Raw genomic sequence first — 104,685 nt, 5'->3', positions numbered from 1 at the left:
TCGCCGCCCCGCCCCCCCACCGCCGCCCCCCCCCCCCGCCCCCCGGCCCCCCCCCGGCCGGCCGGCCCCCCCAGCCGGACCGGCGGGCCCCGCCCGCCCGGGCCGCCGGGCGGCGCCGCCGCCCGGCGGATCTTCAGCGGCGTCTCCGCGTCGGCGTCCGCGGCGGCCCGGCGCAGGCGTGCCAGCGCGGCGCGCCCCGGTCCGACCCCGTCCACGACGGCCGCCGCCAGCAGCACGTCGTCGGCCGTCCGCAACCCGAGCAGCCCCGGCAGCCCCGGTCCCGGCTCGGCCGCCTCGAACCACACCTCGCGGTGGCGCAGCCTCCGGACGACACCCAACTCCATGATCTCCGCGGCCACCAGGGGCTCGATGCCACGCACCGCCCTGGCCACGGCGAAAGCACGCACGTGTCCTTCTCCAACGTCGCGACCCGGGACGGCCCCTTGGCCGCCCCGCATCGCCGGCGGTGGGTCGTCCGCGACCCGCCGGCGGGTCGCTAACGCAGGAAGAAGAAGAACTGCACGCGGCCATGCTAGCGATCACCGGCCGCGCGGCCGAACGAATTTCCCGGGCTCCAGGACGAGCACGTACGCTGTACGTCACGACCATTGACGTAAGTGGCCACTTGCCCAAATGATGGCCCTATGAGTGCCCTCGACTTCGATCTCTCGGACCAGGCCTTCTGGTCCAGGCCCATGGCCGAGCGGGAGCGGGCGTTCGACCTGATCCGCTCGCTGGAGCGGCCGCCCTACTTCGAGGAGATGGAGATCTCCTTCGCCCCGAAGGGTCCGGGTTACTACGCCCTGGCCAGGCACGCCGACATCGTCGAGGTCAGCCGGCACCCGGAGATCTTCTGCTCGGGCGACGGCGGGGCGACGAACATCCCGGACATGCCCGCCGAGTTCGCCGAGTACTTCGGCTCGATGATCAACATGGACGACCCGCGCCACGCCCGCCTGCGCCGGATCGTCTCGCGGTCGTTCACGCCAAAGATGATCAAGCAGTTCGAGACGGACGTGGAGGTCGCCGCCGCGCGCATCGTGGACGACCTGCTCGCCAAGGGCCCCGGGGCCGACTTCGTGACGGACGTGGCCGCCCGCCTGCCGTTGAAGATCATCTGCGACATGATGGGCATCCCCGAGCGCGACTACCAGTTCGTCTTCGAGCGCTCGAACATCATCCTCGGCGGCTTCGACCCCGAGTACTCCGGCGGCGACCTGGCCGGCGTGGCCGAGAGGCTGCTCACGGCCGGCATGGAGCTCCAGCAGCTCGTCCAGGACCTCGCCGCCTACCGCGCCGAGCACCCCACCGACGACCTGACCTCGTCGCTGGTCAACGCCAACATCGACGGCGAGCGGCTCACCATGCAGGAGCTGGGCTCGTTCTTCATCCTCCTGGTGGTGGCGGGCAACGAGACCACCCGCAACGCCATCTCGTACGGCCTGCGGCTGCTCACCAGGAACCCTGACCAGCGCGCCCTGTGGCTGGAGGACATCGACGGGCGAGCCCCCGGCGCCGTCGAGGAGATCGTCCGGCTCGCCTCACCCGTGAACTTCATGCGCCGCAAGCTGACCCGGGACTTCGAGCTGAACGGCCAGCTCTACCCGGCGGGCATGAAGGTGGTGCTGTTCTACTGGGCGGCCAACCGCGACCCGGAGGTGTTCGCCGACCCCTACCGGTTCGACATCACCCGCGACCCCAACCCGCACGTCGGCTTCGGGGGCCCGGGCCCCCACTTCTGTCTCGGGGCGCACCTGGCGCGGCGCGAGATCACGCTGATGTTCCGCGAGCTGCTGCGCCGCGTCCCCACGATCGAGGGCGGCCGGCCGGACCGGCTGCACAGCAGCTTCATCAACGGGATCAAGCACATGGAGTGCACGTTCTGACGGCGTCGCCGCCTACTGGCTGATCACCTTGAGCTGCCTGACCACCGTGTTCACGTCGGGCAGGAGCTGCTTGCCCGTGGCCGGGACCGACATGTACACGATCGCCGGCACGTCCTTGCCCGTGTTGACGGCGGCCGTGACGATCGTGGCGTTGCCCGAGGCCGAGGTGAGCGAGTACGCGATCAGCTGCCCCGTGGAGTTGCCGACCTTGAGCGGCTGCTGGGCGATCTTGCGGACCGTGTTGCCCTCCGGGAAGAACCGCTTGCGGGCGTTGACCACGACGCTCTTGATGGCCGGCTCCAGGTCCTTCTCCGAGGTGAAGGACGAGGCCATGGCCGCGGGCAGCGGGCCGGTGAGGATCTGGGCGTAGGTGTCGGTGCCCGTCTTGACGTACTGGCGGGTGACGAAACCGTACGTGCCGCGGACCGTGCCGCGCTGGTCGAGCTGCCAGGTGCCGCCCAGCCGCGGGACGCTGAGACCGGCCGTGGTGTCGGACACCGTGCCGACGACCGGCGCGGCCTTGCCCGGATACGTCTTCAGGCGGCCGAGCGAGGTGGACGACCTGGTGGTCCTGGGAGTGGACGAGGCCGACGGCTTGGCCGTGTCCGCGGCGGCGGGCGTCTCCTTGTCGCCCGCCAGCGGACCCGCGAGGAACGCCCACAGCAGGGCGCCCACGAGCGCGATCGAGACGGACCCGGCCAGGGCGTAGATCCAGATCGGCTTGCCCGGCTCGTCCAGCGAGTCGGGCTCGCCCATGCCCTCGTACTCGTCGCCGAAGACGTTGTTCCAGAGCTCCTGCTGGCGGTCGGGGGGAGGCGTCCGGGAGCCGCTGATCTGGCCGGCCGTCACGAACGGGCGGTCGGGGTCGGACGGGTCGCGGCTCAGGTTGGAGCCGGGACGCGGCTGGCCGGGCTGGTCCGGCTGCCCCTGCTGGTCGTGCTCGCCGGGGTGTCCGGGCTGCCCGTGCTGTCCGAGCTGCCCGTGCTGTCCGTGCCGGCCTTGCTGTCCGGGGTGACCCGGCTGGCCAGGGTGCCCGTGCTGTCCGGGGGGTCCCTGCTGTCCCGGGTGTCCGGGCTGTCCTTGCTGTCCGGGGTGTTCCTGCTCTCCGTGCCGTCCGGGCTGCCGGCCCTCGGCCGGGTACGCCTGGCCGGGGGCGTGCTGGGCGTGGCCGGCGGCGTCGCGTCCGGCCGGGCCCGCCGGCGGGTGCCCGGCGCCGGGGTGCGCGTTCGCGGGGTGGCCGGGGCCGGGGCGGTCGCCGCCCGGCCGCGTGCGCTCGCGCCCCTGGGACGCGGCCCGCTCGTCCAGCGGCATGCCGTCGCCGTACGAGCCCTGCGGCACGGGCTGGGGCCGTTCGTGGGAGCGGTCGTCGAGCCGGGCGGTGTGCGGGCCCTGCGGCATGGCGTGGTCGTTCAGCGGCGTGCCGGCGCCGTACGTCATCGTGCGTTCCATGGCGTCGGCGGACGACGGGCGCACGGGGGCGCTGTCGGCGGGCGGCCACGGAGCCGGGGAGCTGAGGTTGGACCAGGCGTTGGAGGGCGAGGACGGGGAGCTGGAGGGGTCCTGCCAGGCCGGCACGGGATCGCGGTGGACGGGCTCCCGGGAGCCGCCCCGCCCGCCGTCCCTCATGCCGTCCCTCATGCCGTCATGCCGGCCGGCCGGGCCGTCCTGACGCGGCGTCTCGGGCCAGGAGGCGTTCAAGGCGTTGGAGGCGTTGGAGGCGTTCGGGGCGCCGGAGGCGACGGTCACGTCGGGCCACGATGTGTGCGACGGCGAGGCGGCCTCCTGCCAGGAGTGCTGGGCGGGCCGCTCGGAGGACTGGGCGCGCCTGGCGGACGGGGACTGGCGGGAGTCCCCGCGCGAGGATCCCTCCCGGGGCGGCACCTCGGGCCAGGATGGTGGCAGGTGCTGTGCTCCGGAATGCTCCGTTGCCATTGCTCCCGTACCTCCTGGTGGTGTTCTGTCCGCTTTTGACGTGTCGGACATGATCTCATGGGATTTTCCAGGAGAGTCGGGGGGTTCCGCAGCGAAACGCGCGAAGCCGTGCGGATCCGTGGGGGGATCCTGCATGGGCAGGCCGGCCAGGGATCGGTGGGGCTCGACGGGGTGTACCACGGCGTCGAGCGTAATCTAAAGGGACATATGAGGTCACAACGGATGGATCACCATCAGATCTCATGGGCCGGGAATCGGCTGGTGACCCCCCCTTGCGCCCGACGGTCATCGTCGAGTATCGGCAAAGTCCTGATGAGGTGCGCTAGGCTTGACCTATGCGTTCCGCGACCCTGCTTCTTAGCGGGCCGCGACGGCCCTGAGCTCTCGCCGTCGCGGCTGCCCCTCGTCCTGCGCACGGGGGGTTTTCTTATGGGTCCGAGTCGAGGCAGAAGGACATTCGCCGTGAGTGAGTACGATCCGCAGGCGCTGCAGGCCAAGTGGCAGCAGCGGTGGGAGGAGCTGGACCCGTTCCGGGCGGGCGAGGACGCCGCCGACAGCCGGGAGCGGCGCTACATGCTCGACATGTTCCCCTACCCCTCCGGTGACCTGCACATGGGGCACGGCGAGGTGTTCGCCATCGGCGACGTCGTCGCGCGCTACTGGATGCAGCGCGGCTACAACGTCATGCACCCCATCGGCTGGGACTCCTTCGGCCTGCCCGCCGAGAACGCCGCGATCAAGCGCAACGCGCACCCGGCCGAGTGGACCTACGCCAACATCGAGACCCAGGCCACGTCCTTCCGCCGCTACGGGATCTCCTTCGACTGGTCGCGCCGCCTGCACACCAGCGACCCGGAGTACTACCGGTGGAACCAGTGGCTGTTCAACCGGTTCTTCGAGCGGGGCCTGGCCTACCGCAAGGGCGGCCTGGTCAACTGGTGCCCCAACGACCAGACCGTGCTGGCCAACGAGCAGGTCGTGGCCGGCAAGTGCGAGCGGTGCGGCGCCGACGTCATCCGCCGCGAGCTGACGCAGTGGTACTTCAAGATCACTGACTACGCGGAGCGGCTGCTGGACGACATGGCGCAGCTGGAGGGCGGCTGGCCCGACCGCGTGCTGACCATGCAGCGCAATTGGATCGGCCGCTCCGAGGGCGCCGACGTGCTCTTCGAGATCGAGGGCCGCGAGGAGCCCGTCCACGTCTACACCACCCGCCCCGACACGCTGTTCGGCGCGACGTTCTTCGTGGTGGCCGTCGACGCCGCGCTGGCCGACGAGATCGTCACCGACGACCGGCGCGAGGAGTTCGAGGCCTACCGCGCCGAGGTCGCCAAGCTGAGCGACATCGAGCGGCTGTCCACCGACAAGGAGAAGACCGGCGTCTTCCTGGGCCGCTACGCGATCAACCCGGTCAACGGCGAGCGCATCCCGGTCTGGGCGGCCGACTACGTGCTGTCCGACTACGGCCACGGCGCCATCATGGCCGTGCCCGCCCACGACCAGCGCGACCTGGACTTCGCGCTGAAGTTCGGCCTGCCGGTCAAGGTCGTCGTCCACACCGGCCTGGCCGACCCCGGCGAGACCGGCGAGGCGACGCCCGGCGAGGGCACCCTGGTCAACTCCGGCCCCCTGGACGGCCTGACCAAGACCGAGGCCATCACCAGGATCATCGAGATCCTGGCGGCCGAGGGCAGGGGCACCGCCTCGGTGAACTTCCGCCTGCGCGACTGGCTGCTGTCGCGCCAGCGGTTCTGGGGCACGCCGATCCCGATCATCCACTGCCTGGACTGCGGCGAGGTGCCCGTCCCCGACGACCAGCTGCCCGTCACGCTGCCCGACCTGCGCGGCGAGGCGCTGGCGCCCAAGGGCGTCTCCCCCCTGGCCAGCGCCACCGACTGGGTCAACGTCGACTGCCCCAAGTGCGGCGGCCGCGCCACGCGCGACACCGACACGATGGACACCTTCGTCGACTCGTCCTGGTACTACCTGCGCTACTGCTCGCCCGGCTACACCGACGGCCCGTTCGACGTCGAGCAGGTCCGCAAGTGGGGGCCGATCGACCAGTACGTCGGCGGAGTCGAGCACGCCGTGCTGCACCTGCTGTACTCCCGGTTCTTCACCAAGGTCCTGCACGACATGGGCATGGTCGACTTCACCGAGCCGTTCCTGCGCCTGCTGAACCAGGGCCAGGTGATCAACGGCGGCAAGGCCATGTCCAAGTCCCTGGGCAACGGCGTCGACCTGGGCCAGCAGATCGACGCCTACGGGGTCGACGCGGTCCGCCTGACCATGGTGTTCGCCGGGCCGCCCGAGGACGACATCGACTGGGCCGACGTCTCGCCGGCCGCCTCGCAGAAGTTCCTGGCCCGCGCCTTCCGGGTGATGGACGAGGTGAGCAGCGAGCCGGGCGTCTCCTTCGACGGCGGCGACCTGGAGCTGCGCAAGTTCACCCACCGCACCATCGACGAGGTCACCAAGCTGGTCGAGTCCCACCGCTTCAACGTCGCGGTGGCCCGGCTGATGGAGCTGACGTCGGCAGCCCGCAAGGCCATCGATTCCGGCCCCGGCGCGGCCGACCCGGCGGTGCGCGAGGCCGCCGAGGCGCTGGCCGTGATGCTGTCGCTGGTCGCCCCCTACACCGCCGAGGAGGGCTGGGAGCGGCTGGGCCACACCGGCTCGACGGTCGCGCTGGCCGGCTGGCCGGTCGCGGAGCCGGCGCTGCTGGTGCAGGACTCCGTGACCTGCGTCGTCCAGGTGGCCGGCAAGGTCCGCGACCGCCTGGAGGTCTCGCCCTCGATCGCCGAGGACGAGCTGCGCGCGCTGGCGCTGGGCTCGGACAAGGTCCGCGCCTACCTGGACGGCCAGCCCCGCAAGGTGATCGTCCGGGCGCCCAAGCTGGTCAACATCGTCCCCTGACCCATGACCGCGGATGAGCCCCCGCCGGCCGTACGAGCCGGTGGGGGCTCATGCATGGAGAGACGCACCCCCGGGCGCGGACGGTCACAGGGAGCGCAGGGCCGGCAGCAGCTCCTTCTCGGCCCAGCGGAAGAACGGCTCCTGCTGGTCGTGCCCGACCTGCACCAGGGCGACGTGCGTGTACCCCGCGTCCGTGTACTTCTTGACCGCCTCCACCACCGCCTCCACGTCGCTGCCGCAGGGCACGCTGGAGGCCACGTCGTCGGGCGTGACGAACTGGGAGTACGCCTCGAAGTTCACCGGCCCCGGCAGCTCGGCCATGACCTTCCACCCGGCGGCCGACCAGCGCCACAGCCGGTGGGCGCGCTCCTTGGCCGCCTGGGCATCGGTGTCGTAGGACAGGGCGAGCTGGCCGTACACCGGCTTGCCCGCACCTCCGGCCTGGGCGAACTGCCCGACCACCTCAGGCATCGGCTCGTTGATGATCAGCAGGTCGCCGTACTCCGCCGCGATGGCGGCCGAGCGCCCGCCCGAGGCCGCGATCCCGATCGGCACCGGCCGCTCCGGCAGGTCGTACAACTTGGCCGAGTCGACGTCGTAGAACTCGCCCTCGTAGGTGACGTACTGGCCGCCGAACAGCTCGCTGATGATGGTGACGGCCTCGCGGAACATGCGGTGCCGCCGGTCGGCGGACGGCCAGCCCTCGCCGATGACGTGCTCGTTGAGGTTCTCGCCCGAGCCGAGGCCGAGGGTGAAGCGCCCGTCGCTGAGCACTCCCATGGTGGCGGCCTTCTGCGCGACCACGGCCGGGTGGTAACGCATGATCGGGCAGGTCACGTACGTCATGAGGGGGAGCCGCTCGGTGGCGTGCGCCACCGCGCCCAGCACCGACCAGGCGTAGGCCGCGTGGCCCTGCTCCTCCACCCACGGGAAGTAGTGATCGGAGATGACGGCGTAGTCGAAGCCGACCTGCTCGGCCCTGGCGGCGTCGTCGACGAGCTGCCGGGGCGGTGTCTGCTCGCACATCAGGGTGTAGCCGATTTGTACCATGATGAGCGGGCTACCCCAGGAGGCACGCGGCTAGCTCACGAGACCGGAGATCCCTACCGGTCCAGCAGCTCCTCTGCCATCAGGCTGAGCCCGATGCCGAGCAGCCAGAAGTCCTTGGCCAGTGCGATCCCCTGCTGCGACGGCCGCAGGCTGCCCTCGCGGCGCATGCCCGGCGTTCTGAGGTAGAGGCCGACGAGGCCGCCCGCGAACGCGGTCAGCGCGGCCCCCGCCACGAACGAGGGCACCACGGGCACCAGCAGGGCGGCGCCCACCGCGACCTCCGCCTTCGACAGCAGGCTGACGAACCGCGCCGGGTCCTGCTTGCCCAGGAACGGGTACGTGCCGGCCGCCATGCCGTGGACGCCCGCGGCCGTGTCCGGGTCGGCGCCGGCCAAGTCGATGCCGGCGTTGAAGATGTACGCGCCGGCGGCCAGGCGGGCCGGGATCTGATGGGCCTTGGGGAAGAGTCTCATGGTTCCTCACAGTGGGAATGTGACAGTGGGAATGTGGAGTTTGGGATGTGCTGTCCCTTTCCCGCAGGGCCGGTGAGCATCCGTCCCGGCCCGCCATCTTGACCGTGACTTGCACCGCTCCCGGCGACGAGTCGTGCGCCAGGCCGGGTCGCGGGCGGAAAACCCTTCTCGGCATCCGGACCGACGGCACTAGGGTTCACGTGTGACAACTGGCGCATACCTGAGATATCCGCATCTGTGGGGTGACCTGCTCACGTTCGTCGCCGACGACGACGTGTGGCTGGCACCTGTGACGGGCGGCAGGGCGTGGCGGTTCACCGCCGACCGCGCATCCGTCTCCTTCCCGAGGTTCTCGCCCGACGGCGCGCGCATCGCGTGGACCAGCCACCGGGAGGGGGCGCCCGAGGTGTTCGCCGCGGAGGTCGACGGCCCGCAGGGCGACCGGCTGACCCACTGGGGCAACGCCACGACCGCGACCCGGGGATGGACCCCCGACGGCGACGTGCTCGCGGTCACCGCCGCGGGCGAGGGCGGCCGGGCGCGGACCTGGGCGTACGCGATCCCGCTGGACGGCGGACCGGCGACGCGCCTGCCGTACGGATGGGTGAGCGAGGCGGCCGTGATCGGGGCCGGGCCGGAGGAGGCCGGCGCGGACCGTGACGGCGGTCCGGGGGCCGGCCGCATCAGGGTGGCGACCGTGTCGTCCATGTTCCGCGAGCCGTCGCACTGGAAGCGCTACCGGGGCGGCACCGCGGGCAAGATCTGGGTGGACGCCGACGGGAACGGGGAGTTCGCCCGGCTGTTCGCCGACAGCGACGCGCAGTACTGGTCGGTCATGTGGGTGGGCGACCGCCTCGCGTTCCTCGCCGACACCGACGGCACGGGCAACGTCTACTCCTCCCTGCCCGACGGCTCCGACCTGCGCCGGCACACCTCTCACACCGAGTTCTACGCCCGGCACGCCTCCACCGACGGGCGGCGGGTCGTCTACGCCCACGCCGGGGACCTGTGGCTGCTCGACGGGCTCGACGCGGAGCCGTACAAGCTGGATGTCAGGCTGAGCGGGCCGCGCCCGGCGCGCGCCGCCCGACCGGCGCCCGCCCGCGTCGGCGGCTTCTCGCCCGACGCGACCGGGCGGGCGAGCGCCGTCGAGATCCGCGGGACCGCCCACTGGGTCACCCACCGCGACGGACCGGCCGGCGCGCTCCGGGCGCGGCCAGGCGTCCGGGTACGGCTGCCGCGCGTGCTCGGCGCCGACGGCAAGGCGGTCTGGGTCTCGGACACCACCGGCGAGGACGGCCTCGAAGTCGGCACCCCCGGCGGTGAGATCCGCACGCTGGCCGCGGGCGAGCTCGGCCGGGTGCTCGCCCTCTCCGCCGCCCCCGACGGCAAGCACGTGGCCGTGGCCACCCACGACGGGCGCCTCCTGGTGGTCGACGCCGAGACCGGGACGCTGAGGGAGCTCGACCGCACCGAGCACGGCGACATCAGCGGGCTGACGTTCTCGCCAGACTCGGCGTGGCTGGCCTGGGTCCACCCGCACCAGGAGCCGCTGTCGCGGATCAGGATGGGCCGCCTCGACGGCACGTCCGTCATCGACGTGACCCCGCTGCGCTTCGCCGACTACGACCCCGTCTTCACCAAGGACGGCAAGCACCTGGCGTTCCTGTCGGTGCGCACGTTCGACCCGGTGTACGACGCGCACGTGTTCGACCTGTCGTTCCCCGTGGGCTGCCGGCCGTACATCGTCCCCCTGCGGGCCACCACGCCGTCGCCGTTCGACCCCAGCCTGCAGGGACGCGGGTTCAACGGCGAGGACGACAAGCCCGCGCAGGACGACAAGAAGGACGACGCGCCCCCGCGGACCGAGGTGGACCCCGAGGGGCTCGCCTCCCGCGTCGTGCCCGTGCCGGTGCCCGCCGGCCGCTACGGCAACCTGCGTGCCGCCAAGGACGCCCTGCTCTGGCTGCGCCACCCGCTGTCGGGCCAGCTCGGCGACGGCACCGAGCCGGCCGGCGAGATCGTGCTCGAACGCTACGACCTCAAGAAGCGCTCCCGCTCCGAGCTCGGCGCCGAGGTGCGGGCCTTCGAGGTGAGCGGCGACGGCACCCGGCTCGTCACCAACGGCAAGAACGGCCTGCAGACCCGCTCCGCCGGCGAGGGCGACGAGGTCGTCACCGTCGACCTCGACCGGGTCATGGTCCAGCTCGACCCGGTCGCGGAGTGGCGGCAGAGCTACCTGGAGGCGGGCCGGCTCATGCGCGACCACTTCTGGCGCGCCGACATGAACGGCGTCGACTGGCCGGCCGTCCTCGACCGATACCTGCCGCTCGTGGAGCGCATCGGCTCCTACTCCGAGCTGATCGACCTGCTGTGGGAGGTGCAGGCCGAGCTGGGCACGTCCCACGCCTACGCCCGCGCCAACGCCGCGCCCGCCGACCCGCGCCGCCGGCAGGGGCTGCTCGGCGCCGACCTGGCCCGCGACGAGGACGGCACCTGGCGGGTCACGCGCATCCTGCCCGGCGAGTCGTCCGACCACGACGCCCGCTCGCCGCTGCTCGCGCCCGGCGTGGCCGTACGGCCCGGCGACGCGATCGTCGCCGTCGGCGGGCGCCCGGTCGACGCCGTGCGGGGCCCGCTCGCGCTGCTGTCCGGCACGGCCGGCCGTCCCGTCGAGCTGACCGTACGGCCCGCGTCGGGCGGTGATACGCGCCGTGTCGTCGTCACGCCGCTGGAGGACGAGACCCCGCTGCGCTACCACGAGTGGGTCGAGGGGCGCAGGGCGTTCGTCCACGAGGCGTCGGGCGGCCGGCTCGGATACCTGCACGTGCCGAACATGGTGGCGTCGGGCTGGGCGCAGTTCCACCGCGACCTGCGCACCGAGATGGCCCGCGAGGGCCTGGTCGTGGACGTCCGGGAGAACGGCGGCGGCCACACCTCGGAGCTGGTGCTGGAGAAGCTGTCCCGCCGGGTCACCGGCTGGTCGCACGCGCGCGGCTACGAGCCGATGCGCTACCCGGAGGACTCGCCGCGCGGCCCGATCGTGGCGGTCACGGACGAGTTCGCCGGATCGGACGGCGACATCGTCAGCGCCGGCGTCAAGAACCGCGGCCTCGGCCCGCTCGTCGGCACCCGTACCTGGGGCGGGGTCATCGGCATCGACTCGCGCTACTCGCTGGTGGACGGGACGGTCGTGACGCAGCCCCGGTACTCCTTCTGGCTGGAGGGCCCGGGATGGGGCGTCGAGAACCACGGCGTGGACCCGGACGTGGAGGTGGTGACGACCCCGCAGGACCGGGTGGCGGGACGCGACCCGCAACTGGAGAAGGCGGTGGAGCTGGCGCTGGCCGCCCTGGAGGAGCGCCCGGCCGCCACGCCGCCGTCCCTTCCCCCACTGGCGCCATGACCGGGTGACCCCTCCACCGGCGCCTCGACCGGGCGGCCTCACCACCGCCCGGTCACCCGCCCGGCTGACGCGTCGGCTCGCGGCGACCCGGGCGGGCCACGGCAGGGCTATCGCTGGAGGCGGTCCAGGACCTCGCTGAGGATCGGCTCCGTGGTGGCGAAGTTCAGCCGTACGTGGCCCTCGCCGCCCGGGCCGAACGCCGCGCCGTCGCTCAGCAGGACCTTGGCCTCCCGCTCCAGCACCTCCGCCATGCCGGGACGGCCGTAGTCGAGCCAGGCCAGGTACGTCGCCTGGGGCAGGCGGTAGCCCACCCCCTCGGGCAGGCGGGCGGCGATCGTCTTGCGGTTGCGGTCCAACAGGGCGACGGTCTCCTCCAGCCAGGCGTCGCTGTGCCGCCACGCGGCGATGGTGGCCTCCACACCGAACAGATGCGACGACCCGTACAGGAACGGCGGCTGCGCGGCGAGCGCCGCACGCACGGCGGGGGAGCCGATGTGGGCGACCGAGCAGCGGATGCCGCCCAGGTTGAACGCCTTGGTGGCGGACGTCAGCGTGACCGTCCGCTCGGGCAGGAGCGTCGCGAATGGGATGTGCTGGTTCGGGGCGTACGTCAGGTCCGCGTGGATCTCGTCGGAGATGACCAGGAGGTCGTGCCGTTCGACGTGCTCGGCCAGCTCCTCAAGCTCCTGCCGGGTGAAGACGCGGCCGGTCGGATTCTGCGGGTTGACCAGCAGCAGCGCCCGGCACCCGGACAGGTCGGGCACCTCGAACCGCCACGAGTCGCCCTCGTCGGGCACGAGTTGGAGCGGCGTGAGCGGCCGGTTCATGGTCTCCAGCGTGCCGAGGAACGGGTGGTAGGCCGGGGTGTGGAGCGCCACCCCGTCGCCCGGCCGGGTGCAGAGGTGGAGGAGCACCTGGAGGGCCTGGTTGATGTCGGTGAAGGTACGCACGAAACCCGGGTCGGGACTCCAGGAGTAGCGGGCGGCCATGCGCTCGGCGAACGCCTCCGCCAGGGGCCCGCAGCCAGGGTCGTCGAGCCAGACCGGGTAGCCGAGATCGCCATCGGCGCGCCGCCGCAGGGCTTCGGTCACCGCGGGGGCCGTGGGCAGGTCCATGTCGGCCACCCAGGCGGAAATGACGCCGGGACCAGCTTTGGCCCACTTCAACCCGTCGTGCAGGGCTTTGAGGTCATTGGGGCTCGTTGCATCGGTCACCGCATCATTCTAGATTTCCGATGCTTCGTCACCATATGCGAGGGTCGGCTGGGGACCGGAGGAATGCCGTCCCAGCGTTCATGGGCACCCGGCGGGGCGGCGAGCGACGCCGAGATGGAAGCGCGGCTGGGCTCAGGCGGTCTTCCGGACGTGCGACGCCTCAGCGGAGAGCGGCGCGCCGTCCTGGCCGAGCGGCTGGAGCTCGGGAAGCTGCCGCCCTTGGTCGTCGACGAGAACGGAGTGCGGCTCGTCCGGGGCGAAGGCGTGCCGCTCGCCCCATTGGCGGAGAGCGACGACGGCCGTGAAGAGGTCCTGCCCGGCTTCGGTGAGCCGGTAGGTGTGCCGTCTGCCGTCGGTGGCGGCGCTCTTGTCAAGGATGCCGTGCTCGACCAGCCTGCGGAGCCGGTCGGTGAGGATGTTGCGGGCGATCCCCAGCCGCTGATGGAACTCGGTGAAGGTCGTCGCCCCGTCCATCGCGTCGCGGATGATCAGCAGGCTCCACCGGTCGCCGATCAGGTCGACCGTCCGTGCGACCGGGCAGGCCGGGTCGGTCCACGAGCTTCCCGCAGCGAGTGCGACGTCCACTGGGCCCTCCGCGATGAGTTGCAATATGAAACCAGTATGCCCTAGCGTCAGGTGAGTTGCATTTCGCAACTTATCGGAGGGTGACATGTCGTCAGGATTGACCGGGAGGCAGCGGGCCGTGCTCGCGCTGGTGTGCGCGGTGGCGGTGTCGGCCATCTACGGCATCCAGCCGGTCCTCGAGGCCGCGGGCGAGGACCTCGGGCTGAGGGAAGGGGCACTGGGGTGGCTGGTCGCCGCCGGCCAGATCGGCTATCTGGCGGGGCTGGTGCTGCTGGTCCCGCTCGGTGACCTGTTCGACCGCCGCAGGCTGATCATGGTGCACCTGCTGCTCACGGCGGCAGGTGCGGTGGTGGCCGCCGCCGCACCCAGCGGTGGCATCGCGATCGCGGGCCTGGCCCTGGCCGGGCTGTTCGCCGTGGTCGTCCAGATCACGGTGGCCTACGTCGCCGCCGTCTCGCCGGCCGGCGAGCGCGGCCGCAACATCGGAGCGGTCACCTCGGGCGTGGTCATCGGGATCCTCGGAGTGCGGGTGGTCGCGGGCACGCTGGGCGAGCTGGCCGACTGGCGCATGGTCTACCTCGTCATCGCCGGGCTCTGCGCGGTGCTCGCGCTCGCCGCCCGATTCACCCTCAAGGCCGACCTCCGCCGGCCCCGCGCCCGGTACGGGCAGTTGCTGTCATCGGTCGGTCGTCTGGTCGTCGGCGACCGGCTCTTCCTCAGCCGGGGACTGGTCGCGTTCTTCCTGTTCGCCTCTTTCGGCACGCTGTGGAGCGGGCTCGCGCTCCCGCTCGGCGACGCGCCATGGCGCCTCGGCACCACCGACATCGGATTGTTCGGACTCGCCGGTCTCACCGGGGCGCTGGGCGCGGCCCGGGCCGGCCGATGGGCCGACCGAGGTCTGGCGCCCTCGGTCACCGGCTGGTCACTTGCCCTGCTCACAGCCTCGTGGCCGCTGATCGGCCAGGCGGGATCATCCCTGTGGCTGTTGATCGTCGGCGTCATCGTCCTGGACTTCGCCGTGCAAGCCGTTCACGTCAGCAGCCAGCACCTGCTCACCGCCGCCCGCCCCGACCAGAGCAGTGGCGTCATCGGCGCCTACATGGCCTTCTACTCCCTCGGCTCCGCGCTCGGCGCGATCACCACCACCTGGGCCTACAGCGCCGCGGGATGGCCGGCCGCCAGCCTGCTCGGCGCGGCCTACGCCGCACTCGGACTCCTCGTCGCCATCTCGACCCGACGTTTCGCCGCCCTGCCGGGGGCGCAACCACGTACGTCCGTGTCGGCTACGCCCCGCTGACACCCGGTGGCGCGAGCGCACAGCGCCTGCTGGAGCCGGTCGCGGCTCCCCAGGGTGTTCCCGGGGAGCCGTCGGCGGCGGGGTGGGTCAGAGGCGGCGGAGGACCGCCACGACCTTGCCCAGGACGCTGGCCTCGTCGCCGGGGATCGGGTCGTAGTTGGGGTTGTGAGGGACCAGCCAGACGTGGCCGTCCTTGCGCTTGAAGGTCTTGACCGTGGCCTCGCCGTCGATCATGGCGGCCACGATGTCGCCGCTCTCGGCGACGGGCTGCTGGCGCACGACCACCCAGTCACCGTCGGCGATGGCGGCTTCGATCATGGAGTCACCGGCGACCTGAAGGAGGAACAGGGTGCCCTCGCCGACGAGTTGCTTGGGCAGCGCGAAGACGTCTTCGACGCTCTCCTCGGCGAGGATCGGCCCACCGGCGGCGATCCGGCCGACCAGCGGCACATAGGCGGCCGTGGGCCGGCTCACCGTGGGCTCCTCGGAGGAGGCGTCGGGGTCGACCCACAGTGCCGGCTCACCCGGCAGGCGGACTTCGAGGGCGCGCGGCCGGTGCGGGTCGCGCCTCAGATAGCCCTTACGCTGCAACGCCGTCAACTGGTGCGACACGCTCGACGTGCTCGTCAGCTGGACGGCCTCGCCGATCTCACGCATGGACGGCGGATATCCGCGCTGTTGCACCGAATCGCGAATCACTTCGAGAATCTTGCGCTGCCTGGGCGTCAGGCCCAGGGAGTCGCGCCGGCGCACCGCGAGGTCTGTGACCCCGTTTGCGTCATCTCGCTCGCTCATGCTCTCCTCCTCGTCGCCGGGTGGCCTGCCGCTCCGGCCGGCCCTCCCGGTCCGTGGTCTCCATGTCGCACACAGCGACCGTATCGCTGTTGAAGATCATCTTCAAACAATTGTTCGAGTCGTCCTCGAAATTATCAGTGACGTGGTGTACAACATCGTACGGGAGTTCGATCGACACCGTGTTCGATTTGCTGATCTTTATTGGGTCTTTTTCTCGGACCCTGGACGGCGTGGGAGGTCAATCGTGCGCGCCACCGCGGTCACGGACATGACCAGCGACGACGTCGGGCGACCGCGGGTCGCCGGGGGCCGGACAAAGGCGATCAAGAACGACGGTGTCGGGAGCGGGCGGACCGTGGGGGAGGACAAAGCGTTCAGTATTCGCAGACGCCTCGGTTTACGCCACAATTCACCATCCGGGCAGGGCGGAGGTGGTGGTGAGGTGACCAGAGTGGCCGAGCGGAACATGCAGGCGGGACGGCCGGAGCCGGCGCGGCACGCCGTCCGGTCGTCACAAGGCGTCCGTCGTCACCCCTGGGCCGGGACCGCGCTTCCGGAGCAGACGGTGGCGGTGCAGAGAGCCGGCGGAGCGGCCGTAATCCCGGAGCAGACGGCTGCGGTGCATGGAGACGGGAGCGCCGGCCCGTCGTGACGGCGGGTCTGGCTGAGCGCTTCGCGCGTTCTGGGCGTACTGGATGGTAGGGCCGGACCCGGCGACCGGGTCCGGTTCGCGGCCGGGTGGACCGCAGGTGGCACTTCGAGGGGTGGGGTTCAGATGCGGGAGGACGTCTCGCGCAGTGGTGGTGTGTCGCCGGGCACCGACGCGACGCCGGCCCGCGGGGCCGGTCGCGCCTCCGCCGCGAGAGGAAGACCGCAACTGTGGCTCGTCCCGCCACCCAGAACGGACGCCGAGGGCCTTGACCTCCCCGGGGAGCCGTGTGAGGGCCGGCGCGGGGGAGAAGCCGGCGTACCGGAAGACCGACGAGTCGGGGGTGGCGGCTCCCCCGCGGCAGGCGCGAATGTCGCCGAAGGCGGACAGGCGCCGGGGTGCGGTTCGCCCCCGGGGCGCGGGCGGCTCTCGATCGTGCCCGGCGGCGCTGGGATGGATGGCCCTGGGACGGGTCGCGTCGGGACCAAGGGTGCTGGGGCGGGCGGTGCGGGGACCGGTCGCGTTGGGGCGGGCGGCGTTACAAGCGGAGACGCTGCCGCTTCGTACGTTGGGGGGAGAGGAGCTGAGGCTGGTGGCCGGGGCGGTGGGTCTGTGCCGGTGGCTCGGATCGGCTCCGTCGTTCAGGGGGGCCGCAGCGGGGAGCCCGTAGCGGGTCAGGGGCGAGGACTCGGCCAGGGACGAGAGGCTGCCCCGGGCGCGAGGTCTGCCCGGAGGCGAGGAGTCTCCCAAGGGGCGGCGGGCGCACAGGGGGGAAGGTCGGCTCAGAGCGCAAAGTTCGCTCAGGGGAGAGGCAGTGCTCAGGGGCGGGGGGCCGATCAGAGACGAGGGGCCGGTCAGAGGCGAACGGGCGATCAAGGGCGAGGGTTCGGTGAGAGTCGAGAGGCGGGGCTCGGCCCGGGGGTCGGATCAGAGGCTCGGCTCGCAAGAGGGGCTCGTGAGAGGCCGGAGAGGGCGCGTGAGCGAAGGGCCGTGCGGAAGACGTCTGATCGGATGGGGCCTGTTCGGACGGGCGCCGTTCGGAACCGACCCATGCGGACGGCTCCCGTCGCCGGGAAGCGTGGGCGGCAGGCGAGGCCGGTGCGGCTGACCCGGCGCGGACGGGCCGCGATCATGGTCGCGGTGGCGACGCTGTTGTCGGTGTGCTGCTTCTGGCTCGGCGCCAGAACGGCCGCCCATGCCGCCATGGCACCGAATGCCGCTACGGCCCATGTTTCGACGGCTGACGGCGCTGCTGCGGCCATTCACGGCTCGACGGCTGATTCGGCGAACGAGTTCGGGCGCCGGCCTTGAATGTGTTCCGGTAGCAGTCGGAGATCTTCGAACGATCGTCGGCGAGCGAGTTCTGGTACCACTCCGCGCTCGTGATGAGGCAGCCGGCTGACTCGCTGCCCAATGAAGTGGGCACTATGCCCATTCGAAGGTGGTTCGATCCGCAAGGGGCGGTCTCGGTGGCCTGGCGTGCAGCGTGGGTTTTGAACGGTGTGAAAGGTGTTCTTCTCCGCGTACGGGACGGTCGCCTGGGGCGTACCCGTCGAGAAGGGGCCGACACGCCGGGGCCGGCGGGAACATGCCGTGCTGATCAGCGGCTTCCCTGAGACAGGTGTGGCTCAACTTGCGTTCATGGTCGCGCGCTTCTACGGTTGGACCACAACATCTAGTACTTACACCGATGTAGTTCACCACACCTTGTGTTTTCGTGACCGCCCTATGGCATGCCATGGGGCGGGCGTGAGCGTTCCCTGGTCAACCCGGGCAGGGGCGTTCGACGCGGCGGCGAGGCCGGGTGGGGTGGCCGCGGGGCAGGAGGCGAAACGCGTGCATTGTCCGTTCTGTCGCCATCCTGACACGAGGGTCATCGACAGTCGCTCGACGGACGACGGCGGGGCGATCCGGCGTCGCCGCACCTGTCCCGAGTGCGGCCGCCGGTTCACCACCCAGGAGACCGTACTCCTCATGGTGAGCAAGCGCAGCGGCGTGACGGAGCCGTTCTCGCGGGACAAGGTGGTCGCGGGCGTGCGGCGGGCCTGCCAGGGCAGGCCGGTCAGCGAGGACTCGCTGGCCCAGCTCGGGCAACGGGTCGAGGAGGCCATCCGGGCGAGGGGCGCGGCGGAGATCCCCTCGAACGAGGTGGGCCTGGCGATCCTGGGCCCGCTGCGGGAGCTGGACGAGGTGGCCTACCTGCGGTTCGCATCGGTATATCGCGGCTTCGAGACCTTGGCGGACTTCGAGGCCGAGATCGAACAGTTGAAGGCGGAGAAGGGGGAGTCATGACGGAGACGGCAAGCGGTTCAGTCGCGCGCGGAGGAAAGCGTCCCCGCAAGGGCCTGAAGATGAAGCGGATCTTCACCAAGCCGGGCGTGCATCCGTATGACGAGATCGCGTGGGAGCGTCGCGACGTCGTCATGACCAACTGGCGGGACGGCTCGATCAACTTCGAGCAGCGGGGCGTCGAGTTCCCCGAGTTCTGGTCGGTCAACGCGGCCAACATCGTGACCACCAAGTACTTCCGCGGCGCCGTCGGCACGCCGCAGCGCGAGTGGAGCCTCAAGCAGCTCGTGGACCGCGTGGTGGGCGTCTACACCCGCACCGCGATCGAGCACGGCTACTTCGCCGACGACGAGGACGCCGAGATCTTCGACCACGAGCTGAAGCACGCGCTGGTCCACCAGGTCTTCGCCTTCAACTCGCCGGTCTGGTTCAACGTGGGCACCCAGTCGCCGCAGCAGGTCAGCGCCTGTTTCATCCTCTCGGTGGACGACCAGATGGAGTCGATCCTCGAGTGGTACAAGGAAGAGGGTGTGATCTTCAAGGGCGGCTCCGGCTCGGGCGTCAACCTGTCGCGCATCCGCTCCTCCAAGGAGCTGCTGTCGAGCGGCGGAACGGCCAGCGGCCCGGTGTCGTTCATGCGCGGCGCCGACGCCAGCGCGGGCACCATCAAGTCCGGCGGCGCCACCCGCCGGGCCGCCAAGATGGTCGTCCTCGACGTGGACCACCCCGACATCGAGGAGTTCATCGAGACCAAGGCGCGCGAGGAGGACAAGATCCGCGCGCTCCGCGACGCCGGGTTCGACATGGACCTCGGCGGCAAGGACATCGTCTCGGTCCAGTACCAGAACGCCAACAACTCCGTCCGCGTCTCCGACGAGTTCATGCGTGCGGTTGAGAAGGGCGGCGAGTTCGGCCTGCGCGCCCGCCTCACCGGCGAGGTCATCGAGACGATCGACGCGCGGGACCTGTTCCGCAAGATGGCCAAGGCCGCCTGGGAGTGCGCCGACCCCGGAGTCCAGTACGACGACACGATCAACGACTGGCACACCACCCCCGAGACCGGCCGCATCACCGCCAGCAACCCGTGCAGCGAGTACGTCCACCTGGACAACTCCTCCTGCAACCTGGCCAGCATCAACCTGCTGAAGTTCCTGAAGGACGACAACACCTTCGACGTCCCGAGCTTCGTCAAGCTGACCGAGCTGATCATCACCGCGATGGACGTGTCGATCACGTTCGCCGACTTCCCGACCGAGAAGATCGGCGAGACGACCCGCGCCTACCGCCAGCTCGGCATCGGCTACGCCAACCTGGGCGCGCTGCTCATGGCCACCGGCCACGCCTACGACTCCGACGGCGGCCGTGCCGTCGCCGGCGCCATCACCTCGCTGATGACCGGCACGTCGTACCGGCGCAGCGCCGAGCTGGCCGGCGCGGTCGGCGCGTACGACGGCTACGCCCGCAACGCGGAGCCGCACAAGCGGGTCATGCGCAAGCACGCCGCCGCCAACGACAACCTGCGCACCGTCGGCTCCATGGATTCCAAGATCCACGCCGAGGCGTCGCGCCAGTGGTCGGAGTGCCTCAAGCTGGGCGAGAAGAACGGCTACCGCAACGCCCAGGCGTCGCTGCTCGCCCCGACCGGCACCATCGGCCTGATGATGGACTGCGACACCACCGGCATCGAGCCGGACCTGGCGCTGGTCAAGTTCAAGAAGCTGGTCGGCGGCGGCTCCATGCAGATCGTCAACCAGACGATCCCGCGCGCCCTCAGGCAGCTCGGCTACCAACAGGAGCAGATCGAGGCCATCGTCGAGTACATCGCCGAGCACGGCCACGTCGTCGACGCGCCGGGGCTGCGCAAGGAGCACTACGAGGTGTTCGACTGCGCGATGGGGGAGCGGGCGATCGCGCCGATGGGCCACGTGCGCATGATGGCGGCGACGCAGCCGTTCCTGTCGGGCGCCATCTCCAAGACCGTCAACCTGCCCGAGTCGGCCACGATCGACGACATCGAGCAGGTCTACCTGGAGGGCTGGAAGCTCGGCCTGAAGGCGCTGGCCGTCTACCGCGACAACTGCAAGGTCGGTCAGCCGCTGTCGGCCGGCGGCAAGAAGGACGAGGCCAAGAAGGGCGAGGCCAAGGAGGAGGTCAAGGCCGAGCCCGAGGTCAAGGTCATCGAGGTCAACCGCCCGACCCGGCGGCGGATGCCGAACCAGCGCCCGAGCACGACGACCCGTTTCACGGTCGGCGGGGCCAAGGGCTACATGACCGCCTCCAGCTACCCGGACGACGGGCTGGGTGAGGTCTTCCTCAAGATGTCCAAGCAGGGCTCGACGCTGGCGGGCGTCATGGACGCCTTCTCGGTGGCGATCTCGATAGGGCTCCAGTACGGGGTGCCGCTCGAGACGTACATGAGCAAGTTCGTCAACATGCGGTTCGAGCCGGCCGGCATGACCGACGACCCGGACATCCGGATGGCGACGTCGGTGATGGACTACATCTTCCGCCGCCTCGCGCTCGACCACCTGCCGTACGACGAGCGGGCGGCGCTGGGCATCTTCTCGGCGGCCGAGCGCGCGGCGCAGCAGCGCGGCGAGGACCCGGCGCCGCTGCAGGAGACGGTCGACCGGGAGGCGCTCGCCCAGTCGGCGCCGATCGAGGCCCGCCTCGAGGACAAGGCGGCGGACAAGGCGGGCGACCAGCCCGATGAGTTCAAGCCGTCGGCCAAGGCGCTGGAGAGCCACCAGCGCTTCACGGCGGACGCGCCGCTCTGCATGACCTGCGGCACCAAGATGCGCCCGGCGGGCAGCTGCTACGTCTGCGAGGGTTGCGGCTCGACGAGCGGCTGCAGCTGATTCCCAGGCGCTGAAAGCTCCAGAGGACAGGGAACCGGACGAAGGTCCGGTTCCCTGTCCGCGTTGCCGGCAGGCCTGCTGTCGCGTGCGGTGCGACGAGTGCTGTCCAGTACGCGTGGTCTGACATGTTCCGCAGGGCAGGTCGGGGCGTCACCCAGGTCGAAGGGCCGCGGCTAGCCCTGGACGGTCGGGCGGATGGTGACTTCGCCGATCTCGACGTCGTGCGGCTGCTCGATGGCGAAGCCGATGACGCGGGCCACGGCCTCAGGGTCGAGGGCGAACGTGTTCATGTTGCGACGAACCTGCTCGCGGACCTGAACGTCGTCGATCGAGTCGACGAGTTCGGTACGGACCACGCCCGGCGAGATGGCCGTCGTACGCAGCACGCCGTCGGTCGACTCCTGCCGCAACCCCTCCAGCAGGGTGCGGACGGCGTTCTTGGTCGCCGCGTAGACCGCCTGGGTGGGCACGATCTTCAGGCCGGACGTCGACACCGTGGTCACCAGGTGGCCGTGGCCCTGCCGGCGGAACACCGGCAGGGCGGCGGCGATGCCGTTCAGCACGCCGCGGAGATTGACGTCGATCATCGCCGACCAGCCGTCGACGTCGAGGTCGGCCACGGGGCCTGTCTTGGCGATGCCGGCATTGCCCACCAGCACGTCGAGCCGGCCGAACTCCGCCACGGCCCGCCCCACGAGCCGGTCGAGGTCCTCGCGCCGGGTGACGTCCGTGGCGCAGGTGAGGACGCGTCCGCCGCGGTCGCGGATGTCCCGGGCGAGCTCGTCGAGACGTCGCGTCCGGCGCGCGCCGAGGACGACCGCAGCGCCGCGTTCGGCCAGCAGGCGCGCGGTCGCCTCCCCGATGCCGCTGCTCGCTCCGGTGATGGCGACGACCTTGCCGTCAATGGCTGTCATAGCGGACCCTCTCATGCAGACGGACACGTGTCCGCTTGCATGAGAGTACCGGACACGTGTCCGCTTAGTAAAATGAGGCCACTATGGACTCAACCCAGCGCCGGGCCGACGCCGCCGGTAATCGCGACCGGATCATCCAGGTGGCCCGGGCGGTCATCGCGAACGCGGACGAGGTCAAGCTCAACGCGATCGCCAAGCAGGCAGGGGTTGGCCAGGGCACCCTCTACCGCCACTTCCCGACCCGGGAGTCGCTGCTCGCCGAGGTCTACCGGGAGGACGTGGACGAGCTCGTGGCGGCGGCGCCGGCCCTGCTCGCCGAGCATGAGCCGCTCACCGCGCTGGCCCGCTGGTTCGATCGGGTGGTCGACTATGCGCAGGTCAAGCGCGAGGTGTTCGCCGCCGTGGAGGCGGCGGTGTGGCAGGACCTGTCCGCGCACAGCCTCGGCCCGATCGGCGCTGCGCTGACCGAACTCCTCGACGCCGGCAAGGCCGCGGGGGCCGTCCGCTCTGACGTCGACGCCCGTGACGTCATTCTGCTCATCGGTTATCTGACCCGTCTGGAACCGGACGAGTGGGACGCCAGGGCCCGGCATCTGCTCCACATCGTCCTCGACGGGCTGCGCCGTCCCGGGGAGTGACCCCCGGAGCGGCGGGCGATCGAAAGCAGCGGTCGATGTGCAGGCGGCTGCGGGCGTTACCTGCGGTAATTCTTGCCGGGGACCTTGCCGGGGATCGGCTTGGCGATGAGCGCGACGGGGATGAAGAAGAAGATCTGGCTGATCGCCAGGGTGAGTGTCCACAGCGCCTTGTCGTCGTAGTGCGCGGACGCCCTGGCGTACAGCTCGTCGGGGACCCGCTCCCCGGACGGGTTCGGGGTGAGTACGGCCTCCACGAGCTCCAGCGCGACCCGTTCGGCGTCGGTGAAGTAGGGGGCGTCCTGCCATGACGCCACGGCGGTGATGCGTTCCTCCGCCTCCGCGGCCTTGCGGAGCAGGCCCGTCTGCCGGACCGTGTGGTACGTGCTGCCGACGATCTGCCCGGCGCGCAGCTGCATCAGGTGGACGGTGGTCTGCGGGATCGAACCGTTCAGGGCGGCCTTGTTCATGGCACCGGCGATCTGTGCCATCTCGGGGAAGAGCAAGGCGGGGTCGGGCAGACGCGACTGGAGTTCGTCCTGCTCGGTCGTCGTGGACGTGGACATGGCGGGTTTCCCTTCTGGATTTCGGCGGGGGCGGCGCGCCGGCGTCAAGCAGCGACGGTCTCGTGCGTACGGCGGCCGGTCCAGACCCGGGCGAGCTGAAGGAGGCTCATACCGAACATCAGGACCCCCAACGGGAGGTGCACGGTCTTCAGGCCCGCGATGCCCAGCGCTATCTGCGCCAGCGTGAGCCCGAAGAAGACGACCGCGTACAGGATGGGCCTGGGCGAGCCGCCGCCCGGCCGCCACGCCAGGACCGCGGCGAGCACGTGTACCAGCGACACGGTGAACACCCCGTACGCCGAGACACTGTGCAGGGCACGTCCGCTGGGCGCGGACAGCAACAGTCCGGCGGTGATGGGCGCGGAGAAGACGGCCAAGGTTTGCAGGATGATGGCGACACGCAAAAACATGAAACTGCCCTTCTGGATCTCACCGGTGGTCTGAGGCTTGTGACCCGGTGTCTCACTTATCCGACGACACAGCGGACGGGAACGTGAGGTGCGGTATCGATCTCACGTCCCGCGGCGTTGTCTCGTCGGAACAGTGAGGGCAGCTGCGACAGAGGGAAGTCGGCGACACCATGGGCACCACCGCATCCGGGGCAGGAGACGGCCGGTTCGATCCGAGCCTGAGCGCGATCATGGGCGAGCGGCGTCAGCTGATCAATCTCGCCTACCGCCTCCTCGGCTCCCTGGCCGACGCCGAGGACGTCGTGCAGGAGACGTACGCCCGCTGGTACGCCATGTCCCGGCAGCAGCAGGACGCCATCGCGGCACCCGGCGCCTGGCTGACGACGGTCGCCACCCGCATCTGCCTCGACCTGCTCGGCTCGGCACGGGCCCGGCGCGAGAACTACGTGGGCGAATGGATTCCCGAGCCGCTGCCCGACCGCACGGAGTGGGTCGCCGGGATGTCGGACGGCACCACGGTCGACCCGGTCGACCGGGTCACTCTCGACGAGTCGGTCAGCATGGCCTTCCTGGTCGTGCTCGAAGCGATGACCCCGGCCGAGCGCGTCGCGTTCGTCCTGCACGACGTCTTCCGCTACTCCTTCGCCGAGGTGGCGGAGATGGTGGGCCGCAGCCCGGAGGCCTGCCGGCAGCTCGCCTCGTCGGCCCGGCGTCGCATCCGCGCGTCGCAGGCACCCGGGACCCCGGCCGCGCGGCAGGACGGCATCGTCCGGAACTTCAGGCAGGCATGGGAGGCCAAGGACATCGACGCTCTCGTCGGCCTCCTCGACCCCGGCGCCACGATGATCGCCGACGGAGGCGGCCTGGTCCGCACCGTGCTGCGCCCGATCGAGGGCGGCGACCGGATCGCCCGCTACCTCGTCGACATGGCCGGCTGGGCGCCCGGCCTGGTGCTCCTGGAGCGCACGGTCAACGGGCAGCCCGGCCTGGTGGCGCAGCACGACGGCGTCACCGTGACGGTGGCGGCGTTCGACGTCGCGGACGACCGGATCACGCGCATCTGGGCGGTACGCAACCCCGAGAAGCTCCGGCCGTGGACGGCCGGCCACAGCACCTCGGCCGGCGAGCCTCACAGAACGTGAGGGGCGGCAGGTCACGCGGCGACACCCACCGCGTCACCCCCGGTCAGCCCGCGACGGGCAGCGCGGTCCCGTACAGCCGCGACACCCGCAGCCGGATCACCATGCGCCGATCGGCCACCATCTGGCGCAGGAACGCCTCCTCCCGCGCCGGGTCGGCGAGGCCCCCCGCCATCGCGAGCAGCTCCAGGCCGACCTCGTCGCCCGGCTCGGCGCTGACCGGGGACAGCTCGGCCTTGCCCTCGGCGACCGCGAAGGACCAGAAGTCGTCGCTGGTCACGTAGAGGGAGCCGCGCGGGTCGCGCTGGAGCTGGCGGACCTTGAGCCGGTCGGCGATCGTCGAGATCCGCGCCACGCGCTGCTCGGCGTCCCAGCTGTAGACGACCGTGGACAGGTGGGGCACCCCGCTGCTCCGGGTGGTGGCCAGCGCGCCGAAGCGCTGCCCGGCGATCAGGTTGGAAAGCTCCTCCTCCGGCAGTGAGACGGGTGCCGGTCCGGCGCCAGGTCCATAGCTTTCATCAGCCATATGGTGATTCCTCCTTGTTGTGGGGAACCCTACCGCCGCAGCCCCCGCCCGGTCGCCGAGCGCCCGACCACCCCGTCAAGCGACTGTCAAGCGTTCGTCGACATCGGGCGCCCATAGTGGGACCCCGAGCGAAGAGAGGCGTGACGATGACAGTCCCCCTGCGCCCTCCCCTGCTGGTCCAGCGGCGGCCCAGCAAGGTCCTGCTGATCGGCCTGGTCCTCTCCAGCGCGCTGGCGCTGGTCGTGCTCGCCGTCCTGCTGCGCAGCGGCGGGCCGGTCGGGTTCGGGCTGTCGCTGCTGCTGGCGCTCGCGCCGCTGCCCGTGCTGCTCGCCGCCGTCCTCTCACTCGACCGGCTGGAGCCGGAGCCGAAGCTGCACCTCGCGTTCGCGTTCGCGTGGGGCGCCGGCGTGGCGATCGTGCTCGGCGTGGCGCTCACCCTGGCCGGGCAGGCGCTGTTCAGCAGCGCGGGGTACGGCGCGCAGGTCGTCGACGCCATGGGCACCGTGTTCCTCGCCCCCGTGATCGAGGAGGCGCTGAAGGGGTCGGCGCTGCTGCTCCTCCTGCGCCGCCGCCGGGAGATCGACGGGCTGACCGACGGCATCGTGTACGCCTCGATGGCCGGGCTGGGCTTCGCGGCCGTGGAGAACGTCGGCTACTACCTGAGCGCCTTCATGCAGAGCGGCGTGGACGCGACCGTGCAGCTCTTCGTCATGCGCGGGCTGATCGACCCGCTCGGCCACCCCGTCTACACCTCGATGATCGGGCTGGGCGTCGCCTACGCCCTCACCCGGCGCGGCCCCGCCCGGTACGCCATGATCCCGCTCGGCTACCTGGCCGCGGTCGTGCTGCACGGGTTGTGGAACGGCACCGCCTCGCTCAGGTCGCTCGGCTGGCTCGCCACGGCGTACCTGGTGATCATGGCGGCGCTGGTCCTGCTCGTCGTCGTCACCGTGCTGGAGCGGCGGCAGTTCCTCGCCAGGATGGGCGCCTACCTGCCCGCCTACCGGTACACGGGGCTGGTCACCCCGCCGGACCTGGCGATGCTCGGCTCGCTGGCCGGACGCAGGCGCGCCCGCCAGTGGGCCGGCCGCGCCGGACTAGGGCGGGCCATGAGCGACTACCAGCACGCGGCGACCGAGCTGACCATGCTGCACCTGCGCGCCGAGCGGGAGGGCATGGAGCCGGTCAGGTTCGCCGCGGAGCGGGACGCGCTGCTCGGCGTCATGGCGAACGCCCGCCGCTGGTAGGTCCGTTCCCCGTCTCAGGCGCGGGTGAGCAGCGCGGCCACGGCCGTGGCCGCCGTCAGCACGACGCACCCCGCCACGGCCACCGTCCCGCCCGATCCCGTTCCGAGCTGCCCGACGGCCGCCGCCACCCCGGCCGCGCCCAGCGAGCTGCCCACGTAGCGGGCCGTGTTGTTGGCCCCCGACCCCATGCTGACCCGGTGCGCCGGCACGCTCTCGATGGCCAGATGGGTGATCGAGGAGTTGACCAGCCCCGACCCGATCCCGCTGACCACGAGTCCCGCCACCACCGGGACCAGCGAGCCGTCCGAGCCCACGCCGAGCAGCCCGGTGAAGCCCGCCGCGCTGAGCGCGAGACCGAGCGCGAAGCGCCCCGCCGTGCGCAGCCGTAGGTGCCTGGACAGCAGGGAGACCACGAACGACAGCGACGACCAGAGCCCGAACAGCAGCCCGGTCTCCATCGGGGTGAGCCCGCGCGCCTGCTGGAGCACGCTCGGCAGGTAACTCAGCAGCCCGACGATCGCCGCCCCGACGACGAGCGCGCCCCCGGTCGCCACGAGGAAGGCCGGCCGCCGGAACAACTCCAGGTCGAGCAGCGGGTCCGGCCGCCCGCGCTCGGCCGCCACGAACGCGACTCCCAGCGCCACCGCCACCGCGAAGGCCGTCAGGACCACCGGCCGCCCCCACCCGAGCCTGCTCTCGGTCACCCCGGCCACCAGCGCGGCCACGCCCACGCTGAGCAGCGCCACGCCCGGCACGTCGAAGCGCCGCGGCGCGGGGGAGCGCGACTCCTCCAGCACCCGGGCGGAGACCGCCATCAGCGCCAGCGCGCACCCGGCCACCAGCCAGTACGCGGCCCGCCAGCTCGCCACCGAGGCCAGCGCCCCGGACACCAGCGGCCCCACGGCGGTGCCGAGCCCGATCATCGCGCCGTACCGCCCGGTGGCCCGCAACCGCTCCGGGCCGGACGGGTAGGCGTGCCCGACCAGCCCGAGGCTGGCGGCCAGCATCGCGGCGCTCGCCGCGCCCTGCGCGAAGCGCGCCGCCACGAACACCGGCACGGCCGTGGCCAGCGCCGTCACCACGCTCGCCGCGGCGAGCACGCCGGTGCCGATGACCAGCACCCGCTTGCGCCCGTGGTCGTCGGCCAGCCCTCCGGACACCAGCAGCACCGAGGACAACCCGAGCGCGATCGAGCCGAGGATCCACACCGGCCCGGTCGGCCCCGCGCCGAGCGCCCGTGCGGTGTCGGGCAGCGTGACCATCGGAACGGTGTAGTTCGTCAGCACCAGCAAGGGGGCGAGCGAGGCCACGGCGGGCGCCAGCCGGGGCCGTACAGTCGGTTCAGTCATTGAACTCATGGCGGGCACGGTACCACGGTTCAATGAATGAACTAAGATGGGCCCCATGGCGCTCGGCAAGAACTACAACGGCCAGGACTGCTCCCTGGCCAGGGTCCTGGAGCTGGTCGGCGAGCGGTGGACCATGCTGGTGGTCCGCGACGCGCTCTACGGCGTGCGCCGCTACGGCGACTTCCTCGCCCATCTCGACATCCCGCGGGCCGTGCTGTCACAGCGGCTGGCCGCCCTGGTCGACGCCGGCGTGCTCGAACGGCGGCGCTACCAGGACACGCCGCCCCGCGACGAGTACGTGCCGACCCCGATGGGCCGCGAGCTCTGGCAGCCCGTGCTGGCCCTGGGCCAGTGGGGCGAGCGCCACCTCACCCGCAACGGCGCCCGCCGGCTGTACTTCCACGTGGACTGCGGCGCCCGCATCGACGCCTTCTCCTCCTGCACCGGCTGCGGGGCGCCGCACCTCCCGCCCGAGCAGATCGAGGTACGCCCCGGGCCCGGCCTGGAGGACGGTCGCGGCGATCCGGTCAGCGTGGCGCTGCGCGCACCCCACAGACTGCTGGAGCCGCTCCCATGAAAAGATTTCCCCGGACCCCCGAAGGGAGATCGCATGAACTGGGTCGAGATCGACTCCGAGTCCGAGCTGCGGGAGGTGCTGGGCGACATCATGCCCCGTGCCGTCACCAAGGAGCGGGTGCGCCTGCACGAGCGTGACCGGCAGTGGCTGGCCGCCTCGCCGTTCTGCCTGATCGCCACCTCCGGCGCCGACGGGAGCTGCGACGTCTCACCCAAGGGCGATCCGGCCGGATTCGTCCGCGTCCTCGACGACACCACGATCGCCATCCCGGACCGGCCCGGCAACCGCCGCGCCGACGGCTTCCGCAACATCCTGACCAACCCCAACGTCGGGCTGATCTCCATGATCCCCGGCCGCAACGAGACCCTGCGGATCAACGGCCGCGCCCGGCTCGTCCGCGAGGCGCCGTTCCTCGACGAGATGGTCGTCAAGGACCACCGGCCGCAGCTGGCCCTCGTGGTCGAGATCGACCAGATCTTCTTCCACTGCCCCAAGGCGTTCCTGCGCTCGTCGCTGTGGAAGCCCGACGCCTGGAAGCCCGACACGCTGCCCTCGCACGCCCGGCTCATCAAGGACGTGCAGGTGGTCGAGGAGTCGGTCGAGCAGCTGGAGCAGTACTACGGCGAGTCCTACGCCAAGAGGCTCTACGGCGGCGCCGAGCCCCGGCCCTGACCGGGAGCCCCCGGCTAGGCGGCCGGGGTCGGGCCGCCGGGGAAGCGGATCACGTTGCGGCCGGCGTAGGCGCGCAGGTCCACGACCTTCGGATCGGGCGGCGCCGGCCTGCGCCGGTCCACCGTGCGAATGTCTTGCACCTTGTGCCTGATGACGTGCGGCGGCACCACCGCTAGCCTCTTCACCGCGAGCCCCCCGTGATGTTCCTGTTATCTAATTTAACTACAGAAACACCCGTAAGCACGGTGTAAGAAACGGTTCGGCGGGGAAATCCTTCGCCGATCCGGACGCGATCCTCGGTTTTCGATCAGTAGGGGAGCCGGCGACCCGAGGGGGAGCGCAGGTCCAGGCCCGCGTTGGGATCCGGACGTGGTCTCGTCGGCCTGACGATCGTGACGCGTCTCATGGTGTGCCCCTCCCGGCGCCCGGCCGTACGAGCGCCGCGCGTGCGCGGCCGGCGGGCGCGGGGACCCGCCATGCCGGACAACCTAACGCGGGGTTACCTGCGCTTTCAATGGATTTCTACCGCTGAAGCCACACCTGGTCGGTCTGTCCGCCGCACGGCCACTGGATGACGACCTTGCCCTTGCGCCGCTCCGCCTTGCCGACGGCCAGGCACATGCCCGTGGCCCGGTTGCGCAGGCGCTGCATGTCGTCGTGGATCCACTTCTGCTCCGCGCCGCCGTCGGTGCACGGCCACTGGACCACGCCCTCGGCCTTCCGCGGTGAGGCGTGCGGGATCGCCAGGCACATGCCGGTCTTGGCGTTCGTGAGCCGGCCGTGGCGGTAAATCCACTTCTGGTCCTTGTTGTCCGAGCACGGCCACTGGATGACCTTCTTGCCCGCCCGGACCTCGCTGCGGCCGACCGCCAGGCACATCCCGGTGGCGGCGTTCGTGAGCCGGGATGCGCCGGCCGTCGTGGCGGAACCGGCCGTCGCGGCGGCGGGAACGGCGGCGAGGGACAGAGCGGTGGCCGCCGCCGCGGTGAGGGCCAGGACGCGCCGAGGGAAAGCGATCACGATCGGTTCCTTTCGGGATGTTCGTGAGGAACATGACGATCGTGAGATGCATCCCGGCCCGGTTTGGTTGGGATCTTCCCTCAGGCGCGGGACAACCGCCCGGAATGTGACAACCCCGGTGGACGACCCGGCATCCAACCCCTTGTGGAAACGCTCAGCGCGGGGGATCCGCAGCATGTCGGCCCGTACTGGCTGGCCGGACGGCTCGGCGCCGGCGGCCAGGGAGTCGTCTACGAGGCGTACGACGCCGAGGGACGGCGGGTCGCTCTCAAGGTGCTCCACCCGGGGGGAGACGGCGGCGGGAACGGCACGACCGGCCGGCTGGCCAAGGAGGCGACCGCCGCGCGCCGCGTGGCCTCGTTCTGCACCGCCAGGGTGCTGGCCGCCGACCTCGACGGCAGCCGGCCGTACATCGTGTCGGAGTACGTCCCCGGCCCGAGCCTGCGGCAGGCCGTGAACGGCGGGCGACTGTTCACGGGCGACGACCTGCACCGTCTCGCCACGGCGGTCGCCACCGCGCTCACCGCGATCCACGACGCGGGCGTCATCCACCGCGACCTCAAGCCCGACAACGTGCTCCTCGGGCCGGACGGCCCCCGCGTCATCGACTTCGGCATCGCCCGGACCCTCGACATGTCCCTGACCAGGACGGGCGAGGTGGCGGGCACGCCCAGCTACCTCGCGCCCGAGGTGTTCACCGGGCAGCGGGCCGGCGCCTCCGCCGACGTGTTCGCCTGGGGCGCGACCATGGTCTTCGCGGCCACCGGGCAGGACCCGTTCCACGCCGACAACCTCGGCGGCGTCATGCACCGCGTGCTCTCCCACCACCCCGACCTGACCGCCCTGCCCCCCGGGCTCCGCCCCCTCGTCGCCGCGGCCCTGCGCAAGGAGCCCACCGCCCGGCCCGCCGCCCGTGACCTGCTGCTGGCGCTGGTCAGCGGCGACGCCGCCGACACCGGCGGGCTGCTGGCGGAGGGCAGCCGCGCCGCCCGGGGCGTGGCCGGCTCCGACCGCGACGACCCCGCCCTCGGCACGATCGCCGAGGACGCCTACGGCTCACTCGGACCGGACGAGCGGGACGTGGCGGCCGAGGTGTTCCTGCGGCTGGTCGCCGTGGGAGACGACGGCCGGGAGAGCGGCCGGACGGCCTCGCACGACGAGCTGTTCGAGGGACGCCCGGAGGCGGAGGCCGAGGCGGTGCGCCGGGTGCTGCGCGCCTTCTCGTACGTCGTCTCCTCGGACGGTACGTCGGTGGAGCTGTCCCGGCCGGCGCTGCTGCGCGCCTGGCCCCGGCTGCGCATGTGGGTGGACGCCGACCGCGACGGCCTGGCCGTGCTCGGCGAGATCACCCGGGCGGCCCGGCACTGGGCCGAGCACGGCCGGCGCGACGCCGACCTGCTCCAGGGCAGCCGCCTGGAGCAGGCGCTGCGGTGGGCCGCCACCAGCCGCCGGCACGTGACACTGACCCCGCGCGAGCGCGACTACCTCCAGGCCGGCACCGACCTGACCCGGCGGCGCACCAGGCGACGGCGGCTGACCACGATCGCGCTGGCCGGGATGCTGGCGGTCGCGCTGGTGGCGGCCGGCGCGGCGGTGTGGCAGGGACAGCAGACGGCCAGGCAGCGCGACATCGCCGTCGCCAAGCAGGTGGCGGCCGAGGCGGACCGGATGCGCACCACCGACCCGGTCACCGCGATGCGGCTGAGCGTCGCGGCGTGGAGGCTGTCCCCGCAGCCGGAGGCCCGCAGCAGCCTGTTCTCGTCCCTCCAGCAGCAGGAGACGGCGGTGTTCCGCGACCCGCCCGTTCAGGGCGTGGCCTACCGGGCGCTCAGCCGTGACGGCCGGACGCTGGTGAGCGTCAGCAAGCAGGGGGTGAACGTCTACGACGTCCGGACGGGCCGGCGGACCGGCGGCTGGAGCGGGCTGGACCTCCACGGCGCGATCGTCGACGGTCCGGGGCTCAGCCGGAGCGGCCGCCTGCTGGCTCAGGCCACGCAGGATGAGCTCGGCGTCTGGGACCTCACCACCGGTCGCCGGCTCCTCAGGGAGAAGCTGGGGGAGGCGAGCGGTGGCTTCTACCCGCTGTTCAGCGAGCACGAGACGACCATGCTGTTGGTCTACTTCGACGGCCTCGCCCATGTGCGGAACCTCGTGACAGGCAGGACTTTCGGCAAGGCGGTCACCTTGGAGGATCATTCCGAGGCGCAGCCCAATGATCTGCTCGTGGACCCGACGGGCCGGCACATGCTGGTCACGGAAGGGCGGTTCGACGCGCTGTCGCTGCCAGACTGGAGGCGGGAACGGCCCTACCCCGCCTGTCGCGAGCAGTCCGCCGTAGCCGCCTTCAGCCCGGACGGCAGGACCCTGGCCTGCGGACGTGACGGAATCGTCCTGCTGGACGCCGCGTCCGGGCGGGTGCGGGTCAAGGACGAAGACTGGTCCTGCGAGCTCTGCGATGGCCCGTTGGCCCAGATGCGCCTGGACGACCGGAACGTCGCCGTCTTCGCCCGACGCGACCTGCAGGTGTGGCGAATAGCCGATCACAAGGAGGTGCTCAACTACCGTGCCGAGGGCGACCTGACCGACGTGCGCCTCGACCCCGATGGCAGGACTCTGCGTTACCTCATGGACGATGTCGTCGTGAGCGTGGACCTGACCTCCCGGGTGGCGTCCACGCGGGTGAGCGAGGACGCCGAGATCCGGTTCAGCCCGACCGGGCGATGGGCCACGGTCGCCGACTATGAGGCGACGCGCCTCCGGGTCATGGACCTCCGGACACATCGGACCGTCGCCACGTTCGCCAAGAGCCCCGAGGCGCAGTCCGTGGCGCCGGGCTTCGACGAGCCGCGCGAGCGCATGGTTCTGGCGGAGTCGGACGGCAAGGTCAGACTCATCGATCTGAGGACGTTGCGGCAGGTGTGGGCGGTACGGACGCCGAAGCTCAACAACCCCGATCAGGTGCAGTTCACCGCCGACGGCAAGGAAGTCGTCATGTCGATGGACCCACAGGCGCAGATGGGCGACTTCCGCGTGATGGTCTACGACGCTGCCACCGGACGCACCCTGCACGACTTCGCCACGGCGGAGCGCGGCGGCCCGCTGACCAAGGACGGCAGGGCGCTCGTCACCGGCAGCGGCAGGGTTCTCGACCTGGCGACGGGCCGGCCGTCCGGCAACGGGTTCGACCTGTCCGCGTCGAGCTACCGCCCTGCGCTGAGCAGCAGGGCCGTCATCGCGATCGGTCAGGACGACACCGGACGCATCGCCCTGTGGGACGCCGCCGGCTCCCAGGGGCCCATGCCGATCCGCCCCACCCTGCCCAGAGCGGCCGGCTCGGTCGCCCTGCTGGCCTTCTCACCCGACGGCGGCACCCTGGCCACCCTGACGAACAACGGGAAGATCCAGCTCTGGGACCTCGGCGGCAGACGCAGGCTCGGCGGCTCCTTCGACGTCCACACCATCCAGGAGCCGGACGCGCTCATCTTCAGTGCCGACGGCCGCACCCTGTACGCCGCCGTGGACGGCCGCATCCACGAGGTGCCGGTGGACCCGGAGCAGGTGGCGGCGGCCGTGTGCCGGCGCGCCGGTGCCACCCTGTCCGAGCGGGACTGGGCCCGCTACCTGCCGGACGTCCCGTACCGGAGGGTCTGCTAGCCCTTGCAGTTGCCCCAGGAGGTGCGGCCGCCCCACGCCTCGACGCGGTTGTCGGGGGTACGGGTCCAGCCCTCGTACTTCACGCACTTCCAGCTGCCGTCCACGTGCCCGGTCTCGGCGTAGAACCGGTACTTCTGCACGTCCTCCGACCGGCCGCCGCCCCGCACCTCCAGACTGGCGCCGGTCAGCGTGCGGGTGCCGGTGTAGCGCGTCTTGATCGCGGCCACGCAGTTCTCGCCGCTGCTCTTGCTGTACATGAGATAGACGTGCCCGAGCACCCGGCCGTCGCGCGTCCTCATGGCCCGGTGGCCGTCCTTGACCTGATGGAATCCGGACCCGCACACGCGCTCGGGCGTGTAGGCCGCCGACGCGGCAGAGGCGGAGGCGGGGACGGCGGCGATCCCGGCGGCGACGAGGCCGACCGCGACGATCGTACGCTTGAGCACAAGGTTCCCTTCGTCGAACAACATCGTCGATCTTTACCATGGCATGACTGCGGTGCGGGGGGATTCGTGAAATATCGGGGTTTGCCGCTCATCCTGGTCTGCGCGGCCTGGGGCATGTTCTGGGGCGCCTGGTCGGCCCTGCTGCCCGCCCTGAAGGACCAGCTCGGAGCCTCGACCGCGGACCTCGGGCTGGCGCTGACGGCGGTGCCGGTCGGGGCGATCCCGGCGATGGCCATGACCGGGCGGCTGGCCCGCGGGCGCGAGGGTGACGCCCTCCTCCTCGCCTGCGCCGCCTTCGGGCTGAGCGCCGCCGCGATCGGATGGACGTCGTCGCCGGTGACGTTCGGCGCGGTCCTGCTGGTGCTGGGGGCGGCCAGCGGCGCACTCGACGTCGCCCTCAACCTGACCACGGGACGGGTGGAGCGGGAGAGCGGGCGCCGGCTGTTCCAGCCGGTCCACGCGGCCTTCCCCGTCGCGGTCATCGTGGCCGCCCCCGCCACCGGCCTGGCCCGCCAGCTCGGCCTCGGCACCACGGCGGTGCTCGCCGTGCTGGGCGCCCTCGTGCTCGCCGCCTCGGCCGCGCTGCTCCGGCTGCCCCTCGGCCGCGGCGCCGTCCCCGGGGACGGCGCCGGCGGGCGGCGGCACTGGGGCGCGGCGGCCCTGCTCGGCGGGCTGACGGCGTGCGCCCTGGTCATCGAGAACGCGGTGGAGCAGTGGTCGGTGCTGCTGCTGGAGGAGCACCGTGCCGCCTCGGCCCTGGTGGCGAGCGCTGCGCCGGCGGTGTACATGGGGGCGCTCACGGCCGGCCGCCTGGTCGCGCAGGCGCTGCCCGGCCTGCGGCTGCGCCCCCTTTACCTGGTGGCCGGCCTGGGCGGGGGCACGGGGATCGCCCTCGCCGGCTGGGGCGGCGGCACGGGTGCGGGGCCCTGGGCGGTGCCGATCTCACTGGCCGGGTTCGCTCTGGCCGGGCTCGCCCTGGGGCCGCTGGTGCCGGCCGTCCTCAGCCGGGCCGCCGCCCGGGACCCGAGCGGCGCGCTCGTGTCGGGCGTCTCCGTCGTGTCGTACACCGCGTTCGTCATCAGCCCGCCGCTCGTGGCGGCGCTGGCGGCCGGGCTCGGCCTGCCGGCCGCCCTCTCGGCCCTCGGCCTGCTCGCGCTTCCCCTGCTCGCACGGGCCGTCCTGTCCCGTTGACACCTCTCCGGAAAATGGCCGGCTCTTGGGGCAACAGTGGCGGCCGACCGGGTATGTCCCTCCGGCGTACCGGTGACAGCACGAGGGGGACACCATGGCCGTCTGCGAGACGTGCGGGAACGACTACGACATGTCCTTCGAGGTCCACGCCCAGGGAGCCGTGCACACCTTCGACTCCTTCCAGTGCGCGATCCAGGCCATGGCGCCGATCTGCGAGCACTGCGGCACCCGCGTCATCGGGCACGGCGTCCAGTCGGGCAAGAACTGGTACTGCTGCGCCCACTGCGCCCGCCAGGAGGGCAGCGACGGCCTCGTTGACCGGGTGATGGCCGGCATGTCCGGCTGAACCCTCATGGCGTGAACCGCCCACCAGAGGGACACTGGAAGCGTGGCCGACTTCGAGGTTGCCGTCATAGGTTCCGGGCCCGGCGGGCAGAAAGCGGCCATCGCCGCCGCGAAGCTCGAGAAGCGGGTCGTCATCGTCGAGCGCCGGAACATGATGGGCGGCGTCTGCATCAACACCGGCACGATCCCGTCCAAGACCCTGCGCGAGGCCGTGCTCTACCTCACGGGCCTCAACCAGCGGGAGATGTACGGCCAGAGCTACCGGGTCAAGGACGACATCACCGTGGGCGACCTGGGCATCCGCACCCAGCACGTCATCGGCCGGGAGATCGACGTGATCCGCAGCCAGCTCTCGCGCAACCACGTCGCCGTGGTGCCCGGGACGGCCAGGTTCGTGGACCCGCACACGCTGGACGTGGTCGACGACTCGAACCGCGACGTCAAGATCACCGCCGACAAGATCATCATCGCGACGGGAACGCGACCGGCCCGCCCCGCGTCGGTCGAGTTCGACGAAGAGACGATCATCGACTCCGACGGCATCCTCAACCTCCAGGCCGTCCCCGACTCGCTCATCGTCGTCGGGGCGGGCGTCATCGGCATCGAGTACGCCTCCATGTTCGCCGCCCTCGGCACCAAGGTCACGGTCGTGGAGCGGCGGGAGCGGATGCTCGACTTCTGCGACCTGGAGATCGTCGAGGCGCTGAAGTACCACCTGCGCGACCTCGCGGTGACGTTCCGGTTCGGCGAGACGGTGGCCGCCGTCGAGCGCCGGGCCAGGGGAGCGCTGGCGCTGCTGGAGAGCGGCAAGAAGATCCCGGCCGAGACCGTCATGTACTCGGCGGGCCGCCAGGGCATGACCGACGGCCTCGGCCTGGAGATGGCCGGCCTGTCGGCCGACGACCGCGGTCGCATCCCGGTGGACGAGCACTACCGCACCACCGTCCCGCACATCTACGCGGTGGGCGACGTCATCGGATTCCCCTCGCTGGCCGCCACATCGATGGAGCAGGGCCGCATCGCCGCCCACCACGCCTGCGCCGAGCCCCTGCACGGCATCCATCACCTCCAGCCGATCGGCATCTACACGATCCCGGAGATCTCCTTCATCGGCCGCACCGAGGACGAGCTGACCACGTCGCAGGTGCCGTTCGAGGTGGGCATCTCCCGCTACCGGGAGCTGGCCCGCGGGCAGATCATCGGCGACACGTACGGCATGCTGAAGCTGCTGGTCTCGCCGGAGGACCGGTCGCTGCTGGGCGTCCACGTGTTCGGCACGGGCGCCACCGAGCTGCTGCACATCGGCCAGGCGGTGATGGGCTGCGGCGGCACGATCGACTACCTGGTGGACGCGGTCTTCAACTACCCGACGCTGGCGGAGTCGTACAAGGTGGCGGCTCTGGACGCCATGAACAAGCTCCGCCGGGTCGCCCGCTTCGAGCTCTGATCACGGCGGCCCGACGGGTGCCTACTCGTCGGGCTGGGTGCGGCGGGTTCGCCCCGGGGGCTTCTTGCGGCCCGCGACCAGGGTGTCGCCCGGCACCGGTGACGAGGCCGGCTCGTCGGCGGGCGCCGCCGTCTCGGCCTGCGGGCGGCGCGGGCGGGGGTGGGGCGCCGTGTCTCCCTGCCCGGCCTTCTCCGTCTCCGTACGGGCCCGCGTACGAGCCGCCGTGCCCGGCCCGGTGCCGGTCTCCGTGCCCGATCCCGCGGCGGTTTCGGTGGAGGATGTCTTCGGCCCGGAGGCGGTGGCGCCGGAAGGGGGGCCGGAAGAAGGGCGGGCCGTGTCGGGGTCGCGCAGGGAGGCGATGACCTGGTCCGCCTCCGTGTCGGCCGCGAACTCGCTGGCCGCGGCCGACTCCCGGCGCCGGATCACCACCATGTGGTCCACCGACACCCGCCCCGCGCCCACGACGGCCAGCAGCAGCGCGGCCACCCCGAGCAGGATGAGCTCGTTCACGGTGATGGGGTTGAGCGGCGGCGCGACCAGGAACACGGCCAGCGCCTCGGCGAACAGCACCAGCCCCGTCAGCGCCACCAGCAGCCCGGCGATGAGCAGCGCGCCGCCGATCAGCTCGGCGAGCATGGTGACCGTGGCCCAGGCCCGTGGCGCGGGCGCGCCCTGCTGGGCGAACAGGAGGCCGGTGCTCTTCAGGCCGTCCTCCAGCTTGTGCCAGCCGTTGGCGAAGAAGATGCCGCCGACGCCTAAGCGGGCGACCAGGGCGGCGACGTCATGGAAGGCCTGTCTCACGGTAGATCTCTGCCCGGAGGGGGACATCGCACACCTCAATCACGGCGCAGCAGCGTGGCCACGGCGAGGGCGGTCAGGCTGAGCAGGACGATGCTCACCACGACCGTGGTGTGCAGGGCGTTGACGAAGGCCCACCGCGCGGCGGTGAGCAGCGCGTCGCCCGCGCTGCCGCCGATCTCCTGGGCCACGTGGGCGGCGCCGGCCAGGGACTGCCGGGCCTGGTCCATGGCCGCGCCGGGCACACCGGGCACGGGCGGGAGGCTGGGCGCGTACGCCATGGTGGTGATCGTGCCGAGGACGGCCACGCCGAGTCCGGCGCCCAGCTCGTAGGCGGTCTCCTCGATGGCGGCGGCCCCGCCCGCCCGCGACTCCGGGACCGACGACATGATCGTGTCGGAGGCGGCCAGCAGCGCGACCTGGACGCCGAACCCGATGCCGACGAAGCACACCCCGAGCATGACGGGATGACTCTCGACGCCCCAGTTCAGCGTGGGGGTGAGGGAGAGCGCGACGAGGCCGAGGCCGCCGCTCATGGTGGCGCGCATGCCGGCGCGCGGCAGGATGTGGGCCGCGGCGAGCCCGCCGGCGATGGCCGACAGCACCAGCGGCAGCATCCGGATCGCCGCCTGCGGCGGCCGGTCGCCGAGGACGAGCTGGAGGTACTGGGCCAGCATGAGCTGGAGCCCCACGAGCGCGAACACGCCCAGCAGCACCCCGGCCACGCCGGTGGTGAACGCCCGGCTCCGGAACAGGCCGATCTCCAGCAGCGGCGCCGTCAGCCGCGACTGCCGCCTGACGAACCACACCAGCAGCGTCACCCCCGCCAGGAACACGGCGACGGACGCCCCGAACGGCATGAGGCTGCCCGATCCCGCCTCCTTCAGGCCGAAGGCGAGCGCCAGGATGCCCAGCACCGACAGCACGGCGCTCAGCCCGTCCCAGGGCCTGCCGTCGTCGCGGCGCGAGTCGGGCAGCAGCCGGGCGGCGGCGGGCAGCAGCACCAGCAGGATCGGCACGTTGACGAGGAAGACGGCGCCCCACCAGACGCTGACGAGCAGGCCGCTGATCAGCGGGCCGACGGCCGCGCCCGCCGCGGCGACCGCGCTCCAGACGCCGAGGGCGATGGCCCGCTCGCGGCGGTCGGTGAAGACCTGGCGGATCAGCGACAGCGTGGCCGGCATGATCATGGCGCCGCCGACGCCGAGCAGCGCCCGCGCGAGGATGAGGAAGAGGGGAGTGGGGGAGAAGGCCGCGGCGGCCGAGGCCACCCCGAACAGCACGAACCCACCCAGGACCAGCCGTTTACGGCCGTAGCGGTCGCCGAGCGTGCCGAACATGATCAGCAGCGGCGCGACCACCAGCGAGTAGACGTCGATGATCCACAGGAGCTGGACGGCCGACGGCTCCAGCGCCGCGGTCAGCGCCGGGACGGCGATGTGCAGGACCGTGGCGTCGACGGTGATCAGGAGCAGGCTCAGGCAGAGCAGCAGGAGGATCGACCAGCGGTTGTCGGGGTGTCGCCGGGCCCCACGCCGTACGAGGGGGGCGGCCTGTGTGACGGTCATGGACCTCCTTGCCGGCCGATCCGATCACACCGGGCCCGCGCATGACTGTGGTCGCCGTGGATGCGGGGCTCGCTGCGTCGGAAACGTGGTTGACGCTGCCTCCGGGCTCCTCCGCTCCAGCTTGCGTGGCAGCTTAGGCCATGGCATGCGCTTGGTATAGCGGTATCCGCGCATCGAAGGCCCTCACGCGTACCTCTCTAGAGAGATACAGCCCTATGTCGTCACCTGTTCAACTTTCATCGAACAGCCGACCATGAGCTGGTGGGGACGGACGGAAATCATAGCAAGAACCGTGAAAAAACCGACAAATCCCCACGAGATTGGTGCACCGAAGCTGTCGCCCGCCTCCACGCCGGCCGCCCCGAGGAGGCCCTGAACGCCGCCCGCGAGGCCGCCGCGCGCGACGACCACGGAGAGGCCGCCGCAACGGGGGAGTGGGCGCACCGCCTGATGAGCCTGGCCCTGGAACGGCTGGGCCGGGACGCCGACGCCCTTCCGCCGGCGCGCGAGGCGGTCCGGCTGGCGCCGGGCTCCTGGTCGGCCCGGGTACGCCTGGCCACGGCGCTGGCCCGCCTGCCCGGCCACGCGGACGAGGCCGCCGGCCAGGCGGGGCTGGCCCGCGCGTTCGCCCCCGAGGAGCCCGCGCCGCACGCCCTCGAAGGGGACCTCGCCCTGCTGCGCGGCGACCACGCCCACGCCGAGACCGCCTACCGCACCGCCCTCGCCACCGACCCGAGACTCACCCCCGGCCACCCACCCGCCCCGGATCCCGTGCACTCGCCCGCCGCGCATCCACCCGCCTCCGGTCCCGCGCGCCCACCCGCCCTCGGCCTGTCTCCCAGCTCCACAGGTCACCAGGTCGCGGGCCCGGTGGCCGGGGAGTGGCCAGGGGATGCGGTCCGGGCGCGGGCGCGGGTGAATCTGGGGCTGGCGTTGCTGCGGTGGGACCGCCCCCGGGCCCACCACGACCCCGCCTGGCCGGTGGACCCGCGTGAGACCGGCCGGGCGAGACGGGCGCTGGAGGTGTGGTCGCGACAGGCCCGGCTGCTGGCGGCGCTGGCCACGATCGGCGTCGCCGCGACCGCGCAGGCCGCCGACCTCGCCCTCCAGGCCAAGCTGGGCGGCCTGGTCGCGCTGGTGCTGCTGGCCGCTCTCACGGTCCGGCAGGCGCGCCGCATCCGGGTGTGGCCGCGCGTGCCCGCCATGATGGGGCGCGACCCGTGGCTCGGCACGGAGGTGGTGTCGGCGGCCGTGTCGGTGGCCGCGTACGCCGCCTGGCTGGGCCTGACCGCGGCCCCCGGCGTGCCGCCGTGGCTGGACCCGGTGTGGGCCGGGCTCGCGGCCATCGCGGTGCTCGGCTGGCCCGCGCACGCCGCCCTGCGCGCCCTGGCCGGGACGTGGCGCGGTCACCCCGTCCGGGCGCTGGAGCAGTTCACCGCCGTGGACGGCGAGCGGACCGCGCGCAGGAACACCGGGGTGACGCTGTGGATCCTGCTCGGCCGCACCTGGTCTGTCCTGGTGCCACTGGCGTGCGGGGCGCTGGCCGTGGAGCCCAGGGCCGCGCTGGCCGCCGTGGCCGTGCCGTACCCGCTGCTGCGCTGCTACCGGCGCGCCCGCCACGGCGGCGAGGACGGGTGGCTGCGCGCGGCGGTCGTCCTGCTCGTCCTCGCGGCGGCCGGATGCGCGGCCGGCGCCCTGCTGGACTGGACGGCACAGGGCGGGACGGGACCCGCGTCGGGCGACGGGGCCGCGTGGGCGTGGCGTGCGGGCATGGCGGCGCTCGGGCTGGTGGCGGTCGTGTTCGCGGTGCGGGCCGGGCGCGCGTGGTGGCGCGGCGGGCCGGGCCCCTGGCGCTCCTCGCTCCTCATGTGCGACCTGCCCGCCGGTGACGAGCCGTCCGTGCCGCTCGGCCAGGAGGCGCGCCAGGCCCTCGCGTACGCCAGGAACGTCGTCCTGTCCTTCGCCGACCCGCTCGGCCCGCGGACGGTCGGCGCGGCCGCCTCGATCGGCCCCGCCGGAGAGCTGCGGCTGGTCGCCGAGGCCGGTGCCGGGGAGGCGGTGGAGGCGGACCCGCGGGTGGCGGTGTTCGCGGCCGGCCCGTCGCCGCGCCGCCGGTGGGTGGAGGTGCGCGGCGTCGCCGTGGCCGGCCCGGGCCTCCTGCGCGTCACGCCCAAGCAGGTGCTGACCGGAGAGTTCCCGGGAAGACACCAGCGCGGCTGACGGGAGCGTCCCGGGGAAAGTCCCATAAGTCCCCCGAACGTCAGGCGTCACCTGGCGTGTCAGGTCCGCCCAATCGTCCGTCTGGTGCGGTATAACCGGGGGCGGACCGGGGAGGCGTGATGCGTGAGTCCGGCAGGGCCCAGGCCGCGGGGCGGGTCGCGGCGCGGGATCTGTTCGAGCGGGTGCGCCTGCGTTATTTCCATCTTCCCCCGGCCGTCCGCCGGGTGATGTACGCCTCGGTGCTGATCGGCTCCGTCGGCCTGGGCGCGGCCCTCGGCTGGGACCTCGCGCAGACGTTCCTCGTCACGCTTGCCCTGCTGGCCTTCGCCGCGCTCACCCTGCGCTTCCCGCGCGCCGCGGCCACCGCCGTGGTGGTGGCGGCCTGGGCCGTGCTGATGCCGGTGTTCGTGCTGCTGTTCCCGGTCGGCTCGCCCGCGCCGACGCTGCTGCTGGTGCTGGCCGTGCCGGTCGCCGCCGTCGCGCACCTGATCCGCTGGGTGCCGCCGTGGCTGACCGCCCTGCTGGCGCTGCTGCCCGCGGGCCTGCTCTCGGCGGCCCTCTCCCTGGTCTCCGACGCCACCGCCGTCTGGGTCGCGTACGGCGTGGCCGCCGCGGCGCTGCTCTACCGCTTCCTGCTGGCCCGCCGCGCCAAGGCCGAGATGACGGTCCAGGAGCAGGAGCAGCTGCGCGTACGGGTCCGCGAGGGCAGGCCGGAGTCGCAGCACGACCGGGGCGCCGGGCCGCCCAGCATCTCGGTCGAGGACGCGCTGGGCGAGCTGGAGAGCATGATCGGGCTCTCCCCGGTCAAGGAGCAGGTGCGCTCCATCGCGGCCTCGATCGAGGCGTCCCGGCTGCGGGCCGAGGCCGGCTACACGGCCGGCCGGCCGACCCGCCACTTCGTCTTCTCCGGGCCGCCGGGCACCGGCAAGACGAGCGTGGCCCGCACCCTGGCGAAGATCTTCTACGCGTTCGGCCTGCTGGACACCCCGTACGTGGTGGAGGCGCAGCGCGCCGACCTGGTCGGGGAGTTCCTCGGCGCGACCGCGATCAAGACGAACGAGCTGGTCGACCGGGCTCTCGGCGGTGTCCTGTTCATCGACGAGGCGTACAGCCTGGTCAACTCCTCCGACGGGCAGCCCGACCGGTTCGGCGCCGAGGCCGTGCAGACCCTGCTCAAGCGGGCCGAGGACGACCGCGACCGGCTGATCATCATCCTGGCCGGCTACGAGCAGGAGATGGCCGGCTTCCTGGCCTCCAACCCGGGCCTGGCCAGCCGTTTCGCCACCCGGGTGCGCTTCCCCGGCTACTCTCCCGCCGAGCTGGCCGAGATCACCGAGCTGCTCCAGCGGCGCCGGGGCGACACGATGTCCGGCGAGACCAGGGCCGCGCTGCTCGGCCTGTTCGAGGACGTGCAGCGGCGCGGGCTGGTGGACGAGCTGGGCAACGCCCGCTTCGCGCGCAGTCTGGTGGAGGCGGCCGCGCAGGCCCGCGACGTGCGGGTGGTGGGCGCGGGCGGCACCCCGACCACCGAGGACCTGGTGACCACCACCACGCCCGATGTGACCAAGGCGTTCAACGAGCTGACCGCCCGCTTCCGCGGCCACGAGGCCACGCCGACGCTGGAGGAGGCGCTCGGCGACCTCGACCGGATGGCCGGGCTGGCGCCGGTCAAGCGGCAGGTCCACGCCATCGCCGCGCAGCTCCAGGTGGCGCGGATGCGGCAGGAGCGCGGCCTGCCCACGCCGGCGCAGACGCGGCACTTCGTTTTCGTCGGGCCGCCCGGCACCGGCAAGACGACGGTGGCGCGGGTCCTCGGACGGGTGTTCGCCGCGCTGGGGCTGCTCGCCCGGCCCGACGTGGTGGAGGCGCAGCGGGCCGACCTCGTGGGCCAGCACCTCGGCGCGACCGCGATCAAGACCAACGAGCTGGTCGACCGGGCCCTCGGCGGCGTGCTGTTCATCGACGAGGCGTACAGCCTGGTCAACCCCGGCTACTCCGGCGGCGACGCGTTCGGCGCCGAGGCCGTGCAGACCCTGCTCAAGCGCGCCGAGGACGACCGCGACCGGCTCGTCATCGTGCTGGCCGGCTACGAGCGCGAGATGGACGCCCTCCTCGCCACCAACCCGGGCCTGGCCAGCCGCTTCGGCCACCGCGTCGCCTTCCCCAGCTACGCGCCGTCCGAGCTGTCGGAGATCGCGGTGCTGCTGGCGGAGAAGTCCGGCGACCGCTTCGACGAGGCCGCGCTGCGCGACCTCGACGAGGTCTTCGCCTGGGTGTGCGAGGAGCGGCTGATCGACGGGCTCGGCAACGGCCGCTTCGCCCGGTCGCTGTTCGAGCGGGCGGCCATGCGCCGCGACGTGCGGCTGGCCGCACTGGCCTCCCAGGGCGGCTCCGCCACCTCCGCCGAGCTGACCACCATCACCAGCGAGGACGTGCGCACCGCCGTCGACGAGCTCTCCGGCCGCTGAACTCCGGTCGTCGAACCCCCGTCGTCGAACTCTCCGGTCGTTCACCCGACACGTCCTGGCACCCTCCCCGTCGCATGGTGTAGCTATATGACTACGCATCGTGCGCTGGAGGGGGGAGGATGGCGGGATTCCTGGCCCGCAGGCTGCTCAACTATCTCGTGCTCGTCGCCGTCGCCGCGAGCCTGGCGTACATGCTGGCCGCCACCGCCCTCGACCCGCGCTCCAACTACGCCGACCGCACCCCCAAGCCGCCCCCGGCCGTGGTCGACGCCCAGCTGACCGCGCTCAACCTCAACGACCGGACCCCGCTGCTCCAGCGCTACGCCACCTGGGCGAGTGGGGTGCTGCACGGCGACTTCGGCAAGAGCGTCACCGGGTCGCCGGTCAACGACGACATCGGCCGGCGGGCCGGCGTCACGTTCCGCCTCGTGATGCTCGGGCTGATCTTCGGCAGCGTCGGCGGGGTGCTGCTCGGCGCCCTGGCCGCGGTCCGGCAGTACGGGTGGTTCGACCGCGCGTCGGCGGCCCTGTCGTTCGCGGTGCTCGCGGTGCCCGTCGTCGTGCTGGCCAACATGCTCATCCTGCTCGGCACCTGGGTCAACGACCGGCTCGGCACCCAGGTCTTCCTGGTCAGCGGCGAGTACAGCGGCGACCTCGACACCGGCTTCTGGGGCAACGTGCTCGACCGGATCCAGCACCTCATCCTGCCGACGATCTCGCTGTCGCTGGCGCTGGTCGCCGTCTTCAGCCGCTACCAGCGCAACATGATGCTCGACGTGCTCGGCGCCGACTTCGTCCGCACCGCCCGGGCCAAGGGCCTGAGCAGGCGGGCCGCCCTGACCCGCCACGCGCTGCGCACCGCGCTGGTGCCGGTCATGACCTACTTCGCGTTCACGTTCGGCGCGCTGCTGACCGGCGCCACGTTCACCGAGAAGATCTTCGGCTGGCACGGGCTCGGGGAGCAGCTCATCAACTCCATCTTCACCAACGACGTCAACACCGTGGCGGCCATCGCGTTCCTCGCCGCCGTGGCGGTGCTCTGCGCCTCGCTGGCCGCCGACCTGCTGCACGCCGCGCTCGACCCGCGGGTGAGAACCGGATGACGCTCCCGGAGGAGGAGCTGGCCGAGGAGCTGACACCCGGCCTCCCCGGCGGCGGGCCGCGCCGGGCGCCGTCCAGGGGCCGGGTCGTCGTCCGGCAGTTCCTGGGCTCCCGGCAGGGCACGGCCGGCCTGGCGGTCCTCGTGGTCCTGTTCCTCCTGGCGTTCGCCGGGCCGCCGCTCAGCCCGTGGTCCTACACCGACCGCGACTTCACCGCGTTCCTCCAGCCGCCGTCGGCCCGCCACTGGTTCGGCACCCTGCAGACCGGCGCCGACGTCTACGCGGTGACGCTGCGCGGCATGCAGAAGTCGCTCGTCGTGGGCCTGCTCGCCGCGCTGGTCTCCACCGCGCTGGCCGCGCTCGTCGGGGCGTTCGCCGGTTACTTCTCCGGCTGGGGCGACCGGACGCTGACCTGGCTGACCAACCTGCTGCTCGTGCTGCCCGCGTTCCTCATCCTGGCGATTATGTCGCCGCTGTTCGGTGAGGGGACATGGGTGTTGTTCGTGCTCATGCTGGCGCTGTTCCTCTGGATGGTCACATCCAAGATCATTCGCGGCATGACGATCTCGCTGAAGCGGCGGGAGTACATCCAGGCCGCCCGGTTCATGGGCGTGCGCCCGGTGACGATCATCTTCCGGCACGTGCTGCCCAACCTGTCGTCGCTGCTCATCGTGGACGCCACCCTCAACGTCAGCGCGGCCATCCTCACCGAGACCTCGCTGTCGTACTTCGGCTTCGGCATCCAGCCGCCCGACGTGTCGTTCGGCACGCTCATCGCCGACGGCTCCAAGACCGCCGTGTACGCGCCGTGGACGTTCTGGTTCGTGGCCGGGCTGCTCGTCGTCACCGTGCTGGCGGTCAACCTCGTCGGCGACGCCCTGCGGGACGCCTTCGACCCCACCTCCACGAGGCCGCGATGACACCCGCCACCACGCCCCTTCTGCGGGTCCGCGAGCTCGACGTCTCCTTCGGCGGCGTGCCGGCCGTGCGCGGCGTGTCCTTCGAGGTACGGCCCGGCGAGGTCCTCGGCGTCGTCGGCGAGTCCGGGTCCGGCAAGTCGGTCACCGCCTCGGCCGTCATGGGGCTGCTGCCGCCCTCCGCCCGGGTCTCCGGCTCGGTGCTGCTGCACGGCAGGGAGCTGATCGGCGCCCGCGACAAGGACCTGAACGGCCTGCGCGGACGGACCATGTCGATGGTCTTCCAGGACCCGCTGTCCGCCCTCACCCCCGTCTACCGGGTCGGCGACCAGATCGCCGAGGCCGTGCGCGTCCACCAGCGGGTCACCAAGGAGCAGGCCCTGGTCAAGGCCGTGTCCCTGCTCGACCTCGTCGGCATACCCAACCCCGCCGAGCGGGCGCTGGCCTTCCCCCACGAGTTCTCCGGCGGCATGCGGCAGCGCGCGATGATCGCGATGGCCATCGCCAACGACCCCGACCTCATCATCTGCGACGAGCCGACGACCGCGCTCGACGTCACCATCCAGGCGCAGGTGCTGGAGGTGCTGAAGAAGGCCCGTGACGAGACGGGCGCCGCCATCATCATGATCACCCATGACATGGGGGTGGTGGCCGGGTTCGCCGACCGGGTGCTCGTCATGTACGCGGGCCGGCCGGTCGAGGTGGGCGGCGTGGACGACGTCTACTACCGGCCCGGCATGCCGTACACGGTGGGGCTGCTCAGGTCGATCCCGCGGGTGGACCGGGGCGCGCGGCGGGCGCTGGAGCCCATCGAGGGCGGCCCGCCCTCGCCCGCGGCGCTGCCGCCGGGCTGCCCGTTCGCGCCGCGCTGCCCGCTGCGGATCGCCGACTGCGACGAGGCCGAGCCGCCGCTGTTCGAGATCGGCCCAGGCCATCTGGCCGCCTGCATCCGGTGGGAGGAGGTGGTCCCGGCCCCTGCCGAGGCGCCGCCCGGCCGCGAGCCGGAGCCGGCGACCGCGCCCGCGGCCGTCCCGCGCGGTGAACCGGTGCTGCGGGTGGAGGGCCTGGTCAAGGACTATCCGCTGATGCGCGGCGCCGTGTTCAAGCGCCGCGTCGGCACCGTGCACGCCGTGGCCGGGGTCGATTTCGAGATCCGCGAGGGCGAGACGCTCGGCCTGGTCGGCGAGTCGGGCTGCGGCAAGACGACGACCCTGCTGGAGATCCTGGAGCTGGCCAAGCCACAGGAGGGACGGATCGTCGTGTTCGGCCACGACACCGCCCGGCTCGGCGCGGCCGAGCGGATGGCGGTCCGGCGCGACATGCAGGTCGTCTTCCAGGACCCGCTGGCCTCGCTCGACCCCCGCATGACCGTCCACGACATCGTCGCCGAGCCGCTGCGCACGCACGGCGGCACGGAGCCGCGAGGGAGCGCCGGCCGGCGCGTCGCGGAGCTGCTCGCGCTCGTCGGCCTGGCGCCCGAGCACGCCGAGCGTTACCCGCAGGACTTCTCCGGCGGCCAGCGGCAGCGCATCGGCATCGCCCGCGCCCTCGCGCTGGAGCCCCGGCTGCTGGTCCTCGACGAGCCGGTCTCGGCGCTGGACGTGTCCATCCAGGCCGGAGTGATCAACCTGCTCGCCGAGCTGAAGGCCAGGCTCGGCCTGTCCTACCTGTTCGTGGCGCACGACCTGGCCGTGGTCCGGCACATCGCCGACCGGGTCGCCGTCATGTACCTCGGCCGCATCGCCGAGATCGGCTCCGTCGACGCCGTCTACGACGCCCCCGCCCACCCGTACACCCAGGCGCTGCTGTCCGCCATCCCGCTGCCCGACCCCGTCCGCGAGCGCTCGCGCAGGCGGATCCTCCTCGAAGGTGACCTCCCCAGCCCGGCCGATCCGCCGTCGGGCTGCCGCTTCCGCACCCGGTGCCCGAAGTTCCGCGCGGTGCTGACCGAGACCGAGCGCACGCTCTGCGTCGAGGTGGAGCCCGACGTGCTTCCCGTGGACACGCCGCCCGGCGACCTGCCCATGAGTACGCCGGCCGGCGACCAGGGCGCGGCCTGCCATTACGCGGAGAAGCTCGAAGTCGTCTAACCCAGGAGAACCCGATGAAGGCACCACGCCCGGCCAGAGTCGTCCGGACCGCCGTCGCCCTGACCCTTGCCCTGTCCGTGCCGCTGACGCTGTCCGGCTGCGGCGGCGGACAGGGCTCCGGAGGCGGCCCCGGCGACGAGACCGCCCAGGCCGTCAAGGCGTACGACATCAACCCGCAGCCGCGCGAGAAGGTCAAGGACGGCGGCACGCTGCGCTGGGGCGTCAACGAGTTCCCCGCGCAGTGGAACCGCAACCACGTCGACGGCAACCTCGCCGTGGCCGCCGTGATCAGCAACGCCCTGCTGCCCGCGCCGTTCCTGTCGGACCAGAAGGCGGCGATCAGCCCCAACCCCGACTACGTGCTCGACGCCAAGATCACCTCCCGTGATCCCCGGCAGGTGGTCACCTACCGGCTCAACCCGAAGGCCCGCTGGTCCGACGGCAAGCCCATCACGTGGGCCGACTACGAGGCCCAGTGGCAGGCGCTCAACGGCAAGGACCCGCGCTACCGCATCGTCAGCTCCACCGGCTACCAGGACATCCAGAAGGTCGCCCGGGGCAGGGACGACCACGAGGTGGTGGTGACCTTCGCCCGGCCGTTCGGCGACTGGCAGTCGCTGTTCGGGCCGCTGCTGCCCGCCTCGGCCAACCGCACGCCCGACGCGTTCAACAACGCGTGGCTGAACAAGATCCCGGTGACCGCGGGGCCGTTCCGGCTCAAGGGCTTCGACCAGACCGCCAAGACCATCACGCTGGTCCGCGACGACCACTGGTGGGGGCAGCCGGCCAAGCTCGACCAGATCATCTACCGCGCCTCCGAGCAGGACTCCCTGATCGGCGCGTTCGGCAACGGCGAGCTCGACGTCGCCGACATCGGTCCCTCCGCGCCCGACTACGCCCGCGCCCGCACCACCCGCGACGCGCAGGTGCGCCAGGCGGCCGGCCCCGACTTCCGGCACATCACCTTCAACGGCTCCAGCGACCTGCTGCGCGACCAGCGGGTCCGCCAGGCCGTCCAGCTCGGCGTCAACCGCCAGGCCATCGCCCAGTCCGACCTGCAGGGCCTCGACTGGCCGATCGCGACGCTCGACAACCACTTCTTCATGAACACCCAGGAGGGCTACCAGGACAACGCCGGTCCGCTCGGCGCCTACAACCCGGCACGCGCCAGGCAGCTCCTCGACGAGGCCGGATGGAAGCAGTCCGGCGCCGTCCGGCAGAAGGACGGCAGGCCGCTGGCGCTGCGCTTCGTCGTGCCCTCCGGCGTGCAGGTGAGCAAGTCCGAGGCGGAGCTGACGCAGAGCATGCTGAGCCAGATCGGGGTGCAGGTCTCGATCCAGGCCGTCCCCGGCGACGACTTCTTCACCAAGTACGTCATCCCCGGCAACTTCGACCTGACCGCCTTCGCCTACATCGGCACCCCGTTCCCGGTGTCGAGCAGCTACGGGATCTACGCGAACGCGCCGGACGGCAAGACGTGGAACGCCAACTTCGGCCGGACCGGGTCGAAGGCCATCGACGACGCCATGAACAAGGCCGGCCAGAGCCTGGACCCGGCCCGCGCCCGGGCCGCCACCAACGAGGCCGACCGGCTCATCTGGGAGGAGGTCAACGTGCTGCCGCTCTACCAGCGCCCGCAGAACGTCGCCGTGCGCGCCGACCTGGCCAACGTGGGCGCCCGCGGCTTCTACGACCTGCGCTACCAGGACATCGGCTTCACCCCATGACCCGGCCCGGCCGAGGCGACGCGGAACTGTCGGCGGCGTCCGGTAGAACGGTCCGGTGGCGACTTCGCTGACCTGGCCCCAGATCCTCGCCTGGCGTCTGCGCCGGCAGTTCGTCGGCGGCCCCCACCCCGGGGCCGAGCCGGACGTCGTGGCGGTCGCCCGGCGGCTGTGCGGGGTGCAGGCGCAGGTGGCCTCGTCGGCGCGGCTGGCCGTGGCCGTCAGGAGCGCCCGCCCCGACCCGGCCGAGCCGGACCGGGCGCTCTGGGAGGACCGCACCCTGGCCAAGGCGTGGGTCATGCGCGGCACCCTGCACCTGGTGCCCTCCGACACGCTGCCCGACCTGTGCTCGGCGCTCGGCACGCTGCGCTTCTGGGAGAAGGGGTCCTGGCAGCGCGGCCACGGCGTCACCGCGGCCGAGATCGAGGCCGTCATCGACGCCGTGCCGCGGGCGCTGGGGGACAAGCCGCTGACCCGCGAGGAGCTGGTCGACGCCGTCGTCGAGGTGACCGGCGACGACCACCTCAGACAGGCGCTGACCTCCGGGTGGGGCGCCCTGCTCAAGCCGCTCAGCCGCCTCGGCGAGCTCTGCTACGGGCCGCCGCGCGGGGGCAGGGTCACCTTCGCCGCCCCGAGCCGCTGGCTGCCCGGCTGGCCCGCGGAGCCGCCGCCCCAGGAGGAGGCCGGGGTGCGGGTGGCGCGGGCGTTCCTCGGGGCGCACGGGCCGGCGACGCCGGAGATGTTCGACAAGTGGCTGTTCGGCGGGGTGGCGCGCAAGGCGGTGCTCAAGGCGTGGTTCCGCGACCTCGCGCCCGAGCTCACCGAGGTGGACGCCGGTGACGGCCGCACGCTGCTCGCGCTGACCGAGCACCTCGACGGGCTGGCCGCCACCCGGCCGTCGGAGGAGGTCCACCTGCTGCCGGGCTTCGACCCGTACATCCTGGGCGCGCCCCGCGACCTGGAGCCGCTGATCCCGGCCGCCGTCAAGGCGAAGGTCAGCCGCCAGGCGGGCTGGATCTCACCCGTCGTCCTGTACGGCGGGCGGGTGGCCGGCGTGTGGCGGCCGGAGCGCGGCCGGGCCGTGGTGGAGCTGTTCGAGCCGGTCCCCGGGCCCGCCCTGGACCAGGCCGTCGCCCTCGTGGAGTCCCGCCTGGCCGCGGTCCCGGCCGAGACGGGCGAGGAGGCGGAGGCCTGACCGCCCGAGGGGACGCGTCTGCGAGACTTGCGGCATGCAGCGTCCCTTCACTCAGGTCGATGTGTTCACGTCCGTTCCGTACCGGGGCAACCCCCTCGCCGTCGTCCTCGACGGAAAGGGGCTGACCACGGAGGAGATGCAGCGCTTCGCGCACTGGACGAACCTGTCGGAGACCACGTTCGTGCTGCCGCCTGATGACCCGGCCGCCGACTACCAGGTCCGGATCTTCACCACGACGTCCGAGCTGCCCTTCGCCGGCCACCCCACGCTCGGCACGTGCCACGCCTGGCTCGCGGCCGGAGGCACGCCCAAGGCCGCCGGGGAGATCGTGCAGGAGTGCGGCGCCGGGCTGGTCCGGGTGCGCAGGACGGAGGACGGGCTGGCGTTCTCCGCGCCGCCGCTGATCCGGTCCGGGCCCGTGGAGGAGGAGTTCGCCGCGCACGTGGCGGCCCTGCTGCGCGTCGACCGGAGCGAGATCGTCGACATCGAGTGGGCCGACAACGGCCCCGGCTGGGTGGCCGTGCTGCTGCGCGACGCAGACGCCGTGCTCGCGGTGGAGCCGGGGCTGGTGGACTGCTTCATCGGCGTGGTCGGCCCGCACCCGGAGGGCGCGCCGTACGCGTTCGAGGTGCGGGCGTTCTGCCCGTTCGAGGGCGGCACCGTCGAGGACCCGGTGACGGGCAGCCTCAACGCCTCGGTGGCCCAGTGGTTGCTGCGCACCGGCCGGGCGAGCGCGCCGTACGTGGCCGCCCAGGGCACGCGGCTCGGCCGCTCGGGGCGGGTGCGCGTCACCACCGGCGACGACGGCGGCGTCTGGGTGGGCGGCTCCACCGTCACGTGCGTCACCGGCCAGGTGGAGCTCTGACCTGTGCGGCCCGGCCGGATCAGGTGACGCGATGGGTGGTGAAACGGACCTCGTCGCCCGGCCTGAGCTGGGCGGCCACCGCGAGGTCGGCCGTCACCACCACCGCGATCACCGGGTAGCCGCCCGTCGGCGGGTGGTCGGCGAGGAACACGATCGGCTGCCCGCTCGGCGGCACCTGGAGCGCGCCGGCGACCATGCCCTCGCTGGGCAGTTCCCCCTCCCGCGCGCGTGCCAGCTCCCGGCCGCTCAGCCGTACCCCGACGCGGTTGCTGTCCTGGCTGACCACGTACGGCCGCTCGCACAGCGCCTCCAGCGCGCCCGGGACGAACCAGTCGTCGCGCGGTCCCGGCAGCACCCGCAGCACGGCCGGCCGGGGCCCGCGCGCGGGCGCGACGTCGGCGACGATCGGCTCCAGGCCCGCCACGGCGCCCACGGGCAGCACCGCCCCGGCCCGCAGCGGCTCGGGCCCCAGGCCGGACAGCGAGTCGGTGGAGCGGCTGCCGAGCACCGGCTCGACCGCCACGCCGCCGCGTACCGCCAGGTAGCTCCGCAGGCCCCACGCGGGCGTCCCGAACCGCAGATCGGTCCCCGCCGGGACCCAGAACGGCGCCCCGGCGCCGGCGGCGGGCGCGCGCCACCCGCTCACGCGCCCCTCCGCGCCGGACGGCGCGGGGACGGGCACAGCCGTGAGCGGGCAGGGGGCGCCCGTGACGGCGACCCAGGCGCCCGCGTGGAAGGCCAGGCGCGCCCCGCCGTACGTCAGCTCGATCCCCGCCAGCGCCTCCGGGTTGCCCACCAGGCGGTTGGCCAGCCGCAGGGCGTCCGCGTCGGCGGCGCCGGAGCCGGGCACGCCGAGGTGGGCGAGGCCGGGCCGCCCGAGGTCCTGGACGGTCGCGTACGGCCCGGGCGCGAGAACCTCGATCATGCGCGTTCGAACCTGACCCGCGTCCCCGGCCGGAACGGCGAGGGCGGCTCGGCCGTGACGTCCCACACCCGCAGCGACGTGCGGCCGAGCAGCCGCCACCCGCCGGGCGAGGCGCTCGGGTAGACGGCGGAGTACGGGCCCGCGACCGCGACCGAGCCCGCGGGCACGGACGTGCGCGGCGTGCCGAGCCTCGGCAGGTGCAGGGCCGGGTCCAGGCCGGTGAGGTAGGCGAAGCCCGGCGCGAACCCGAGCCAGCCCACCACCAGGTCCCGCCCAGTGTGCCGGGCGACCACCTCCTCCGGGGAGAGCCCGGCCAGCTCCGCGACGGACGCCAGGTCCTCCCCGTCGTAGACGACCGGGATCCGCACGACATCCCGGGCGTGCTCCGCCACGACATCCCGGGCGTGCTTCGCCACGACATCCCCGGCGTGCTCCGCCACGACATCCCCGGCGTGCTCCGCCACGACACCCCCCGCGTCCTCCGCCGCGGCACCCCCGGCGTCCCCGGTGCCCGCCTCGCCCAGCAGCCGCTCCAGGACGGCGCGCAGCCGTCCCCGGTCCGCGCCGGGAGCCACCACGAGCACCGTCTCCGGGCCCGGCACGATCTCCACCACCCCGTCCGGCCGGTCGGCCCGCAGCAGGGCGTCCAGCCGGTGCGACACCTCCAGGGCCCCGGTCTCCACGAGCAGCCCGTGCTCCCCGGCCCCGCGGATCACGCGAACGCCTGCAGCACGACCCCGGCCTCCAGCAGCCCGTCGCGCACCGCCCGCGCCAGCCGTACCGCGTCGGGCGTGTCGCCGTGGACGCAGATCGAGCGGGCCGGCACCGGCACGGCGCTGCCGTCCACGGCCGTCACCGAGCCCTCCACGGCCATCCGCACGGCCCGCGCCGTCACCGCCTCCACGTCGTGGACGACGGCTCCCGGCTCCCGGCGCGGCACGAGCGCGCCCGCCGGCGTGTACGCCCGGTCGGCGAACGCCTCCGTGACCGTGGAGACGCCCGCGGCGGCCGCCACGGCGTGCACCGCCGACCCCGGCAGCGTGAGCAGCGGCAGCGACGGGTCGTAGTCGGCCACCGCGTCCACGACCGCGGTCGCCTGGACCTCGTCGCGGACGATCCGGTTGTACAGCGCGCCGTGCGGCTTGACGTACGAGACCCGCCCGCCCATCGCCCGCGCGACGCCGTCGACGGCGGCGAGCTGGTAGAGCACCTCGGCGCACAGCTCCTCCGGCTCGACGTCCATCTCCCTGCGACCGAAGTGCGCGAGGTCGCGGTAGGACACCTGGGCGCCGATCGAGACGCCGCGGTCGACGGCCGCCGCGCAGGTGCGCCTGATCGTCACCGGGTCACCGGCGTGGAAGCCGCAGGCCACGTTCGCGCTCGTGACGACGTCGAGCAGCGCGAGGTCGTCGCCGAGCCGCCAGATCCCGAAGCCTTCGCCCAGGTCGGCGTTGAGGTCGATCACCATGGACCCATCATCGCGCGTCATCGCCACCGCGGTGCGACGAACCGGGTCTGCGTCGCCGTGCCGACCTCGCCGCTCTGGTCGTACCGGGTGGAGCGGTCTAGAACTCGTCCGGGATGTCGGCGATGTCGTCCAGGGCGGCGGCCAGCTCGTCGGGGTCGCCGCCGATGCGCTCGGCGATCTCGATGAGCACGTGCAGCACGTCGTGGCGGTCGTGGCCCAGGTCGAGCAGTCGCTGCGCCGCCTCCCACAGCTGCGGCGGGTCGCCCTCCCACAGCCGGGTGGCGATCTCCTCGTGCCAGGCCAGGTGCTCCTCGTCCATCGCGCCGACGTGGTCGATCTCCAGCAGCGCCCGCCGGTCGGCCTCGTCGGCCGGGTTGAGCCGGTCGAGGTCCACCCCGTTGTGGAAGCCCTGCAGGAAGGGGAAGGCGAACGCCCGCCGCGCCAGCGCCGACAGGTCGCCGTCGGGCAGCAGCCGCTCCAGCAGCGGCCGGTCCAGCCCGAACGAGGTCGGGTCGCGGTACGCCTCGGGGAACTTGCCGATCGCCTCCCACACGGCGTCCAGCGTGGCCCGCAGCCCTTCCTCCGGCAGCCCGGAGCGGCGCGCCGCGAACCGCACCCAGGCCGCCAGCACGTGCGGCATGGCCTCCTGCTCGGCCGTGCTCAGCATGACCTTGCGCGGCAGCCAGTCGAGCAGGAACGTCTCGCACTTGGTCGGGCTGACCCGCAGCGGGCGGCTGAAGTCCTGCTCGCAGCCGTACTCGATGATGTGGTCGGCGCAGCGCGAGGCCGCCGACGGGTCCGAGAGGTGCTCGGCCGCGTCGGAGGCCAGGAACTCGGCGGCCAGCATGGCCCGCCGCTCCCGGCTGTAGGGCGCCTCGATGTGCAGCGGCGCCGGACGCTTGCGGCCCGGCGGCAGCGCCTTCAGGCGGGCACGGGCGAAGGCGTGGTAGGCGCTGTAGCTGTCGCTGACGGGCGGCGGCGTCTTCGGCTCGCTCGTGGCCTTCATCGCCGACTCCAGCAGCGCCCTGGCCTGCTGCGGCTCGATCTCGCCGAACACCAGCATCGGGTTGCCCGCCGCCTCGGCGCGGGCCTCCTCCAGCAGCTTGTCGACCTGGGAGGAGACCCAGGCGTCGCGCGCCATGCCCGACATGTTGTGGTCGACCACCATGACCAGCGCGTGCCGGTCCTGGCCCCCCGCGGGCGTCGCCGGCGCGTCGCCGCGCTCCGGGCCGCCCTCGCCCCACCGGTAGGCGAACGTGCAGATCACCGTGTCCTGGTCGCCGTACGCGTCACGGGAGACGTAGCAGCCGGTGGGCTTGACCGCGCCCACCCGGTCGGCCCAGCCGGGACGCGCCACGCCCGACTCCATCATCGCCAGCGCCGCGCCCTCGGCCTTGGCGCCCTGGCGGGCCGTGCCCAGGTAGGCCAGGCAGATCAGCAGCGTGAGGGACGCCGGGGTGCCCGCCTTGGCGGCGTAGTCGACCAGCCCCTCACCGAGCACCTGCTCGACGTCGCCGCCCCTGACCCGCCGTCCCCACCAGGCGCCGATCATGTCGGAGACCATCAGCTCCGCGTCGAGCGGGCTGCGCACGGCCAGCAGCTCGCGAGCCGCCTGCACCATCTCCTTGAAGACATCGTCTGGGGGGGTGCTCTCCCGGGGATCTCGTCGGTGTCGGCGCACGCCCTCACTCTCTCGCATTCCAGGCGGAAACGGTGCGTAGAACGCGGCCCGGTGACCCCGATGTTATCGGGGACTCCGCGGCGGCGGGGCGGAGTTGACGATCGCGAGCAGGTGCTCGCGCGCGACGCGCTCCACGATCTCCGGGGTCGCCGCGATGCCGAGGTGGTGGGCGCACGCGCACACGTCGGCCACGCAGCGGTCGATGGTGTCCGTGGGCACGGTCAGGAATTCCTCGGCAAGCCGGTGACTGACCGGTTCCCTGAGGAAGCGTGTGGCCAGAGCGAGCATAGGTGTGAGATTCCTCTGGATGCCCAGGGGCAAACCCCCAGGAATGGACTCAGGGCGACTTGCGCTCCCATTCCATCTTTTCTCGGGCCAGTGTCAAGCCTCCACTACGGTTGTGTTCGCATCCCCGCAAGCGCTTTCATGCGAAGCTGTTCCCATGCGCATCCAGCTCGCCCAGCGGACGGAGGCCGACGACCTGCTCGGCCGCAGTCCGCTCGCCCTCCTCATCGGCATGCTGCTCGACCAGCAGATCCCGATGGAATGGGCGTTCACGGGCCCCTACACCATCGCCCAGCGGCTCGGGCACGACCTCACGGCCGAGGAGATCGCCTCCTACGACCCCGAGGCGTTCGCGGCCCTGCTGGCGGAGAAGCCGGCGGTCCACCGCTACCCCTCCTCGATGGCGGCGCGTGTCCAGAGCCTGGCGGCCTACCTCGCCGAGCAGTACGGTGGCGACCCCGAGAGGATCTGGGCCGAGGCGGCTGACGGCAAAGAGCTGCTGAAGCGATTGCAGGCTCTTCCCGGTTACGGCAAGCAGAAAGCCCAGATATTTTTGGCACTGCTCGGCAAGCAACTGGGGGTCCGGCCGCCCGGCTGGCGGGAGGCGGCGGGACCGTACGGCGAGGAGGGATCGTTCCGGTCGGTGGCGGATGTGGTCGACGCCGACACGCTGGGCCGCGTGCGGGCCGCCAAGCAAGAGGCCAAACAGGAGGCCAAGGGGTCGGCGCGGGCCAAGTAGCCTGATCTTGCTGCGTAACGTGGAGCGATTTTGACAGGATGCGTTGACCGTATGGCCTGCGGGGCTTCCGTCCGCGCATGCCCATCGCCGATGATGTACAGCAGGATCCGGTCGCCCGGAGCTGCGCTACGCCGATACACAGTTATGGAGATGTGCCGCGTGGGAGACCCTGGCACGCGACGGAGGTGCCGACCATGAGCGCCGAGACCTCCGTTCCCCGTCCCCGGGAGTCGGATGTGGACATCTCAGACTCCGCCCTCTTCGGGGGCCTGCTGTCGGAGGCGCAGTACGCCTTCGCGTTCTTCGACCCCGACGGCCGGGTCCAGCGGGTCAACGACCTGTTCACCGACGTCGTCGGCGTGCCCGCCGAGCGGCTCGTCGGCCGTGTGCCGGTCGAGGCCCTGGCCGCCGACCTCAGCCAGCTCATCACCCACGCGGTGCAGGGCGTCATCGAGAGCGACGCGCCGGTGACCGAGAGCCGGGTGCGGGTCCGCACCCCCGAGGGTGAGAACCGCCACTGGTCGCTGTCGTTCTCGCCGGTCCACGACGAGGCGGGGGAGCTGCGCGCCGTCGCCCTGGTCGGGCTCGACGTGACCGAGAGCCGCCAGACCGAGGAGGACCTTCGCCGCAGCGAGGAGCGTTACCGGTCACTGGTCGAGGCCCAGTCGCAGCTCGTCTGGATCACCTCGCCCACCGGCACGGTCGTCGAGGACGCGCCGCAGTGGCGCGCCATCACCGGCCAGGGCCTGGAGGAGTACCTCGCGCACGGCTGGCTGGAGGTCGTCCACCCCGAGGAGCGCCGGCAGACCGAGGAGGCCTGGAAGGAGGCGCTGCGCGGCCGCACCATGTTCGAGTGGAACTACCGCGTGCGCACCCGGGCCAGCGGCTACCGCCACTTCGAGGTCCGCGCCGTGCCCATCATCCGGCACGGCCGCGTGGTCGAGTGGGTCGGCGCCAACACCGACGTCACTCCGCAGCGTGAGGCCGAGGAGATGCGCGGCCGCCTGACCGACCAGCTCGGCGCCGCCGCGCTGCGCACCGCCCGGCTCCAGGGCGCCACGGCCATACTGGCCGAGGCGCTCACCGTGGAGCAGGTCGTGCAGGTCATCATCGACGTGGGCCGCACCGCGCTGGCCGCCGACCGATCGGCCGTCGCGCTGCTCGACCCCGACCGGGCCGCGCTCAAGCTGATCAACGGCGAGGGCGTCCCCGAGGCCGCCGGCGCCCCCGGCGAGGAGATCCCGCTCTCCCATACCAGCGTGCTCACCATGGCCGTCAACAGCCGGCGGCCGGTGTTCGCCGAGTCGCCCGACAGCCTGCGCTCGCAGCTCCTGGAGGCCGGCGGCGACGAGCAGGTGCTCGCCAACTACTTCACCAACAGTGACGAGCGGGCCTGGGTGGGCCTGCCGCTGCTGGCGGCCGGCCGGGCCCTCGGCGCGCTGCGCTTCTCGTTCACCAGGCCGCAGAAGATCTCCCAGGAGGACGGCGTCTTCCTGGAGGCGCTGGCCGGGCAGTGCGCGCTCGCCGTCGAGCGGGCGACGCTGTTCGAGCGGGAGCACAAGACCGCCGAGACGCTCCAGCGCAGTCTCCTGCCCGACCGCCTGCCGGTGGTCAAGGGGCTGGAGCTGGCCCAGCGCTTCCGCTCCGGCAGCCGTCACGTACAGGTCGGCGGCGACTGGTACGACGCGTTCGTGCTGCAGGACGGCCGGGTCGCGGCCGTCGTCGGCGACGTCATGGGCAAGGGCGTCAAGGCCGCCGCCGGCATGGGCCGCATCCGCAACGCCATGCGCGCCCTGGCGCTGACCAACCCGCCGCCCGCGGCCGTGCTGACCGGTCTCGACCGCGTCTTCGACGCCACCGAGGAGGAGGAGCAGGTCACGACGCTCGCGTACATGGTGGTCGAGCCCGTCACCGGCGAGGGCACGCTGGCGCTCGCCGGTCACCCGCCACCCGTCCTGGTCTCGCCCCAGGGCACGGCGATGCTCTGCGACGCCACGCCCGGCACGCCGCTCGGCTGGCCGACGAGCCGCCGGCAGTACCGGTTCGTGGTGCCGCCCGGTCACACCGCGGTGCTGTACTCCGACGGCCTGGTGGAGAACCGGAAGCGGGGGCTGGACGCCGGTCTCGCAGAGATTTGCAGTGTTGTGACCGAAGCGCCGCCTGAGGTCGTCAGTAGTCCGCACATGTTGCTGGATTTCCTGGTTGACCGGATGTTGTCGGGATATGAACAGGATGATGACGTTACCGCCCTGGCCATCCACGTGCCGCCCGCCACGAAGAGTGACTGAATGAAACAGTCATAAGGGTTGCTTTCGGGTATCAGTGGCGCGCTTACGTACGCACTACTGCCTTGGTCGGCCTAGGGTGGAGGTCAACCGCCGGGAGGTGGCCGTATGGAGTGCGAGGTCGTGCCACAATGCTGGGCAGGTCCGTCGCGGTCCGCACGGCCTCACCGATCTCCGAGAGAGGCAACAGCCCCCCAGCGGGCATCTGGGTCCATTGTCGCCACGCGTTCGTTCGAGAGGTGTTCGTGTCGCCTGCAAGTTCGACTCGCTCGAAGCCACAAGAGCTGAACGAGCCCGTCATTCAGCGACTGCTCGAGCGTGGGCGCTCGCAGGGTTTCCTCGAGTCTGAGGATGTTCGCCAGGCCTTCGAGGAGGCGGACATCCCCATGTCACACGCCGCCGCGTTCTTGCGGAACCTCAGCAAAGAGGGCGTGACCGTGGTGGTGACCGCCGCGGATTCGGCTGCGCCGAAGAAGTCTCGGGGACCAGCAAAGCGCCGCACCGCCGCCCCCGTCAAGACCAAGACCGCGGCGGCCGCCAAAGAGCAGCCTGAGACCGTGACCGCGGTCGTGGGGGCGGCCGAGTCCGTCGAGTCCGCCGCCGCGCCCAAGAAGCCGGTCACCGCCAAGCCCGCGGCCCCGCCCAAGCCGGGTCCCACCAAGAAGGCCGCCCCCGCGGCGGCCAAGAAGGCGGCGCCGGCCGCCAAGAAGGTCGCGGCCGACAGCGCCGGGCCTGCCACCACCAAGCCGACCTCTCCGGAGGGCGTCGACGACGACGAGGACATCGAGCTCGACGGCGACGTGGAGCTCGAGGACCTCGAGGACATCGTGGTCGAGGACGACGAGATCGTCGCCGAGGCCGAGCCGGAGACCGACGAGGACACCGACGAGGAGCCCAAGGCCGCCGACGTGGCCGCCGTGGCCGCGACGGAGAAGACCGAGGACGAGGTCCTCATCCTCTCCGACGACGACGATGACGCCCCGGTCGCGCAGGTCGCGGCCGCCGGCGCCACCGCCGACCCGGTCAAGGACTACCTCAAGCAGATCGGCAAGGTCCCCCTGCTCAACGCCGAGCAGGAGGTCGAGCTGGCCAAGCGCATCGAGGCCGGCCTGTTCGCCGAGGAGCAGCTCGGCAGCGGCGAGGCCGACGGCCTGCCGGTCGACGTCCGCGCCGAGCTGGAGTGGATCGCCGAGGACGGCCGCCGGGCCAAGAACCACCTGCTGGAGGCCAACCTCCGTCTGGTGGTCTCGCTGGCCAAGCGCTACACCGGCCGCGGCATGCTGTTCCTGGACCTGATCCAGGAGGGCAACCTCGGTCTGATCCGCGCGGTGGAGAAGTTCGACTACACCAAGGGCTACAAGTTCTCCACCTACGCCACGTGGTGGATCCGGCAGGCGATCACCCGGGCCATGGCCGACCAGGCGCGGACCATCCGCATCCCGGTCCACATGGTCGAAGTGATCAACAAGCTGGCCCGTGTCCAGCGGCAGATGCTGCAGGACCTCGGCCGCGAGCCCACGCCGGAGGAGCTGGCCCGCGAGCTGGACATGACCCCCGAGAAGGTGGTCGAGGTCCAGAAGTACGGCCGTGAGCCCATCTCCCTCCACACGCCGCTGGGCGAGGAGGGCGACAGCGAGTTCGGCGACCTCATCGAGGACTCCGAGGCCATCGTCCCGGCCGACGCCGTCAGCTTCACGCTGCTGCAGGAGCAGCTGCACTCCGTTCTCGACACGCTGTCGGAGCGCGAGGCGGGCGTCGTGTCCATGCGGTTCGGTCTCACCGACGGTCAGCCGAAGACCCTCGACGAGATCGGCAAGGTCTACGGGGTGACGCGCGAGCGCATCCGGCAGATCGAGTCGAAGACCATGTCCAAGCTCCGCCACCCGTCCCGGTCCCAGGTGCTGCGCGACTACCTGGACTGACCGGCCGTACCAGCCGTGAGGAGCCCCGCACTGTTTCCGGTGCGGGGCTCCTCGGCGTTCGGGCCCTGCAGGGGTTCGGGGCCCTTCAGGGGTTCGGGCGCTTCACGGCAGATGCACGTCGAGCGTCCAGGGGCGGGTGGAACGGGCCGGCTCCGTCAGGTCGACGGTGTGCCCGAGGGAGCGGAGGAGCTCGGCCAGCTCGCCGGGCGTCTCCGGGTCGGCGCCCGAGACGAGCAGGGCGCGGGCGATCTCCCCACGGGTGGCCTTGGCCATGTGGCTGACGACCTTGCCGCTCCGGAACACGCGTACCGCCACCGACCGGTTTCCCGGCTGCCAGGCGCCCGCGTACGTGGCCGAGCGCAGGTCCACGACCAGTCCTCCTCCGGGGAGGGGATCGAGCTGGCGGGCCACCAGGGGCCGCCAGAAGGCCGCCAGGCCGCCCAGGGGAGGCAGGTTGACGCCCATCGACAGCCGGTAGGGCGGCACCCGGTCGGTGATCCGCAGCACGCCCCACAGGCCCGAGAAGATCAGCACCGCCTCCTCGGCCCGCTTCCTCGCCTCGTCGTCGAGGGTGGCCAGGCCCAGGTTGTCGTACAGGACGCCGGTGTAGAGGTCGGCGGCGGGCAGCGTGGGGGCGGTCCTGATCGCCAGGTTCCTGGCCGTCTCGCCCGCCAGGCCCGGGGTCAGGCCCAGCACGTCGAGGGCGTCACGGCGCTTGGAGACGCGCAGCAGCGCGGTGAGCACCCGCTTGCGCGGCTTGTCGAGGGCGGGGAAGGACAGCTCACCGACGGGCGGGCCACTGCCCTCGGACGCCTTGCTCTCGGACGGCGGCAACAGGATCAGCACGATGCCACACCCTATAAGCCCAGGCCAGCGGTCGCTTCCGCGGGCGCCGCGACTCGTTGCATCCTGTTGGGGGTTCGTCTTGTACGGCAGGCACGGGATGGCCCACCCGCCGTATGGGGCTGAGGATCTGAGGTCCATCTTGTACGGCAGGCACGGGATGGCCCACCCGCCGTACGGGGCTGAGGACCTCCAGGGAGACGCCCGCTGACCCGCACGGGGCGAGCCGCCGTCACGCCGCACCTGAGCCATCTCCTTCGGCGACTTCGTCCACCTCCCGAGTGACCGTCTTTCGAGCCCCCGGGCCTCCCGACCTCCCCCCTTCCGGACCGCCTCGGCTTTCGAGCCTCCCGGGCCTCCCGGGACCTTCCCACTTTCCGAGTCTTCCGGGCCTTCTCGCCTGCTGCGAGCCATCCGAGCCTCCCCAGGCCTCCTGGGCCTCCCGAGTGTCCGGACCTCCTGGGCCGTCCAACCATGCGACGTTCGACCGTGTGGTCCTCGCGGGCCGTCCAGGTTTCTCGCGCTGTCCGGCCGTCTTGCGCCGCCGGGCCGTCTCACACTGTGTGGTCCTCGCAGGCCGGCCGGCTTCTCGCACGGCCCGCCTTCTGTGTCGTCCGGGTTTCCTGGGCGTCCTGGCTCGCCGGGCCTCTGCGTCGTTCGGGGTGGTGGGGTGGATAACCTGCGCTGATGGATTTCGACAGACTTGTCCACGAAGCCTGGCCTGCGTTCGAGCGGCAGCCGTATGGCGGGTGGATTCTTCGCTACGCCGACGGAGTGACGAAGCGGGCGAACTCGGTGCTACCCCTCGGCCGGCCCGCCGACCTGGGAGCCGCGATCGGAGCCGCCGAGGAGTTCTACACGGCACGAGGGACGCGCACCGCCTTCTCGGTCGGGCCCGGCGCGGTGCCCGAGCTCGACGCCGAGCTGGACCGCAGGGGCTACGAGGTGGTGGACCCGACCGTGGTCATGGCGCGCTCCGGCGACACGCCCGAACCCACACACCGGGTGCGGATCGAGGAGCACCCCTGGCGGGCATGGGTGGACACGTGGTGGGCCGTGGACGGCCGGTACGCCGACGGCCGGGAGGCGGCTGAGCGGATCTGCGCGGGCGTGCCGGCGTGGTACGCGGCGGTCGAGGAGGACGGCGTGCCGCTCGCCGTGGGCCGCGCCGTGCCGCAGGGTGACACGCTCGGGATCTTCTGCATGGCCACGCTGCCGGAGGCCCGCCGCCGCGGGCTGGGCCGCAGCGTGCTCCGTGCCCTGCTGCTGAGTGGCGGGTCGCGGTCGGCGTACCTGGTGGTGACCCGCCGCAACGAGACCGCCCAGGCCCTCTACGCGAGCGAGGGCTTCACTCTCCGACAGGGTTACCACTACCGCGTCCGCTGACCCGAACGCCCCGCCTCCCCACACTTGCCCGTACTGCCGGTGCGCGCCCGTACTGTCAGCGCTTGTGCCGTGCGTGCCCGTACTGACGGTGCTTGTCCGTGCTGGCGGTGCGCCAGTACGGGCGGTGCGCCCGTACTGACGGTGTGCGCCCGGACTGCCCGTGCTCAAACCGTACTGATTGTGCTTGCCCCGACCGCCCACCCCCCGGGGAACGCGAAACGGCGGCCCCGGGCATGCCGGAGTCGCCGTTTCGCGCTTGTGCGTTATGTGGTTATCTCGTCACGACGAGGCGCCGGTCAGCGCTCGTCGTTGTGGGCAATTGCAGGGGTTTCGCTGAGCCGTGCCGACTCGTCCAGGATGTCGGCGCCCTTTTCGCGCAGCGCCGCAATGTGCTGACGCCCGTGGTGGGCGCAGAACAGCAGCTCCCCACCCACAGGCAGGGTCGCGCGAATGTAGGCCTGGGCACCGCAACGGTCGCAGCGGTCGAGGGCCGTCAGCGGCTTAACGGGGGCGAGAGCTCCAGTCACGTATCGCCTTTCGGGTCACCCCCGCCGAAGCGAGGATCTGGCGTCAGTCACTTGGAACAACATCTAACCGGACGTGGACGTTCCCAACCGCCGCCTCGCTACGCCCAGAGCGGAATGTGTCCGAAAGTAATGACGATCAGGCCGTTGGTAACGGCAAACGTGACCGCATGGCAAGCTTGGACGCGCGCACGTGCGCAAGTACGCCTACGCAGGAGAAGGACGGTAGGCTGCGCACAGGTGTTCGATGACCAACCCGGAGGAGCTGGAGTGACCCTAGTGGAGGCCGGTTACACGGCTCGTCACCTCTCGGTGCTTGAGGGGCTGGAAGCGGTCCGCAAGCGTCCGGGCATGTACATCGGGTCCACCGACAGCCGCGGGCTCATGCATTGCCTCTGGGAGATCGTGGACAACGGCGTCGACGAGGCGCTGGGGGGTCACTGCACCCGCATCGAGGTCGAGCTGCACGCCGACGGCTCCATCGAGGTGCGCGACGACGGCCGCGGCATCCCCGTCGACATCGAGCCCAAGAGCGGCCTGGCCGGCGTGGAGCTCGTCTACACCAAGCTCCACGCGGGCGGCAAGTTCGGCGGCGGCTCCTACGCCGCCTCCGGCGGCCTGCACGGCGTCGGCGCCTCCGTGGTCAACGCGCTGTCGTCCCGCCTCGACGTCCAGGTCGACCGCGACGGGCGCGTCCACGAGATCAGCTTCCGCCGGGGCGTGCCGGGCGTGTTCGACGGCGACGGGCCGACGGCCAAGTTCCGCAAGAAGTCCGGGCTGCGCGACGGCGGCAAGCTGGCCCGCGCCGTCACCGGCACCCGCGTCCGCTTCTGGGCCGACAAGCAGATCTTCCTGCCCGACGCCGAGGTGTCGCTCGACGAGATCCACGTCCGGCTCCGCCAGACCGCCTTCCTGGTGCCCGGCCTCACGCTCGTGGTCATCGACAGCCGTCACGAGGAGCGGGTGGAGGAGGAGTTCCGCTTCGACGGCGGCATCTCCGAGTTCACCGAGTTCCTGGCCCGCGACGAGGCCGTGTGCGACGTGCTGCGCCTGCAGGGCGTCGGCCACTTCCACGAGACGGTGCCGGTCCTCGACGACCAGGGCCACATGACGCCCACCGAGGTGGAGCGGGAGCTGACCGTCGACGTGGCCGTGCGCTGGGGCCGCGGCTACGAGTCGACCGTCCGCTCGTTCGTCAACGTGATCGCCACCCCCAAGGGCGGCACCCACATCACCGGCTTCGAGCGCGGCCTGGTGCGCACGATCAACGAGCAGCTGCGCGAGACCCGCCTGCTGAAGAACGGCGACGACCCGGTCACCAAGGAGGACATCCTCGAGGGCCTCACCGCGGTCGTCACCGTCCGTGTGCCGGAGCCGCAGTTCGAGGGCCAGACCAAGGAGGTCCTCGGCACCTCCGCCGCCACCCGCATCGTCTCCCATGTGGTCTCGCGCGAGCTGAAGGAGCTGTTCGCCAACCCGCCGCGCGGCTTCAAGCAGCCGCTGCGGGCCGCGCTGGAGAAGATCGTCGCCGCCGCCAAGGCGCGCATCGCCGCCCGCGAGCACCGCGACAACCAGCGCCGCAAGAGCGCCCTGGAGAACTCCGCGCTGCCCGCCAAGCTCGTGGACTGCCGCAGCGACGACGTCGACCGCAGCGAGCTGTTCATCGTCGAGGGGGACTCGGCGCTGGGCACGGCCAAGCTGGCCCGCGACTCGGAGTTCCAGGCGCTGCTGCCGATCCGTGGCAAGATCCTCAACGTCCAGAAGGCGTCGATGAGCGACATGCTCAAGAACGCCGAGTGCGCCGCCATCATCCAGGTCGTCGGCGCCGGCTCCGGCCGCTCCTTCGACATCGAGGCGGCCCGCTACGGCAAGGTCATCCTCATGGCCGACGCCGACGTCGACGGCGCCCACATCCGGTGCCTGTTGTTAACGCTGTTCCACCGCTACATGCGGCCCATGGTCGAAGCCGGCCGCGTGTTCGCCGCCGTCCCGCCCCTGCACCGGATCGAGCTCACCAACCCCGGCAAGGGCAAGGAGAAGTACATCTACTGCTACTCCGACGCCGAGCTGCACAAGGTGCTGCGCGACCTGGAGCGGCGCGGCAAGCGCTGGAAGGACCCGGTGCAGCGCTACAAGGGCCTCGGCGAGATGGACGCCGACCAGCTGGCCGAGACCACCATGGACCCACGCCACCGCATCCTGCGCCGCGTCCGCATCGAGGACGCGGAGGGGGCCGAGGGCATCTTCAGCCTTCTCATGGGCAGTGACGTGGCGCCGCGCCGCGAGTTCATCGTCAGCAGCGCGGCGGAGGTGGACCGCGACCACATCGACGCCTGACCGCTCCCGGCCGTCCATGAGGACGGCCTGACTGCTCTCAGTCGTCCACGAGGACGGCCGGAGCCGTCCGGGCCACCGCGCGGACCGAGGCCGCCGTTCCGACGAGGTTGGCGTTGATCATCGCCTCCCACTCGCGCAGAGGTACGTCCTCGAAGCGGATGCCGGGATCGGGCGGGCCGTCGCCGCCCCAGCGCACGGCGTTGGCCACGAGGACGTCGATGCCGCCCCAGCGCTCCGCGACGGCCGCGACGGCCCGGTCGATGGTCGGAAGGTCTTCGAGGTCGAGCCGGACGACGTACGCCTGCCCGCCGGAGGCCTCGGCGTCCGCGGCCACCTTGCCGGCGCTGTCCGGGTTGTTGCGACAGGTGATCGCCACCCGGGCGCCTTCTCGCCCGTAGGCGCGGGCGATGGCGGCTCCGATCCCGGTCGACGCGCCGGTGACCAGGACCACGCGGCCGTTGAGATCTGTGTTCATGGTGGGGCTGTCCTCTTGTCGGACTGGCTGGGGGTCAGGTCGCGGACGGCGTCCGGGCGCTGAAGAGCGCGCTGCGGCATCTCCTCGGCGACCCCATCGCGACGGTCGGGAGCGGACGGCCGCACGAGACCGCCTGCGGTCCCCAGCAGGGCGGACCCGCGGCTTTCCGTGCGTACGGGGCCGGTCGGCCGGGTGAGACCCGGTGACGCCGCAAGGCCCGCTCCCCGTGCGCGGGTGCGGGCCTTGCGGTGGATGCCTCAGAGCTGGTCGGCGATGAGGCGGGCCATGGCGGTGTAGCCGTCGTCGTCGGGGTGCAGGTGGTCGCCGCTGTCGTAGGCGGGGTCGAGGACGTCGGGATCGCCGGGGGAGGCCATGCCCCGATCGAGGTCCACGACCGCGTCGTACTCGCCGGAGGTGCGGATCCACTGGTTGACGGCGTCGCTGACGGCGGCCGCGTGCTCACCCCAGTGGTCGGAGTTCTTGAACGGCAGCAGCGTCGCCCCGACCACCTTGACGCCCTTCGCGTGCGCCTGCCGGATGAGCCGGCGGTACCCGGCGATCAGCTCGTCGGCGGAGACCACGGGCGCCGGCTTGTACGTCGGCGTGTCCGACTCGCTGAAGCCGATGTCGTTGACGCCCGCCAGCACGACGACCGTGCCGGCGCCCGGCTGGTCGAGCACGTCGCGGCGGAAGCGGGCCGCTGAGCGGTCGCCGTACCAGGCCGAGTCGTTGAGAACCAGGTTGCCGCCGATGCCGGCGTTCAGGACGGGCCGGGCCCGGCCCAGGGCGGCGAGCCGCTCGGCCAGCTCGTCGGGGTAGCGGCCGTTGGCGTCGGCGGTCGAGCCGAACCCGTCCGTGATGGAGTCACCGAAGGCCACCACGGCGTCGCCCGTCTTCGGGCCGCCCGCGACGTCGAGGCCGGACAGGTAGTACCAGGAGTGGGTCAGCTGCGTGAAGGCGCTCGCCGCGGTGTCGGCGCGGTGGTCGCCCCGCGCCCGGAGGCTGCCGGCGTACGCCTGCGAGTGGAACGTCGCCGGTCCGGTGGTCCCGGCGAAGTACAGGGTGACGGCCACCGACTGGAACGGGCGGACGTCGAGCCGTACGGGGTCGCTCACGAGCTGCCCACGGGCAGGGAGACTGGCCGAGCCGGCGTGCGCGAAGGTGAGGTGCCGTACGGAATCCGGCCGCACCGAGGCGCCCCGACCGGCGAGGGCCACGGTGGCGCCCGTCAGAGGTACGGGGGACGGCCCGTAGTCGTTCGACAGCCGGATCCGCAGCCATGAGCCGCCCGCGGTGGGCCTGACCACCTGGCGCACGCTCTGGCCGCTGAAGCCCTCCTCCGACCAGTTGGGCTCGAAACCGGCGCTGGGCCGCTGCGGCGCGGCCGTCCACGCGGCCCGCCAGTCCGCCCGCTGGTCGGCGGCGGCGTGGGCAGGGCCGGGAACGGCCGTGGACGAGCCGAGTGCGAGCACCAGAGCCGAGAGGGCTGCGACGAGATTCATGACATCTTCCGCTTCAGGAGGGCAGCGATGAGGACGCCGAGGAGGACCAGGGCGGCGTTCGCGGCGACGGCGACGGTGACGCCGTGCAGGATCGCCCCGGCGGACATGGCGCCCGCGGTCGCCGCTGTGACGATCGCGGACATGATCGGGGTCCCCATGGTGATGCCGACCTGCTGCGACATCGACGCCAGCCCGGTCGCCAGACCCTGCTCGTGGTCGGGCAGGCCGGTGGTGGCGGTGACCATGAAGCCGACGATGACCAGCATGTTGCCCACGCCGCCCAGGAAGGTGGCGGGCAGCAGCAGCCCCATCGAGTCCGGCGTGTCGCCGAGGAGGAGCAGGACGGCGGTGAAGACCGCCTGCAGCAGCCCGCCCCCGACCAGGACGGCCACGGTGGAGGTGCGGGCGATCGCCTTCGGCGCGAGCAGGCCGCCCGCCACGGTCCCGAGCCCCAGGACACCGAAGGAGAGCCCGGCGGCGAGGGCCGAGAAGCCGAGGGTCTTCTGCATGTACAGCGTGAGCAGGTACACCAGGGACGTCTCGGTGACGAAGGCGAGCAGCCCGAGCACGTTGCCCCAGGCCACGGTGGGCTTCCTCAGCACGTGCAGCGGGACCAGCGGCTGGGCGGCCCTGCGCTCGACGAGGAGGAAGGCGACCAGCAGGACCGCGCCGCCCAGCAGACCCGCCAGGGCCACGGGGTGGGTCCAGCCGTGCTCGCCGGCCTGCGTCAGGCCGTAGACGATGCCGAGCAGCGCGAGGGTCACGGTCAGCGCGCCGGGAAGGTCGGCCTTGGGGCGCGCGGCGGGCCGGGACTCGGCGATGACGGTGGGGGCGACGGCGAGCACGGCGAGCGCGACGGGGACGTTGATGAAGAAGGCCCAGCGCCACGAGAGCAGGTCGGTCAGGACGCCGCCGAGGACGGCGCCGGCGGTGAACCCGGCGGACATGAGCGCGCCGTTGAGGCCGAGGGCCTTCTGGCGCAGGGGCCCCTCGGGGAAGGACGTGGTGAGCAGGGCGAGCCCGGCCGGGGTCGCGGCGGCGGTCGCGAGCCCCTGGGCGACCCGGGCGACGATGAGCACCTCGGGGTTCGGGGCGAGCCCGCCGACCAGGGAGGCCAGGCCGAGGAGCGCGAGGCTGCCGAGGAAGATGCGCTTCCGGCCGACCAGATCGCCGATGCGGCCGAACAGGAGGGTGAAACCGGCGGCGCTCAGGGCGAAGGCGGTGGCGATCCACTGCAGGTTCGCGAGGGAGAAGCCGAGGTCGTCACCGATGGCGGGCAGTGCCACGTTCAGGATCGAGAAGTCGACGGCCAGCATGAACTGGGCGACCAGCAGGACCGCGAGGACGACCTTCAACCGGACGGTCAGCCGCCGGGGAGGCGGCTCGTGGGCGGAGGCCGGAGCCGTGGCCCTGGGCAGGGGCTTCGTGGTGGACATGACGATGACGTCCTTTCGAGCACACCAGTGCAAACGGTTCTGTAGTTCCGTTAAGATGCGAGTACGGTAGCACCTCTGCTGCCGTAAGGGAACCACAGTCCCGATAAGGGTGCTCGCGAGAAGAGAAGGAGTCCGTCATGGCCGCCGCTCCCCAGCCGGGTGCCGTCCGTCCGGGAGGACGCACCGCCCGCGTCCGCGAGGCCGTCCTTCAGGCCGCCGGGGACACCCTGGCCGAGAAGGGTTTCGACGCCCTCGATCTCGCCGAGATCGCCCGGGTCGCCGGGGTCGGGAAGACCACCGTCTACCGCCGTTGGGGCACGCCCGGTGCGCTCGCCGCCGACCTGCTCGACGACATGGCCGAGCAGTCCCTGCCCCGCGCGCGCACGGGCAGCGTCGACGAGGACCTGCGCGACAACGCCCGCCTGGTCGTCAGGACCCTCACCGACCCCCGCCAGGGCCGCCTGTTCAAGGCGCTGATCGCCGCCTCACTGTGCGACGAGCAGGCCGCGCGGGCGCTGCACCGCTTCTACGCCGTACGCATCGACGAGTGGGCCGGCTGCGTCACCGACGCCGTCGAACGAGGCGAACTGCCCACCGGAACCGACCCGCGCCGGGTGATCGCCGCCGTCTCCGCGCCCCTGTACTACGCGCTGCTCAACACCGGGGAACCCCTGGACGACGCCGCCGCGGACCGCGCCGCTGCGGGCGCGCTGGCCGCCGCGCGCGCCGGGGTCACCTCGACGGAACCTAAGGCGTGATGGCCGGGTTCGTGCCCAGGATGTGCTCGGTGGCCTGCGCGAGGCGGAGGAGGAACCCGGTGACCTCGGCGGCGCGCCGGCGGAGGTCATCGGCAGAGGTGATGCCCAGGTCCGCAAGCGCGGCCTCGAACGACGGCAGGCGCGACCGGTGGAGCGAGGGCGCGTCCGCCGCCAGGATCGCGTGGCAGCGGGCGAACGTCGCGATGATCCAGAAAACGGCCTCGCGGTGGTCGCCGCGCTCGACCAGGTCCCGGCTGCCGTCGATCGCGATCGGCCGGGCCGCCGAGGTGATGTCACTGCTGAAGGGGAACGGAGTTCTCGCGACGCCTGCCGCGAGGTCGAACGTCGTGGCCAGCTCGCGCAGGCGACCCCGGACCCGTTCGGCCCGGAGGTGCGAGCAGCCGAGGAGGTCGAGCATCTCCAGGTAGAGGCCGGACAGGCGGTAGGAGGTGAGCACCTCGCGCACCGCCGGATAGCGCAGCCGTACGGTCGGGTTGCGCAGCGCGGCGACGAGCGGCACATGGGCCGTGACCCCGGCGGCGAACAGCCACGTCATCACCTGCTCGTGGAAGGGCCGCGGAGTGCCGGGCGCCGGGGAGGTCAGCGACGTGGCGCGGGCCTCGATCCTCCGTACGGCGTCCTCGCATCTGCGGCGCACCCACGGGCGGGCGGCGAAGCGTGACGCGACGTGCGCCTGAAGGGCGCGCAGGCGGCCGGTGGGGTCGTCGATGACGCTGTCCGTGCGGAACGCCCCTGCCAGGTGGTACGAGCCCAGGACCTCGTCGGCGGACCGCAGCGCCGCCCAGGGGAGGTGGCTCACCTCCAGCAGGACGCCCCGGTAACGCAGCTTGCCGGGCTTGGCCGGCGGCGGGTCCTGGGCCATGACCACGAAGAGGTCCAGGTCCGAGGACGGCGGCAGCTCGGCGTCGTCCGGCAGGCCGACCGTGGACCCGGCGGCGTACGCCCCCCGGTAGCGGGGATCGGGACGCGCGTGCTCGGCCACCCAGCGCGCCGCGGCGGCGCGCGCGGCTCCCACTCTCACCATGACGACCATCATGACCGTTCACCGCCGCGTGGTCCCCCGGCGCAGGCCGGTCACAGGGAGACGGGCATCAGCTTTCCCGTGTGGACGTCGTAGATGGCGCCGCCCACCGGCATGTCCTTCGGCAGGAACGGCGTCGTCCGGATGCGCGTGAGGTCGTGGCGCAGCGCCGAGTCCTGGTCCGGGACGGTGTGGAACTCCAGGCTGCGCGTGTCCACCCCGTGCAGCTGCGTCAGGTCGTGCACGTCGCCGTCCGTCACCTTGGACATCCCGCAGTCCGTGTGCGGCATCACCAGCACGCGCTCCACGCCCAGCAGGTACACGGCCAGGACCAGAGTGCGCAGGACGTCGTCGGTCACGCGGGCGCCCGCGTTGCGCAGGATCTTGGCGTCACCCGCCTGCAGTCCCAGCAGTCCCAGAGGGTCGATGCGGGAGTCCATGCACGTGACCACCGCGAGTCCGCGTTTCGCACGGCCGGTGAGGCCCGAGTTGGCGAAGTCCTTCGCGTATTCCGCGTTTCCGTCAAGCAGGTCGTCGAACGCACTCATGCTGAGATAGTGCCTCATGCCGTTCTGACACGCTTTCGCGGGGTCCCGACAGGCGGGAGTTGGCCAACGTCCCCCCATCGGCTGTCACCATGGGTGATGATGTCGTAGCCCTCAGTGTGAGTTGCCGAAGAAGGTTGCCGTGAGTAGGTCCGAATCCCTCGCCGCGTACTTCCGCGCCCAGGCGCGGCGCTGCCTCGACCGGGTGGAGTCCAACGACGCCGGCCGCAACGCGCGGTCAGCGCTGGCGCTCCTCGACGCCGCCGCCTACGCGGCCGGGCTCGCGGACGACGATCCGCTGATCGAGCGGCTGGCGGAGGCCAGGTGCTTCGGCGCGTCCGGGCGCGAGGGGTTCGACCCGGGGCCTGAGGGCACCCGGCTGGTGCGCGGCTGGGAGGGCGGCGAGCCCCGCGAGCTGATCCTCGCCCTGCCGTCCGTCGCGGCCAGCGCCACCTGAGGACGGCCCGAAGAAGGGTGTGCGGGGGCGGTGTCCGGGTAGCAAGGGCGTCGCAACCGACTTGGAGGTGTGTGGTGAAGGGCATCGCGCAATTCCGCTCGATCGTCTTCGACTGCGCCAACCCGCGCATGGTGGCCGACTTCTACGCGGGACTCCTGGGATGGTCCGTGGACGCTCAGGACGACGACTGGGTGGTCGTCACCGACGGCGGCTCGCCGAAGCGGCTGGCGTTCCAGCGGGTCGAGGACTACCGGCCGCCGATCTGGCCCCGCTCCGAGCGTCCCCAGCAGCTCCACCTCGACGTGACCGTGGAGGACATGGACCAGGCGGAGAAGGCGGTCATCGAGCTGGGCGCCACCAAGCACGACCACCAGCCGAGCGAGGACGACAGCTTCCGGGTCTTCCTCGACCCGGCCGGGCACCCGTTCTGCCTCTGCCGCGACTGACGACCGGCCGGCCACGCCGCCGGTCCCCTGCTCCGCGGTCCGTCCGGCCCCCCCCCAAATCGCCGGGGGCCCCCCCCCGGGGGGCTGCGGGGGCGGGCGGGGCGGGTCCCCCGGGGGACCCCGGCCCCTCGCCCCTTTCCCAGGGGTGCTAATCCTCCCGAGGGGAGGAGCCGTTCGGCGCGGGAGGCCCGTCGGCCACCACCGAGGCGTCCAGGGCCACGGAGCCTTCCAGGGGGACCGAGCCGTCGGGAGCCACCGCCGCGGCCGAGGCCGCCGTCACCGGGCCGGTCGCGCCCAGGGCGCCGCCGACCGCGCCGATCGTGTGCGTGAGGCGGACGCCCGAGCCGTCGCGGCGGCCGACCTCCTCGGGCAGCGGCACGGGCTTGCCCGACGACGACACCGCCTTGGCGGGCGCGGGACCGGCCCAGGCCAGCAGCAGCACGTCCTCGCCCTTCAGGAACCGCTGCGCCCGCACGCCGCCCGTGGCCCGCCCCTTGGCGGGGAACTCGGCGTAGTCGGACACCTTGCCGCCGCCCACCTGGGTGCCGGGCAGGGCGGTGGACGACCCGGCGACGGTCACGACCTGGGAGGGCCGCTCCGCGTCCACCACGCCGAACCAGATCACCCGGGCCGCCCCGTCGAGCCGGATGCCGGCCATGCCGCCCGCGGGCCGTCCCTGCGGGCGCACCAGCGACGCCTGGAAGCGCAGGAGCTGCGCGTCGGAGGTGATGAACACGAGGTCGTGGTCCTCCGACTCCAGCTCGGCCGCGCCCACCACGGTGTCGCCCTCCTTCAGGGTGATCACCTCGAAGTCGTCGCGGTTGGCCGGATAGTCGGGCACCACCCGCTTGACGACGCCCTGCGCGGTGCCGAGCGCCAGGCCCGGGCCGTCGGGGTCGAGCGCGCCGAGGCCGACCACCGTCTCGTCGGGGCCGAGCGTCACGAACTCGGAGACCGGATGGCCGCCGGACAGCGACGGCGGAGAGGCCGTGGGCGGCAGGATGGGCAGATCGACGACCTGGACCCGGATGAGCCGGCCCAGCGACGTCACGAGCCCGATCTCGCCCCGGGCGGACGTGCGCACGGCCGACACCAGGACGTCGTGGGAGGCCCGCTCGCCCTCCTCCGCCAGCGGCGAGGCGTCGGAGGTGCGGGCCAGCAGGCCGGTGGACGACAGCAGCGCCAGGCACGGCTCGTCGGCCACCAGCAGCTCCACCGTGGCGGTGCGCGGGGTGCCGGACGACTCCAGCAGCACGGTGCGGCGCGGCGTGCCGTACTTCTTGGCCACGTCGGCCAGCTCGGCCGAGACCACCTGGCGCAGCCGCGTCTCCGACGACAGGATGCCGGTCAGCTCGGCGATCTCCTCGGTCAGCGTCTCCTTCTCGCGGTCCAGCTCCAGCTTGTCGTAGCGGGTCAGGCGGCGCAGCGGCGTGTCCAGGATGTACGCGGCCTGGATGTCGGTCAGGTCGAAGACCTCCATGAGGCGGCTGCGCGCCTGCGCGGAGTCGTCGGAGGAGCGGATGACCTGGATGACCTCGTCGATGTTGAGCAGCGCGACGATCAGGCCGTCGACCAGGTGCAGGCGCTCCTCGCGCTTGCGGCGGCGGAACTCGGAGCGGCGGCGCACGACCTCCAGGCGGTGGTCGACGTAGACGCTCAGCAACTGGCGCAGGCCGAGGGTGCGCGGCTCGCCGTCGACGAGGGCGACGTTGTTGATGCCGAACGTCTCCTCCATCGGCGTGAGCCGGTAGAGCTCCTCCAGCACCGCCTCGGGGATGAAGCCGTTCTTGACCTCGATGACCAGGCGCAGGCCCTTGTGCCGGTCGGTGAGGTCCTTGAGGTCGGCGATGCCCTGGAGCTTCTTGGCGTTGACCAGCTCCTTGATCTTGGCGACGACGCGCTCGGGGCCGACGTTGTACGGCAGCTCGGTGACGACGATGCCCTTGCGGCGCGGGGTGATCTGCTCGACCACGCACTTGGCGCGCATGCGGAAGGTGCCGCGGCCGCTCTCGTAGGCGTCGCGGATGCCCTGCAGGCCGATGATCATGCCGCCCGTCGGCAGGTCGGGACCCGGCACGAAGCGCATGAGGTCGTCGAGCGTCGCGTCCGGCTTCTTGATCAGGTGGCGGGCGGCGGCCACGACCTCGACGAGGTTGTGCGGCGCCATGTTGGTCGCCATGCCGACGGCGATGCCGGTGGTGCCGTTGACCAGCAGGTTGGGGAACGCCGACGGCATGACCGTGGGCTCGGTCTCCTGGCCGTCGTAGTTGGGCTTGAAGTCGACCGTGTCCTCGTCGAGCGACTCGACCATGAGCATCGCGGCCGGCGCGAGGCGGGCCTCGGTGTATCGCATGGCGGCCGGCATGTCGTCGGGGGAGCCGAAGTTGCCGTGGCCGTCCACCAGGGGCAGGCGCATGGAGAACGGCTGCGCCAGCCGGACGACCGCGTCGTAGATCGCGGTGTCGCCGTGCGGGTGGAGCTTGCCCATGACGTCGCCGACGACGCGCGAGGACTTGACGTGCCCGCGGTCGGGGCGCAGGCCCATCTCGCTCATCGAGTAGAGGATGCGCCGCTGCACCGGCTTGAGGCCGTCGCGGGCGTCGGGCAGCGCCCGCTGGTAGATGACCGAGTAGGCGTACTCGAGGAAGCTGGTGCGCATCTCCGAGGACACGTCGATGTCGACGATCCGCTCCTCGAAGTCCTCAGGCGGGGGTGCAGTCGTGCGTCGGGCCATCTTGTGCTGCGCGGCTACCTCGGCCGTCGCGCCGAGGGGGAAGCGCATCCTCCTTCTGTCCTTGTGCTGTAACCGTAGCCGTCGGCTCGATGGAGAAGGGCCGGATCGGCGGGTGCGGCGCCGGCGCGGGCCGCCCTGGTCGCGGTGCGATGACGGCCAGGGGTCCGTGCGGCGGTGCGTGCGGTGCGTGCGGTGGGGGCAAGGGCGTGGTGCGCCCCTGGAGATGATGGCACAGGCGCCTCCCCGCGCCGATTGGCTGAAGCTTGCCGATGGCAGGCATCGTACCAACACCCTGACGGCTTTTAGCATGCGTGTTCGAGTGCCGTCCGGCGGAGATCGTGCTTGACCAAGCAATTGCTTGGGCATTACGTTCCGGAAAGGGATACTCCTCGTCTCCGGAGGCGTACATGATCGAGTTTCATCCCGTCACCAGGCACATCGGCGCCGAGGTGACCGGCGTGGACCTGCGCAAGCCGTTGTCCCAGGAGGAGGTCGCGACCCTCCGCGAGGGCTGGCTCAGGCACCTGGTGCTGTTCTTCCGCGACCAGCCCATCGACGACGAGCAGCACCTGCAGTTCGCGCTGAACTTCGGCACGCTCAACCACCCCGCGTTCAAGAAGGACAGCGCCAGCCCCATCCACGTCCTCGACCAGACCGACCCCAAGGGCGAGGGCGGCGACGAGTGGCACAGCGACAACACCTTCGAGCCGACCCCGCCCATGGGCTCCCTCCTGCGCTGCGTCCAGCTTCCCAGCGTCGGAGGCGACACCCTGTGGGCGAACACCTATCTGGCCTACGAGACGCTCTCGCCCTCGCTCCAGCGCCTGTGCGACGAGCTGACGGCGGTGCACGACATCACGATGTCGATGAAGAAGGCCATCTCCAAGGGTCACCCGTTCGACCTGGAGGAGGTCCAGGCCAAGTGGCCGCCGATCGAGCGGCCCGTCGTGCGCGTCCACGCCGAGACCGGCCGCAAGGCGCTGTTCGTCAACCGCTCCTCAACCACGCGCCTGGTCGGCCTCACCGACCGCGAGAACGAGGCCCTGCTGCCGCTCCTGGTGGACCACATCCGCTCACCCGAGTACCAGGTGCGGCTGCGCTGGCGCCCCGGCACGCTGGCGTTCTGGGACAACCGGCCGACGCAGCACTACGCGGTGGCCGACTACACGGAGCGCCGGCGGATGCACCGGGTCACCGTCAACGCCTTCCCGGAGCACGCCGACAAGTGACCGTGGCCGAGGCCGGGAACGAAAACGTCGGGGAAACCTGGTAACAAGGAGCACATGACTGAAGCCCCCGACGCGGCGATGCTGCGCGAAGAGGCGGAGGGGCGGCTGCGCGCGCTCGCAGGCGAGCACGCCAGGCTCCGCGACGACCAGTGGGCCGCCATCGAGGCGCTCGTCGTCGACCGGCGGCGGGTCCTCGTGGTCCAGCGCACCGGCTGGGGCAAGTCGGCCGTCTACTTCGTCGCGACGGCCCTGCTGCGCGAGCTGGGCGAGGGCCCGACCGTCATCGTCTCGCCCCTGCTCGCTCTCATGCGCAACCAGATCGCCGCCGCCGAGCGGGCCGGCATCAGGGCCGCCACCATCAACTCCGCCAACCCCGAGGCGTGGGAGGAGATCTACGGCCAGGTCGCCGACGGCATGGTCGACGTGCTGCTGGTCAGCCCCGAGCGGCTCAACAACCCCGACTTCCGCGACAACGTGCTGCCCGAGCTGGCCGAGAGCGCCGGGCTCGTCGTCGTGGACGAGGCCCACTGCATCTCCGACTGGGGACACGACTTCCGGCCCGACTACCGCCGCCTCGCCACGCTGTTCGAGGAGCTACCGCCGGGCGTGCCCATCCTCGCCACCACCGCCACGGCCAACGCCCGCGTCACCCGCGACGTCGCCGAGCAGCTCGGCGAGGACACGCTGGTGCTGCGCGGGCCGCTGGAGCGCGAGAGCCTCCACCTGGGCGTCGTGCGCCTGCCCACGGCCGAGCAGCGGCTCGCCTGGCTGGCGCAGACGCTGCGCGAGCTGCCCGGCTCCGGCATCGTCTACACCCTCACCGTCGCCGCCGCCCACGAGATCGCCGACTACCTGCGCGAGCAGGGCCACGAGGTGGCCGCCTACTCCGGCCAGACCGACCCGGCCGAGCGGCTGGAGGCCGAGGAGGCCCTGCTCGGCAACAAGATCAAGGCCCTGGTCGCCACCAGCGCCCTCGGCATGGGCTTCGACAAGCCCGACCTCGGCTTCGTCGTGCACGTCGGCGCCCCGCAGTCGCCCGTCGCCTACTACCAGCAGGTCGGCCGCGCCGGCCGCGGCGTCGAGCGGGCCGAGGTGATCCTGCTGCCCGGCTCCGAGGACCGCGACATCTGGGCCTACTTCACCTCGCTCGCCTTCCCGCCCGAGCCGGTCGTGCGGGCCACGCTGGCCGCGCTGGAGGAGCGCGGCACGCTGTCCACGCCCGCCCTGGAGACCATCGTCGACCTCGGCCGCAGCCGGCTGGAGATGATGCTCAAGGTCCTCGACGTCGACGGCGCCGTCCGCCGGGTCAAGGGCGGCTGGGAGGCGACCGGCGAGCCGTGGGGGTACGACGCGGAGCGCTACTCCCGCATCGCCGCCGAGCGCCGGGCCGAGCAGGAGGCCATGCTCGGCTACCTCACGACGACCGAGTGCCGTGAGCAGTACCTGCGCCGCCTCCTCGACGACGACACCGCCGCCCCCTGCGGCCGCTGCGACAACTGCACCGGCCGGCACCGCTCGGCCGAGATCGCCGCGCCGGCCGTCGAGACCGCCCGCGAGCGGCTGGCCAGGCCGGGCGTCACGGTGGAGGCGCGCCGGCAGTGGCCGACCGGCCTCGACGACCTGTCCGGTCGCATCAAGCCCGACCTCGGCGCCGAGCCGGGCCGGGCGCTCGGGCGGCTCACCGACATCGGCTGGGGCAACCGCCTGCGCGAGCTGTTCAACGGCCCCGACGGGCCGCTGCCCGACGACATGTTCCGGGCCGTGACGCAGGTGCTGGCCGCGTGGGACTGGCGGGAGCGGCCGGTGGCGGTGGTCAGCGTGCCGTCCGCCGGCAGGCCGCTGCTGGTGCGGGGGTTCGCCGAGCGGCTCGCCCAGGTGGGCCGGCTGGCCTACCTCGGCGAGCTGGGCTACCGCTCGGGCTCGCCCGGCCGCCAGTTCAACAGCGCCCAGCGCGTACGCGCGATCCGGGCGACGCTGGCCATGCCCCGTGAGGTGGGCGCGGCGGTGGCCCAGTGCGGCGGCCCGGTGCTGCTCGTTGACGACCGGGTCGACACCGGCTGGACGATGACGCTCGGCGCGGCCCTCGTGCGCCACGCGGGCGCCCCGGCCGTCCTGCCGCTGGCCCTGGCCACCACCTCCTGACACGACGCCCCCCGCTCCCCGGCCCGGTGGGTGGCGGTGGGGCGCGGTCAGGTCAGGCCAGACCGAGGGTCACGAGGTCGTAGCCGCCGAACGCCGGGCCGACGTGCGCGCCCGCCAGCCGCTTCCCGCGCAGCAGCAGCGTGCGCTGCCAGGCGATCGGCACGAGCAGGCTCTGGTCCACGACCTTCGCCTCGACGGAGTCCCAGAGGTCCTGGCGCCTGACCGGGTCGGTCTCCTTCCGGCCCGCGGCCACCAGCGCGTCGATCTCGGGCACGGCGATGCCCAGGTTGACGGAGAACTCGGCGCGGATCGCCTTGCCGTCGGCCAGCTCCGACAGGAACGACCCGGAGTCGGGCCAGTCGGCCGACCAGCTCCGTGCCACCAGGCCGATGCCCTCCTTCTTCAGGTACGCGGGGCTGCTGCCGTACTCCCGGAGGAAGTCGGCGGGCGGGTACGGCTTGAGGGTGAGCTTGATGCCGACCTGGGCGAGCGCGGCCTGCACCGCCTCGGCCAGGGCGCGCTCGGACGGCCGGTCGCGGTAGGCGTAGGCGGTGCCGAACCCGCCCGGCCTCCCGCAGGCGGCGAGCGAGCGCCGCGCCGCCGCCGGGTCGCCCTCCTGGGTGAGGCCGGGCACGGGCGGAGCATCCGTCGTCTCCTCCGTGGTGCCCTCACCGTGCCCTGACGGGAAAAGCCTTACGGAAGACGGCGGCTCGCGCTAGAGGCGCGGACGGGCTCCCAGGTACGTGATCGCCTTGGCGGCCAGGCGGCAGCCCGCGGCCAGCGACTCGGCCGGCGGCTTGCCCTCCAGCCACGACGGCAGGAACCCGGCGCTGAACGCGTCACCCGCGCCCGTGCCGTCGATGATGCGGTCGACCGGGTCGGCGGCCGCGTGGACCGGGTCGGGGCGGCCGTTGCCGAACCACAGCGCCCCTTCGTCGTTCATCTTGATGACGACCTCGGGGAACCAGGCCGTCAGCACCTTCGCCGCGGCCTCCGGGTCGTCGCGGCCGGTCAGCACCTTGGCCTGCTCGGTGTTGGCGAACAGCAGCTTGGCGCCGCTCGTCCACTCCAGGAACGGCTCGGCGCCCGTGCGCTCCAGCGGCGCCGAGGAGGCGCAGTCGACCGAGATCGACATGCCCGAGTGGTGCGCCATGTCGAGCGCCGCGAGGCCCGCGTCGCGGGAGCCCTCGTTGATCAGCGTGTAGCCCGACAGGTGCAGGTGACCGCCGCCGTTGAACAGGTCGCGCGGCAGGTCCTCGGGGGACAGCGCGGCGTTGGCGCCGGGGTCGGACAGCATCGTGCGCTCGCCCTTGTGCGTGACGAGCACCACGCAGGTGCCGGTCGGCCGCTCGGGGTCCATGACCAGCCGCGCGTCCACGCCGTAGCCCATGAGCTCCATGTCGCGGTTGCGCCCGGTGATGTCGGCGCCGCGGCGGCCGATGAACGCCACCTCGGCGCCCTCGACCGCGAGCCACGAGGCGATGTTGGCCCCGGAGCCGCCACCGTGCATGGTCACGATCGCCGGGGTGTCGCTCGCCCTGGCGAGCGCATAACGGGCGCGCGCGACCGCGTCGGTCATGAGATCGCCCACCACGACGACCCGCGTCATGATGTCACCACCTTGCTGCCTTCAGAACGAGCCGGCCACGGCAAAACTTCACCGCAAAACTAACAGCTTCCGGGCGGCCCGTGGGGCGGTCCTCGAACACCGGTCCGCAGTCGATGCACAAGCGTTGCGAACAGGCCCTGACGTCCCGCGACCCCGGACACGGGATTACCCTCGGGACTGTGCAGGCTCAGTATCCCGCCCACTGGGAGGCCGATGTCGTCCTCGCCGACGGCGGCACGGCCCACGTCCGCCCGATCAGGCCCGCCGACGCCGACCGGCTGCGCGCCTTCTACTCCCGCCTCTCCGACGAGTCGATCTACTTCCGCTTCTTCGGGCCGCGTCCCCGGCTGTCGGACAAGGAGGTGGCCTGGTTCACCACCGTCGACTACGTGGACCGGGTCGCGCTGATCGCCACCATCGGCGCCGAGATGGTGGCCGTCATCCGCTACGACCGGATCGAGCCGGGCGAGGCCGAGGTGGCGTTCCTGGTCGAGGACGCCCACCAGGGCCGCGGGGTCGCCTCGGTGCTGCTGGAGCACCTGGCCGCCACCGCCCGCGAGCGCGGCATCGGCCGGTTCGTCGCCGACGTGCTGCCCGCGAACATGAAGATGATGGGCGTCCTGCGCCAGGCCGGCTACACCGCGGAGAGCAGCTTCGCCGACGGCGTGGTCCGCATGACCCTCGACCTCACCCCCACCGAGACCTCGGCCGAGGTGACGGCCTCGCGCGAGCACCGGGCCGAGGCCCGCTCGATCGCCCGGCTGCTCACGCCCGGCTCCGTGGCGGTGATCGGCGCCTCCCGCGAGCCGGGCGGCGTCGGCCAGGCCGTGCTGCGCAACCTGCTGGCCGCCGACTTCACCGGCCCCGTCTACCCGGTCCACCGCGAGGTGCGGGCCGTGGCCGGGGTGCGCGCCTACCCGAGCGTGTCGGCCATCGACGACGACGTGGACCTCGCCGTGGTCGCCGTACCCGCCGAGAGCGTGGCCGACGTGGTCAAGGAGTGCGCGGAGAAGGGCGTCCACGGGCTCGTCGTGGTGTCGTCCGGGTTCGGCGAGACCGGCGAGGAGGGCCGGGGCCGCCAGGACGAGCTGGCGCGCATCGCCCGCTCCTACGGCCTGCGCGTGGTCGGGCCCAACTGCCTGGGCATCGCCAACACCGACCCGGCCGTGCGCCTCAACGCCACGCTCGCGGCCACCGTGCCCGGGCGGGGCCGGGTGGGGTTCTTCAGCCAGTCGGGCGCGCTCGGCACCGCCCTGCTCCAGCGGGTGGCGCAGCGCGGCATGGGCATCTCGTCGTTCGTCTCGGCGGGCAACCGGGCCGACGTGTCCGGCAACGACCTGCTCCAGTACTGGGAGGAGGACGCCGCGACCGAGGTGATCCTGCTCTACCTGGAGTCCCTGGGCAACCCGCGCAAGTTCACCCGGCTGGCACGGCGGATCTCCCACAGCAAGCCGATCGTGGTGGTCAAGAGCGGAGGCACGCCGGCCGGGCACTCGGCGCGCGAGCTGCGGCTGCCCGACTCGGCGATCAGCTCGCTGTTCGAGCAGGCCGGCCTGATCCGGGTGGACGACCTCATCCAGCTGTTCGACGTGGGGCAGCTCCTGGCCTACCAGCCGCTGCCCGCCGGGCCGCGCGTCGGCCTGGTCACCAACTCCGACGCGCTGGGGCTGCTGGCCGCCGACGCCTGCGTCGCCGCGGGGCTGTCGCCCCGCCCGCCCGCGAACCTGGGCGCCACGGCCGGGGCCGCGGAGTTCGGCGAGGCGCTGGCGGGCCAGCTCGCCTCGTCCGACGTGGACGCCGCCGTCGTCATCTACATGCCGCCGATCCCGGGCGCGGGGGAGGAGGTGGCGGCCGAGCTGCTGCGGGTCTCCGAGCGGTCCGGGAAGCCGGTGCTGGCCACGTTCGAGGGGCATCTCGGGATGCACCCGGCGCTCTGGGCCGGGGCCACGCCGTCGCGCGGCTCCATCCCGTCGTACGCGGCGCCGGAGGAGGCGGTGCGGGCCCTGGCCCACGTCGTGCGGTACGCCGCCTGGCGGGCCCGGCCGGTGACGCCCCCGCCGGAGCTCGACGTCGACACCGACCGCGCCCGCGACCTCGTCCTGCGCGCCCTCACCCCGCCACCCGCCGACGACGGGCCGCCGGTCGAGGTGGACGCCGCCGAGCTGCTGTCCTGTTACGGCCTCGACGTGTGGCCCGCCGAGGTGGTGCGCTCGCCGGACGAGGCGGCCGAGGCCGCCGGGCGGCTGGGCTGGCCGGTGGTGCTCAAGGTGGCCGACCCCGACGCCTCCCGCCGGGCCGGCACCGTACGGCTCGGCCTGGGCAACCCCGACGCCGTGCGGCACGCGTACACCGAGTTCGCCGGCCGCCTCGGCGAGGGCACGGAGCTGGCCGTGCAGCGCATGGCGCCCCAGCCCGCGGTGCCGACCGTGGTGGGCGTCGTCGAGGACCCGGCGTTCGGACCGGTCGTGTCGTTCGGGCTGGGCGAGGTGACCGCGCGGCTCCTGCTCGACCAGGGGTTCCGGCTGGCGCCGCTCACCGGGGAGGACGCCGCCGCGCTGGTGCGGTCGGTGCGGGCCGCGCCGCTGCTGTTCGGCGAGTACGGCTATCCGCCCGTGGCGGTCGCCGCCCTGGAGGAGCTGCTGGTACGGGTCGGGCGGCTGGCCGGGGACCTGCCGGAGCTGGCCCGTCTGGACCTTGACCAGGTGCTGGTGGGGGAGTCGGGCGTCATCATCCTCGGCGCCCGCGCCACCGTCCGCACGCCGCCGGGCCCGCGCCTCGACGGAGGGCCGCGCCGCCTGGCCTGACGGCTCACCGCCGCTCCGGAGGGACGTTCCCGGTACCCGTACGACATGAGACGTTATAGAGCGTTATGTGCGGCGGGTGAGGGTGGCGCGTCATCCTGGCAGGATGGACCCCATGAGGGAAACCCGAGTCTCAGCCGCGGGCCTGCGCGAAGCGATCGAGCGCAGCGGCTACTATCCCGACCTCGTCACCGATGCGGTCGAATCCGCGCTGGGCAAGGAGGCAGTGACCGCGTTCGTGGTGCACCACGAGGCGACGTTCGACCCCGCCATGGAGGTGCGCAGGCACGTCACCGTCCTGGTGCTGACCGGGACGAGGCTGCTGGTGTGCCACACGGACGAGCACCCGGCCGTCGAGGGCGTGTCCGCCTCGCACGCCTCCACCACCACCGAGGCCGTGCGCCTCAGCCGCATCCAGTCCGTCGCGGTCACCCGCGTCGTCCCCGACCCCGCCTCCTACGCCCCGGGCGTCCCCCCGACCGAGGCCACGCTCACGATCGGCTGGGGCGCTATCGCCCACGTCGACCTGGAGCCCGCCACCTGCGGCGACGAGAACTGCGAGGCCGACCACGGCTACACCGGCGCCATCACCGCCGACGACCTGTCGCTGCGCGTCAGCGAGGCCGCCGACGGGCCCGAGGCGGTCACTCATGTGCTCGCCTTCGCCAAGGCCCTGTCGGAGGCCACGGCACGCGCCTCCTCCTGACCCGCCCCGGGTCTCCTCCGGGGCCCGCGAGGAGCCTCGGAACGGCCCGGCCACGCGGCTAAGCTCGGAGGATGGCCGACACCGCCCCTCTGATCCCCGCGTACGGCGGATCGTCACTGGCGGACCTGCCGCGCGCCCTGCTGGCCGCCCTCGGCGTCGGCGAGGCGGCGGGCGAGCCGGGATCGTTGCGGATCGAGCCCGCCCGCGCCGTCTGCGTGCTGCTGGTCGACGGGCTCGGGGCCGAGGCGCTGCGCGCCCACGCGGGCGCGGCGCCGTTCCTGACCCGCGGCATGCGCCCGCCGGCCGGAACGGCGCCCGGAGCCTCGGTGCTGACCGCCGGGTTCCCCGCCACCACCGTCACGAGCCTGTGCTCCCTCGGCACCGGCCTGCCGCCCGGCGAGCACGGCATGATGGGCTTGGTCCTGGCCGTGCCGGGCACCGGCCTGCTGTTCAACTGCCTGCGCTGGACCCTGCCCGACGGCCTGGTCATGGACCCGCGCCGCTGGCAGCCCGCCCCCACCGTGTTCGAGCGGGCGCGGGCGGCGGGCGTCACGGCCGCGTACGTGGCGCCGGGCGAGCACGCGGGCAGCGGCCTGAGCGAGGCCGTCTACCGGGGAGTGCGCCACCTCGCCGCCGGCACCGTGGACGAGCGCGTCGAGCGGGCCCGCGAGGCCCTGCGCGAGGCGCCCGCGTACGTGACCGTGTACTACGGCGACCTCGACGCCGCCGGCCACGACACCGGCTGGGGCGGTGAGGAGTGGCTGCGGCAGCTCGCGATCGTCGACCGGCTCGCGGAGCGGCTGGCCGAGGCGCTGCCGGACGGCTGCGCCTTGTACGTCACCGCCGACCACGGCATGGTCAACGCCACCGGCAAGCTCGACGTGGAGGCCGAGCCGGCGCTGCGCCACGGGGTGGCCCTGCTGGGCGGCGAGGCGCGGGCCCGCCACGTGTACGCCGAGGAGGGGGCCGTCGCGGACGTGCTCGCCGCGTGGCGCGGCACGCTGGCCGGCCGGGCCTGGGTGGTGACGCGCGAGGAGGCGGTCGAGGCCGGCTGGTTCGGGCCCGCCGTACGCGCCGAGTGGCTGCCGCGCCTCGGCGACGTCCTGGCCGTGCCGTACGACGGCCTGGCCCTCGTCGCCCCCGGCGCCCACCCGCGCGAGGCGGCCTTCACCGGTTACCACGGCTCGATGACGGCCGCCGAGCAGTACGTGCCGCTGCTGGAGGCGAGCACCCGTTGACCAGTCCCGAGAGCGGGACGCCCGACCATGAGGAGCTGAGATGAGCCCGCTGATCACCCCTGCCGAACTCGCCGCGCTCGACGGCGTGACCGTGCTCGACGCCCGCTCGCGGATCGGCGGGCCGCCCGGGATCGAGCTGTACCGCAAGGGGCACCTGCCGGGCGCCGTCTACTGCGACGTGGACGCCGACCTCGCCGCCCCGCCCGGACCGGACGGACGGCACCCGCTGCCGGGGGCCTCCCTCTTCGAGAGCGCGATGCGGCGGCTCGGCGTCTCCGACGCGCGGCCGGTCGTCGTGTACGACGACGTGAGCTCGACCATCGCGGCGCGTGCCTGGTGGACGTTGCGGTACTTCGGCCACCAGGACGTCCGGGTGCTCGACGGCGGCCTGCCCGCCTGGGTCGCGGCGGGGCTGCCCACCGTGACCGAGGCCCCGGAGGTGGAGCCGGGCGACTTCACCGCCAAGCCCGGCGGCATGCCGATGCTGACGACCGACGAGGCCGCGGCGCTCGCCACGGAGGGGGTGCTGCTCGACGCCAGGGCCGCCGAACGCTACCGGGGCGAGACCGAGCCGATCGACCCCGTGGCCGGGCACATCCCGGGCGCCGTGTCCGCTCCGACGGTCGCGAACGTGGGCCCCGACGGCCGGTTCCTGGCTCCGGGTGAGCTGCGGGAGCGGTTCGCGGGGCTCGGCGTGCGCGAGGGCGTGCGGGCCGGGGCCTACTGCGGGTCGGGGGTGACGGCCGCGCACCAGGTGCTGGCCATGGAGCTGGCCGGGCTGCCGTCGTCGCTGTACGTCGGCTCGTGGTCGAACTGGATCGCCGACCCCTCCCGGCCGATCGCGACGGGCTGACCCTGACCGTTTCCCGGCTGTCAGGCGGTTTCCCGGCTGTCAGGCGGTGGGGTGACGGGGCGGTGGGGTGACGGGGCGGTGGCCGGCGCCGAAGCAGGCGAAGCCGGTCACCTCCGTCTTGGCCGAGGCCGCCGCCAGGGCCGTCGCGGGCGGCTCACCCCGGGCCAGCAGCTCGTGGAAGAGCGTCATGACGGACAGCGCGTCGTCGTCGCGCACCGGCACCATCCCGGCGACGACGCAGGCCGTTCCCCTGGCCAGGAAGGCGCCCGCCAGCCCCAGCGGCGCCCCCTCGGCGGGGGCGCGGGCCATCCCGGAGTCGCACGCCGACAGCACTACGAGCCCCGGCGCGCTGGGCAGCCGCAGCAGGTCGTACGCCATGAGCGGGCCGTCGTCGAGCGTGATGGACGACAGCAGCGGGCTGCGCGCGTGGAACACCCCGTGCGCCGCCAGGTGCAGCACGCCGGCGGAGGCCAGCGCCTCCATCATCGGCCCGCCGCGCGCCGGCACCTCCCGCCCGCGCGGATGCCCGGCCACCACGCGGTCGACCTCGGCCCGCGCGTGCGCCAGCCCGGGTCCCGCGGCGGCCGCCACCTCGGGCGGACCGGCCGGGACGGGTGCGCGCCGCCCGGCCGCGAGCCAGGCCGACGCGCTCGCGGCCACGCTCACGGGACGCCCGCGCAGCTCCGGCAGGGCGGCCCACGGCACGGTGTGCAGCGGCCCGGCGGGCACCACCACCAGCGGCCGATCGCCCGCGTCCGCCTCGACCGGCCGAAACAGCAGCCGCCCGACCTCCCGCGCCGCCTCCCACACCGGATCACCCGGGCCGTGGGCCGGAGGGCCCAGGACCGGCCGGTTCGCGGGCGGCCCGTCGCCGAGGGTGTGACGGCGCAGGGCGTAGCGCAGGTGGACGACCGCCTCCGCGACCTCCTCCAGGCCGCCCAGCCGCCGCACCACCGCCCGCTCCTCCGTCACCACCACGGCCACCAGCGACCCCCCGACGGCCACGAACTCCACCAGCGCCATGCCGTGCTGCCCGACCTCATAGGGCGCCGCCCCGCCTGCCCCACCTCCGTCCGGCGCCGTTCCACACGGCCGGTCCCCGACCGGCGACGCCTCGCTCAGCGCGGCGCGCACCTCGTCCAGGTCCGCCACGTGGGGCGGGGGCGCGGCCACGGCCCGCCAGCGCTCGGCCCAGGCGAACACCTCGGCCGCGTCCCGGTCGCGTACCGCCAGCCGCAGCCCCAGCCCGGCCAGCCGCTCGCCGGCCCGTGCCATGTGCGCCCGCAGCGCCGGGTCGTCGAACGCGCCGGCCTGACTCCCGACCTCGGCCAGCCCGTCACGGGCGGCACGGAGCGCGGCGGCGGTGTCGCCCCGCAACTCGGCCTCCAGCGCCATGGCATGCCGCAGCACCGGCCCCGGCACCCGCCGCACCACGGGCGCCTCGGGCGCACGGACCAGCTCCTGCAGGGCGGGCGGCAGGGACGCCACCTTGGCAGGGGTCACACCCCGTCCCCGGCCGCGCCCGTGATCCGGAGATTCCGCCTCCGAGCCCGCGCGCGCCGCTGAGCCGACGGCCGTGCTGTCCCGCACGTCCTGCGACGCGTCGCCGGGCACGGTCGTCAGGTGGGTGAGCTGGGTGAGGGCCGTCGGGCGGTCGTCCAGGGCGAGGGCGACCTCGGCCGCCTCCAGGCGGAGGGCGGCGGCGCCCCCCTGGTGGGCGGGGTCCCGTTCCAGCTCGCCGGCGCAGGCCACCAGGGCTTCCAGCAGCGCGGGCGCCGGACCGTCCAGGGCCAGGCGGGCACGCAGGACCACCTCACGGGCGAGCGGCAGCCAGGAGCGCCTGCCCTGCGCCTCCAGGTCGCGGGCCGCCCGCTCGGCCACCGCCAGGGCCCGCCGCGCGTCACCCGTCAGCAGCTCCGCCCTGGCCAGCTTCAGCCGGGCGTCCGCCAGCGCGACGTGGGCCCCGGACGCCTCCAGGTCGGGTACGGCCCGGGTGAGCAGCTCCCTGGCCTCGCCGGGCTGCTGGGCGGCCAGCAGGGCGCCCGCGAAGTCGGCCCGCATCGTGGCCAGCCGCTCGGGGAAGCCGAACAGGGCGTCCTCGGCCGCCCGGTAGTGGCCGAACGCGCCGGCCACGTCGCCCCGCCGTACGGCCACGAAGGGCAGGTTGGCGGCGGCCAGGCGCGCGAGGTGGTCGAGCCCGGCGTGCCGGGCGAGCTCCAGGCAGGCGGTGACGTCGCCCATGGCGGCGTCCCAGTCGCCGCGGAAGGCGTGGACCAGTCCGCGGTTGAGCAGCCCCCCGGCCAGGAACCTGTGGTCGTCGACGGTGCCCGGCGCCGCCGCCAGGACCTGTACGGCGCGGTCGCAGGCGGCCACGGCCTCCTGGTAGCGGCCGAGATGGGCCAGGGCCACGGCGCGCTGGGTGTCGAGCTTGGCCCGGTCGAGAGGCGACAGGGCCGGCCAGGCCAGGGCCGCGATACGCAGCGCCTGGAGGGGATGGCCGCGCTCGGTGCGTACCGTGACCAGCGACAGCCGGGCCTGGGCCGGCCGCTCGGGCGGCGCGCCGGGTGTGGCGACGGCGCGCCGCAGGTGCCGCTCGGCGGCCTCAAGGTCGCCGAGCTCCCGCGCGGCAAGGCCCATCGCCCTGAGCGCCACGACGGCCGCCTCGGCCACGCCCCGCGCCTCGGCGGCCGACAGGACGGCCTGGGCGGCGAGCATGGCCTGCCGGGGGTCGACGACCGAGCGCAGCACCGCCGCCTCGGCCGCCCCCACCAGCCCGCCCGTCACCAGCCCGGCCGCCGTCAGGCGGGAGACGCGGGGGAGGCCGGGGTGTGCGGACGTCACGGCCGGATGCGCACCCACCTCGTCTGGACGGGGGAATGCCCGGGTCGGTGGCAGACCACGCTGAGCCAGCCCGGAGGCAGGCCCGTGGCCGCGAAGTGGCCGGTGCCGGCCAGGCGTCTGGTCAGCGTCAGATGAGGGGTGCGGACGTCGACATGGCTGCCCTCTCCGGGATGCGGGACGATCTGTCCCGCCACGTCGATGAGTCCGTCGCCCACGGTCACCTCCAAGTCGAAGGTCAGGCCCGCCGCGACGAAGCGGACCAGCTGGCAGCCGTCCGAGCTGCGCACCTCGCGTGAGGCGGAGCACTCGGCCGGGACGGCGGTCACCGCTTGGGGGACCCGGAGCCCGTAGGCGTCGCGGGCGGCAGCGGAGACATGTTCTGGGAGCGGATCGTGCCCGGCGGCCAAACGGAGCGCCGCCAGGAAGTACTCTTCGTTGATCATTGCACCGTCTCCTGTAGGTGGATCAGAGTGCGCAGTCTTTCCAGGCACCGCGTTCTGGTAGGACCCACGCTGCCTATGGGCACGCCCAGTCGCACCGCCACCTGCTGGCTCTTGTGGTTCGTCGCTACCAGCTGGAGGAGGGTGCGGCATGGCTCGTGCAGGCTGGAGACCGCCTTCCAGAGCCGGCGACTGCTGTCGGCCTCCAGGACGGCCGCCGCCGGATCAGGCTCGCCGGGCACCTCGGGGAGGGGAACGCCGGGGCGCTCCTTCCTGAGGATCAGCATCGCCTCACGACGGGTCGTCGTTGCCAGCCATGCGCCTATGCCCGATGGTTCCCTGATGGTGTGCAGATGCTCCAGCAGCCGCAGCCACGCTCCCTGGACCGCGTCCGCCGCATCCGCCTCGCTCAAGCCGCAGGCTCGGGCCACCGCCCACATTCGTGGCCCATACCTGCATTCGAGCGTGTCCCAGGCCGTCTGGTCGTCGTCGGCCGCTGCTTCGAGCAACTCGCCTGCGTGCCGTGGCTCGTGCATGCGGCCTCCTTCGCCCGCCCTACGAGGAGGCCACGCTGCCTCCTCGTAACTGGCCGAGGACTGAGCGTAAACTCTACAGACTCGACGGGACGAGAGACCCTAGATCAGGGATTTGCCTGGTCGTCGCGGGATCGAGCACGCGCTCGACCGCCCGGCCCACCGGCAGCTCCCGGGCGGCGTCGGCCACGGCGCCCGCCACCAGGGCGGCGGCGAAGGACGTGCCGCTCCACGCCGCGTACCCGTCGAACTCCCCGGCCTCCAGATAGCTGCTGGTCAGCCACTCGCCGCGGGCGCACGCGTCGACCCAGGTGCCGTGCGCGGAGAACGGCGCCCGCCGCTGCTCGGAGGCGTCCACCGCGCCGACCGCCACGACCCCCTGCAGCGCCGCCGGCCAGAACGGCCGGTCGCCGGCCGTGTTGCCCGCGCAGGCCACCTTGACCGTGTCGGGCAGCCCTCTGAGCGCGTCGGCCAGCAGGGGAGGCGGGCGGTCGTCGAAGGTGTGGCACCCGAAGGACAGATTGATCACCTGGGGCGCCCGCTCGCGCATCCGGTTCAGCGCCCGGATCACGGTCGCCTCGTCGCCGAGGCCGTCGCCGTCGAGGACCCGCCGCACGCACAGCGACACGCCCGGGGCGCGGCGCAGGATGAGGCCGGCCAGGAACGTGCCATGACCCGCCTGCGGGCCGTCGGCGGCGTCGCCGTCGTCGCGGCCGAGGTCGCCGTACCAGCCGCTGGACTCCCACCACGGGTGCTTGGCGACGCCCGTGTCGAGCAGGCCCACCAGCACGGACGAGCGGCCCCTGGCGGGCCGGTGCGGGGCCGGGCGCACCGGGAACGGCCGGGACGCCGGGCCGCCGAAGAACAGCGGCTGGCCGGTGACCACATGGTTGGGCGAGGCCCGGAAGCCGCGATCTCGCAGATCCCGGGTGATCTCGCAGACGTCGGCGCCGCGCGACAGGTGGATCACACAGACGCCGTCGCCTTCGGAGACCGCCTGCGTCCAGCGGGCCACGGTGGACAGGGCGGTGCGGTCGGTCATCACCTGACCTGGCCGGATGAGCGCCTCGCCGACATATTCGATGTCCATGAGCGGGTATCTATCCGCGTCGCCCCCCGCTGTCACGTGCCACAGCCGCAACAACTTGGTATGGGCCCCCTCTGGTGCCTGATTGCGACCGACGGTAGTCTCTCCCTAGTCACTTGTGATCATCCCAGGACGAGGCCGTTGGGGAAGGCGCACCTCGTACCGAAACGGGAGGTCCGGTGTCTGCTCGTGGCGTGCTCTACGTCCACTCGGCTCAGCCCGCGCTGTGCCCTCATATCGAATGGGCGGTCGCGGGTGTCCTTGGCGTGCCCGTGGACCTGACGTGGACGCCGCAACCAGCCGCGCCCAATGTCGTACGGGCGCAGGCGGAGTGGGAGGGCCGCCCCGGCATCGCGGCCGCCATCACGTCCTCGCTCATGGGCTGGCAGCGCATCAGGTTCGAGATCACGGAGGACGCCTCACAGGGCGTCGACGGGTCCCGCCACGCCTACACGCCCACCCTCGGCGCCTTCAGCGCGGTCATCGGGGCGGCCGGCGACATCATGGTGCCCGAGGACCGGCTGCGCGCCGTCATGATGATGGCCGCCCAGGGGAGGTGCGTGCTGGAGGAGGAGCTGGACAAGATGCTCGGCAAGCCGTGGGACGAGGAGCTGGAGCCGTTCCGCTACGCGGGCGACGGCGCCCCGGTCCGCTGGCTGCACGCCGCCGTCTGACCCACCGCCGCCCGACCCGCCACGGTCCTCCCACCACGGGCCTCCCACCACGGGCCTCCCACCACGGGCCTCCCACCACGGGCCTCCCACCCGGCGTCTTCGGACGCGTCTCCGAACGCCGATGGGCCCCGCACCTTCGACAGGTGCGGGGCCCATCCGGGTAGGACCGGGTTTTACAACGGGATGTTGCCGTGCGCGCCGCGGGCCGGGGCGGCCTGGGCGAGCACCCTGGCGATCGCGCCGCGCGTCTCCGCGGGCCGGAGGACCTCGTCGACCACGCCGAGGTCCTGTGCGCGGGCCAGGCCGCCGGCGAGCCTCTCGTGCTCCCGCGCCAGGCGCTGCTCCAGCTCCGGCCGCTCCTCGTCGGAGGCCGCGGCCAGCTCGCGCCGCTTGAGGACGCGGACCGCCGCCACCGCGCCCATGACCGCGATCTCGGCCGTCGGCCAGGCGAACACCTTGGTGGCGCCGAGCGCGCGGGAGTTCATCGCGACGTACGCGCCCCCGTACGCCTTGCGGGTGACCAGCGTGACCCGCGGCACGGACGCCTCGGCGAAGGCGTGCAGCAGCTTGGCCCCGCGGCGGACGACGCCGCCGTGCTCCTGGCCGACACCCGGCAGGTAACCCGGTACGTCCACGAGGACCACCAGCGGCACCCCGAAGGCGTCGCACATGCGCACGAAGCGGGCGGCCTTCTCCGCGGAGGTGGAGTCGAGGCAGCCGGCGAGCCGCAGCGGGTTGTTGGCGACCACGCCGACGGTCCGGCCGCCGAGCCGGCCGAGGGTGGTGACGATGTTGGGCGCCCACTTCGGGTGCAGCTCCACACCCGGCTCGTCGAGCAGGCCGTTGACCAGCGGCTTGACGTCGTAGGCGCGGCGGGCCGACTCGGGCAGCAGGCTGGAGAAGTCGACCTCCGCCACCTCGGAGGTGCGTACGCGGCCCTGGTGCCCGAGCAGCACGGCGAGCCGGCGCGCCTTGAGCAGCGCTTCGGTCTCGGTCCTGGTGACGACGTGGACGACGCCGCTGCGCTTGCTGTGGGGCTCGGGGCCGCCGAGCGCCGCGCTGTCGACGTCCTCGCCGGTGACGCTGCGCACCACGTCGGGCCCGGTGACGAAGATCCGGCCGGAGTCGGCCAGGATGACCAGGTCGGTGAGTGCCGGGCCGTAGGCGGCGCCGCCGGCGGCGGCCCCGACGACCACGGAGATCTGCGGGACGACGCCGGACGCCTTCGTCATGGCGGCGAAGACCCGGCCGACGGCGTGCAGCGACTCGACGCCTTCGGCGAGTCGCGCACCGCCGGAGTGCCAGATCCCGAGGACCGGCACCCGCTCTCGGACGGCCACGTCGTAGGCGTGCACGATGTGCTCGCAGCCCTCGCCGCCCATCGCGCCGCCCTGGAAGCGGGCGTCACTGCAGAAGGCGACGACGGGGACACCCTCGACGCGGCCCGTCGCGGCGAGCACGCCGCTCTTGTCCTCAGGAGTGATCAGCCGCAGCGAGCCCTCGTCGAGCAGCGCGGCCAGGCGGACGGCGGGGTCGCGGGGATCGGCGGGCTCCTGGTCGGAGCCCGCGGCCGTTACTCTGCTGTCCGCAACGGTCATCAGGCCCCCTTGAAGACGACAGTCGCGTTGTGGCCGCCGAACCCGAACGAGTTGTTGACCGCGGCGATGTCGCCTTCCGGCAGGGTGCGGTTGGCGCCGTGGACGATGTCCACCTCGATCCCGTCGTCGGGGTCGGCCAGGTTGATGGTCGCGGGAACGATCCGCTCCTGCAGCGCCTTGATCGTGAACACGGACTCGATGCCGCCCGCGCCGCCCAGCAGGTGGCCGGTCATGGACTTGGTCGAGGTGACCAGCGGGTGGGCGCCGATGGCCTTGGCGACCGCCTGCACCTCGATGACGTCCCCGGCGGGGGTGGAGGTGGCGTGGGCGTTGACGTGCTTGACGTCCTGGCCGGTGATGTCGGCGTCGTTGAGCGCCTGGGTCATCGCCATGATGATGCCCCGGCCCTCCGGCTCCGGCTGGGTGATGTGGTGGGAGTCGGCGGAGTAGCCGACGCCCGCGGCGTAGGCGTAGATGCGGGCGCCGCGCGCCCGGGCGTGCTCCTCGGACTCCAGCACCAGGATGCCGGCGCCCTCGCCGAGCACGAACCCGTCACGCTCGCGGTCCCAGGGCCGCGACGCGCCGGCCGGGTCGTCGTTGCGGGTGGACATGGCACGCGCGGCGCAGAAGGCCGCGATGTTGAGGCCGTGGATCGCGGCCTCGGTGCCGCCCGCGACGACCACGTCGGCGCGGCCGGCCCGGATCATGTCCATCGCGTAGCCGATGGCCTCGGCGCCGGAGGCGCAGGCGGACACGGTGGCGTGCACGCCGGCCTGGGCTCCGAGGTCGAGGCCGATCCACGCGGCCGGGCCGTTCGGCATGAGCATCGGCACGGTGAACGGCGAGAGCCGGTTCCAGCCGCGCTCCTTGTAGGTGTCGTAGGCCGACAGCGTGGTGTTGATGCCGCCGATGCCGCTGGACACCACGACGCCGAGCCGCTCGGGCGCGACCGGGGGCGCGCCGGCGTCCTGCCAGGCCTCGCGGGCCGCCACCAGGGCGAACTGCTCGCTCCGGTCGAGACGGCGGGCCTCGGGCCTGGGCAGCACCTCGGTCGGGTCGACCGCGGCCGTCCCCGCGAACTTCACGGGGACGGTGTCGATCCACTCCTCGGTGATGGCCTTGACGCCCGACTGACCGGCGAGGAGCGCCGACCAGGTCGAGGTGACGTCTCCACCGACGGGCGTCGTCGCGCCTAGCCCGGTGACGACGACACGTACCCGGTTCGCACTCACGTTTCTCGCTCCTTGTCGATCAGTAAGGTGAAAGATCAATCGATCGGCAGCCCGCGAGCTGCCGATCGTCAGTTCTGGATGAAGGTGAGGACGTCCTTGACCGTCTTCAGGTTCTTGAGCTGGTCGTCGGGAATCTCGACGCCGAACTCGTCCTGGGCGGCCACGGCGATCTCGACCATGGACAGGGAGTCGATGTCGAGGTCGTCCACGAAGCTCTTCTCGGGCGTCACCTCGGAGGCCGGGATGCCGGTGATCTCGTTGATGATCTTGCCGAGGCCTTCGAGGATCTCCTGCTCGCTGGCAGCCATGTCGTAGTTCTCCTTTGGTTCTATCTGGTTCTGTACGGCACACGCCGTACAAGTCGTGTCCGGTGTGGCGGAAGCCGTACCGGATCCTACGGAACCTCGATGACTTGGCCCGCGTAGGTGAGGCCGGCACCGAAGCCCAGGACGAGCGCGAGGTCGCCGGAGCGCACCTCGCCGCGCTCGATCATGCGCGAGAGCGCCAGCGGGATGGAGGCCGCCGAGGTGTTGCCGGCGGTGACGATGTCACGCGCCACGACGGCCTTGTCGGCGCCGAGCTTGCGCGCGATCGCCTCGATGATGCGCAGGTTGGCCTGGTGCGGGACGAACGCGGCCAGCTCCGAGGGGTCGACCCCGGCGCGGTCGCACGCCTCCTTGGCCACCGGGTGCAGCGCGGTGGTGGCCCAGCGGAACACCGTCTGGCCCTCCTGGTGGAGGTGGTCGTTGCGGTCGGTGATGGAGATCGCGTCGGCCTTGTCGCCCGCGCTGCCCCAGACGACCGGTCCGATCCCGGGCGTGTCGGCCGGGGCCACGACCGCGGCACCCGCTCCGTCGGCGAAGATCACCGCGGTGGACCTGTCGGTCGGGTCCACCCACTGCGACAGCTTCTCCGAGCCGATGACGAGCACGTTGCGCGCCGAGCCGCCGCGGACGGCGGCGCTGGCGGTGGCCAGCGCGTAGCAGAAGCCGGCGCAGGCGGCGTTGACGTCGAACGCGCCGGGCGCCTGGATGCCCAGCCGGTGCGCCACGACGGCGGCGGCGTTGGGGATCTGCGTCTCCAGCGTGCAGGTGGCGACGATCACCAGGTCGACGTCGGCGGCGGACAGGCCGCTGGCGGCCAGGGCCTTGCCTCCGGCCTGCACGGCCATGTCCTCGACCGACTCGCCCTCGGCGGCGATGCGGCGCTCGCGGATGCCGACGCGCGACTGGATCCACTCGTCGTTGGTGTCCATGACCTTGGCCAGGTCGTCGTTGGTGACGACGGTGGCCGGCTGGTAGTGGCCGAAGGCCAGCACCTTCGCGCCTGGCGCGACGTCGGGGATCCTCACTTGATCAGCTCCTTGGCCGCGTCGAGGTCGTCGGGGGTCTTCAGCGCGACGGTGGGGACGCCCCGCAGCGCGCGCTTGGCCAGGCCGGTCAGGGTGCCGCCGGGGAGCAGCTCGATGATCGCGGTGACGCCCAGCTCGGCCATGGAGGCCATGCAGGAGTCCCACCGGACCGGGCTGCTGACCTGCTTGACCAACCGGTCCAGGAAGTCGGGGCCGCTCGTCACGACCTGGCCGTCGGCGTTGGACAGCAGCCGGACCGCCGGGTCGGCGGGCGTCACGCCGGCCGCGGCCTCGCGCAGCGCGGCGACGGCCGGGGCCATGTGCACGGTGTGGAAGGCGCCCGCCACGGCGAGCGGGCGGAGCCTGGCGCGCTCGGGCGCGTCGTCCTGGAAGGCGGCGAGCTGCTCCAGCGTGCCGCCGGCGACGATCTGGCCGGCGCCGTTGATGTTTGCGGGGGTCAGGCCGTGCCTTTCGATGGCGGCGAGGACCTCGGCCTCGTCGCCGCCGAGGACCGCGGTCATGCCGGTCTCGGTGACGGCGGCGGCCTTGGCCATGGCCTGGGCGCGCTCGCGAACCAGCCCCAGCGCCTGCTCGGCGGTGAGGGTGCCGGCCAGCGCGGCGGCGGCGAACTCCCCGACGCTGTGCCCGGCCACCAGGTCGGGAGTCACGCCGAGCGCCTCGGCGGAGGCGAGCGCCGCGGCCACGAGCAGAGGCTGCGCGACGGCGGTGTCGCGGATCTCGTCGGCATCCGCGGTGGTGCCGTGGGCGATCAGGTCCAGCCCTGCCACTTCGGACCACCCGGCGAGCCGGTCGGCCAGACCGGGCAGCTCAAGCCAGGGTGTGAGGAAACCCGGAGTCTGGGCGCCTTGGCCCGGAGCGACGATTGCTAGCACGAACTCCACCCTGCCCTGTAGAACTCCGACACGCGGATAAGGATCCGTACGAACTTTGTCCAACAGGTTTTGTACGGTTCCTACAATGGGGGTTTTCGGACAATTACGTTAGGGCCCGCCATGTCGCGGCGCTCTCCGTGAGGCGGCCCAGGATGAGGCCCACCTGCAGGGTGAAGGCCGAGCGTCCCTCGGTCGGCTGGTAGCCGGTCAGCTCGGTGATCTTCCGCAGGCGGTAGCGGACCGTGTTGGGGTGGACGAACAGCAGCCGCGCCGTCGCCTCCAGCGAGGTGCCCTGCTCCAGGTACGTCGCCAGCGTGTCGAGCAGCGGCGTGCCCGCCAGCGGCACGTACACGTTCTCCACGAGCTGCTCGCGCGCGTCCTCGTCGCCGTCCAGGGCCCGCTCGGCGAGCAGGTCGTCGGCGTGCACGGGCCGGGGCGCGTCGGGCCAGCCGGACGAGGCCTTCAGCCCCGCCAGCGCGGCCCGCGCGGACCGCGCCGCGGCGTGCAGGTCGGGCACCTCCGGGCCGATGACGATCGGCCCCGGCCCGAACCGGGCCACCACCTGCCGGGCCGCCTCGTCGACGCTGCCGGCGCCGCCCACGATCACGATCAGCCGGTCGGCCTGCACTCCGGCCAGCAGGTCCATGCCGATGCGGCGGCCCTTCTCACGCAGCCCGTCGATCACCGCCCGCGGGTCGTCCTCGGGGGCGTGACCGGCGATCACCACCACGGGGGAGGAGGTCCAGCCGAGCGCGGCGGCCCACGAGTGGAGCCCGTCGTCCACCTCGCCCCGGACCAGCGCGTCCACGATCAGGGCCTCCAGCCGGGCGTCCCAGGCGCCGCGGGCCTCGGCCTCGCGGGCGTAGACCTGGGCGGCGGCGAACGCCACGTCACGGGTGTAGCGCAGCATGGCCTGCTGGAGCTGGTCCTCGCCACCGGGCGCGGCCAGCTCGTCGCTCTCCGCCTCGACGACCTCCACCACCACGCGGACGATGTCGACCGTCTGCTGCAGGGAGATGGAGCGCTTCAGCTCGCGCGGGGCCGTGCCGAAGAACTCGATGCTCGGCGTCGGCCGGTTCTCGCCGGCGTGCTGGAACCACTCCACGAACGCGGCGATGCCGGCCTGCGCCACCAGGCCCACCCAGGAGCGGTCCTCGGCGCTGAGCGCGCGGAACCATGGCAGTTGCTCGTCCATGCGGGCCATGGCGGCCGTGCCGAGCGCGCCCATGGCGCGCTCCAGCCTGCGCGTGGTGTCCTCCCGGGTCCGGTCTGTCACGCCTCCTAGAGTGCCAGGTCCGGAAGACCGGCCGCGACGGACGGCGACGGCCGGGCCTGACCGGGGGCCGCGGTCAGATCACGGCCACGGCCGTGATGAGCCCGATGGCCACGTGCGTGGCGGCGAGCAGCCGCGCGCCCGGCTGGATCTCCGGCTCCTTGACGAGGTCGCGCACCGAGATGCCGACGACCCTGTCGAAGACCATCATCGCCACGGTCTGCACCACGATCCCGACCAGGCCGAAGACCGCGGTGCCCGCCAGCCCTTCGACGAGCCGGCCGCCGGAGGACCAGATCGAGGCGGCCACGATGAGCCCCACGGCGATCATGGCCGAGGTGGCGAGCAGGGTGGCGTTGGGGTTGCGCTCGGTGCGGATGATCGCGCTGAGCTTGCCCGGGGTGGCGAGGTCGATCACGTAGAAGCCGACGATCAGCAGCACCACGCCGACGGCGGCGTAGGCGGCGATGGCGCCGGCGCCGCGGGCGAGGGTTTCCAGCAGGGTCATGGTCGCTCGATTCGGTGGGGGACGAAGGAGGAGGTGTCGTCGGTGATCAAACCCGTGGTCTCGCGGATGCCCAGGCCGGCCGCCTCGTCGGCGACCACCCAGGCGCCGAGCACCGGCCGCTGGCCGTCGAACTCGGGCAGGGCCTCGAAGCCCTGGTGGACGAAGCCCTCACGCCCGTACTCGCCCGGGGTCTCGTGGCCGCCGTCCGGGGTGACGACGCGCATCGACGCGCCCTCCCTGCCCAGCAGCGGTTTGACGATGTACGAGGTCAGGTCGCGGGGCCCGTCGAGGTAGGCGGGAAGCAGGTTGGGGTGGCCGGGGTACAGCTCCCACAGGACGGCGAGCAGGGCCTTGTTCGACAGCAGGACCTTCCACAGGGGCTCGACCCAGGTGGCGTGCCGGACGGCGAGCCGCCCGAACGGGTCGGCCAGCATCCACTCCCACGGGTACAGCTTGAAGACCGAGCGCATCCACCGCTCCTCCACGTCGACGAAGCGCCGGTTCGGCTCGTCCCAGCCGACGTCCTCCATGGCGACCGCCACCGTGGAGCGCCCGGCCTGCTCGGCCGTCTCCTGGAGGTAGGCGAGGGTCATCGCCTCCTCGCCGGTCTCGTCCATGGACGTCCACGAGAAGTGGGTGGGGCCGGGCGGCAGCGTCATGGCGGCCCAGCGGTCGACGAGCCGCTCGTGGACGGAGTTCCACTGGTCGTCGTCCGGGTGCGTGTCCTTGAGCCAGAACCACTGCACGACCGCCGACTCCACCAGCGAGGTCGGCGTGTCGGCGTTGTACTCCAGCAGCCTGGCCGGGCCCGTGCCGTCGTAGCGCAGGTCGAAGCGGCCGTACAGGTGGGGGTCGCGGCGCTCCCACGAGCGCCTGACGTCCTCCACGGCCCACTCGGGGATGGCGAAGTCCGCGAAGCGGCCGGTCTCCACGACGTGGGCCGCGGCGCGCAGGCACATCTCGTGCAGCTCCTCGACCTGCGCCTCCAGCGCGTCGACCTCGTCCATGGAGAAGACATAGTGGACGGACTCGTCCCAGTACGGGCGGCTGAGCCCCTCGGGGTGGGCCGCGCGGTGGTAGGCCAGCCCCTGGCTCTCTATGATCTTGTCCCAGCCGTTCCTCGGTGTCCCGCGTTCGCGCCGCACGCGTCAGCTCCCGCTGCTGGAGCGGCCGCCGAAGCCGCCCCGCTGGATCGACTTGCCCGTGCGGGAGGAGATGGTCACGTCGGAGGGGCGCAGGGTGGTGCCGCCGCGCACGTGGGTGCCGACCCGCCTGCCGCCGTAGTACCAGTGGTAGGCGGCGCGGGAGCCGCCGCTGCTGTAGTAGTGGGCACCGCCACCGCCGCCGTCATCGTCGTCGTCGTCGCAGTAGTCGTCGTCGACGACCGGGTACGAGCCGTCGGGGAGCTGCTGGCTCGTGTCGACGCAGTCGGCGGTGACGTCGTCGTCGTCGGACTGGGCGGCGCAGTAGCCGACGACCATGACGGAGACGATGCCGATGACGGACAGCGTGACCACTTTGGATGCCTTGGACCGCTTGGGCGGTTGCTGTGGTTGTTGTGGTCTCGGCTGTCCCATGAGCTCCTGCTTTCGTTGGCCGATCAGCCTAGCGGGGCCCCTCCCGCGGCATCAATGTCCCTTAGGGGACGAACCACCTGGGGGTAGGAGTTCCCTATGAAACCGGTCGAGGCTCTGCGTGAGATCGCCTTCCTCCTGGAACGGGCCGGAGAGCCCACCTACCGCGTGCGCGCGTTCCGCCGCGCGGCGGCCGTGGCCGAGTCGCTGCCGGACGACGAGCTCGTACGCCTGGCCGGCGCATGCGGCCTCGCCGACCTGCCGGGCATCGGCAAGGTCACCGCCCTGGCCATCACCGAGGCGCTCGACGGCCAGGTCCCCGCCTACCTGCGCAGGCTGCGCGCGACCGAGGGCGCCGACCTGGACGGGGAGACCGCGGCGCTGCGCTCGGCGCTCAAGGGCGACCTGCACGGCCACTCCGACTGGTCGGACGGCGGCTCGCCGATCGAGGAGATGGCCGAGACCGCCCGTGCGCTCGGCCACGACTACTGGGCCCTGACGGACCACTCGCCCCGCCTGACCGTCGCTAACGGCCTGTCACCGGCCCGGCTGCGCCGCCAGCTCGACCTCGTGGAGCGGCTCAACGAGCGGCTCGCGCCGTTCCGGGTCCTCACCGGCGCCGAGGTGGACGTCAACCTCGACGGCACCCTCGATCAGGAGCCCGAGCTGCTCGAACGGCTCGACGTGGTCGTGGCGAGCGTCCACTCCAAGCTGCGCATGAACCGCCATGAGATGACCCGCCGGATGGTCGCCGCCATCGCGAACCCGCACGTCGACGTGCTCGGGCACTGCACCGGGCGGATCGTGCGCGGCGGCGGCCGGCGGGGCGGGGTGCGGCCGGAGTCGGAGTTCGACGCCGAGATCGTCTTCGAGGCGTGCCGCCGCTTCGGGGTGGCCGTGGAGATCAACTCCAGGCCGGACCGGCTGGACCCGCCGAAGCGGCTGATGCTGCTCGCGTACGAGATGGGGTGCGACTTCGCGATCGACTCCGACGCGCACGCGCCGGGGCAGCTCGACTGGCAGCGGTTCGGCTGCGAGCGGGCGGCGCGGTGCGGGATCGAGGCCGGGCGGATCGTGAACACGCGGCCGGTGGAGGACCTGCTGGCGTGGACCCGCCGCCGGTCGTAGGCGGGCATGGGGCCGGCAGGGACCGCCGTGCAGGGCGTTCGCGGGCGTGGGGGTGAGAGCTCTGTGGCGTGGCGGTGACGGCGAGCTGCCGGGGACGTCGCGGGACGCGCGATTGTCGGTGGCGCCGCGTAGCGTCCCGGATGTGAACCGTACCGATCGGCTGTACGCGCTCGTCGAGGACCTGCGCGCGATCGCCCCGCGCTGCCGCTCGGCGCGCGAGCTGGCCAGCAGGTTCGAGGTGAGCGTCCGCACGATCGAGCGCGACATCACCGCCCTCCAGGAGTCCGGGGTGCCGATCTACGCCGAGCCGGGGCGCAGGGGCGGGTACGCGCTCGACAAGAAGATGTCCCTTCCCCCGCTCAACTTCTCGCCGGCCGAGGCCGTGGCCATCGCGCTGGCGCTCAGCAGGGCCGGCGACCAGCCGTTCGGTCGGCAGGCGCGCAGCGCGCTGCGCAAGGTGGTGGCCGCCATGCCGGGCCGGGAGGGCGAGCTGGCGCGGGAGCTGGCCCGCCGGGTGCGGGTCGTCGCCGAGCCCGGTGACGGCGGCACGGGCGGCCGGCTCGGGGCCGAGGGCGTCTCGCGGGCGATCGAGGAGGCGCTGCTGCGCCGCCGCGTGCTGCGGCTGGAGTACGCCGACGCCAAGGGCGCGCTGACCTCGCGCGACGTCGAGCCCGGGGTGTTCCTGGGCGGGCGGGGCGGGTTCTGGTACCTGGTGGCGTGGTGCCGGTTACGCGACGACGTCCGGGTGTTCCGGCTGGACCGGATCGCCTCCGCCGGCGTCATCGGCGAGCGCTGCCCCGACCGCCCGCTCGAAGGCTTCGCGCCCGACCTGCCGGAGATGATGGTCCACGGCACGGTGCTCGATCAGTAGCTCGAAAACTCATGAGAAAACACCGACATAGGGCTGTCGTTTCACCGGTGGATCGTCATTGTGTTCGACAAACGAGAGGGTGACAATGGACAACACGGTGACCTGGTTCGAGGTGGCGACGGCCGACCCCGAAGGCGCCGAGCGCTTCTACGGAGGGCTGTTCGGCTGGACCTTCGCCCGCCGCGAGGGCTCCATTGACTACCGCAGGATCAGTTGTCCCGGGGGCGAGCGGCCCGCGGGCGGGCTGTTCAACACCAAGGGGGAGTTCCCCGACCACGCGGTCTTCCACGTCCAGGTGGCCGACGTCGAGGAGGCGCGCCGGCAGACCGAGGGGCTCGGGGGCAAGGTCGTCACCAAGGTCGTCGACGACGGGGGCGGCACCGACTTCGCCTACCTCCGCGACACCTCGGGCAACCTCTTCGGGATCTTCCACCCGAGGCCATGAGCCGCGGCGAGCCGCCGCCGGCGCCTTCCCCGCCGGCCGCCGGCCCGCCGCCCGGGCTCGTGACGGGCCACCCGGCCTCCCGCCGGGCGGCCCCCTCCCTGGACACGCCGCCGACCGCCGAGCGGCGGCGCGTCCAGGGCTCTTCGCCGTCGCCGCGTCCGCCGTCGTGTGGCGCCGCGTCCGCCGTCGTGTGCGCCGTGAGCGCGTCGTTGGAAGCCGTGCGCGCGCCGTTGGAAGGGGTGGGATCAGAAGGCGGCCTTGGCGAGCCAGCGGTCCAGGAAGGAGCGGTCACCGAAGACGGTCAGCGTGGGGGCGAAGCGCCGGCCGTACAACATGAGCAGCAGGTCGCGGGCGGGGCCGCGGACGGCCGTGTCGGCCTTGGTGTGGCCGCGTGTCCAGGTGACCGTGCCCGCCGCGCCCTGGATGACGGTCCACTCGCCGGTGCCCTCCGGAAGGTCCTTCGCCGGGGACGGGGTTTCGGACGGTGTGTCGGTGGCGTGGAGGTGGATCGTGGCGCCTTCCGCGTCCAGCTCGGCCAGGCGGCGGGCGACCCAGACGGCGTGCGGCAGGTTGCCGAGCAACTCCTCGATGCCGTCCAGCGCCGTCGCCGCGGGGATCGCCGGGTCCACGCCCAGGGCCAGCTCGGCGTCGACCCGGTGGACGAGCAGTTCGAACGCCATCCGCCGCGCCCAGTACGCCGCCGACTGCTCGCCGCCCCACGACCACACCCGCGTGGCCGGGTCGGTGGCGCGCAGCGTGGCCAGCAGCTCGGCGGCTCCCCGCGCCAGCCAGGCCGGGTCGCCGCTCGCCCCCTCGGGCAGGCCGTTGGGCACCTGACGCGACCAGACGCGCTCCTGCACGCGGTCGCGCAGGATGTGGATCACCCAGCGATGCGTGGTGCCGACGTGGGTGATCAGCTCGGCGAGCGTCCAGCCGGGACAGGTGGGCACCGGCGTGCCGGGGTCGGCCCCGGACACCAGCTCGACGAGCCTGGCGGCCTCGGCCTCGACGTGCGCGGGATAGTCGGTCACGTGCCCGAGCCTAGACCGGTCCGGGCACGCGTGACGGACATGCGGCGGGCAGGCGGTCAGGTGGCCGAGCAGACGGCGCCGCGGGCCGGCAGCTTGCCCGTGAGGAGGTAGGAGTCGACCTTGCGCTGGATGCAGCGGTTGCCCGACGTGTACGCGCCGTGGCCCTCGCCCTCGTACGTCATCAGCCGCGCCGTCTTCAGCTCCGCGGTCAGGCGCGGCGCCCACTGGTACGGCGTGGCCGGATCGCCCTTGCCGCCCACCACGACGATCGGCGCCGACCCCGTGGCGTTCACGTGCCGGGCCTGGTCGTTGCCCGGGACCGGCCAGAAGCGGCACAGCCCGCCCGAGCCCTCACCGCCGAACAGCGGCGAGATCCTGGTCGACTTCTCCCACGTGCCGCGCAGC

General features: G+C 72.6%; 88 protein-coding genes and 1 pseudogene (1 of these 89 cut by a window edge). 42 read left to right on the top strand and 47 right to left on the bottom strand.

Annotation, left to right across the window (positions count from 1 at the left end):
* Positions 1 to 407 (bottom strand): annotated as a pseudogene (locus tag AB0H64_RS13505) (hypothetical protein); the annotation flags it as partial.
* Between the two features lie 237 nt (positions 408 to 644).
* Between AB0H64_RS13505 and AB0H64_RS13500 the strand changes: the two are divergent.
* Entirely contained in the window at positions 645 to 1,886 is a 1,242-nt protein-coding gene (locus tag AB0H64_RS13500) for a cytochrome P450 (RefSeq protein ID WP_357623548.1), read from the top strand.
* Between the two features lie 12 nt (positions 1,887 to 1,898).
* Here the strand turns inward: AB0H64_RS13500 and AB0H64_RS13495 are convergent, their stop codons facing one another.
* Entirely contained in the window at positions 1,899 to 3,818 is a 1,920-nt protein-coding gene (locus tag AB0H64_RS13495; protein ID WP_357623546.1) for a hypothetical protein, read from the bottom strand.
* 429 nt (positions 3,819 to 4,247) lie between these two features.
* On the opposite strand from AB0H64_RS13495, the gene leuS reads away from it, so the two are divergent.
* Positions 4,248 to 6,734 (top strand): leucine--tRNA ligase, encoded by a 2,487-nt coding sequence (gene leuS / locus AB0H64_RS13490; RefSeq protein WP_357623545.1) that lies wholly within the window; start codon positions 4,248 to 4,250, stop codon positions 6,732 to 6,734.
* An 84-nt stretch (positions 6,735 to 6,818) separates the two neighbouring features.
* Here leuS and AB0H64_RS13485 read toward each other — a convergent pair whose 3' ends face one another.
* Both AB0H64_RS13485 and AB0H64_RS13480 read right to left on the bottom strand, forming a co-directional pair.
* A complete protein-coding gene (locus AB0H64_RS13485; protein WP_357623544.1) occupies positions 6,819 to 7,784 on the bottom strand; it encodes an LLM class F420-dependent oxidoreductase in 966 nt (321 codons plus the stop codon).
* A gap of 53 nt (positions 7,785 to 7,837) precedes the next feature.
* Positions 7,838 to 8,257, bottom strand: a complete 420-nt coding sequence (locus AB0H64_RS13480; RefSeq protein WP_357623542.1) for a hypothetical protein — start codon at positions 8,255 to 8,257, stop codon at positions 7,838 to 7,840.
* 202 nt (positions 8,258 to 8,459) lie between these two features.
* Here AB0H64_RS13480 and AB0H64_RS13475 point away from each other — a divergent pair, with 202 nt between their 5' ends.
* Complete coding sequence (locus tag AB0H64_RS13475) at positions 8,460 to 11,663, top strand: PDZ domain-containing protein (protein ID WP_357623541.1); 3,204 nt, start codon at positions 8,460 to 8,462, stop codon at positions 11,661 to 11,663.
* 107 nt (positions 11,664 to 11,770) lie between these two features.
* Here AB0H64_RS13475 and AB0H64_RS13470 read toward each other — a convergent pair whose 3' ends face one another.
* The gene (locus AB0H64_RS13470; RefSeq protein WP_357623540.1) at positions 11,771 to 12,877 is read right to left on the bottom strand and encodes an aminotransferase class I/II-fold pyridoxal phosphate-dependent enzyme; all 1,107 of its coding nucleotides are present in this window, start codon (positions 12,875 to 12,877) and stop codon (positions 11,771 to 11,773) included.
* 132 nt (positions 12,878 to 13,009) lie between these two features.
* Positions 13,010 to 13,462 carry a helix-turn-helix domain-containing protein gene (locus AB0H64_RS13465; protein ID WP_357623539.1) on the bottom strand — a complete coding sequence of 151 codons (453 nt, stop codon included), beginning with the start codon at positions 13,460 to 13,462 and terminating at the stop codon, positions 13,010 to 13,012.
* An 85-nt stretch (positions 13,463 to 13,547) separates the two neighbouring features.
* Between AB0H64_RS13465 and AB0H64_RS13460 the strand changes: the two genes are divergently transcribed.
* Positions 13,548 to 14,759, top strand: coding sequence for an MFS transporter (locus tag AB0H64_RS13460; protein ID WP_357623537.1), 1,212 nt, complete (start codon positions 13,548 to 13,550; stop codon positions 14,757 to 14,759).
* An 87-nt stretch (positions 14,760 to 14,846) separates the two neighbouring features.
* Here the strand turns inward: AB0H64_RS13460 and lexA are convergent, their stop codons facing one another.
* Complete coding sequence (gene lexA, locus AB0H64_RS13455; RefSeq protein WP_310711587.1) at positions 14,847 to 15,554, bottom strand: transcriptional repressor LexA; 708 nt, start codon at positions 15,552 to 15,554, stop codon at positions 14,847 to 14,849.
* A 1,747-nt stretch (positions 15,555 to 17,301) separates the two neighbouring features.
* Here lexA and AB0H64_RS13450 point away from each other — a divergent pair.
* The 3 genes from AB0H64_RS13450 (at position 17,302) to AB0H64_RS13440 (ending at position 21,350) form a co-directional block, all read left to right on the top strand.
* The gene (locus tag AB0H64_RS13450) at positions 17,302 to 17,514 is read left to right on the top strand and encodes a hypothetical protein (protein WP_357623535.1); all 213 of its coding nucleotides are present in this window, start codon (positions 17,302 to 17,304) and stop codon (positions 17,512 to 17,514) included.
* Positions 17,515 to 18,039: 525 nt separating this feature from the next.
* Positions 18,040 to 18,495: a transcriptional regulator NrdR gene (gene nrdR, locus AB0H64_RS13445; protein WP_175588570.1), complete on the top strand. Its 456-nt coding sequence runs from the start codon at positions 18,040 to 18,042 to the stop codon at positions 18,493 to 18,495.
* On the top strand, positions 18,492 to 21,350 hold the full coding sequence (locus tag AB0H64_RS13440; protein ID WP_357623533.1) for a vitamin B12-dependent ribonucleotide reductase: 2,859 nt from the start codon (positions 18,492 to 18,494) through the stop codon (positions 21,348 to 21,350). The genes nrdR and AB0H64_RS13440 overlap by 4 nt, the downstream gene beginning before the upstream one ends.
* A gap of 173 nt (positions 21,351 to 21,523) precedes the next feature.
* Here AB0H64_RS13440 and AB0H64_RS13435 read toward each other — a convergent pair whose 3' ends face one another.
* Positions 21,524 to 22,264: an SDR family oxidoreductase gene (locus tag AB0H64_RS13435; protein ID WP_357623531.1), complete on the bottom strand. Its 741-nt coding sequence runs from the start codon at positions 22,262 to 22,264 to the stop codon at positions 21,524 to 21,526.
* An 83-nt stretch (positions 22,265 to 22,347) separates the two neighbouring features.
* On the opposite strand from AB0H64_RS13435, the gene AB0H64_RS13430 reads away from it, so the two are divergent.
* Positions 22,348 to 22,902: a TetR/AcrR family transcriptional regulator gene (locus tag AB0H64_RS13430; protein ID WP_357623529.1), complete on the top strand. Its 555-nt coding sequence runs from the start codon at positions 22,348 to 22,350 to the stop codon at positions 22,900 to 22,902.
* A 56-nt stretch (positions 22,903 to 22,958) separates the two neighbouring features.
* Here AB0H64_RS13430 and AB0H64_RS13425 read toward each other — a convergent pair whose 3' ends face one another.
* Together AB0H64_RS13425 and AB0H64_RS13420 are read right to left on the bottom strand one after the other, a co-directional pair.
* On the bottom strand, positions 22,959 to 23,465 hold the full coding sequence (locus AB0H64_RS13425) for a carboxymuconolactone decarboxylase family protein (RefSeq protein ID WP_357623527.1): 507 nt from the start codon (positions 23,463 to 23,465) through the stop codon (positions 22,959 to 22,961).
* Positions 23,466 to 23,509: 44 nt separating this feature from the next.
* Positions 23,510 to 23,875, bottom strand: a complete 366-nt coding sequence (locus tag AB0H64_RS13420) for a hypothetical protein (protein ID WP_357623525.1) — start codon at positions 23,873 to 23,875, stop codon at positions 23,510 to 23,512.
* Between the two features lie 170 nt (positions 23,876 to 24,045).
* Here AB0H64_RS13420 and sigJ point away from each other — a divergent pair, with 170 nt between their 5' ends.
* A complete protein-coding gene (sigJ, locus tag AB0H64_RS13415) occupies positions 24,046 to 25,017 on the top strand; it encodes an RNA polymerase sigma factor SigJ (RefSeq protein WP_357623523.1) in 972 nt (323 codons plus the stop codon).
* A 43-nt stretch (positions 25,018 to 25,060) separates the two neighbouring features.
* Here sigJ and AB0H64_RS13410 read toward each other — a convergent pair whose 3' ends face one another.
* Complete coding sequence (locus AB0H64_RS13410) at positions 25,061 to 25,540, bottom strand: PPOX class F420-dependent oxidoreductase (RefSeq protein ID WP_357623522.1); 480 nt, start codon at positions 25,538 to 25,540, stop codon at positions 25,061 to 25,063.
* 146 nt (positions 25,541 to 25,686) lie between these two features.
* Between AB0H64_RS13410 and AB0H64_RS13405 the strand changes: the two genes are divergently transcribed.
* Entirely contained in the window at positions 25,687 to 26,787 is a 1,101-nt protein-coding gene (locus AB0H64_RS13405) for a PrsW family intramembrane metalloprotease (protein ID WP_357623520.1), read from the top strand.
* Between the two features lie 14 nt (positions 26,788 to 26,801).
* On the opposite strand, the gene AB0H64_RS13400 is transcribed toward AB0H64_RS13405, so the two are convergent.
* Complete coding sequence (locus AB0H64_RS13400) at positions 26,802 to 28,136, bottom strand: MFS transporter (protein WP_357623518.1); 1,335 nt, start codon at positions 28,134 to 28,136, stop codon at positions 26,802 to 26,804.
* Between the two features lie 55 nt (positions 28,137 to 28,191).
* Between AB0H64_RS13400 and AB0H64_RS13395 the strand changes: the two genes are divergently transcribed.
* Positions 28,192 to 28,713, top strand: coding sequence for a helix-turn-helix domain-containing protein (locus AB0H64_RS13395; RefSeq protein WP_357623516.1), 522 nt, complete (start codon positions 28,192 to 28,194; stop codon positions 28,711 to 28,713).
* A 33-nt stretch (positions 28,714 to 28,746) separates the two neighbouring features.
* Positions 28,747 to 29,385, top strand: a complete 639-nt coding sequence (locus AB0H64_RS13390; RefSeq protein WP_357623515.1) for a pyridoxamine 5'-phosphate oxidase family protein — start codon at positions 28,747 to 28,749, stop codon at positions 29,383 to 29,385.
* A 14-nt stretch (positions 29,386 to 29,399) separates the two neighbouring features.
* Here AB0H64_RS13390 and AB0H64_RS13385 read toward each other — a convergent pair whose 3' ends face one another.
* Positions 29,400 to 29,570 carry a hypothetical protein gene (locus AB0H64_RS13385; protein WP_357623513.1) on the bottom strand — a complete coding sequence of 57 codons (171 nt, stop codon included), beginning with the start codon at positions 29,568 to 29,570 and terminating at the stop codon, positions 29,400 to 29,402.
* 337 nt (positions 29,571 to 29,907) lie between these two features.
* Positions 29,908 to 30,405, bottom strand: a complete 498-nt coding sequence (locus AB0H64_RS13380) for an RICIN domain-containing protein (protein ID WP_357623511.1) — start codon at positions 30,403 to 30,405, stop codon at positions 29,908 to 29,910.
* 144 nt (positions 30,406 to 30,549) lie between these two features.
* Between AB0H64_RS13380 and AB0H64_RS13375 the strand changes: the two genes are divergently transcribed.
* Positions 30,550 to 34,059 (top strand): WD40 repeat domain-containing serine/threonine protein kinase, encoded by a 3,510-nt coding sequence (locus tag AB0H64_RS13375; RefSeq protein WP_357623510.1) that lies wholly within the window; start codon positions 30,550 to 30,552, stop codon positions 34,057 to 34,059.
* Here the strand turns inward: AB0H64_RS13375 and AB0H64_RS13370 are convergent.
* Entirely contained in the window at positions 34,056 to 34,505 is a 450-nt protein-coding gene (locus AB0H64_RS13370; RefSeq protein WP_357623509.1) for a hypothetical protein, read from the bottom strand. The genes AB0H64_RS13375 and AB0H64_RS13370 overlap by 4 nt on opposite strands.
* Before the next feature lie 81 nt (positions 34,506 to 34,586).
* Between AB0H64_RS13370 and AB0H64_RS13365 the strand changes: the two genes are divergently transcribed.
* From AB0H64_RS13365 to sthA, 3 genes are all read left to right on the top strand, one after another.
* On the top strand, positions 34,587 to 35,696 hold the full coding sequence (locus AB0H64_RS13365; protein ID WP_357623508.1) for a hypothetical protein: 1,110 nt from the start codon (positions 34,587 to 34,589) through the stop codon (positions 35,694 to 35,696).
* 94 nt (positions 35,697 to 35,790) lie between these two features.
* A complete protein-coding gene (locus AB0H64_RS13360) occupies positions 35,791 to 36,042 on the top strand; it encodes a hypothetical protein (RefSeq protein ID WP_357623506.1) in 252 nt (83 codons plus the stop codon).
* Between the two features lie 42 nt (positions 36,043 to 36,084).
* Complete coding sequence (gene sthA / locus AB0H64_RS13355) at positions 36,085 to 37,488, top strand: Si-specific NAD(P)(+) transhydrogenase (protein ID WP_357623504.1); 1,404 nt, start codon at positions 36,085 to 36,087, stop codon at positions 37,486 to 37,488.
* A gap of 21 nt (positions 37,489 to 37,509) precedes the next feature.
* On the opposite strand, the gene AB0H64_RS13350 is transcribed toward sthA, so the two are convergent.
* Positions 37,510 to 38,289 (bottom strand): DoxX family membrane protein, encoded by a 780-nt coding sequence (locus tag AB0H64_RS13350; protein ID WP_357623502.1) that lies wholly within the window; start codon positions 38,287 to 38,289, stop codon positions 37,510 to 37,512.
* A gap of 35 nt (positions 38,290 to 38,324) precedes the next feature.
* Positions 38,325 to 39,854: an MFS transporter gene (locus AB0H64_RS13345; RefSeq protein WP_357623500.1), complete on the bottom strand. Its 1,530-nt coding sequence runs from the start codon at positions 39,852 to 39,854 to the stop codon at positions 38,325 to 38,327.
* Positions 39,855 to 40,304: 450 nt separating this feature from the next.
* Between AB0H64_RS13345 and AB0H64_RS13340 the strand changes: the two genes are divergently transcribed.
* From AB0H64_RS13340 to AB0H64_RS13305, 8 genes are all read left to right on the top strand, one after another.
* Complete coding sequence (locus AB0H64_RS13340) at positions 40,305 to 42,074, top strand: hypothetical protein (RefSeq protein WP_357623499.1); 1,770 nt, start codon at positions 40,305 to 40,307, stop codon at positions 42,072 to 42,074.
* A 119-nt stretch (positions 42,075 to 42,193) separates the two neighbouring features.
* Entirely contained in the window at positions 42,194 to 44,542 is a 2,349-nt protein-coding gene (locus AB0H64_RS13335; RefSeq protein WP_357623497.1) for an AAA family ATPase, read from the top strand.
* Positions 44,543 to 44,661: 119 nt separating this feature from the next.
* Positions 44,662 to 45,645: an ABC transporter permease gene (locus tag AB0H64_RS13330; protein ID WP_357623495.1), complete on the top strand. Its 984-nt coding sequence runs from the start codon at positions 44,662 to 44,664 to the stop codon at positions 45,643 to 45,645.
* Complete coding sequence (locus tag AB0H64_RS13325) at positions 45,642 to 46,562, top strand: ABC transporter permease (protein ID WP_357623494.1); 921 nt, start codon at positions 45,642 to 45,644, stop codon at positions 46,560 to 46,562. The genes AB0H64_RS13330 and AB0H64_RS13325 overlap by 4 nt, the downstream gene beginning before the upstream one ends.
* Positions 46,559 to 48,649 carry an ABC transporter ATP-binding protein gene (locus AB0H64_RS13320; protein WP_357623492.1) on the top strand — a complete coding sequence of 697 codons (2,091 nt, stop codon included), beginning with the start codon at positions 46,559 to 46,561 and terminating at the stop codon, positions 48,647 to 48,649. The genes AB0H64_RS13325 and AB0H64_RS13320 overlap by 4 nt, the downstream gene beginning before the upstream one ends.
* Positions 48,650 to 48,663: 14 nt before the next feature.
* A complete protein-coding gene (locus AB0H64_RS13315) occupies positions 48,664 to 50,376 on the top strand; it encodes an ABC transporter family substrate-binding protein (RefSeq protein WP_357623491.1) in 1,713 nt (570 codons plus the stop codon).
* Between the two features lie 55 nt (positions 50,377 to 50,431).
* Positions 50,432 to 51,568, top strand: coding sequence for a winged helix DNA-binding domain-containing protein (locus AB0H64_RS13310; protein ID WP_357623489.1), 1,137 nt, complete (start codon positions 50,432 to 50,434; stop codon positions 51,566 to 51,568).
* A 34-nt stretch (positions 51,569 to 51,602) separates the two neighbouring features.
* Positions 51,603 to 52,433 carry a PhzF family phenazine biosynthesis protein gene (locus AB0H64_RS13305; RefSeq protein WP_357623487.1) on the top strand — a complete coding sequence of 277 codons (831 nt, stop codon included), beginning with the start codon at positions 51,603 to 51,605 and terminating at the stop codon, positions 52,431 to 52,433.
* Positions 52,434 to 52,452: 19 nt separating this feature from the next.
* Here AB0H64_RS13305 and AB0H64_RS13300 read toward each other — a convergent pair whose 3' ends face one another.
* From AB0H64_RS13300 to AB0H64_RS13280, 5 genes are all read right to left on the bottom strand, one after another.
* Entirely contained in the window at positions 52,453 to 53,358 is a 906-nt protein-coding gene (locus tag AB0H64_RS13300) for a biotin-dependent carboxyltransferase family protein (RefSeq protein ID WP_357623485.1), read from the bottom strand.
* A complete protein-coding gene (locus AB0H64_RS13295) occupies positions 53,355 to 54,074 on the bottom strand; it encodes an allophanate hydrolase subunit 1 (protein WP_357623483.1) in 720 nt (239 codons plus the stop codon). Before AB0H64_RS13295 ends, AB0H64_RS13300 begins: the two co-directional genes overlap by 4 nt.
* Entirely contained in the window at positions 54,071 to 54,826 is a 756-nt protein-coding gene (locus AB0H64_RS13290) for a 5-oxoprolinase subunit PxpA (protein WP_357623481.1), read from the bottom strand. The genes AB0H64_RS13295 and AB0H64_RS13290 overlap by 4 nt, the downstream gene beginning before the upstream one ends.
* Before the next feature lie 97 nt (positions 54,827 to 54,923).
* Positions 54,924 to 56,447 (bottom strand): hypothetical protein, encoded by a 1,524-nt coding sequence (locus AB0H64_RS13285; RefSeq protein ID WP_357623479.1) that lies wholly within the window; start codon positions 56,445 to 56,447, stop codon positions 54,924 to 54,926.
* 123 nt (positions 56,448 to 56,570) lie between these two features.
* Complete coding sequence (locus AB0H64_RS13280) at positions 56,571 to 56,726, bottom strand: hypothetical protein (protein WP_357623477.1); 156 nt, start codon at positions 56,724 to 56,726, stop codon at positions 56,571 to 56,573.
* A gap of 223 nt (positions 56,727 to 56,949) precedes the next feature.
* On the opposite strand from AB0H64_RS13280, the gene AB0H64_RS13275 reads away from it, so the two are divergent.
* From AB0H64_RS13275 to AB0H64_RS13265, 3 genes are all read left to right on the top strand, one after another.
* Positions 56,950 to 57,531: an HhH-GPD-type base excision DNA repair protein gene (locus tag AB0H64_RS13275; RefSeq protein ID WP_357623475.1), complete on the top strand. Its 582-nt coding sequence runs from the start codon at positions 56,950 to 56,952 to the stop codon at positions 57,529 to 57,531.
* A gap of 194 nt (positions 57,532 to 57,725) precedes the next feature.
* Positions 57,726 to 59,819 carry a SpoIIE family protein phosphatase gene (locus AB0H64_RS13270; protein ID WP_357623473.1) on the top strand — a complete coding sequence of 698 codons (2,094 nt, stop codon included), beginning with the start codon at positions 57,726 to 57,728 and terminating at the stop codon, positions 59,817 to 59,819.
* Positions 59,820 to 60,061: 242 nt separating this feature from the next.
* Positions 60,062 to 61,738 carry an RNA polymerase sigma factor gene (locus tag AB0H64_RS13265; protein WP_357623472.1) on the top strand — a complete coding sequence of 559 codons (1,677 nt, stop codon included), beginning with the start codon at positions 60,062 to 60,064 and terminating at the stop codon, positions 61,736 to 61,738.
* Positions 61,739 to 61,840: 102 nt separating this feature from the next.
* On the opposite strand, the gene AB0H64_RS13260 is transcribed toward AB0H64_RS13265, so the two are convergent.
* Complete coding sequence (locus tag AB0H64_RS13260; protein WP_357623470.1) at positions 61,841 to 62,584, bottom strand: peroxide stress protein YaaA; 744 nt, start codon at positions 62,582 to 62,584, stop codon at positions 61,841 to 61,843.
* 771 nt (positions 62,585 to 63,355) lie between these two features.
* Between AB0H64_RS13260 and AB0H64_RS13255 the strand changes: the two genes are divergently transcribed.
* Positions 63,356 to 63,967 (top strand): GNAT family N-acetyltransferase, encoded by a 612-nt coding sequence (locus AB0H64_RS13255; protein WP_357623468.1) that lies wholly within the window; start codon positions 63,356 to 63,358, stop codon positions 63,965 to 63,967.
* A 296-nt stretch (positions 63,968 to 64,263) separates the two neighbouring features.
* On the opposite strand, the gene AB0H64_RS13250 is transcribed toward AB0H64_RS13255, so the two are convergent.
* A complete protein-coding gene (locus AB0H64_RS13250) occupies positions 64,264 to 64,494 on the bottom strand; it encodes a hypothetical protein (protein WP_357623466.1) in 231 nt (76 codons plus the stop codon).
* Between the two features lie 267 nt (positions 64,495 to 64,761).
* Between AB0H64_RS13250 and AB0H64_RS13245 the strand changes: the two genes are divergently transcribed.
* Complete coding sequence (locus tag AB0H64_RS13245; protein ID WP_357623464.1) at positions 64,762 to 66,828, top strand: DNA topoisomerase IV subunit B; 2,067 nt, start codon at positions 64,762 to 64,764, stop codon at positions 66,826 to 66,828.
* Between the two features lie 37 nt (positions 66,829 to 66,865).
* Here the strand turns inward: AB0H64_RS13245 and AB0H64_RS13240 are convergent, their stop codons facing one another.
* From AB0H64_RS13240 to AB0H64_RS13230, 3 genes are all read right to left on the bottom strand, one after another.
* On the bottom strand, positions 66,866 to 67,303 hold the full coding sequence (locus tag AB0H64_RS13240; protein WP_357623462.1) for an SDR family NAD(P)-dependent oxidoreductase: 438 nt from the start codon (positions 67,301 to 67,303) through the stop codon (positions 66,866 to 66,868).
* 257 nt (positions 67,304 to 67,560) lie between these two features.
* The gene (locus tag AB0H64_RS13235; RefSeq protein ID WP_357623460.1) at positions 67,561 to 68,805 is read right to left on the bottom strand and encodes an SGNH/GDSL hydrolase family protein; all 1,245 of its coding nucleotides are present in this window, start codon (positions 68,803 to 68,805) and stop codon (positions 67,561 to 67,563) included.
* Positions 68,802 to 70,241 (bottom strand): MFS transporter, encoded by a 1,440-nt coding sequence (locus AB0H64_RS13230; RefSeq protein ID WP_357623458.1) that lies wholly within the window; start codon positions 70,239 to 70,241, stop codon positions 68,802 to 68,804. Before AB0H64_RS13230 ends, AB0H64_RS13235 begins: the two co-directional genes overlap by 4 nt.
* Before the next feature lie 137 nt (positions 70,242 to 70,378).
* Here AB0H64_RS13230 and AB0H64_RS13225 point away from each other — a divergent pair, with 137 nt between their 5' ends.
* Entirely contained in the window at positions 70,379 to 70,999 is a 621-nt protein-coding gene (locus AB0H64_RS13225) for a TetR/AcrR family transcriptional regulator (RefSeq protein WP_357623457.1), read from the top strand.
* Here the strand turns inward: AB0H64_RS13225 and AB0H64_RS13220 are convergent.
* Together AB0H64_RS13220 and AB0H64_RS13215 are read right to left on the bottom strand one after the other, a co-directional pair.
* Positions 70,989 to 72,044, bottom strand: a complete 1,056-nt coding sequence (locus tag AB0H64_RS13220; protein ID WP_357623455.1) for a hypothetical protein — start codon at positions 72,042 to 72,044, stop codon at positions 70,989 to 70,991. The two genes, AB0H64_RS13225 and AB0H64_RS13220, sit on opposite strands and share 11 nt — an antisense overlap.
* A gap of 50 nt (positions 72,045 to 72,094) precedes the next feature.
* Complete coding sequence (locus AB0H64_RS13215) at positions 72,095 to 72,589, bottom strand: carbonic anhydrase (protein WP_357623453.1); 495 nt, start codon at positions 72,587 to 72,589, stop codon at positions 72,095 to 72,097.
* 139 nt (positions 72,590 to 72,728) lie between these two features.
* Here AB0H64_RS13215 and AB0H64_RS13210 point away from each other — a divergent pair, with 139 nt between their 5' ends.
* A complete protein-coding gene (locus tag AB0H64_RS13210) occupies positions 72,729 to 73,043 on the top strand; it encodes a hypothetical protein (RefSeq protein ID WP_357623451.1) in 315 nt (104 codons plus the stop codon).
* Between the two features lie 74 nt (positions 73,044 to 73,117).
* On the top strand, positions 73,118 to 73,489 hold the full coding sequence (locus tag AB0H64_RS13205; protein ID WP_357623450.1) for a VOC family protein: 372 nt from the start codon (positions 73,118 to 73,120) through the stop codon (positions 73,487 to 73,489).
* A 148-nt stretch (positions 73,490 to 73,637) separates the two neighbouring features.
* Here the strand turns inward: AB0H64_RS13205 and AB0H64_RS13200 are convergent, their stop codons facing one another.
* Entirely contained in the window at positions 73,638 to 76,223 is a 2,586-nt protein-coding gene (locus tag AB0H64_RS13200; protein WP_357623565.1) for a DNA topoisomerase IV subunit A, read from the bottom strand.
* Between the two features lie 407 nt (positions 76,224 to 76,630).
* Here AB0H64_RS13200 and AB0H64_RS13195 point away from each other — a divergent pair, with 407 nt between their 5' ends.
* Complete coding sequence (locus AB0H64_RS13195) at positions 76,631 to 77,452, top strand: TauD/TfdA family dioxygenase (protein ID WP_357623448.1); 822 nt, start codon at positions 76,631 to 76,633, stop codon at positions 77,450 to 77,452.
* A 54-nt stretch (positions 77,453 to 77,506) separates the two neighbouring features.
* The gene (locus tag AB0H64_RS13190; RefSeq protein WP_357623446.1) at positions 77,507 to 79,594 is read left to right on the top strand and encodes a RecQ family ATP-dependent DNA helicase; all 2,088 of its coding nucleotides are present in this window, start codon (positions 77,507 to 77,509) and stop codon (positions 79,592 to 79,594) included.
* A 52-nt stretch (positions 79,595 to 79,646) separates the two neighbouring features.
* Here the strand turns inward: AB0H64_RS13190 and AB0H64_RS13185 are convergent, their stop codons facing one another.
* The gene (locus tag AB0H64_RS13185; RefSeq protein ID WP_357623444.1) at positions 79,647 to 80,228 is read right to left on the bottom strand and encodes an ABC transporter substrate-binding protein; all 582 of its coding nucleotides are present in this window, start codon (positions 80,226 to 80,228) and stop codon (positions 79,647 to 79,649) included.
* 81 nt (positions 80,229 to 80,309) lie between these two features.
* A complete protein-coding gene (locus AB0H64_RS13180; RefSeq protein ID WP_357623442.1) occupies positions 80,310 to 81,203 on the bottom strand; it encodes a sugar kinase in 894 nt (297 codons plus the stop codon).
* Between the two features lie 179 nt (positions 81,204 to 81,382).
* Here AB0H64_RS13180 and AB0H64_RS13175 point away from each other — a divergent pair, with 179 nt between their 5' ends.
* From AB0H64_RS13175 to AB0H64_RS13160, 4 genes are all read left to right on the top strand, one after another.
* Positions 81,383 to 84,007: a GNAT family N-acetyltransferase gene (locus AB0H64_RS13175; protein ID WP_357623440.1), complete on the top strand. Its 2,625-nt coding sequence runs from the start codon at positions 81,383 to 81,385 to the stop codon at positions 84,005 to 84,007.
* Between the two features lie 112 nt (positions 84,008 to 84,119).
* Entirely contained in the window at positions 84,120 to 84,710 is a 591-nt protein-coding gene (locus AB0H64_RS13170; RefSeq protein ID WP_357623439.1) for a DUF5998 family protein, read from the top strand.
* 71 nt (positions 84,711 to 84,781) lie between these two features.
* Positions 84,782 to 85,948, top strand: a complete 1,167-nt coding sequence (locus AB0H64_RS13165; RefSeq protein ID WP_357623437.1) for a nucleotide pyrophosphatase/phosphodiesterase family protein — start codon at positions 84,782 to 84,784, stop codon at positions 85,946 to 85,948.
* Between the two features lie 40 nt (positions 85,949 to 85,988).
* A complete protein-coding gene (locus tag AB0H64_RS13160) occupies positions 85,989 to 86,801 on the top strand; it encodes a sulfurtransferase (protein WP_357623436.1) in 813 nt (270 codons plus the stop codon).
* Between the two features lie 39 nt (positions 86,802 to 86,840).
* On the opposite strand, the gene AB0H64_RS13155 is transcribed toward AB0H64_RS13160, so the two are convergent.
* The 4 genes from AB0H64_RS13155 to AB0H64_RS13140 all read right to left on the bottom strand — a co-directional run bounded on the left by AB0H64_RS13155 (position 86,841) and on the right by AB0H64_RS13140 (position 91,705).
* Complete coding sequence (locus AB0H64_RS13155) at positions 86,841 to 89,642, bottom strand: CHAT domain-containing tetratricopeptide repeat protein (protein WP_357623434.1); 2,802 nt, start codon at positions 89,640 to 89,642, stop codon at positions 86,841 to 86,843.
* Positions 89,639 to 90,085, bottom strand: a complete 447-nt coding sequence (locus AB0H64_RS13150) for a hypothetical protein (protein ID WP_310710792.1) — start codon at positions 90,083 to 90,085, stop codon at positions 89,639 to 89,641. The genes AB0H64_RS13155 and AB0H64_RS13150 overlap by 4 nt, the downstream gene beginning before the upstream one ends.
* Positions 90,082 to 90,618, bottom strand: coding sequence for a sigma-70 family RNA polymerase sigma factor (locus AB0H64_RS13145; RefSeq protein ID WP_357623432.1), 537 nt, complete (start codon positions 90,616 to 90,618; stop codon positions 90,082 to 90,084). The genes AB0H64_RS13150 and AB0H64_RS13145 overlap by 4 nt, the downstream gene beginning before the upstream one ends.
* 73 nt (positions 90,619 to 90,691) lie before the next feature.
* The gene (locus tag AB0H64_RS13140; protein WP_357623431.1) at positions 90,692 to 91,705 is read right to left on the bottom strand and encodes a S8/S53 family peptidase; all 1,014 of its coding nucleotides are present in this window, start codon (positions 91,703 to 91,705) and stop codon (positions 90,692 to 90,694) included.
* 176 nt (positions 91,706 to 91,881) lie between these two features.
* Here AB0H64_RS13140 and AB0H64_RS13135 point away from each other — a divergent pair, with 176 nt between their 5' ends.
* Positions 91,882 to 92,376: a DUF3145 domain-containing protein gene (locus AB0H64_RS13135; protein WP_310710795.1), complete on the top strand. Its 495-nt coding sequence runs from the start codon at positions 91,882 to 91,884 to the stop codon at positions 92,374 to 92,376.
* A gap of 173 nt (positions 92,377 to 92,549) precedes the next feature.
* Here AB0H64_RS13135 and AB0H64_RS13130 read toward each other — a convergent pair whose 3' ends face one another.
* The 9 genes from AB0H64_RS13130 to AB0H64_RS13090 form a co-directional block, all read right to left on the bottom strand.
* Positions 92,550 to 93,974, bottom strand: coding sequence for a carboxyl transferase domain-containing protein (locus AB0H64_RS13130; protein ID WP_357623429.1), 1,425 nt, complete (start codon positions 93,972 to 93,974; stop codon positions 92,550 to 92,552).
* On the bottom strand, positions 93,974 to 95,206 hold the full coding sequence (gene fabF / locus AB0H64_RS13125) for a beta-ketoacyl-ACP synthase II (RefSeq protein WP_357623427.1): 1,233 nt from the start codon (positions 95,204 to 95,206) through the stop codon (positions 93,974 to 93,976). Before fabF ends, AB0H64_RS13130 begins: the two co-directional genes overlap by 1 nt.
* A gap of 68 nt (positions 95,207 to 95,274) precedes the next feature.
* Positions 95,275 to 95,514, bottom strand: a complete 240-nt coding sequence (locus AB0H64_RS13120; protein WP_350807180.1) for an acyl carrier protein — start codon at positions 95,512 to 95,514, stop codon at positions 95,275 to 95,277.
* Positions 95,515 to 95,600: 86 nt separating this feature from the next.
* Positions 95,601 to 96,557: a beta-ketoacyl-ACP synthase III gene (locus tag AB0H64_RS13115; RefSeq protein WP_357623425.1), complete on the bottom strand. Its 957-nt coding sequence runs from the start codon at positions 96,555 to 96,557 to the stop codon at positions 95,601 to 95,603.
* A complete protein-coding gene (locus AB0H64_RS13110; protein ID WP_357623423.1) occupies positions 96,554 to 97,450 on the bottom strand; it encodes an ACP S-malonyltransferase in 897 nt (298 codons plus the stop codon). Before AB0H64_RS13110 ends, AB0H64_RS13115 begins: the two co-directional genes overlap by 4 nt.
* Positions 97,451 to 97,553: 103 nt before the next feature.
* The gene (locus AB0H64_RS13105) at positions 97,554 to 98,678 is read right to left on the bottom strand and encodes a helix-turn-helix domain-containing protein (RefSeq protein WP_357623563.1); all 1,125 of its coding nucleotides are present in this window, start codon (positions 98,676 to 98,678) and stop codon (positions 97,554 to 97,556) included.
* Positions 98,679 to 98,799: 121 nt separating this feature from the next.
* Positions 98,800 to 99,231: a DUF350 domain-containing protein gene (locus AB0H64_RS13100; RefSeq protein ID WP_357623421.1), complete on the bottom strand. Its 432-nt coding sequence runs from the start codon at positions 99,229 to 99,231 to the stop codon at positions 98,800 to 98,802.
* Positions 99,228 to 100,376, bottom strand: coding sequence for a glutathionylspermidine synthase family protein (locus AB0H64_RS13095; protein WP_357623419.1), 1,149 nt, complete (start codon positions 100,374 to 100,376; stop codon positions 99,228 to 99,230). The genes AB0H64_RS13100 and AB0H64_RS13095 overlap by 4 nt, the downstream gene beginning before the upstream one ends.
* A 3-nt stretch (positions 100,377 to 100,379) precedes the next feature.
* Positions 100,380 to 100,748 (bottom strand): hypothetical protein, encoded by a 369-nt coding sequence (locus AB0H64_RS13090; protein WP_357623417.1) that lies wholly within the window; start codon positions 100,746 to 100,748, stop codon positions 100,380 to 100,382.
* A 156-nt stretch (positions 100,749 to 100,904) separates the two neighbouring features.
* Between AB0H64_RS13090 and AB0H64_RS13085 the strand changes: the two genes are divergently transcribed.
* The 3 genes from AB0H64_RS13085 (at position 100,905) to AB0H64_RS13075 (ending at position 103,249) form a co-directional block, all read left to right on the top strand.
* Entirely contained in the window at positions 100,905 to 101,933 is a 1,029-nt protein-coding gene (locus AB0H64_RS13085; RefSeq protein WP_357623415.1) for a PHP domain-containing protein, read from the top strand.
* 142 nt (positions 101,934 to 102,075) lie between these two features.
* Complete coding sequence (locus AB0H64_RS13080) at positions 102,076 to 102,804, top strand: YafY family protein (protein WP_357623413.1); 729 nt, start codon at positions 102,076 to 102,078, stop codon at positions 102,802 to 102,804.
* An 85-nt stretch (positions 102,805 to 102,889) separates the two neighbouring features.
* Positions 102,890 to 103,249, top strand: a complete 360-nt coding sequence (locus tag AB0H64_RS13075; protein WP_357623411.1) for a VOC family protein — start codon at positions 102,890 to 102,892, stop codon at positions 103,247 to 103,249.
* 245 nt (positions 103,250 to 103,494) lie between these two features.
* On the opposite strand, the gene AB0H64_RS13070 is transcribed toward AB0H64_RS13075, so the two are convergent.
* Together AB0H64_RS13070 and AB0H64_RS13065 are read right to left on the bottom strand one after the other, a co-directional pair.
* Positions 103,495 to 104,280, bottom strand: coding sequence for a maleylpyruvate isomerase family mycothiol-dependent enzyme (locus tag AB0H64_RS13070; RefSeq protein WP_357623409.1), 786 nt, complete (start codon positions 104,278 to 104,280; stop codon positions 103,495 to 103,497).
* Positions 104,281 to 104,336: 56 nt separating this feature from the next.
* Positions 104,337 to 104,685: the end of an alpha/beta hydrolase gene (locus AB0H64_RS13065; RefSeq protein WP_357623407.1), read on the bottom strand. It continues 1,151 nt past the right edge of the window; the window shows 349 of its 1,500 coding nt (coding positions 1,152–1,500); the start codon falls outside the window, past its right edge; the stop codon is at positions 104,337 to 104,339.

It is taken from the genome of Nonomuraea sp. NPDC050733, from assembly GCF_040654215.1.
Classification (GTDB): domain Bacteria; phylum Actinomycetota; class Actinomycetes; order Streptosporangiales; family Streptosporangiaceae; genus Nonomuraea.
Note: the sequence above shows the minus strand (reverse complement) of the source record. Positions and strands in the feature narration are given on the sequence as shown.

Bases quoted from the DNA above. Each gene is read 5' to 3' on its own strand.
- AB0H64_RS13425 (WP_357623527.1), bottom strand. From the start codon at position 23,465: ATGTCCACGTCCACGACGACCGAGCAGGACGAACTCCAGTCGCGTCTG.
- AB0H64_RS13270 (WP_357623473.1), top strand. From the start codon at position 57,726: ATGAGCGCCGAGACCTCCGTTCCCCGTCCCCGGGAGTCGGATGTGGAC.
- AB0H64_RS13170 (WP_357623439.1), top strand. From the start codon at position 84,120: ATGAGGGAAACCCGAGTCTCAGCCGCGGGCCTGCGCGAAGCGATCGAG.
- AB0H64_RS13100 (WP_357623421.1), bottom strand. From the start codon at position 99,231: ATGACCCTGCTGGAAACCCTCGCCCGCGGCGCCGGCGCCATCGCCGCC.
- AB0H64_RS13230 (WP_357623458.1), bottom strand. From the start codon at position 70,241: ATGTCCACCACGAAGCCCCTGCCCAGGGCCACGGCTCCGGCCTCCGCC.
- AB0H64_RS13220 (WP_357623455.1), bottom strand. From the start codon at position 72,044: ATGGTGAGAGTGGGAGCCGCGCGCGCCGCCGCGGCGCGCTGGGTGGCC.
- AB0H64_RS13325 (WP_357623494.1), top strand. From the start codon at position 45,642: ATGACGCTCCCGGAGGAGGAGCTGGCCGAGGAGCTGACACCCGGCCTC.
- AB0H64_RS13200 (WP_357623565.1), bottom strand. From the start codon at position 76,223: ATGGCCCGACGCACGACTGCACCCCCGCCTGAGGACTTCGAGGAGCGG.
- AB0H64_RS13440 (WP_357623533.1), top strand. From the start codon at position 18,492: ATGACGGAGACGGCAAGCGGTTCAGTCGCGCGCGGAGGAAAGCGTCCC.
- AB0H64_RS13480 (WP_357623542.1), bottom strand. From the start codon at position 8,257: ATGAGACTCTTCCCCAAGGCCCATCAGATCCCGGCCCGCCTGGCCGCC.
- AB0H64_RS13085 (WP_357623415.1), top strand. From the start codon at position 100,905: ATGAAACCGGTCGAGGCTCTGCGTGAGATCGCCTTCCTCCTGGAACGG.
- AB0H64_RS13120 (WP_350807180.1), bottom strand. From the start codon at position 95,514: ATGGCTGCCAGCGAGCAGGAGATCCTCGAAGGCCTCGGCAAGATCATC.
- AB0H64_RS13330 (WP_357623495.1), top strand. From the start codon at position 44,662: ATGGCGGGATTCCTGGCCCGCAGGCTGCTCAACTATCTCGTGCTCGTC.
- AB0H64_RS13225 (WP_357623457.1), top strand. From the start codon at position 70,379: ATGGCCGCCGCTCCCCAGCCGGGTGCCGTCCGTCCGGGAGGACGCACC.
- AB0H64_RS13195 (WP_357623448.1), top strand. From the start codon at position 76,631: ATGATCGAGTTTCATCCCGTCACCAGGCACATCGGCGCCGAGGTGACC.
- AB0H64_RS13485 (WP_357623544.1), bottom strand. From the start codon at position 7,784: ATGGTACAAATCGGCTACACCCTGATGTGCGAGCAGACACCGCCCCGG.
- AB0H64_RS13315 (WP_357623491.1), top strand. From the start codon at position 48,664: ATGAAGGCACCACGCCCGGCCAGAGTCGTCCGGACCGCCGTCGCCCTG.
- AB0H64_RS13320 (WP_357623492.1), top strand. From the start codon at position 46,559: ATGACACCCGCCACCACGCCCCTTCTGCGGGTCCGCGAGCTCGACGTC.
- AB0H64_RS13395 (WP_357623516.1), top strand. From the start codon at position 28,192: ATGGCGCTCGGCAAGAACTACAACGGCCAGGACTGCTCCCTGGCCAGG.
- AB0H64_RS13275 (WP_357623475.1), top strand. From the start codon at position 56,950: ATGCGCATCCAGCTCGCCCAGCGGACGGAGGCCGACGACCTGCTCGGC.
- AB0H64_RS13430 (WP_357623529.1), top strand. From the start codon at position 22,348: ATGGACTCAACCCAGCGCCGGGCCGACGCCGCCGGTAATCGCGACCGG.
- AB0H64_RS13405 (WP_357623520.1), top strand. From the start codon at position 25,687: ATGACAGTCCCCCTGCGCCCTCCCCTGCTGGTCCAGCGGCGGCCCAGC.
- AB0H64_RS13420 (WP_357623525.1), bottom strand. From the start codon at position 23,875: ATGTTTTTGCGTGTCGCCATCATCCTGCAAACCTTGGCCGTCTTCTCC.
- AB0H64_RS13215 (WP_357623453.1), bottom strand. From the start codon at position 72,589: ATGAGTGCGTTCGACGACCTGCTTGACGGAAACGCGGAATACGCGAAG.
- lexA (WP_310711587.1), bottom strand. From the start codon at position 15,554: ATGAGCGAGCGAGATGACGCAAACGGGGTCACAGACCTCGCGGTGCGC.
- AB0H64_RS13340 (WP_357623499.1), top strand. From the start codon at position 40,305: ATGAGCCTGGCCCTGGAACGGCTGGGCCGGGACGCCGACGCCCTTCCG.
- AB0H64_RS13400 (WP_357623518.1), bottom strand. From the start codon at position 28,136: ATGACTGAACCGACTGTACGGCCCCGGCTGGCGCCCGCCGTGGCCTCG.
- AB0H64_RS13390 (WP_357623515.1), top strand. From the start codon at position 28,747: ATGAACTGGGTCGAGATCGACTCCGAGTCCGAGCTGCGGGAGGTGCTG.
- AB0H64_RS13345 (WP_357623500.1), bottom strand. From the start codon at position 39,854: ATGACCGTCACACAGGCCGCCCCCCTCGTACGGCGTGGGGCCCGGCGA.
- AB0H64_RS13495 (WP_357623546.1), bottom strand. From the start codon at position 3,818: ATGGCAACGGAGCATTCCGGAGCACAGCACCTGCCACCATCCTGGCCC.
- AB0H64_RS13240 (WP_357623462.1), bottom strand. From the start codon at position 67,303: ATGAACACAGATCTCAACGGCCGCGTGGTCCTGGTCACCGGCGCGTCG.
- AB0H64_RS13165 (WP_357623437.1), top strand. From the start codon at position 84,782: ATGGCCGACACCGCCCCTCTGATCCCCGCGTACGGCGGATCGTCACTG.
- AB0H64_RS13160 (WP_357623436.1), top strand. From the start codon at position 85,989: ATGAGCCCGCTGATCACCCCTGCCGAACTCGCCGCGCTCGACGGCGTG.
- AB0H64_RS13305 (WP_357623487.1), top strand. From the start codon at position 51,603: ATGCAGCGTCCCTTCACTCAGGTCGATGTGTTCACGTCCGTTCCGTAC.
- AB0H64_RS13410 (WP_357623522.1), bottom strand. From the start codon at position 25,540: ATGGCTGATGAAAGCTATGGACCTGGCGCCGGACCGGCACCCGTCTCA.
- AB0H64_RS13180 (WP_357623442.1), bottom strand. From the start codon at position 81,203: ATGACGCGGGTCGTCGTGGTGGGCGATCTCATGACCGACGCGGTCGCG.
- AB0H64_RS13235 (WP_357623460.1), bottom strand. From the start codon at position 68,805: ATGAATCTCGTCGCAGCCCTCTCGGCTCTGGTGCTCGCACTCGGCTCG.
- AB0H64_RS13500 (WP_357623548.1), top strand. From the start codon at position 645: ATGAGTGCCCTCGACTTCGATCTCTCGGACCAGGCCTTCTGGTCCAGG.
- AB0H64_RS13130 (WP_357623429.1), bottom strand. From the start codon at position 93,974: ATGACCGTTGCGGACAGCAGAGTAACGGCCGCGGGCTCCGACCAGGAG.
- sigJ (WP_357623523.1), top strand. From the start codon at position 24,046: ATGGGCACCACCGCATCCGGGGCAGGAGACGGCCGGTTCGATCCGAGC.
- AB0H64_RS13335 (WP_357623497.1), top strand. From the start codon at position 42,194: ATGCGTGAGTCCGGCAGGGCCCAGGCCGCGGGGCGGGTCGCGGCGCGG.
- AB0H64_RS13300 (WP_357623485.1), bottom strand. From the start codon at position 53,358: ATGATCGAGGTTCTCGCGCCCGGGCCGTACGCGACCGTCCAGGACCTC.
- AB0H64_RS13460 (WP_357623537.1), top strand. From the start codon at position 13,548: ATGTCGTCAGGATTGACCGGGAGGCAGCGGGCCGTGCTCGCGCTGGTG.
- AB0H64_RS13190 (WP_357623446.1), top strand. From the start codon at position 77,507: ATGACTGAAGCCCCCGACGCGGCGATGCTGCGCGAAGAGGCGGAGGGG.
- AB0H64_RS13435 (WP_357623531.1), bottom strand. From the start codon at position 22,264: ATGACAGCCATTGACGGCAAGGTCGTCGCCATCACCGGAGCGAGCAGC.
- AB0H64_RS13140 (WP_357623431.1), bottom strand. From the start codon at position 91,705: ATGGACATCGAATATGTCGGCGAGGCGCTCATCCGGCCAGGTCAGGTG.
- AB0H64_RS13105 (WP_357623563.1), bottom strand. From the start codon at position 98,678: ATGGGCGCGCTCGGCACGGCCGCCATGGCCCGCATGGACGAGCAACTG.
- leuS (WP_357623545.1), top strand. From the start codon at position 4,248: ATGGGTCCGAGTCGAGGCAGAAGGACATTCGCCGTGAGTGAGTACGAT.
- AB0H64_RS13360 (WP_357623506.1), top strand. From the start codon at position 35,791: ATGGCCGTCTGCGAGACGTGCGGGAACGACTACGACATGTCCTTCGAG.
- AB0H64_RS13075 (WP_357623411.1), top strand. From the start codon at position 102,890: ATGGACAACACGGTGACCTGGTTCGAGGTGGCGACGGCCGACCCCGAA.
- AB0H64_RS13145 (WP_357623432.1), bottom strand. From the start codon at position 90,618: ATGCACGAGCCACGGCACGCAGGCGAGTTGCTCGAAGCAGCGGCCGAC.
- AB0H64_RS13150 (WP_310710792.1), bottom strand. From the start codon at position 90,085: ATGATCAACGAAGAGTACTTCCTGGCGGCGCTCCGTTTGGCCGCCGGG.
- AB0H64_RS13290 (WP_357623481.1), bottom strand. From the start codon at position 54,826: ATGGTGATCGACCTCAACGCCGACCTGGGCGAAGGCTTCGGGATCTGG.
- AB0H64_RS13285 (WP_357623479.1), bottom strand. From the start codon at position 56,447: ATGGTGCAGGCGGCTCGCGAGCTGCTGGCCGTGCGCAGCCCGCTCGAC.